Annotated in this window: 94 protein-coding genes, 4 tRNA genes, 1 other RNA gene, 1 pseudogene and 1 riboswitch (2 of these 101 running past the window's edge); of the genes and pseudogenes, 74 read left to right on the forward strand and 26 right to left on the reverse strand. The window is 52.0% G+C overall.

The genetic code is table 11. From position 1 onward, the window contains the following. The 10 genes from ACTUJZ_RS07750 to ACTUJZ_RS07795 all read left to right on the forward strand — a co-directional run. Positions 1–178, forward strand: partial view of a protein-glutamate methylesterase/protein-glutamine glutaminase gene (locus tag ACTUJZ_RS07750; RefSeq protein WP_463635723.1) — the final stretch only. The gene continues 971 nt to the left of window position 1, outside the view; 178 of the gene's 1,149 nt are visible here — the last part of the coding sequence; the start codon falls outside the window, past its left edge; its stop codon occupies positions 176–178. 12 nt (positions 179–190) lie between these two features. Next, positions 191–967, forward strand: a complete 777-nt coding sequence (locus ACTUJZ_RS07755) for a ParA family protein (RefSeq protein ID WP_463635724.1) — start codon at positions 191–193, stop codon at positions 965–967. Further along, on the forward strand, positions 964–1,716 hold the full coding sequence (locus ACTUJZ_RS07760) for a chemotaxis protein CheW (RefSeq protein WP_463635725.1): 753 nt from the start codon (positions 964–966) through the stop codon (positions 1,714–1,716). The genes ACTUJZ_RS07755 and ACTUJZ_RS07760 overlap by 4 nt, the downstream gene beginning before the upstream one ends. A 26-nt stretch (positions 1,717–1,742) precedes the next feature. Next, the gene (locus tag ACTUJZ_RS07765; RefSeq protein ID WP_463635726.1) at positions 1,743–2,234 is read left to right on the forward strand and encodes a chemotaxis protein CheW; all 492 of its coding nucleotides are present in this window, start codon (positions 1,743–1,745) and stop codon (positions 2,232–2,234) included. Positions 2,235–2,360: 126 nt separating this feature from the next. After that, positions 2,361–2,774: a DUF2802 domain-containing protein gene (locus ACTUJZ_RS07770; RefSeq protein ID WP_463635727.1), complete on the forward strand. Its 414-nt coding sequence runs from the start codon at positions 2,361–2,363 to the stop codon at positions 2,772–2,774. Between the two features lie 168 nt (positions 2,775–2,942). Continuing rightward, on the forward strand, positions 2,943–3,902 hold the full coding sequence (gene metA, locus ACTUJZ_RS07775; protein WP_463635728.1) for a homoserine O-succinyltransferase MetA: 960 nt from the start codon (positions 2,943–2,945) through the stop codon (positions 3,900–3,902). Further along, entirely contained in the window at positions 3,889–4,938 is a 1,050-nt protein-coding gene (locus tag ACTUJZ_RS07780; RefSeq protein WP_463635729.1) for a homocysteine S-methyltransferase family protein, read from the forward strand. Before metA ends, ACTUJZ_RS07780 begins: the two co-directional genes overlap by 14 nt. 9 nt (positions 4,939–4,947) lie before the next feature. Continuing rightward, positions 4,948–7,572 carry a methionine synthase gene (gene metH / locus ACTUJZ_RS07785; RefSeq protein ID WP_463635730.1) on the forward strand — a complete coding sequence of 875 codons (2,625 nt, stop codon included), beginning with the start codon at positions 4,948–4,950 and terminating at the stop codon, positions 7,570–7,572. Then, complete coding sequence (locus tag ACTUJZ_RS07790) at positions 7,565–8,167, forward strand: DUF938 domain-containing protein (RefSeq protein ID WP_463635731.1); 603 nt, start codon at positions 7,565–7,567, stop codon at positions 8,165–8,167. The genes metH and ACTUJZ_RS07790 overlap by 8 nt, the downstream gene beginning before the upstream one ends. Before the next feature lie 92 nt (positions 8,168–8,259). Continuing rightward, the gene (locus ACTUJZ_RS07795; RefSeq protein WP_463635732.1) at positions 8,260–10,281 is read left to right on the forward strand and encodes a methyl-accepting chemotaxis protein; all 2,022 of its coding nucleotides are present in this window, start codon (positions 8,260–8,262) and stop codon (positions 10,279–10,281) included. A 17-nt stretch (positions 10,282–10,298) separates the two neighbouring features. On the opposite strand, the gene ACTUJZ_RS07800 is transcribed toward ACTUJZ_RS07795, so the two are convergent. Continuing rightward, the gene (locus ACTUJZ_RS07800) at positions 10,299–11,249 is read right to left on the reverse strand and encodes a hydrogen peroxide-inducible genes activator (protein ID WP_463635733.1); all 951 of its coding nucleotides are present in this window, start codon (positions 11,247–11,249) and stop codon (positions 10,299–10,301) included. A gap of 317 nt (positions 11,250–11,566) precedes the next feature. Here ACTUJZ_RS07800 and ACTUJZ_RS07805 point away from each other — a divergent pair, with 317 nt between their 5' ends. After that, a complete protein-coding gene (locus ACTUJZ_RS07805; RefSeq protein WP_463635734.1) occupies positions 11,567–12,211 on the forward strand; it encodes a carbonic anhydrase in 645 nt (214 codons plus the stop codon). Positions 12,212–12,221: 10 nt separating this feature from the next. Beyond that, positions 12,222–13,862: a SulP family inorganic anion transporter gene (locus ACTUJZ_RS07810; protein ID WP_463635735.1), complete on the forward strand. Its 1,641-nt coding sequence runs from the start codon at positions 12,222–12,224 to the stop codon at positions 13,860–13,862. Positions 13,863–14,021: 159 nt separating this feature from the next. On the opposite strand, the gene ACTUJZ_RS07815 is transcribed toward ACTUJZ_RS07810, so the two are convergent. Both ACTUJZ_RS07815 and ACTUJZ_RS07820 read right to left on the reverse strand, forming a co-directional pair. Then, entirely contained in the window at positions 14,022–16,100 is a 2,079-nt protein-coding gene (locus tag ACTUJZ_RS07815) for a M13 family metallopeptidase (protein ID WP_463635736.1), read from the reverse strand. Further along, positions 16,090–17,313 (reverse strand): GNAT family N-acetyltransferase, encoded by a 1,224-nt coding sequence (locus tag ACTUJZ_RS07820; protein ID WP_463635737.1) that lies wholly within the window; start codon positions 17,311–17,313, stop codon positions 16,090–16,092. Before ACTUJZ_RS07820 ends, ACTUJZ_RS07815 begins: the two co-directional genes overlap by 11 nt. Before the next feature lie 71 nt (positions 17,314–17,384). On the opposite strand from ACTUJZ_RS07820, the gene ACTUJZ_RS07825 reads away from it, so the two are divergent. From ACTUJZ_RS07825 to ACTUJZ_RS07865, 9 genes are all read left to right on the forward strand, one after another. After that, positions 17,385–17,840, forward strand: a complete 456-nt coding sequence (locus ACTUJZ_RS07825) for a regulatory protein RecX (protein WP_463635738.1) — start codon at positions 17,385–17,387, stop codon at positions 17,838–17,840. 128 nt (positions 17,841–17,968) lie between these two features. Further along, positions 17,969–20,566 carry an alanine--tRNA ligase gene (gene alaS / locus ACTUJZ_RS07830; protein WP_463635739.1) on the forward strand — a complete coding sequence of 866 codons (2,598 nt, stop codon included), beginning with the start codon at positions 17,969–17,971 and terminating at the stop codon, positions 20,564–20,566. Between the two features lie 136 nt (positions 20,567–20,702). Then, positions 20,703–20,900 carry a carbon storage regulator CsrA gene (gene csrA / locus ACTUJZ_RS07835; RefSeq protein ID WP_463635740.1) on the forward strand — a complete coding sequence of 66 codons (198 nt, stop codon included), beginning with the start codon at positions 20,703–20,705 and terminating at the stop codon, positions 20,898–20,900. 394 nt (positions 20,901–21,294) lie between these two features. Next, positions 21,295–21,385 (forward strand) — tRNA-Ser (locus ACTUJZ_RS07840). 43 nt (positions 21,386–21,428) lie between these two features. Then, positions 21,429–21,505 (forward strand) — tRNA-Arg (locus ACTUJZ_RS07845). 53 nt (positions 21,506–21,558) lie between these two features. Further along, positions 21,559–21,635 (forward strand) — tRNA-Arg (locus ACTUJZ_RS07850). 773 nt (positions 21,636–22,408) lie between these two features. Further along, on the forward strand, positions 22,409–22,690 hold the full coding sequence (locus ACTUJZ_RS07855) for an OadG family protein (RefSeq protein WP_463635741.1): 282 nt from the start codon (positions 22,409–22,411) through the stop codon (positions 22,688–22,690). Beyond that, the gene (gene oadA, locus ACTUJZ_RS07860) at positions 22,687–24,504 is read left to right on the forward strand and encodes a sodium-extruding oxaloacetate decarboxylase subunit alpha (protein WP_463635742.1); all 1,818 of its coding nucleotides are present in this window, start codon (positions 22,687–22,689) and stop codon (positions 24,502–24,504) included. Before ACTUJZ_RS07855 ends, oadA begins: the two co-directional genes overlap by 4 nt. 3 nt (positions 24,505–24,507) lie before the next feature. Beyond that, positions 24,508–25,638: a sodium ion-translocating decarboxylase subunit beta gene (locus tag ACTUJZ_RS07865; protein ID WP_463635743.1), complete on the forward strand. Its 1,131-nt coding sequence runs from the start codon at positions 24,508–24,510 to the stop codon at positions 25,636–25,638. Between the two features lie 27 nt (positions 25,639–25,665). On the opposite strand, the gene ACTUJZ_RS07870 is transcribed toward ACTUJZ_RS07865, so the two are convergent. The 6 genes from ACTUJZ_RS07870 to pspF are packed head-to-tail and all read right to left on the reverse strand — an operon-like array spanning position 25,666 to position 32,108. Next, entirely contained in the window at positions 25,666–26,472 is an 807-nt protein-coding gene (locus tag ACTUJZ_RS07870; RefSeq protein ID WP_463635744.1) for an ATP-binding cassette domain-containing protein, read from the reverse strand. Continuing rightward, entirely contained in the window at positions 26,469–27,464 is a 996-nt protein-coding gene (locus ACTUJZ_RS07875; protein ID WP_463635745.1) for an oligopeptide/dipeptide ABC transporter ATP-binding protein, read from the reverse strand. The genes ACTUJZ_RS07870 and ACTUJZ_RS07875 overlap by 4 nt, the downstream gene beginning before the upstream one ends. Further along, on the reverse strand, positions 27,464–28,357 hold the full coding sequence (locus ACTUJZ_RS07880) for an ABC transporter permease subunit (protein ID WP_463635746.1): 894 nt from the start codon (positions 28,355–28,357) through the stop codon (positions 27,464–27,466). Before ACTUJZ_RS07880 ends, ACTUJZ_RS07875 begins: the two co-directional genes overlap by 1 nt. Further along, positions 28,344–29,375: an ABC transporter permease subunit gene (locus ACTUJZ_RS07885; RefSeq protein ID WP_463635747.1), complete on the reverse strand. Its 1,032-nt coding sequence runs from the start codon at positions 29,373–29,375 to the stop codon at positions 28,344–28,346. Before ACTUJZ_RS07885 ends, ACTUJZ_RS07880 begins: the two co-directional genes overlap by 14 nt. Then, positions 29,372–30,988 carry an ABC transporter substrate-binding protein SapA gene (gene sapA / locus ACTUJZ_RS07890; protein WP_463635748.1) on the reverse strand — a complete coding sequence of 539 codons (1,617 nt, stop codon included), beginning with the start codon at positions 30,986–30,988 and terminating at the stop codon, positions 29,372–29,374. The genes ACTUJZ_RS07885 and sapA overlap by 4 nt, the downstream gene beginning before the upstream one ends. A 7-nt stretch (positions 30,989–30,995) precedes the next feature. Further along, positions 30,996–32,108, reverse strand: a complete 1,113-nt coding sequence (gene pspF / locus ACTUJZ_RS07895) for a phage shock protein operon transcriptional activator (protein ID WP_463635749.1) — start codon at positions 32,106–32,108, stop codon at positions 30,996–30,998. Between the two features lie 199 nt (positions 32,109–32,307). Here pspF and pspA point away from each other — a divergent pair, with 199 nt between their 5' ends. The 9 genes from pspA (at position 32,308) to maiA (ending at position 40,538) form a co-directional block, all read left to right on the forward strand. Further along, positions 32,308–32,982, forward strand: coding sequence for a phage shock protein PspA (gene pspA / locus ACTUJZ_RS07900; RefSeq protein WP_463635750.1), 675 nt, complete (start codon positions 32,308–32,310; stop codon positions 32,980–32,982). 87 nt (positions 32,983–33,069) lie between these two features. Then, positions 33,070–33,309, forward strand: coding sequence for an envelope stress response membrane protein PspB (gene pspB / locus ACTUJZ_RS07905; protein WP_463635751.1), 240 nt, complete (start codon positions 33,070–33,072; stop codon positions 33,307–33,309). Then, on the forward strand, positions 33,306–33,770 hold the full coding sequence (gene pspC / locus ACTUJZ_RS07910; RefSeq protein ID WP_463635752.1) for an envelope stress response membrane protein PspC: 465 nt from the start codon (positions 33,306–33,308) through the stop codon (positions 33,768–33,770). Before pspB ends, pspC begins: the two co-directional genes overlap by 4 nt. A 186-nt stretch (positions 33,771–33,956) precedes the next feature. Continuing rightward, positions 33,957–34,766: a phenylalanine 4-monooxygenase gene (gene phhA, locus ACTUJZ_RS07915; protein ID WP_463635753.1), complete on the forward strand. Its 810-nt coding sequence runs from the start codon at positions 33,957–33,959 to the stop codon at positions 34,764–34,766. Between the two features lie 79 nt (positions 34,767–34,845). Beyond that, complete coding sequence (tyrR, locus tag ACTUJZ_RS07920) at positions 34,846–36,402, forward strand: transcriptional regulator TyrR (RefSeq protein WP_463635754.1); 1,557 nt, start codon at positions 34,846–34,848, stop codon at positions 36,400–36,402. Positions 36,403–36,612: 210 nt separating this feature from the next. Then, entirely contained in the window at positions 36,613–37,707 is a 1,095-nt protein-coding gene (gene hppD / locus ACTUJZ_RS07925) for a 4-hydroxyphenylpyruvate dioxygenase (protein ID WP_463635755.1), read from the forward strand. After that, positions 37,700–38,857: a homogentisate 1,2-dioxygenase gene (locus ACTUJZ_RS07930; RefSeq protein ID WP_463635756.1), complete on the forward strand. Its 1,158-nt coding sequence runs from the start codon at positions 37,700–37,702 to the stop codon at positions 38,855–38,857. The genes hppD and ACTUJZ_RS07930 overlap by 8 nt, the downstream gene beginning before the upstream one ends. Continuing rightward, positions 38,854–39,867, forward strand: coding sequence for a fumarylacetoacetate hydrolase family protein (locus tag ACTUJZ_RS07935; protein ID WP_463635757.1), 1,014 nt, complete (start codon positions 38,854–38,856; stop codon positions 39,865–39,867). Before ACTUJZ_RS07930 ends, ACTUJZ_RS07935 begins: the two co-directional genes overlap by 4 nt. Positions 39,868–39,878: 11 nt before the next feature. Further along, positions 39,879–40,538 (forward strand): maleylacetoacetate isomerase, encoded by a 660-nt coding sequence (gene maiA / locus ACTUJZ_RS07940; protein ID WP_463635758.1) that lies wholly within the window; start codon positions 39,879–39,881, stop codon positions 40,536–40,538. A 97-nt stretch (positions 40,539–40,635) separates the two neighbouring features. Here maiA and ACTUJZ_RS07945 read toward each other — a convergent pair whose 3' ends face one another. Further along, positions 40,636–41,103 carry an Lrp/AsnC family transcriptional regulator gene (locus ACTUJZ_RS07945; protein WP_463635759.1) on the reverse strand — a complete coding sequence of 156 codons (468 nt, stop codon included), beginning with the start codon at positions 41,101–41,103 and terminating at the stop codon, positions 40,636–40,638. A gap of 186 nt (positions 41,104–41,289) precedes the next feature. On the opposite strand from ACTUJZ_RS07945, the gene ACTUJZ_RS07950 reads away from it, so the two are divergent. Both ACTUJZ_RS07950 and ffs read left to right on the forward strand, forming a co-directional pair. Continuing rightward, complete coding sequence (locus tag ACTUJZ_RS07950; RefSeq protein ID WP_463635760.1) at positions 41,290–42,348, forward strand: Glu/Leu/Phe/Val dehydrogenase dimerization domain-containing protein; 1,059 nt, start codon at positions 41,290–41,292, stop codon at positions 42,346–42,348. Positions 42,349–42,427: 79 nt separating this feature from the next. Beyond that, positions 42,428–42,524: signal recognition particle sRNA small type (ffs, locus tag ACTUJZ_RS07955), an RNA gene on the forward strand. Between the two features lie 7 nt (positions 42,525–42,531). Here ffs and ACTUJZ_RS07960 read toward each other — a convergent pair. Further along, positions 42,532–42,807, reverse strand: coding sequence for a late competence development ComFB family protein (locus ACTUJZ_RS07960; protein ID WP_463635761.1), 276 nt, complete (start codon positions 42,805–42,807; stop codon positions 42,532–42,534). Positions 42,808–42,925: 118 nt separating this feature from the next. Here ACTUJZ_RS07960 and ACTUJZ_RS07965 point away from each other — a divergent pair, with 118 nt between their 5' ends. From ACTUJZ_RS07965 to ACTUJZ_RS08010, 10 genes are all read left to right on the forward strand, one after another. Beyond that, entirely contained in the window at positions 42,926–44,011 is a 1,086-nt protein-coding gene (locus tag ACTUJZ_RS07965; RefSeq protein ID WP_463635762.1) for a tryptophan 2,3-dioxygenase family protein, read from the forward strand. Positions 44,012–44,258: 247 nt separating this feature from the next. Continuing rightward, positions 44,259–47,549, forward strand: coding sequence for a TonB-dependent receptor domain-containing protein (locus ACTUJZ_RS07970; RefSeq protein ID WP_463635763.1), 3,291 nt, complete (start codon positions 44,259–44,261; stop codon positions 47,547–47,549). A gap of 374 nt (positions 47,550–47,923) precedes the next feature. After that, positions 47,924–50,800, forward strand: coding sequence for a TonB-dependent receptor (locus ACTUJZ_RS07975; protein ID WP_463635764.1), 2,877 nt, complete (start codon positions 47,924–47,926; stop codon positions 50,798–50,800). Between the two features lie 74 nt (positions 50,801–50,874). Further along, positions 50,875–52,683 carry a putative 2OG-Fe(II) oxygenase gene (locus ACTUJZ_RS07980; protein WP_463635765.1) on the forward strand — a complete coding sequence of 603 codons (1,809 nt, stop codon included), beginning with the start codon at positions 50,875–50,877 and terminating at the stop codon, positions 52,681–52,683. Positions 52,684–53,131: 448 nt separating this feature from the next. Beyond that, a complete protein-coding gene (locus ACTUJZ_RS07985) occupies positions 53,132–53,896 on the forward strand; it encodes a DUF3450 domain-containing protein (protein ID WP_463635766.1) in 765 nt (254 codons plus the stop codon). 6 nt (positions 53,897–53,902) lie between these two features. Next, the gene (locus ACTUJZ_RS07990) at positions 53,903–55,261 is read left to right on the forward strand and encodes a MotA/TolQ/ExbB proton channel family protein (RefSeq protein ID WP_463635767.1); all 1,359 of its coding nucleotides are present in this window, start codon (positions 53,903–53,905) and stop codon (positions 55,259–55,261) included. 1 nt (position 55,262) lies between these two features. Next, positions 55,263–55,787, forward strand: a complete 525-nt coding sequence (locus tag ACTUJZ_RS07995) for a MotA/TolQ/ExbB proton channel family protein (RefSeq protein WP_463635768.1) — start codon at positions 55,263–55,265, stop codon at positions 55,785–55,787. 11 nt (positions 55,788–55,798) lie between these two features. Continuing rightward, positions 55,799–56,197 (forward strand): ExbD/TolR family protein, encoded by a 399-nt coding sequence (locus tag ACTUJZ_RS08000; protein WP_463635769.1) that lies wholly within the window; start codon positions 55,799–55,801, stop codon positions 56,195–56,197. A 1-nt stretch (position 56,198) separates the two neighbouring features. Further along, positions 56,199–56,810 carry an energy transducer TonB gene (locus ACTUJZ_RS08005; RefSeq protein WP_463635770.1) on the forward strand — a complete coding sequence of 204 codons (612 nt, stop codon included), beginning with the start codon at positions 56,199–56,201 and terminating at the stop codon, positions 56,808–56,810. Positions 56,811–56,812: 2 nt separating this feature from the next. Continuing rightward, a complete protein-coding gene (locus tag ACTUJZ_RS08010; RefSeq protein WP_463635771.1) occupies positions 56,813–58,075 on the forward strand; it encodes a tetratricopeptide repeat protein in 1,263 nt (420 codons plus the stop codon). Between the two features lie 2,434 nt (positions 58,076–60,509). Here the strand turns inward: ACTUJZ_RS08010 and ACTUJZ_RS08015 are convergent. Continuing rightward, positions 60,510–62,600 (reverse strand): GNAT family N-acetyltransferase, encoded by a 2,091-nt coding sequence (locus ACTUJZ_RS08015; RefSeq protein ID WP_463635772.1) that lies wholly within the window; start codon positions 62,598–62,600, stop codon positions 60,510–60,512. Between the two features lie 60 nt (positions 62,601–62,660). On the opposite strand from ACTUJZ_RS08015, the gene ACTUJZ_RS08020 reads away from it, so the two are divergent. The 16 genes from ACTUJZ_RS08020 (at position 62,661) to lysS (ending at position 78,660) form a co-directional block, all read left to right on the forward strand. Beyond that, the gene (locus ACTUJZ_RS08020) at positions 62,661–63,092 is read left to right on the forward strand and encodes an acyl-CoA thioesterase (RefSeq protein WP_463635773.1); all 432 of its coding nucleotides are present in this window, start codon (positions 62,661–62,663) and stop codon (positions 63,090–63,092) included. Between the two features lie 88 nt (positions 63,093–63,180). Further along, positions 63,181–63,281, forward strand: a riboswitch (TPP riboswitch). Between the two features lie 54 nt (positions 63,282–63,335). Next, positions 63,336–65,393, forward strand: coding sequence for a TonB-dependent receptor (locus tag ACTUJZ_RS08025; protein ID WP_463635774.1), 2,058 nt, complete (start codon positions 63,336–63,338; stop codon positions 65,391–65,393). Positions 65,394–65,403: 10 nt separating this feature from the next. Continuing rightward, the gene (locus tag ACTUJZ_RS08030; RefSeq protein ID WP_463635775.1) at positions 65,404–65,670 is read left to right on the forward strand and encodes a YkoF family thiamine/hydroxymethylpyrimidine-binding protein; all 267 of its coding nucleotides are present in this window, start codon (positions 65,404–65,406) and stop codon (positions 65,668–65,670) included. After that, positions 65,663–66,277, forward strand: coding sequence for a nicotinamide riboside transporter PnuC (gene pnuC, locus ACTUJZ_RS08035; RefSeq protein WP_463635776.1), 615 nt, complete (start codon positions 65,663–65,665; stop codon positions 66,275–66,277). The genes ACTUJZ_RS08030 and pnuC overlap by 8 nt, the downstream gene beginning before the upstream one ends. Next, positions 66,255–67,061: a phosphotransferase gene (locus ACTUJZ_RS08040; RefSeq protein ID WP_463635777.1), complete on the forward strand. Its 807-nt coding sequence runs from the start codon at positions 66,255–66,257 to the stop codon at positions 67,059–67,061. The genes pnuC and ACTUJZ_RS08040 overlap by 23 nt, the downstream gene beginning before the upstream one ends. A 96-nt stretch (positions 67,062–67,157) precedes the next feature. Further along, positions 67,158–67,234, forward strand: a tRNA-Trp gene (locus tag ACTUJZ_RS08045). A gap of 57 nt (positions 67,235–67,291) precedes the next feature. Next, positions 67,292–67,819: a hypothetical protein gene (locus ACTUJZ_RS08050; RefSeq protein ID WP_463635778.1), complete on the forward strand. Its 528-nt coding sequence runs from the start codon at positions 67,292–67,294 to the stop codon at positions 67,817–67,819. Beyond that, the gene (gene rimI / locus ACTUJZ_RS08055; RefSeq protein ID WP_463635779.1) at positions 67,795–68,256 is read left to right on the forward strand and encodes a ribosomal protein S18-alanine N-acetyltransferase; all 462 of its coding nucleotides are present in this window, start codon (positions 67,795–67,797) and stop codon (positions 68,254–68,256) included. Before ACTUJZ_RS08050 ends, rimI begins: the two co-directional genes overlap by 25 nt. 252 nt (positions 68,257–68,508) lie before the next feature. After that, a complete protein-coding gene (locus ACTUJZ_RS08060) occupies positions 68,509–70,608 on the forward strand; it encodes a hypothetical protein (protein ID WP_463635780.1) in 2,100 nt (699 codons plus the stop codon). Positions 70,609–70,737: 129 nt separating this feature from the next. Next, positions 70,738–71,055 (forward strand): 2OG-Fe(II) oxygenase, encoded by a 318-nt coding sequence (locus tag ACTUJZ_RS08065; protein WP_463635781.1) that lies wholly within the window; start codon positions 70,738–70,740, stop codon positions 71,053–71,055. 190 nt (positions 71,056–71,245) lie between these two features. Beyond that, entirely contained in the window at positions 71,246–71,392 is a 147-nt protein-coding gene (locus ACTUJZ_RS08070) for a class IIb bacteriocin, lactobin A/cerein 7B family (protein ID WP_463635782.1), read from the forward strand. 483 nt (positions 71,393–71,875) lie between these two features. After that, a complete protein-coding gene (gene prfC / locus ACTUJZ_RS08075) occupies positions 71,876–73,459 on the forward strand; it encodes a peptide chain release factor 3 (protein ID WP_463635783.1) in 1,584 nt (527 codons plus the stop codon). An 11-nt stretch (positions 73,460–73,470) separates the two neighbouring features. Next, positions 73,471–75,204, forward strand: coding sequence for an arginine--tRNA ligase (argS, locus tag ACTUJZ_RS08080; RefSeq protein ID WP_463635784.1), 1,734 nt, complete (start codon positions 73,471–73,473; stop codon positions 75,202–75,204). 85 nt (positions 75,205–75,289) lie between these two features. After that, positions 75,290–75,859 (forward strand): NADPH-dependent FMN reductase, encoded by a 570-nt coding sequence (locus ACTUJZ_RS08085; protein ID WP_463635785.1) that lies wholly within the window; start codon positions 75,290–75,292, stop codon positions 75,857–75,859. Between the two features lie 145 nt (positions 75,860–76,004). Continuing rightward, positions 76,005–77,103, forward strand: a protein-coding gene (prfB, locus tag ACTUJZ_RS08090) for a peptide chain release factor 2 (protein WP_463635786.1) whose coding sequence is annotated in 2 segments (ribosomal slippage) — positions 76,005–76,079 and positions 76,081–77,103 — 1,098 coding nt in all. Because the reading frame shifts where the segments join, the coding sequence is not laid out codon by codon here. Between the two features lie 15 nt (positions 77,104–77,118). Further along, positions 77,119–78,660 (forward strand): lysine--tRNA ligase, encoded by a 1,542-nt coding sequence (gene lysS / locus ACTUJZ_RS08095; protein WP_463635787.1) that lies wholly within the window; start codon positions 77,119–77,121, stop codon positions 78,658–78,660. Here lysS and ACTUJZ_RS08100 read toward each other — a convergent pair. The 3 genes from ACTUJZ_RS08100 to ACTUJZ_RS08110 are packed head-to-tail and all read right to left on the reverse strand — an operon-like array spanning position 78,651 to position 80,836. Beyond that, a complete protein-coding gene (locus ACTUJZ_RS08100) occupies positions 78,651–79,574 on the reverse strand; it encodes a ketopantoate reductase family protein (protein ID WP_463635788.1) in 924 nt (307 codons plus the stop codon). The two genes, lysS and ACTUJZ_RS08100, sit on opposite strands and share 10 nt — an antisense overlap. Positions 79,575–79,582: 8 nt before the next feature. Continuing rightward, on the reverse strand, positions 79,583–80,278 hold the full coding sequence (locus ACTUJZ_RS08105) for a TIGR01621 family pseudouridine synthase (RefSeq protein ID WP_463635789.1): 696 nt from the start codon (positions 80,276–80,278) through the stop codon (positions 79,583–79,585). Then, the gene (locus ACTUJZ_RS08110) at positions 80,279–80,836 is read right to left on the reverse strand and encodes an Hpt domain-containing protein (RefSeq protein WP_463635790.1); all 558 of its coding nucleotides are present in this window, start codon (positions 80,834–80,836) and stop codon (positions 80,279–80,281) included. A 188-nt stretch (positions 80,837–81,024) separates the two neighbouring features. Here ACTUJZ_RS08110 and ACTUJZ_RS08115 point away from each other — a divergent pair, with 188 nt between their 5' ends. The 3 genes from ACTUJZ_RS08115 to ACTUJZ_RS08125 all read left to right on the forward strand — a co-directional run bounded on the left by ACTUJZ_RS08115 (position 81,025) and on the right by ACTUJZ_RS08125 (position 86,382). Then, positions 81,025–83,919 carry a M16 family metallopeptidase gene (locus ACTUJZ_RS08115; protein ID WP_463635791.1) on the forward strand — a complete coding sequence of 965 codons (2,895 nt, stop codon included), beginning with the start codon at positions 81,025–81,027 and terminating at the stop codon, positions 83,917–83,919. A gap of 91 nt (positions 83,920–84,010) precedes the next feature. Then, positions 84,011–85,597: a glutamate--cysteine ligase gene (gshA, locus tag ACTUJZ_RS08120; RefSeq protein WP_463635792.1), complete on the forward strand. Its 1,587-nt coding sequence runs from the start codon at positions 84,011–84,013 to the stop codon at positions 85,595–85,597. A 149-nt stretch (positions 85,598–85,746) separates the two neighbouring features. Continuing rightward, entirely contained in the window at positions 85,747–86,382 is a 636-nt protein-coding gene (locus ACTUJZ_RS08125) for a transglycosylase SLT domain-containing protein (protein ID WP_463635793.1), read from the forward strand. A 261-nt stretch (positions 86,383–86,643) separates the two neighbouring features. On the opposite strand, the gene smrB is transcribed toward ACTUJZ_RS08125, so the two are convergent. Beyond that, positions 86,644–87,204 carry an endonuclease SmrB gene (gene smrB, locus ACTUJZ_RS08130; RefSeq protein ID WP_463635794.1) on the reverse strand — a complete coding sequence of 187 codons (561 nt, stop codon included), beginning with the start codon at positions 87,202–87,204 and terminating at the stop codon, positions 86,644–86,646. Positions 87,205–87,332: 128 nt separating this feature from the next. On the opposite strand from smrB, the gene prmB reads away from it, so the two are divergent. From prmB to ACTUJZ_RS08150, 4 genes are read left to right on the forward strand one after another with little or no spacing between them, the layout of a single operon-like run. Beyond that, complete coding sequence (gene prmB, locus ACTUJZ_RS08135; RefSeq protein ID WP_463635795.1) at positions 87,333–88,274, forward strand: 50S ribosomal protein L3 N(5)-glutamine methyltransferase; 942 nt, start codon at positions 87,333–87,335, stop codon at positions 88,272–88,274. Between the two features lie 2 nt (positions 88,275–88,276). Further along, positions 88,277–89,374, forward strand: a complete 1,098-nt coding sequence (aroC, locus tag ACTUJZ_RS08140) for a chorismate synthase (protein WP_463635796.1) — start codon at positions 88,277–88,279, stop codon at positions 89,372–89,374. Then, the gene (locus tag ACTUJZ_RS08145; protein WP_463635797.1) at positions 89,375–90,586 is read left to right on the forward strand and encodes an MFS transporter; all 1,212 of its coding nucleotides are present in this window, start codon (positions 89,375–89,377) and stop codon (positions 90,584–90,586) included. It begins immediately after the preceding gene. A gap of 16 nt (positions 90,587–90,602) precedes the next feature. Next, positions 90,603–91,523, forward strand: coding sequence for a hypothetical protein (locus tag ACTUJZ_RS08150; RefSeq protein ID WP_463635798.1), 921 nt, complete (start codon positions 90,603–90,605; stop codon positions 91,521–91,523). A gap of 7 nt (positions 91,524–91,530) precedes the next feature. Here the strand turns inward: ACTUJZ_RS08150 and ACTUJZ_RS08155 are convergent, their stop codons facing one another. The 4 genes from ACTUJZ_RS08155 to ACTUJZ_RS08170 all read right to left on the reverse strand — a co-directional run bounded on the left by ACTUJZ_RS08155 (position 91,531) and on the right by ACTUJZ_RS08170 (position 97,116). After that, the gene (locus ACTUJZ_RS08155; protein ID WP_463635799.1) at positions 91,531–93,054 is read right to left on the reverse strand and encodes a SpoVR family protein; all 1,524 of its coding nucleotides are present in this window, start codon (positions 93,052–93,054) and stop codon (positions 91,531–91,533) included. A gap of 1 nt (position 93,055) precedes the next feature. Continuing rightward, on the reverse strand, positions 93,056–94,339 hold the full coding sequence (locus tag ACTUJZ_RS08160) for a YeaH/YhbH family protein (RefSeq protein WP_463635800.1): 1,284 nt from the start codon (positions 94,337–94,339) through the stop codon (positions 93,056–93,058). A gap of 35 nt (positions 94,340–94,374) precedes the next feature. Continuing rightward, positions 94,375–96,297, reverse strand: a complete 1,923-nt coding sequence (locus ACTUJZ_RS08165) for a PrkA family serine protein kinase (RefSeq protein WP_463635801.1) — start codon at positions 96,295–96,297, stop codon at positions 94,375–94,377. 234 nt (positions 96,298–96,531) lie between these two features. Further along, the gene (locus tag ACTUJZ_RS08170) at positions 96,532–97,116 is read right to left on the reverse strand and encodes a superoxide dismutase (protein ID WP_463635802.1); all 585 of its coding nucleotides are present in this window, start codon (positions 97,114–97,116) and stop codon (positions 96,532–96,534) included. A gap of 383 nt (positions 97,117–97,499) precedes the next feature. Here ACTUJZ_RS08170 and ACTUJZ_RS08175 point away from each other — a divergent pair, with 383 nt between their 5' ends. The 5 genes from ACTUJZ_RS08175 (at position 97,500) to ACTUJZ_RS08195 (ending at position 105,479) form a co-directional block, all read left to right on the forward strand. Further along, a complete protein-coding gene (locus ACTUJZ_RS08175) occupies positions 97,500–97,847 on the forward strand; it encodes a Grx4 family monothiol glutaredoxin (protein ID WP_463635803.1) in 348 nt (115 codons plus the stop codon). 300 nt (positions 97,848–98,147) lie between these two features. Continuing rightward, the gene (locus ACTUJZ_RS08180; protein ID WP_463635804.1) at positions 98,148–100,745 is read left to right on the forward strand and encodes a TonB-dependent receptor plug domain-containing protein; all 2,598 of its coding nucleotides are present in this window, start codon (positions 98,148–98,150) and stop codon (positions 100,743–100,745) included. 112 nt (positions 100,746–100,857) lie between these two features. After that, the gene (locus ACTUJZ_RS08185; protein ID WP_463635805.1) at positions 100,858–101,415 is read left to right on the forward strand and encodes an RNA polymerase sigma factor; all 558 of its coding nucleotides are present in this window, start codon (positions 100,858–100,860) and stop codon (positions 101,413–101,415) included. Further along, positions 101,412–102,488 (forward strand): FecR family protein, encoded by a 1,077-nt coding sequence (locus tag ACTUJZ_RS08190; protein ID WP_463635806.1) that lies wholly within the window; start codon positions 101,412–101,414, stop codon positions 102,486–102,488. The genes ACTUJZ_RS08185 and ACTUJZ_RS08190 overlap by 4 nt, the downstream gene beginning before the upstream one ends. Before the next feature lie 129 nt (positions 102,489–102,617). After that, the gene (locus ACTUJZ_RS08195; RefSeq protein WP_463635807.1) at positions 102,618–105,479 is read left to right on the forward strand and encodes a TonB-dependent receptor domain-containing protein; all 2,862 of its coding nucleotides are present in this window, start codon (positions 102,618–102,620) and stop codon (positions 105,477–105,479) included. Positions 105,480–105,482: 3 nt separating this feature from the next. Here the strand turns inward: ACTUJZ_RS08195 and ACTUJZ_RS08200 are convergent, their stop codons facing one another. Then, entirely contained in the window at positions 105,483–105,677 is a 195-nt protein-coding gene (locus ACTUJZ_RS08200) for a bacterioferritin-associated ferredoxin (protein ID WP_463635808.1), read from the reverse strand. Between the two features lie 245 nt (positions 105,678–105,922). Between ACTUJZ_RS08200 and ACTUJZ_RS08205 the strand changes: the two genes are divergently transcribed. Next, positions 105,923–106,528, forward strand: coding sequence for a peroxiredoxin (locus ACTUJZ_RS08205; RefSeq protein ID WP_463635809.1), 606 nt, complete (start codon positions 105,923–105,925; stop codon positions 106,526–106,528). A 52-nt stretch (positions 106,529–106,580) separates the two neighbouring features. Here the strand turns inward: ACTUJZ_RS08205 and rnt are convergent, their stop codons facing one another. Continuing rightward, positions 106,581–107,240 (reverse strand): ribonuclease T, encoded by a 660-nt coding sequence (gene rnt / locus ACTUJZ_RS08210; RefSeq protein WP_463635810.1) that lies wholly within the window; start codon positions 107,238–107,240, stop codon positions 106,581–106,583. Positions 107,241–107,422: 182 nt separating this feature from the next. Here rnt and ACTUJZ_RS08215 point away from each other — a divergent pair, with 182 nt between their 5' ends. Then, positions 107,423–108,292 (forward strand): flagellar protein MotY, encoded by an 870-nt coding sequence (locus tag ACTUJZ_RS08215; protein WP_463635811.1) that lies wholly within the window; start codon positions 107,423–107,425, stop codon positions 108,290–108,292. Here the strand turns inward: ACTUJZ_RS08215 and glpQ are convergent. Beyond that, positions 108,255–109,298 (reverse strand): glycerophosphodiester phosphodiesterase, encoded by a 1,044-nt coding sequence (gene glpQ / locus ACTUJZ_RS08220; protein WP_463635812.1) that lies wholly within the window; start codon positions 109,296–109,298, stop codon positions 108,255–108,257. The two genes, ACTUJZ_RS08215 and glpQ, sit on opposite strands and share 38 nt — an antisense overlap. Before the next feature lie 124 nt (positions 109,299–109,422). On the opposite strand from glpQ, the gene ACTUJZ_RS08225 reads away from it, so the two are divergent. After that, a complete protein-coding gene (locus ACTUJZ_RS08225) occupies positions 109,423–109,938 on the forward strand; it encodes a hypothetical protein (protein ID WP_463635813.1) in 516 nt (171 codons plus the stop codon). A 233-nt stretch (positions 109,939–110,171) separates the two neighbouring features. On the opposite strand, the pseudogene ACTUJZ_RS08230 reads toward ACTUJZ_RS08225, so the two are convergent. Next, positions 110,172–110,411 (reverse strand): annotated as a pseudogene (locus tag ACTUJZ_RS08230) (endonuclease III); the annotation flags it as partial. An 825-nt stretch (positions 110,412–111,236) separates the two neighbouring features. On the opposite strand from ACTUJZ_RS08230, the gene ACTUJZ_RS08235 reads away from it, so the two are divergent. After that, positions 111,237–114,380, forward strand: a complete 3,144-nt coding sequence (locus ACTUJZ_RS08235) for a PAS domain S-box protein (protein WP_463635814.1) — start codon at positions 111,237–111,239, stop codon at positions 114,378–114,380. Between the two features lie 52 nt (positions 114,381–114,432). On the opposite strand, the gene nth is transcribed toward ACTUJZ_RS08235, so the two are convergent. Both nth and ACTUJZ_RS08245 read right to left on the reverse strand, forming a co-directional pair. Then, entirely contained in the window at positions 114,433–115,065 is a 633-nt protein-coding gene (gene nth, locus ACTUJZ_RS08240; RefSeq protein ID WP_463635815.1) for an endonuclease III, read from the reverse strand. Positions 115,066–115,070: 5 nt separating this feature from the next. After that, positions 115,071–115,343: the 3' end of an electron transport complex subunit E gene (locus tag ACTUJZ_RS08245; protein ID WP_463635816.1), read on the reverse strand. It continues 420 nt past the right edge of the window; the window shows 273 of its 693 coding nt (coding positions 421–693); its start codon lies beyond the right edge, outside the window; it ends in the stop codon at positions 115,071–115,073.

Below are 115,343 nucleotides of genomic sequence, written 5' to 3' on the forward strand. Positions count from 1 at the left end.
TGGCCGCGATGGCTGTCAGACGTTGCGCGAACGCGGGGCTACCATCTGGGCTCAGGACCAGGCTTCGTGTGTGGTATATGGCATGCCGCAGGCCGTGGCCAAAGCCAACCTTGCCCACAAAAGCATTGGCATCGACCATATGTCGGCGTGTGTGCAAACCGAAATGGCCACAGGATAAGGATCCGGGCCGGTGAAGATCTGGACAATTGCCAATCAAAAAGGCGGGGTGGGCAAAACCACTACCACCGTGACCCTGGGCGGGCTGCTGGCCACCCAAGGCCAGCAGGTCTTGTTAATCGACACCGATCCCCATGCGTCACTGAGCTATTATTTCGGCATTGATGCCGACCGGATCCATGCCTCGGTGTACGATATTTTTATTAATAAAGCCACCCTTGATGCCGATACAGTGCTTAACTGTCTGTGCCCGACCCGGGTAGATGGCCTATATGTGCTACCTGCCAGCATGGCGCTGGCCACCCTGGACCGCAAGATGGGCAGTGAACCAGGCATGGGCCTTATTTTGAAAAAAGCCCTGGCCACCGTGCAGGACAAATTTGATGTGGCGCTGATTGACTGCCCGCCGGTACTCGGTGTGCTAATGGTCAATGCACTGGCGGCCTGTGACAAGGTGATTGTGCCGGTGCAGACGGAATTTTTGGCCCTTAAAGGGCTTGATCGCATGATGCAGACCCTGGTGATCATGGGGCGTTCGCTGAACAAGCGTTTCAACACGGTTATCTTACCCACCATGTTTGACCGACGCACCAATGCAGCGATTAAAGCCCAGGCCAGGCTGATGACAGACTATGCCGGTGATGTGTATGCCGGCATGATCCCGGTCGACACCCGCTTTCGCGATGCCAGCCAGGCGCAATTACCCGCCTCCGTGGCGTTTCCCAAAGCGCGCGGTGTGCAGGCCTATGCAACATTTTTAGAGACCCTCGTAGAGCAGGCAGTAATATGAGTAAGCACAGTCCGTTAGGCCAGGAAGCCGTGATGCAGGAGTATCTGGACAGTCTGCTGCACGAGCCGGTTGTCAGCGAGACAGTGGCGCAAACCACGGCGCGTTTGTTAGAGCAGGCGCAGTGGCCGGATGCCGAAGAACCTGTTATTGCGCCGGTCAGTGAGGTAGCCATCCCAGCGGCGTTTGAAGAGGAGCCGGTGGTGGCGACGCCTGTGACACCGGTGGTCGAAGCCTTGAACCAGCCTCAAGACGATGCAGAGGGCGAGCCTGTTGCAGCGTCGGTACAGGCCCTTAAAGGTCAGCTGGACGAGACCTTTCAGGCGTTGTTTTTTGATGTGGCCGGGCTCACTCTGGCAGTACCGCTCATCACCTTAGGCGGGATTCATCAGCTGGAAAAGGTGGGGCCGCTTATTGGCAAGCCAGCCTGGTTTAAAGGGGTGATGCTGCACCGAGAACAAAAAATCAATGTGGTGGATACGGCCCGCTGGGTGATGCCGGAAAAATATGATCAGACTATGGCGGATAATCTCAATTATCAGTACCTGATCATGCTGGGCAACAGCCTGTGGGGGCTGGCCTGCGACAAGCTGGTTAATACCGTGACCTTAACCAAAGATGATATTAAATGGCGGGAAAGCCAGGGCAAACGCCCCTGGCTGGCCGGCATGGTAAAACAAAGAATGTGTGCGTTAGTTGATGTAAATCAGCTAATATCAATGCTAAACAAAGGGTTAGGCAGCCAGGACTAACTGTCTGAACTATCGGAGCCAGGTTCATGAGTGAAGAAAGAGCAATCAACAATCCCCCTGACAGCAACGATCAGGTGTTGCAATGGGTAACCTACCGTCTGGGCGATGAAACATACGGCATCAATGTGATGCAGGTGCAGGAAGTGTTGCGATACACCGAAATCGCCCCGGTGCCTGGCGCGCCGGATTATGTGTTGGGCATTATCAATCTGCGTGGCAATGTAGTCACTGTCATTGATACCCGCGCCCGCTTCGGTCTGGCCCCGGCCGAAACCACCGACAATACCCGCATCGTGATTATCGAGTCTGATGAGCAGGTGGTGGGCATTCTGGTAGACAGTGTGGCCGAAGTGGTTTATCTGAAAACTTCTGAAATCGACAGTGCGCCGAATGTGGGCACCGAGGAAAGCGCCAAGTTTATTCAGGGTGTGAGTAACCGTGATGGCGAGCTGCTGATTTTGGTTGACCTGAACAAGCTGCTTAGCGATGAAGAGTGGGACGAACTGGCTCATCTGTAACCGCTATTGTTACCGGGTGAACACCTCGCACCGCCGCGGCTGTTACAGTAGCCTCCGGCGGTGCGCTTGTTTAAACCGGGCACTCCTTGGTAATCTACTGATATTCAACCTTTTATGGTGTCTGCTATGAACGCCTCACAATTTGCTGTCCTGGCTCTTGCATTAGCCGCTGTGGCGCTGGTTTTAGTGGTGGCACTGTTCGTAGGAATGCTGAATCTGCGCCGGCAACATGCTGCTCACAATGCGCAGGCCAACGCTGCATTGACCCAGGCCCAGGCACAGCTGGAAGCCTTTTCACATCAGCTGGATGAACAGCAAAGCCGCTCGTTAGTTCAAAGTAAGCATTTGCAACAACTCCAAACCCTGCTCACCCAGCAGGAAAATCAGCTGCGTGAAGTCAAACAGCAGGATCCGTCCATGCGTTTATACCAACGTGCTGCCGAACTGGTCCGCCAGGGCGCCAGTGTGGATGAGATCATGGAATCCTGTGATATTCCCCGCGCCGAAGCCGAATTGATCATAACGATTCATAAACATTGATCCCTGCAATATCCTAAGCTCCTAGCCCGATACAGTCTGATGTAGTTTCGAAGCAGAGCATCGCAAAATCACTGTAATCAAAAACGTTTAGACGTCTAGACGTAAATTGGTTGACATCCGCCCTGAGCGCGCCACAATAGAGTCAAGATACTTTGTGGTGGAGCCGCCATGCCGATTCGAATTCCTGAACAACTGCCCGCCCAGGATGTATTGCTGGGCGAAAATATCTTTACCATGGACAGCCAGCGCGCGTCGCATCAGGACATTCGGCCGCTGGAGGTGGGGATTTTAAACCTCATGCCCAACAAGATTGAAACCGAGGTGCAACTGCTGCGGTTGTTGTCTAATACGCCATTGCAAATCAATGTGGACCTCATCCGTATCGATAATCAGGCCCCCAAGCACACTCCACAGTCGCACATGGATGCGTTTTACCATGAGTTTTCGCAGGTCAGCCACAAGCGGTACGACGGCCTGATTGTGACCGGCGCGCCACTGGCGCATCTGGATTATACCGAGGTTAATTACTGGCCGGCTATGGCCACCATTTTTGACTGGGCCCGGCGTCATGTCCAATCCACCCTGTATCTGTGCTGGGCAGCCCATGCTGCCATGTACCATTATTATGGTGTGAAGCGCCAGCTCCGCGAGACCAAATTGTCCGGGGTGTATGAACATCGCGTAAATGACCCCCACAATGAGCTATTGCGTGGCTATGACCCGCTGTTTTTTGCCCCGCATTCACGCTTTGGCCATATCCAGGCGCAGCAATACCAGCAGGTGCCAGGCTTAAGCGTCATTGCAGAATCAGAACAGGCCGGTGCCTATATTGTGGCCAGTGAGGATAAGCGCCAGGTGTTTGTCACCGGGCATCCTGAATATGAGCCGGATACCTTGAGCGAAGAATTTCATCGAGATCGCGCAGCAGGGCTCGACCCGGCCATTCCACTCAACTATTTTACTCAGGATGATCCGGCCGGTGCGCCTCTGGTACGCTGGCGCTCGCATGGCAGTCTGCTGTTTACCAACTGGCTGAATTATTATGTGTATCAAACCACCCCTTATGATTTAAATTTACTGGCTGACGGTTCGCGGCCCCCACAAGAGGTACAACGTGACACAGATTGAGCAATTACACGCCGCTGCCCGGCAGCGTATCCTGGTGTTAGATGGTGCCATGGGCACCATGATTCAGCAGCATCAATTGCAGGAAGCGGATTATCGGGGCGAACAATTTGCCCAGTGGCATTGTGATTTAAAAGGCAACAATGACTTGCTGGCCGTGACTCAGCCCGAGCTGATTTATCAGATCCATTGTGATTATCTGGCGGCTGGCGCCGACATCATTGAAACCAACACCTTTAATGCCACCACCATCGCCATGGCGGATTACGATATGCAAGCGCAGGCGCGACAGATTAATCTGCAGGCTGCCCAGCTGGCCCGCCGGGCCGCCGATGAGTTTACCCGGCGAACCCCTGATAAACCGCGTTTTGTGGCCGGTGTGTTAGGGCCCACCAACCGTACAGCCTCTATTAGTCCGGATGTAAACGATCCAGGTAAGCGTAATGTGACCTTTGATGAGCTGGTCGAGGCCTACAGCGAATCGTGTGAAGCCCTGATTGCCGGTGGGGTGGATATCATCATGCTGGAAACCGTGTTTGATACTTTAAATGCTAAAGCCGCTGCTTTTGCGGTGCAGCAGGTGTTTAACCAGCTGGAGCTGCGCTTACCGGTGATGGTTTCCGGCACCATTACCGATGCCTCCGGGCGCACTTTGTCCGGGCAGACTGCCGAAGCATTTTATTACTCGATGCGCCATACCAGCCCGTTTGCCTTTGGCCTTAACTGTGCGCTGGGCCCGGACCTGCTGCGCCAGTATGTGGTGGAAATTGCCAGTGTCTGTGAGTCTCTGGTCTCAGCCCATCCCAATGCCGGTTTGCCCAATGAATTTGGCGAATACGATTTGGATGCCGAGGCCATGGCTGCGCACATTGGCGAGTGGGCGGATGCCGGCCTGGTGAACATCGTCGGGGGCTGCTGTGGCAGCACCCCAGAGCATATCGCAGCAATTGCCGCAGCGGTGGCGGGCAAAGCGCCCCGTACTCTTCCTCAGTTTGACGTAAAGATGCGTTTGTCAGGGCTTGAACCCTTCGTGCATTAAGGTGAGCGTGTGACAACAGAAATAGCAACATTTATTAATATCGGCGAGCGCACCAATGTGACCGGCTCGGCGCGCTTTAAACGGCTGATCCTGGACGGTGAATATGAAACCGCCCTGGACGTGGCTCGGCAACAGGTAGAAAACGGTGCCCAGATCATCGATATCAATATGGACGAAGCCATGTTGGATTCGGTGGAGGCCATGCGTACCTTTTTAAATCTGATTGCCTCAGAACCGGATATCAGTCGCGTGCCCATTATGATCGACTCGTCCAAGTGGGAAGTGATTGAAACCGGCTTAAAATGCGTGCAGGGCAAAGCCATCGTTAATTCCATCAGCCTTAAAGAAGGCGAAGCCCAGTTTTTACAACAGGCTGCGTTAATTAAACAATATGGCGCGGCAACTGTGGTGATGGCGTTTGATGAATCCGGCCAGGCGGACACCCAGGACCGCAAGGTGGAAATCTGCCAGCGAAGTTACCGCTTACTTACCGAAAAGCTTCAGTTTCCACCGGAAGATATCATTTTTGACCCGAACATTTTTGCGGTCGCTACTGGCATCGAAGATCATAACAATTATGCGGTGGATTTTATCGAAGCCACCCGCATTATCCGCCAAACCTGCCCCCATGTGCACATCTCCGGCGGGCTTTCCAATATCTCGTTTTCGTTTCGTGGTAATAACCCTGTGCGCGAAGCTATGCACTCGGTGTTTTTATATCATGCTATTCGCGCTGGCATGGACATGGGCATCGTGAATGCTGGCCAGCTGGAGGTGTACGATGAAATACCGGCCGCGCTGCGCGAGGCTGTAGAAGATGTCATTCTCAACCGTCGCGACGATGCTACCGAACGCCTGCTGGATATTGCCCCTCAGTTTCAGGGGGATGGCAAGGCTGCCGCCAAAGAAGATTTAAGCTGGCGCGAAACGCCGGTCAACAAACGGCTGGAACATGCGCTGGTCAAAGGTATTACTGACTACATCATCGAGGATACCGAACAGGCCCGTCAGGAAGCCGAGCGGCCGTTGCATGTGATTGAAGGCCCGCTGATGGATGGCATGAATGTGGTGGGCGATTTGTTTGGTGAGGGCAAGATGTTCTTACCCCAGGTGGTCAAATCGGCCCGAGTAATGAAAAAAGCCGTGGCCCATTTACAACCCTATATCGAAGCCGAAAAATCTGACGATACCAAAAGCAACGGCAAAATATTGTTGGCCACCGTCAAAGGTGATGTACATGATATAGGCAAAAATATTGTTGGGGTGGTGTTGCAGTGTAACAATTTCGAGGTCATCGACTTAGGCGTGATGGTGCCCTGTGAAAAAATTCTGCAAACCGCCCGCGAGCAGCAGGTGGACATGATTGGCCTGTCCGGCCTGATCACGCCGTCGCTGGATGAGATGGTCCACGTAGCCAAAGAAATGGAGCGCCAGGGCTTTGACCTGCCATTGCTGATCGGCGGGGCCACGACGTCCAAAGCCCATACAGCGGTAAAAATTGAACAGCATTATCATGCTCCGGTGGCCTATGTAGCCAATGCCAGCCGGGCAGTGGGCGTGTGTCAAAAGCTACTCAACCGTAAAAGCCGGGATGAATATGCCGCCCAGCTCACCGAAGACTATGACAAAGTGCGTGCCCAGCATGCGCGCAAAAAACCACGTTCGAAACCAGTCACCCTGGCCCAGGCCCGGGCCAATGCCGCGCGTCCTGATTGGCAGCGCCGTGCACCGGCACCCAATAAAATGGGAGTGACCCCAGTGACTGCATCACTGGCTACGTTGCGAGACTATATCGACTGGACACCGTTCTTTTTGACCTGGTCGCTGGCCGGAAAATTTCCACGGATTTTAAATGATGAAGTGGTGGGCGAGCAGGCCCGTGAACTGTTTGCCGATGCCAATCAGATGCTGGATGACATCATCGCCAACAACAGCCTGACGGCAAAAGGGGTGATTGGCCTGTTTGCCGCCAATCGGGTAAATGATGATATTGAAATTTATGCCGATCAAAACCGCCAACAGGTAGTGGGTGTGGCTCACCATCTGCGGCAGCAAACCTTCAAAGATAAGCACCCCAACTATTGCCTGGCTGATTTTGTCGCCCCTAAAGACAGCGACCTGGATGATTACCTGGGCGCGTTTGCGGTTACCGCCGGAATTGGTGAGGATGCGCTGGCTGGCCATTACAAGCAGGCCGGTGATGACTATAATAATATCATGGTCAAAGCCGTGGCCGACCGTTTGGCCGAAGCCTTTGCCGAGTACCTGCACGAGCAGGTGCGTAAGCAATATTGGGGCTATGCGGCTGACGAGGCGCTGGACAACGATGCGCTGATCCGCGAAAAATATCAGGGGATCCGCCCGGCACCGGGCTATGCCGCCTGCCCGGAACATACCGAAAAGCAGCTGATTTGGGATCTGCTGGATGCCGAACAGCACACCGGCATGCGGCTGACCGAAAGTTATGCCATGTGGCCGGGGGCCGCAGTCTCCGGCTGGTATTTTGCCCATCCTGAAGCCCGCTATTTTGCCGTGGCCAAGATTCAGGATGATCAATTAAACGATTACGCCACGCGTAAAAACTGGGACCTGACCACTGCCACGCGGTGGCTGGCGCCAAATCTGAATGACTAAACCGTTTAGCCAGGCCTGCGAAAACAACAAGCAGGCCATTGTCGAAATCTTGCAACAGGCCTTTGCTCACTGCCATCGGGTGTTAGAAATAGGCAGCGGCACCGGCCAGCATGCGGTGTACTTTGCCCGTCAATTGCCGCATCTGGAGTGGCATACCAGTGACCAGCCGGCGTACCACAGTGGTATTCGCCAGTGGCTGGCGGCCTTACCGGCAGCCAATCTGCACCCGCCACTGAGCTATCAGGTGGGCGTGGACGAACTGCCGCCGCTGCAGTTTGATGGTGTGTTTACGGCCAATACCGCGCACATCATGCAGCCTGACGAAGTGGCCGACATGATGGAGACAGTGGCCAACAGCCTGCCGCCCACTGGCGTGTTTTGCCAGTACGGGCCATTTACCCAACAAGGCGAATTTAGCAGCGACAGTAATGCCCGCTTTCATGCCAGCCTGGTGGAACAAGGCTATGGTGGCTATCGGGATATCAGTGAATTGCAGCAATGGGCCGGCCCGCTCACACTGCAGCAGTGTTATCCGATGCCGGCCAATAATCTGTTGTTGGTATGGAAAAAACCGTCAGCACATCCGCCGTGTTAACCCCTTGGGCGTAAATTTTCCGCCACGACGGTAAAGTTTTTTATGCTATTGTCGTTATTCTATGTAGGGAAGCACAGAATAATAAGACGAGTATGGGTACATTATCATTACGCAAAAAATTTATGTTCATTGTGGGTGGCAGCATCGCCGCCTTGTTAGCTATTGTGGCAGTCGTAGCGGTAAGCTATATCGGCCGCGCAGCGCAACAATCGGTAGAAAATCAGCTAGCTGACCGGGTGGCGCTGGAAGCCGAAAAAATGGAAGGCTTTTTTAGCCGTTATGCCCAGTCTGCCCGCACTTTTTTGAACAATCCGTTTTTACTGGACTTTTTTGCCCGCCATACTCAGCGCGGTGTTAATGATCAAAGCCTGCCTCAAGCTGACAATATCTACACCCTGTTTAACAATATCAGCCAGCCGGATGCCAACATCAAATCGGCCTTTTTTGGCTCAGCAGCCACGTCTGAATATTTCTACGAAGAAGGCCGGGTTGGGGTGGAAACCAGCGGCCCGGATGCTTACAACCCCGATAAAGGTTATTTTGCCACTCAACGCCCCTGGTTCAGCCAGGCGGTAGAGCAGGGCAAGTTGTATGTGACCAAGCCTGCGGTGGATTCCCAGGATGGTAGTGTCTCGGCAGTGATCCAGGCCCCGGTGAGCTACCAGGGCACCCTGCTCGGCGTCGGCGGCATCGACATTTTGATCAGTACGCTGGCCGATGTACTCAACACCGTCAAATACCAGGGTGAAGGCACCGCGTTTTTGCTCGATGCAGATCAAAATATTGTGTATTTTCCCAGCCAGGATAAACCCCTGCCGCTGCATACACCGCTGGCCGAGTTAGACAGCGTGCTGAGTAACGCCCAGGGTTTTGGCACCATTGCCCGCAATATCGCCGACAATGACACCGGCATGGCAACAGTAATGTTCAACGGCGAACCTCATGTGGTGTTATTTGAGCATATTCAGCCAGACACCGCGTCCATGAACTGGTCAATGGGCCTCCTGATCCCGGAAAGCCTGGTCACGGCCCCGGTGCGCCAGGCTTTAATTTCAGCCATTGTGGCGGCACTGGTGATCATAACGCTGGTCATGGTCATCACCTATGCCACCGGCTCCACGGTGGTGGCACCGATTGTGCGCATGAAAAACGCCATGGCAGACATTGCTCGTGGCGATGGTGATTTAACCAAACGTCTGGAGGTAAAAAGCCAGGACGAAATCGGCCAGCTGGCTAACGAATTCAACCGCTTTACCGATAAGCTGCGAGAGCTGTTAAATCAGACCGCGCAAAATACTGAAGCGGTGGCCGCCGCAGCCCAGCAGTTAAAAGATGTCTCGCACAGCACCAGCGCCGAAATTTCCCAGGAACGCGATCAGGTGGACAATGTCTCTTCGGCAGTGACCGAAATGGCCACCACGGTCACCGAAATTTCCAGTAATGCCGCGCAATCCAGCCAGGCGGCAACGCAGGCTGATGAGCAGGTACGCAACGGCACCCGCGAGGCCCAGGACACCATGGCCGAAATCCAGTCGCTGGCCGATGCTATCAATGAAGCGGTGACCGTGGTGGGTGGCCTGAGCCAGGAATCTGACAGCATTGGCGCAGTGATCGATGTGATCAACAGCATTGCTGAACAAACAAACCTGCTGGCCCTTAATGCGGCCATTGAGGCTGCCCGGGCTGGTGAACAGGGCCGGGGCTTTGCCGTGGTAGCCGATGAAGTGCGCTCGCTGGCCAGCCGCACCCAGGATTCTACTGATGATATCCGACGCATGGTGGAACGCCTGCAATCCATGGCCGGGCAGGCCGATAAGGTCATGCAGGAAGGCAAATCCCGCTCTCAGCGTGGGGTGGAAAAAACCGCCTCGGTGGTTAAAGCATTAGAAGGGATCAGTGGTTCAATCAGTACGGTGCAATCGCAAAGTGGTTACATTGCTGATGCCACCGAGCAGCAAAGTGTGGTGGCCGAAGATATTAACCGTTCACTGGTGAAAATTACCGGCCTAAGCGATAAAACCAGTGATCATGCCTTCCAGCTGGCCGCACAGGCCACTCAGCTAAGCGGCGTAGCCAATGAGCTCAAGCAGGTAGTGAATCAGTTTAAGATCTAATTGCAGGGGCCGGGCGGTTAGTGACTACTTTCCGTCACGGTCACCGCCTCGGTTAGCCGCTGGCGCACAATCTCGCGCATTTCACTGGCCAGCTCACGAAAAAATGCCCGCGCCGGCGACGTATTACGCCAGGCCAGCAAATGCTGGCGTACCACCGGCATCCCGGCCAGTTCACACACATGCAAAGCTTCAGGTTTATGCAGTTCTGAGTGAATATACAGGCCGGGCAAAAACGCCACTCCCATGCCCATCACTACCATCTGCCGCAAGGTATCCAGGCTGGTGCCTTCATAATCGCGCGCCACATTGGCACCCAGGCGCAAACAAATCTCGTGCACCTGGTGATGAAAATGATGACGATCTTCTAAGGTCAGCACCTGTTGGCCACGCAGCTGTTCCGGGTCGATATAATGCTGACCGGCCAACGGGTGATCAGAAGCCATCACAAATTTAAGCGGCTCATAAAACAGCGGCTGACTTTGGATCTGCGAATTGGTCTCGGCCATGGGGGATAAGATCAAATCATAGTCACCCGCCAATAAACCTTGTTGCAGCTGGCTGGGCGCAGCTTCGCGCACATAAAATTTAAGGCCCGGATTCTGGGTATGAATGTCGGGCAACAAATGCGGTAGCAGGTAAGGGCCTAATGTCGGTGGGATCCCCAGCCTGTACATGGTGTTTTCACCGTCGGATAAATTGCGCGCCACTTCATTAAAATGCAGATTCGCCTTTAGCACATCCTCGGCGCTATGCAGCAACGCATGGCCCTGAGGGCTAAGCAGGGTGCCAGAGCGAGAGCGCTCGAACAGGGTCAGTCCCAGAGTGTGTTCCAGCGCGTTGATCTGGCTGGTCAGGGTAGGCTGGCTAATTCCGAGGATATGGGCCGCCCGGCGAAAGTTCAGATGCTTGGCTACGGTTATAAAATAGCGGATCTGGTTAAGGGACGGCACCTTGTCGTTACTCATCATGGTTACATAATCTTAACAAAATCGTTTCCTCTTGAGGCTGCCGGTAAATGGCCGGCAAGCACTTGCTTCAAACAGCCATGTCACAAGCAAAATAATGTAAATAGCCAATATTAAACAGTAGGTTAACTCGTTTTCGTTGAAGCTGGGCTATTGGCATTCTTACGTGAAAAGGCCGATAGTATGCCATCAAATCCCGCTGTCTGATAGTTTTTAGCTATCTCGAGAAACCGTGTCTTTCTATTAAGCTATCAGGCGACACTTTCGGGCTATAAAAAAATCCGACTATCGTTAACACGAAGCAACATTGGAGTATATCTATGGACCATGTCATTTCAGGCGTAGCAAAGTTTCAAAAGGATGTTTACCCGGCTAAAAAAGCCACCTTTGACAAGCTGGCCTCTGGCCAAAGCCCCGAAGTGCTTTTTATCACCTGTGCTGACTCTCGTATAGACCCCAACCTGATCACTCAAACCGAACCCGGCGATCTATTTGTATGCCGTAATGCCGGCAACGTGGTTCCACCACATGCTAACGATGGCGAAGGCAACGGTGCTTCCATCGAATTTGCAGTCGCTGCCCTGGGTGTAAGCCATATTGTGGTGTGTGGCCACTCTGACTGTGGTGCCATGAAAGGTGCAATCAACCCAGAAGGTCTGGATGCGGTGCCTCAGGTACAACAATGGCTGGGCCATTGTCGTTGCGCCACCGAAGCAGTAAAAGCTAAACATGGCAAAGTGGATAAAAGCCTACTCAAAGAGGTGACGCAGGAAAATGTCATCCAACAACTGCAAAACCTGCGCACGCATCCTGCAGTAGCAGCCAAGCTGGCCAGCGGCGATGTGAAACTGCACGGCTGGGTATATGACATTGGCTCGGGCGATGTATTGTGCCTGGATGAAGCAACCGGTGAATTCACCGCGTTAAGCCAGACTGACGCTGAACAAACCCTCAACGCAAAATAAGTGGTATTGCATGTTTAAATTAAACACGTCTAATTTACGTGGCGACCTTACCGGCGGCTTGACCGCGGGTATCGTGGCCCTGCCACTGGCGCTGGCGCTGGGTGTGGCTTCGGGGCTAGGCCCCATGGCCGGCCTGTATGGTGCTATCGCGGTGGGCTTTTTCGCCTCATTATTTGGTGGCACGCCGTCACAAATCTCCGGGCCAACCGGGCCGATGGTGGTGGTACTGGCCGGCTTGTTTGCCAGTCTGTCAGGCAATGTTGAGCTGATCCTCACTGCGGTGGTGCTGGCCGGCTTATTCCAGATTGTCTTTGGTATTCTTGGGGTGGGTCAGTATATCCGCCTGGTACCGTATCCGGTCATCTCTGGCTTTATGTCGGGGATCGGGGCCATCATTATCATCCTGCAGCTGGGCCGCCTGATGGGCCATGAGCCGCCGGGAGGCACCATTGGTGCACTTAGCTATCTGCCGACTGCGTTGATGGATATCAACTTTACCACCCTGGCATTGGGTGTGGGTACGTTGATTATTGCTTATAAATGGCCGGCCTCCTTGGGTAAATATGTCCCTGGCGCACTGGCTGCGCTTATTATTGGTACGCTGGTCAGTCTGTTCTTGACCGTACCGGTATTAGGCGATATTCCAACCGGCCTGCCTAGCATTCACTGGCCGGTGTTTGATCAGGGTCAAATCTTTATGGTGGTGGAAGCCGCCTTTATTCTGGCGGTACTGGGCGCGATCGACTCGCTGCTGACCTCGCTGGTGGCTGACAACATGACCCGTACCCGTCACGACAGCAACCGTGAGCTTATTGGTCAGGGCATCGGTAATACCTTTGCCGGTCTGATCGGTGGTATCGCGGGTGCCGGTGCGACTATGCGCACCGTGGTGAATATTCGTAGCGGCGGTAAAGACCGTATCTCCGGTATGACCCATGCGCTGGTCTTATTGGCCATCGTACTGGGCCTGAGTCCTCTGGCTGCGCAAATTCCTCACGCCGTACTGGCTGGTATTCTGGTTAAAGTCGGTCTGGATATTATTGACTGGAGCTATCTGAAGCGTGCACACACGGGCCCGCGTTGGGACTTTGCGCTGATGTTGCTGGTACTGGGCCTGACTGTATTTGTGGATCTTATCACTGCCGTTGGTGTAGGTGTGGTACTGGCAGCACTGGCTTATGTGCGTCAGGTTGCCCAGCTGCAGCTGGCAGAAGTAAACAAGATCCCTGAGTACCTGAGTAATCCGGAAGAAAACGAACTGCTGGAAAAAGCCAAAGGCAAAGTCAGCATGTTCAGTTTTGGTGGTCCACTAAGCTTTGGTGCAGCCGCTGACCTGGGTCATCATGTTCGTGAGAATGTGGAGTCAGGCTCTCAAGTGCTGATCCTGGACTTTAGCCGGGTACCGGTGGTGGATGTGTCTGCTGCCATGGCTGTCGAAACCATTACCTCGGATGCCAAACTGGCCGGGCGCGAGCTGGTCATCAGTGGCGCGACCCCTGAGGTGAAAAAGGTACTCGACAGCATCAATACGCACCAGCCGAATGTACGTATGTACAAAACGCGTCTGGAAGCCTTAGATTGTGCACTGCGTATCATTGATGATAAAAAAAAAGATCCAGCGATGACTGCTGAGGTTGTGACTAACAACTAAAGGTTGTTGCTACTAACTAAAAATCCCCTGCCACGGCAGGGGATTTTTTTTGCCTGTAGGTAACATACTTTCCCGACCCTGAGGGCGGCGCAATGGGCAGGGGAGCAGGCAAAAAAAAGCTGCCCGGGTGGGCAGCTTGATAGGGTTACTTACTCTGGCTTACCAGATTTGTACTCGTTCTTCTTTTGGCAGATACAATTCATCTTCTGGCTGTACATCAAACGCTTTATACCATGCATCCAGGTTACGGGGTGCCAGGGTACGGTAGCGAGCCGGTGAATGCGGGTCAGAGCGCAGCTGGTTCATCAGGCTTTGCTCTGTGCGCTTTTCACGCCACACCTGGGCCCAGGCCAGGAAGAATCGCTGGTCACCGGTCAGGCCGTTAATTACTGGCGCTTCTTCACCGTTCAGGCTCAGCTTATAGGCTTCATATGCCATAGCCAGGCCACCCACGTCACCAATGTTCTCACCCAGGGTCAGACGGCCGTTTACATTGTTGCCTTCAATCGGCTCGTACTGGCTGTATTGCTCGTCCAGCTGGTCGACTTTAGCATTAAACGCCTTCAGATCTTCTTCGGTCCACCAGTTACGCTGGATCCCTTTGGCATCCGATTTTGAGCCCTGATCGTCAAAGCCGTGGCCCATTTCATGACCAATGACCGCACCGATGGCGCCATAGTTCACCGCAGGATCAGCATTAGGGTCAAAGAATGGCGGTTGCAGGATTGCAGCCGGGAACACAATTTCGTTGAACGACGAATTGTAATAGGCGTTTACCGTTTGTGGAGTCATACCCCAACGCTCGCGGTCGGTCGGCTTCAACTCTTTTTCCACATCGCGTTGCTGGAAGAATTTACGCAGATTGCGGATATTCTGAACCAGTTTATCGTCGCTGATTTTCACGCCGTCCAGCTCAATCCACTCATCCGGGTAACCGATTTTAGGGCGGAACGCAGCCAGTTTTTCTTTGGCCGCTTCTTTGGTTTCTTCACCCATCCAGTCCAGATTTTCGATACGTTTTTTTAGCGCCGCACGCAGGTTTTCAACCAGCTCTTTCATCTGAGCTTTTGAGCTCTCCGGAAAATACTCGTCGACATAGATTTTGCCGATTGCAAAGCCCAGTGATTCGGTGCCAGACATTTGTGACAGAGCACGCTTCCAACGCGGGCGCGGCTCCTGCTGACCATTTAACGTTTTGCCATAAAAATCGAAATTGGCCATGTACACGTCTTCTGACAACAGGCTCGAGTTGTTCGATACTGTGTGGTAAGTCAGATAGTCTTTCCAGATTTGCAGGTCGGTATTGTTGATGATGGAAATCACATCTTTCACCGGCTGCGGCGTGGCCACGTTCAGCTCAGGCACTTTCAGGCCGCTGGAGGCAAAATACGCATCCCAGTCAAAGCCGGCATATTCATCTGACAGCTTGCTACGTTCAATCTGGTTCAGAGTCAGGTCACGGTCACGGCGCTTTTCACGGGGCCACTGCGCTTCGGCGATCTTGGTTTCCAGGGCCAGGATTTGCTTGGCTTTTTCAGCGGCATTATCGACCTTGGCCAGGTTCAATACCTGCTCCACATGGGCCAGGTAGGCCTGACGGATCTCTTCAAATCGCGGCTGATCGCCTAAGTAGTAATCGCGGTCAGGTAAGCCTAAACCACCCACACCCACATTAACCTGATATTCATTAGGATCCAGGCGGTTGTACCATAAGCCAGCATAGATAGGTGAGGCATTACCATACAGCCAGGCTTCGCCGAACAGCTTGGTTAGCGCCTGAGTATCTTGCAAACCTTCAATTTTGCTTAATACATCAGAGATAGGCTCCAGGCCTTTTTTGTTGATAGCGTCCACATCCATATAGGCCGTGTAAAAATCATGTACCATCTGCTCTTCGGCATTCAGGTTTTCTTTAGCCATGATGTCATCAATGATGGCTTTAACCTGTTCTTCACTGCGATCACGCAGGGCTGTGAAGGCACCATGACGGGTTTTATCCGCCGGCAGCTCAAAATTGTCATACCAGGTACCGCTGGCGTAACGGAAAAAATCGTCGCCGGGGCGCACCGATTCATCGCGGGCAGATAAATCTACGCCAAACTCACCCAGTTCGGGCTTACCAGCATTTTCCACAGTCTGCTTTTCGGCATCCTGCTGTGCATTGGCTTGTTCTGGCTGACCGCAGCCGGCCAGACCCAGCGAGGCCGCAATCACTGCGGCTAAGAGACTATATTTCATCGTTATTTCTCGTTCTCATGGTTAAAGTGTCGTAATTGACATCGGAAGTAGCAAAGGTTTTAAGTTGCTGTTTTTGTGACTCATTGTAAGGTAATACATCTGCCGCCTGTTTGAAATACGCTGATATGGCGGGGGTTTCCCGCTGTAGAAAATCATTTACAGCTGCATGAAATGCCGGCTCAGCCAGGTGATGCAGTGAGCGGCAGAAGATTGGCTCGAAGCCGCGCAAAATTTTGTGCTCGCCCTGGGTGCCCGGATTAAAAAACTGCAGACCACGGGAAATCGCAAAATCGATGCCCTGAAAATAGCAGCACTCAAAGTGCAGCCCGTCCACATCGCGCAGACTGCCCCAGTAGCGGCCGTACAGTCCTTGATCATCAAACATTAATAAGGCGCAGGCAATGCGCTGGCCTTGTTGCTCGGCCACCACTAAAAGCGCCTGTTGAGCAAAGCGCTGCAGTATCTGATGAAAAAAAGCGGCCGACAGGTAGCCGGTGTGGCCACTGCGTTTTAAATAGGTTTGCTGATAACAGCGTACAAAAAAAGCAATCAGCTCTTCAGTAATCGCTGCGCCGGTGTGCTGGTGAATGACCACTTCAGCCTGAGCGAGCTGGCGGCGCGACTTGTTCAGTGCTTTGCGTTTGCGTGAGGTTAGCGCCTGTAAAAAATCATCAAACTGGCGGTAGCCATAATTGTGCCACTGAAACTGCACGCTGTGGCGGGGTAAAAAATCCTGCGCAATCCAGCGCGCACTTTCATCGGGTGCACAAAACAGCACATGCAAAGATGACACATTTTGGCCAAGCAGGGAGTGTAAGCCCTGCGCTGCTGCGGCGGCTACTTCGTTGTAATCATACTCAGGATGAACGAGCAGGCGGGCACCGGTGACGGGCGTAAAGGGTACACAGCTGACCCATTTGGGATAGTAAGCCAGGCCATGCTGGTGATACGCCTGAGCCCAGCCATGATCAAATACGTACTCGCCATAGCTGTCGGTTTTTAAATAGCCGGGCATCACGGCCACCAGGGTCTGCTCATCATAAACAGCTAAATGCTGTGGCTGCCACCCGGTATCTGCGCTGACACAGCCGGTGTGCTCCAGCGCGGCCAAAAAATCGTAATGCAAGAACGGGCTTTCGCCATTGGCAAGCATTTGCCAGTGGTCGGCCGGAATTTGCGTCAAGCTATTGAAAAATGTGCAGTGATATCCCATAAAGAACCTGGTGCGCCCACGGGTGTTAAGAATTTTTATCATGTTGCAGGCCAAATAGCACCAAGCTAACCATGTCAGAGACCAACCGAAAAATCATTGTGGACGCGATTACCCGCATGCTGGCGCGACGAGAGCATAGTATTGTGGAGATATCGACAAAGTTGACCCAAAAAGGCTTAGAGTCGCCAGACTTTATGCCCATTATTGCCGAATTTGCCGAGGCCGATATTCAAAGTGATGCCCGCTTTGCTGAGGCCAAGGTGCGCAGCGCGCTGAGCAAAGGGCATGGCCCACGCCGCCTGCGAGCTGAACTGAATCAGCACGACATCGGCAGCGCACTGCTGGATCAGGCACTGGCCGAGGTTGAACCCGACTGGTTTGCGCTGGCCCTGAATGTGCGCGCCAAAAAATACGGCCTGGCTCCGCCGCAGGATTTCAAACACCGGCAAAAACAGATGCAGTTTTTGCAGTACCGGGGCTTTTATCAGGAACATATTCAATACGCGTTGGAAGGCAGCGAGGCCTAGCGGCCGGTGCTTAACATGTTTATAGGTTTCGTGCTATTGTTGCGCGTGCCCGACGCCGGTCAGCGCGGTGCCTGCAGCGCTGTTCGTCGCGCTCCCCTAATCGAATTTAATAGGAAGTTTGGATCTCAATGACATTATCAACTGCTGACATTCGCCAAAAGTTTTTCGACTATTTTAAACAGCATGGTCATCAAAGCGTGGCCAGTAGCTCACTGGTGCCGGCCGATGATCCCACCTTGTTATTTACCAACGCGGGGATGAACCAGTTTAAGGATGTGTTCTTGGGCAGTGAAAAGCGCAGCTACACCCGCGCGGTGTCATCGCAGCGCTGTGTGCGCGCCGGCGGTAAACACAATGACCTGGAAAATGTCGGCTACACCGCGCGTCACCATACTTTTTTCGAGATGATGGGCAACTTCAGTTTTGGCGACTACTTCAAAGAGCAGGCGATTGAGTTTGCCTGGTCATTTTTGACCAAAGAACTGGGCCTGCCCAAAGAAAAGCTGCTTGTCACAGTGTTCCACACCGATGATGAAGCCTTTGATATCTGGCAAAACAAGATTGGCGTACCGGCTGAAAAAATCATCCGCATCGACACGGCTGACAATTTCTGGTCCATGGGTGATACCGGCCCCTGCGGCCCCTGCTCAGAGATTTTTTATGATCACGGCGAGCATATCTGGGGGGGGCCACCAGGAACCCCTGAAGAAGACGGTGACCGCTTCATCGAGATCTGGAACCTGGTTTTCATGCAGTACAATAAGCAGGAAGATGGCAGCATGGAGCCACTGCCAAAACCGTCTATCGATACCGGCATGGGCTTAGAGCGTATTGCCGCTATCATGCAGGACAAGCACAGTAACTATGAAATCGATTTATTCCAGAATCTGATCAAAGCTGCTGCCAAACTGGTGGGTACCGATGATTTGGAAGATAAATCTTTGCGTGTTATCGCTGACCATATCCGCTCATGCAGCTTTTTGATTTGCGATGGGGTGATGCCGGGCAACGAAGGCCGCGGCTATGTATTACGCCGTGTGATCCGCCGCGCTGTGCGCCATGGCTATAAGCTGGGCGCCAAGGATATTTTCTTTTACAAACTGGCTGGCGCACTGAGCCAGGAGATGGGCGATGCTTATCCGGAATTGGCTGAACAGCTGCCAGTGATTGAAAAAGTGCTGAAAGTGGAAGAAGAACAATTCAGCAAGACCCTGGCACGCGGCATGACCATGCTCAACAATGTGTTGAGTGAACTGGATGGTGATATCGTCCCGGGCGAAATCGTCTTTAAGCTTTATGACACCTATGGTTTCCCGGCAGACCTGACGGCCGATGTGGCCCGCGAGCATGAATATAAAATCGACCAAGACGGTTTTGAACAGGCCATGCAGCAGCAGCGTCAGCGCGCTCAGCAAGCCAGCAATTTTGGTGTGAATTATAACGAGCAGTTAAAAGTTGAGCATGCCACCGAGTTTACCGGTTATGACACCGTGGAAGGTGAAGCCAATGTGCTTGAGCTAATCAAAGATAATGCGTTCACCGACAGCCTGGCCGATGGCGAAGAGGGTGTCGTGGTGCTGGACAGCACCCCGTTTTATGCCGAAGCCGGCGGGCAAACCGGCGATACCGGTGTGCTGCAGGTGGCCGGGGGCGAGTTTTTTGTGACCGACACCCAAAAGCTGGGCAATGCATTTGCTCACTATGGCAAAGCCAGCGGTACGGTGAAAAAGGGTGATAAGGCTTCTGCCAAAATTGATGCGGCCAAACGTGAAGCCATCAAACAAAACCACAGTGCCACTCATTTACTGCATGCAGCGTTGCGGGAGGTGCTAGGTGAGCACGTCAATCAAAAAGGCTCACTGGTGGAAGCTCAGCGCATGCGCTTCGACTTTTCCCATTACGAAGCGGTAACCGCAGAGCAGCTGGCTGAGCTGGAACAGCGGGTGAATGACGAGATTCGCGCCAATCATCCGTTGACCACCCAGCTCATGGATCTGGATGAAGCCAAAGCCTCGGGCGCCATGGCACTGTTTGGCGAAAAATACGATGAGAAAGTGCGCGTTGTCAGCATGGGGCCATTTTCTATCGAGCTGTGTGGTGGGACGCATGTTAGTCGTACTGGTGATATCGGCCTGTTCAAAATTACTGGTGAAGCCGGCATCGCTTCTGGTGTACGGCGCATCGAAGCGGTCACCGGTGCGGCCGCCATTGCCGTCATTCAACAGCAACAGGCGCGTCTGGAGCAGGCGGCAGGCTTGCTGAAAACTGATGTTGGTTCGGTGGCAGAACGCATCGGTCAGCTGCAAGGCCAGGCTAAAGAGCTGGAAAAATCACTGACCGCGGCCAAGCAAAAACTGGCCAGTCAGCAAGGTGCTGATATGCTCGGTCAGGCGCAGGATATTAACGGTACAAAAGTGTTGGTGACTCAACTAGACGGGGTTGAAGCCAAAGCGCTACGCGGTATGGTTGATGATCTTAAAAACCGAATCGGCGAAGGGATCGTAGTATTAGGTGTTGCTAATGATTCTAAAGTTAGTCTGATCGTTGGGGTAACTAAAGGCCTTACCAACAAGGTCAAAGCGGGTGAGTTGGTGAATTTTGTGGCTAATCAGGTAGGCGGAAAAGGTGGCGGCCGGCCAGATATGGCTCAGGCCGGCGGTGATCAGCCTGAAAACCTGGGCGCTGCACTAGACTCTGTTACCGCTTGGCTAGCGGATAAGCTATAATTGTAGGTGTCTGTTGATCAGCGAGTTTTTGCAAGTGACACAAAAACAGGGAATCGCTGCTGCTTTTGCTGGGTCGTGCCGGTAATTAAGCATAAGAAGGGATGTATGTTCATAAGTAAGGAACAGGAGCAAGCGAATGCTTATTTTGACTCGTCGTGTGGGTGAAACACTGATGGTGGGTGACGAAGTCACTGTTACCGTGTTAGGTGTTAAAGGGAACCAGGTACGAATTGGCGTGAATGCGCCCAAGGAAGTGTCTGTCCATCGTGAAGAAATTTACATGCGTATTCAAGCAGAAAAAGGCGGCCAGGCAAGTAGTTCAGAAACTGAATAATGCTAAGGTTGCTGCAAGATAAGGCTGGTTTTCCAGCCTTTTTTTGTATCTGAAGAGCGAAAGCAGAGTAAATACAATTTTATTGAAAAGGCTGAAGAGCCCTATTTATGTCTGAAATTGTATAGAATCAGTGCGAAAGGCCTAATTTTTCAGCAAACGATTCAAATTTAAAGAATTGTCGTTTTCAATTCTCTGCGCTTTTGCTATTGTGTCGCTGTGTTCGGGAGGCAAGGCCACTAGCAGCACAGTAAGCACTAATTTTTGCGCTTATGTGTGGGTTTTGCAGCGAATGAGCTTTTTTAAGTAGTTTGTTCAAAATCCCGGCGGGTATGCATTTTTACAAAAAAAGATTTGACACCATCAGGTGAATCCGTAAAATGCAGCCCCACGTCACGGAGAGGTGGGTGAGTGGCTGAAACCAGTTCCCTGCTAAGGAACCATACCTATTACTGGTATCGAGGGTTCGAATCCCTCCCTCTCCGCCACTTTTTTAAGTTGGCAGTGGCAACCAACAATAAGTTTTACTGCGCGTGTGTAGCTCAGCTGGATAGAGTACCTGGCTACGAACCAGGCGGTCGGAGGTTCGAATCCTTCCACACGCGCCACTTATTTTTTGCCACCTTATGTACGCTTTATACGTATATAAGAAACGTTTTACGCGTGTGTAGCTCAGCTGGATAGAGTACCTGGCTACGAACCAGGCGGTCGGAGGTTCGAATCCTTCCACACGCGCCATATAAGAAAACCCACCCTTGCGGTGGGTTTTTTTATTTCTTTATTTCTATCGTGTGGCGGATTGCCAGCCCCTCGCAGAGCTCGGGTCGCTCAGGCGGCGCAAGCCAAACTGTTGGCTTGCTGTTTTCCCGCCTTCGCCCTTCCACACGCGCCATCACATACCAACCCACATAGTCGTGGACTCACTCAGAGAGCGCCAGCCCGTCCACTTCAACAAGTAGCATAAGTATTGTTGTCATTGTGTGCGTAGTGTAAGCACCTTAAAAGTCTGGCACTCTCCCAGGGGGCGCGGCCTCCAGGCTCCCTGAGCGGCGTTAGTTGCCTTTCCTTTAGAGTAACTAAAGTTGCAAGCAACTGCCTTGTCAGAAACCCTGGGTACTCGCGCTGAGCGGGCCCACAACTGCGCGGGTTGATATAGAAAACCCACCCTAGCGGTGGGTTTTTTTATTTCTACTGTGGGTTTGTGTGTCGGATTGCCAGCCCCTCGCAGAGCTAGAACACCTGCACACATTGTTACCTCAGCACCACAATCTGACTCTACTTATCTATTGCACCACTTTGGCAGACCTTACGTGCCTATCGCCTGTGTCTTTGCATGGCAATAAAGCGATCCCCGCTGGCCTGTCTGGCTTATTAACCTTCTAAGAACAATATATAACAACAGCCACGTCAGCCTGCTGCACTGATTATCAGCAGCATTGATCCCTTGGGGTCAGTTGAGCTTTATAAAAATTCATGATAATACAAGTAGATGGCACAAGAACGAGTCTAAAATGAATAATCTGATTGCCTCACAGTTAAGCGAAGCCGGGACCCTGATGTTGGTGGGCATGGGCTTTGTTTTTGCGTTTCTTACCTTACTTATTGGCGGGATCAAATCCATTGAGGCGGTGTGCCGGCGTTTTCCCGGCCCATCATCAAGTGAAGAGACGACCCGACCCGCCCGAGCCGCGGCGGCTAAAACCGAAAACAGCGACAGTATTCCGGCTCCCACCATTGCTGCGATAAGTGCAGCGATTCATTTGCATCGACAACAGCAGCAGGAGAAATCATGAGTAAACCTCTGGCACTAACCGAACTGGTCTTGCGGGATGCCCATCAGTCGCTTTTAGCCACCCGGATGCGTCTGGATGATATGCTGCCTATCGCCAAAGAGCTGGATGAAGCCGGCTTTTGGTCGGTGGAGTCCTGGGGCGGAGCCACCTTTGATGCGTGTATTCGCTATTTAGGTGAAGATCCCTGGGAGCGGATCCGGGCGCTGAAAAAAGCCATGCCCAATACCCGCCAGCAAATGTTACTGCGGGGCCAAAACCTGTTGGGGTACCGCCACTACGCCGATGATGTGGTGCAGCGCTTTGTCGAGCGCGCCAGCGCCAATGGCGTGGATGTGTTTCGTATTTTTGATGCGATGAACGATGTGCGAAATCTGCAAACCGCCATCAAAGCCGCCATTGACTGTGGCGCACATGCCCAGGGTACACTGGCCTATACCGTGAGCCCGGTGCATACCCTGGATACCTGGCTGACCATGGCCAAACAAATGGAAGACATGGGCGTACATTCTATCTGTATCAAAGATATGGCTGGCTTGCTAAACCCCTATAAATGTGAAGAGCTGGTGCGCGGGCTCAAAGAGACCGTCGACGTGCCCATCGCCATGCAGTGCCACGCCACCACAGGTTTATCTACCGCGTCCTATCAAAAAGCCATTGATGCTGGCATCGATATGCTGGATACGGCAATTTCTTCCATGAGCATGACCTATGGTCATACCGCTACCGAAACTATCGTTTCAGCAGTGGAAGGCACCGAGCGCGATACCGGCTTATCACTCCCGGATCTGGAAAATATCGCCAGCTATTTTCGCGACGTACGAAAAAAATACGCCAAATTCGAAGGCAGCTTAAAAGGCGTGGATGCACGTATTTTGTTGGCCCAGGTGCCTGGCGGCATGCTTACCAATATGGAAAATCAGCTGCGCGAGCAGGGCGCCGAGGACAAATTTGACGAAGTGCTCAAAGAGATCCCCAGAGTGCGTGAAGATTTAGGCTATATTCCGCTGGTGACACCCACCTCGCAGATTGTTGGCACCCAGTCGGTACTCAATGTGCTGACCGGTGAGCGTTACAAAAGCATTACCAAAGAAACCGCCGGCGTGTTACGCGGTGAATACGGCGCTACCGCTGCCAAGGTCGACGAAGCGCTGCAAAAGCGTGTGCTCGACGGTGACGAGCCGGTAACCTGTCGTCCGGCGGATAATCTCAAACCAGAAATGGACGCCCTGACGGAGGAGCTTAAAGAGCTGGCCAGCGCCAAGTCTTTTAGCCTGGCCGATAATGCCGAAGATGATGTACTGACCTATGCCTTATTTCCGCAAATCGGGCTTAAATTTTTACAGAACCGCGGTAATCCAGATGCCTTTGAGCCGGCGCCTGGCACTGAGACTGATGAGAAAGCCTCGTCTGCCCCAGCGAAGCCTGCCACAGATAATACTCAGCAAAGCGCAGCCGTTTATGATGTGGTGGTGGATGGCCAGCAATTTCATGTGGAAGTGGCACCGTCGGGCGAGCTGACCTCGGTGCGCCGCCAACAGAATAAACAGCCATCAAAGACAGAGTCTGCTGACGACGCCAGTCAGGCAGCGCCGGCAGGTGCCAGCGGCCAGACCATTGAAGCCCCCTTGTCTGGTAATGTGTTCAAGGTATTAGTAGCCAATGGCGATGCGGTGGAAGAGGGTGATGTGGTGATGATTCTGGAAGCCATGAAAATGGAAACTGAAATCCGCAGCGCGTACACAGGAACTGTCAGCAATATATTGGCTAAAGAAGGCGACGCTGTGAAAAACGGCCAGCCATTGATCGAGCTGTAAGCCATGGAAAAATTTATTACCCTATGGCAAAGCACCGCGCTGGCCCATTTTGAATATCAGCAGGTGATCATGATGGTCGTAGGCTTGGTGTTACTCTATCTGGCCATCGTCAAAAAATTCGAACCGCTGCTACTGATCCCCATTGGTTTTGGTGCGCTGCTGACTAATATCCCGCTAGCGGGCTTTTCAGAAGCTGGCGGCCTGTTGCACTACATTTATGATGTAGGTATCGCCACCGGCGTGTTCCCCTTGCTCATCTTTATGGGAGTAGGGGCCATGACCGATTTTGGCGCGCTGATAGCCAATCCGCGCATGTTATTGCTGGGCGCAGCCGCCCAGTTCGGGATCTTTGCCACTTTGTTTGGTGCCATCGCGTTAAACTTTTTACCCGGCTTTGAATTTAGCCTCAAGGATGCCAGTGCCATCGCCATTATCGGCGGTGCTGACGGGCCTACAGCTATCTTTTTGGCCTCCCGCTTATCACCGGACTTACTTGGTGCTATTGCCGTTGCTGCGTATTCCTACATGGCGCTGGTGCCCATCATCCAGCCGCCCATTATGAAAGCTCTGACCACGCCGCAGGAGCGGCAAATCAAGATGGCGCAGTTACGGCATGTCTCCCAGCGTGAAAAAATCATCTTTCCACTGGCGGTGTTGCTGCTGACCATCTTATTCTTGCCCTCGGCCACACCTTTGGTGGGCATGTTTTGCTTTGGCAATTTGATGAAAGAATGCGGTGTGGTGGAGCGATTGAGTCGGACCACCCAGAATGAGCTGATTAATATCACCACCATCTTTTTAGGTTTGGCGGTGGGCTCTAAACTGTCAGCCGATAAGTTTTTGACCGTAGAAACGTTAGGGATCTTAGGCTTAGGCGCAGTGGCCTTTGCCATTGGTACCGCCACCGGGGTGTTGATGGCGAAACTGATGAGCAGGCTGTCAGGTGGCACTATCAACCCGCTGATTGGCGCTGCCGGGGTGTCGGCAGTGCCCATGGCCGCCCGGGTGGTCAATAAGGTAGGCCTACAGGCAAATCCGCATAACTTTTTGCTAATGCATGCCATGGGCCCCAATGTGGCTGGGGTGCTGGGCTCGGCAGTCGCTGCCGGGGTATTGCTGGCCCTGGTGGGCTAGAGCCCACCAGCTTGGACGCCCGATCGCTTAAGTAAGCTGTTGCTGAGGGACCAGCGACTGATAAGCCAGAATCAGCTTTTTGGTCATGCTGTGCTGTGGCCAGCGAAAGATGGTGTCGGTTTTGCCGGTTTCCACAACTCGGCCATTTTTCATCACCAGCACTCTATCAGCGATATGGCGCACCACCCCTAAGTTGTGGGTGATAAAGATAAAGGATAATCCCAGCTCTTTTTGCAGGGTTAAAATCTGATTCACGGTTTGCGAGCGAATTGAAGGATCCAGTGCGGCAAACGGCTCGTCGGCCACCAGAATTTTAGGCTGTAGCACCAAGGCGCGGGCCAGCGCCACCCGCTGTTGCTGGCCGTCAGACAGCATATGCCGGTAAAAATAGGTGTGGTCACGCAACAAGCCCACTTTAAGCAGAGTTTCTTCAATCCGAGCGCTGCGTTCTTTTTCGGTTAGCTTGGTATTTAAACGCAGCGGCTCATCCATGATCATACCTACCGTAATCCCAGGGTTCATGGCCTCAGTGCTGTGCTGAAAGATCATGCGGATATCATTGCTGGCATTGTACGATTTGGTGGATTTACGCTTGGCCGCGTTATAGGCCACGCTGCTCAAAGTAATCTCGCCGGCATCGGCCGCCACCGCGCCCACCAGCAACTTGGCCAGCAGTGATTTACCGGCGCGGTTCTCACCGATGATAGCCAGGGTCTCACCGCGGTTCACATTCAGATTAATCGGCCCCAGCTCAAACACTTCCGGTTTTTTCAGCCAGCGTTTACTTTCATTATGCTTAAAGGTCAGGCCTTTAACCTGCATCAGCTGGTTCATAGCTTCTCCATATGCAGCGGGAAGTGGCAACTATAGGTGTGGTCATGAATGCGCCGTACCGCGGGCGTGACCACGCAGTCACGCTGGGCTCGCGGGCAGCGTGGCCCCAGGCGGCATCCTATGGGTACGTGCTTCAATGACGGAATCGTACCTTTTAGCGTGGGCAACAGGCTTTTGGGTGGTAAATCTTTAGTAAAGCTGGGGGCGCTGTCCAGCAAGGCTTTGGTATACGGATGTAGCGGCCGTTTGCGCAGCATCTTCATCCGCCCGGATTCCACAGTCTGGCCGCAGTATAGGACGGTCATGGAATGGGCCATACTGGAGATGGCCAGCAAATCATGGCTGATAAATAAAATCGATAATGACCGGGTCTGATTAAGCCGGGTCAGCAATTTCAGCACCTGGGTTTTAGTGGTGGTTTCCATGCCCCGGGTCGGGTCGTCGGCAATCAGCAGTTTGGGCTGTGAAATCAGTGCCATGGCCAGCATAAATTTTTGCCCAATATCGGTGGGGATTTGATGCGGATAGGCATTAAGATAATGCCGGTGATGCTTGATGCCCACTTTGTGCACGGTGGAGATAGCCGACTTACGCCGCGAGTGGCGGCGTTGCCAGAACCATTTGCCCGTGACCAACTCATCCGGAATGCTTTCTTCAAGCTGTTCACCCAGTGTGGCTGACGGGTCCAGCGCGGTGATGGGATTTTGAAACACCACGGCAATATCCCGGCGCATGATTTGACGGCGCTGCTCGGTGGTCATGCTCAGCAGGCTTTGGCCTTTCCAACTCATGCGGTCAGCAGTAAGATGGAATTTGCCGGGCAGGGCACCAGAGATGGCTGACACAATCAGACTCTTGCCCGAGCCAGACTCACCCACCAGAGCTCGAATTTCGCCACTGTTAATGGTCAGGTTGACCCGGTCCAGGGCTTTTACCCGGTTACCGCCGGTTTCAATCTCCAGCGTTAGATTTTTAATATCCAGCATCGCCATTAGTGACTGACCCTCTTACGTAACGCAGAGCGCAGCCCATCACCCACAATATTAATTGCCAATACCATTAAAAAGATAGACAAGCCGGGCAGGGCAACGTTCCATGGGGCCAGATACGCCACATCCAGGCCATCGGCCAAAATGGCCCCCAGTTCGGGTAGTGGCGGCTGTGCACCAAGATTCAAAAAGCCCAGCGCAGATACATCAATCACCGCAATGGACAGCGCCAGTGAACCCTGTACCACCAGCATCTCAATCATGTTGGGCAAAATAGAATGACGAAACAACTGCCAGCTGTTAGCCCCGTCCAGACGTGACGCCAGCACATATTCTTTTTTCATTTCGCTACGTACAAAGGCGCGGGTGTAATGAATAAACTGCGGGATCAGAGCCAGGGTAATAGCCCACATGCTATTAATCAGGCCGGTGCCGACAATGGCCACAATAATGATAGCAATCAACAGGGTCGGTATGGCCATTAGCGCATCCAGCAGATGGTTTACCACGCTGGAGCGTACGCCACTCATCATGCCGGCCAGGGTGCCAATGGTAACGCCTACCAGCATGGCGATCAGTACCAGCAATACGCTGCTGCCGAAGGTTACCCGACAGCCATACACAATGCGCGAAAACACATCACGGCCCAGCGCATCGGTGCCAAATAAATAGGTAATGGCGCCGTTAGCTTCCCAGCTGGGCGGAATAAGCAGCGAGTTGATATTTTGCTGAACCGGGTCAAACGGCGCGATGAGTGGCGCAAATACCGCGAACAAAAAAAATGTCAGCAGCACAAATAGCCCGACAATCGCTATATGACTGCTTTTAAATTCCCGCCAGGTCCGCTGCCACGGTGACGGATGGTACTCTTCTTCGTACAGGCTAAACTGTGGCACGTTCGTATTTATCCCTGCTGGGGTCAATCAGACGGTTAAACAGATCAATCATGATGGTGAGTGAGATCACCACTGAGGCCACGGCCAGCATGCCCACCCGTAGCGCCGGATAGTCACGTTGGTAAATAGCCTGGATCAGCCAGTTACCAATGCCCGGCCAGGAAAACAGGGTTTCGACAATCATGGCGTTGGTGATAAGTGTAGTAATTTGGATGGCCATCAACGGCAGCACCGGCAGCAACGCATTACGTAAAATATGCCGCGAAAAAATCTGCCAGCGCGATAGCCCCCGCGAACGCGCGGCGCTGATATACGGGCGGCTGAGCACATCAATCACAGAACGCCGGGTCATCCTGATCATCGACGCGGTAGTGATCACGCTGATGGCCAGGGTGGGTAAAATCAGGTGTAAAAAAGCATCCCGCAACGCCAAACTGGTATCCACATTGTCGGCCAGTAAAATATCCAGCAGAATAAAGCCGGTCACATTGGGGACATTGAATAGCAGTGAGATACGCCCGGACAGCGGCATGATATTCAGCTCCAGGCTGAATATGAGAATAAACAGCAGCGCCAGCCAGAACACGGGAAAGGAATATCCCACCATACTAATCGAGTTGATACTGTAATCGGTGGCGGTGTAGCTTTTTAATCCAGCATAACAACCGATGGGCAAGCCCACCACAATGGCAATAAACATGGCATAAAATGCCAGCTCCAGGGTGGCTGGTAAGGCCAGGCCCACTTCTTCTTTGAGCGGTAAACCAGACACAAAGCTATAGCCCCAGTTCCCCTGCAACAGCTGTCCAATATAATAGACAAACTGAAACAAATACGGCTGGTCCAGCCGGTATTGCATCATCAAGGCCTGGCGCTGAGCATCGGTTTGTGGATTGATGCCGGTAAGGTTAGTCAGTACATCGCCGGGGAACAGATAGGCCAGGGCGAACGACAAAGCAGCCAGCGCCAGCAGGGTCAGCGTAAATAAGATGGTATAGCGGGCTAATATGCGTATCACAGTTGTTTGGTCACTCCGCCGAATCGAATGCCGCCATACGGGTTAATTTGCATGCCTTTAAGCTCGTTACGATAAGCCTGGTAGCGATAGGCATGGGCGATAGGGACTATCGGCAGCTCTTTGTACAGTAGATGATTAACCTGTTCATAAATGGCTTTACGCTGGGCCAGATTATCAGTTTCCAGCGCCAGGTTGAGCAGACGGTCATAACGCTCATTACACCACATGGCACGATTGGTGCCGGAGGTCATCGCTTCACAGCTCAACAGCGGCCGGTAAAAGTTGTCCGGATCGCCATTGTCGGCCGACCAGCCTATCAGAACCGAGTCATGCAACCCCTCGCGCAGATGGCGGCGAAAGGTGCTCCAGTCGTAGGTCACGATATTGACATTGATATCCACCTCATTGAGGTAGCGCTGGATCAGCTCCGCCATTTTGGCCGCATTGGGGTTATAGGCCCGTTCGATGGGCATGGCCCAGATGGTCATGGTAAAGCCTGGTTCGATGCCGGCTTCATCCAGTAACTGACGGGCCATTATCGGATTGTAAGCGGTATCCTCAGCATCATTTTGATACGCCCAGCTGGCCGCCGGCAACAGGCTTTTGGCCCGTGCGGCACTGTCAAAATACACTGCCTCGAGCAGGGTGTTTTTATCAATGGCATAGGCCAGCGCGCGGCGTACATCGGGATCATCAAACGGCGGGCGCTGAGTATTAAAGGCCCAAAAGCCCACATTCAGTCCTGGCTTTTCAGCCAGCTCCAAATCGGGTCGGTTGCGGATGATATCCAGTTCGGTTTGCGCTGGAAAGGCAATGGCATCGCATTCGCCGGTCATTAGTTTAGCCATACGAATAGAACTTTTTGGCGTGATATCGTAAATCAGGCGTTCGCTGGAAGGGGCTTGCTTCCAATGATTTTCGTGCGCCCGGTACCGGATGTACTGGTCCTGGCGGTAGCTTTCAAATTTGTATGGGCCGGTGCCGATGGGAAAATGATCGATTCGTTCTTTAAGCCGCTCTTTGGCCAGCGCCTTGGCGTATTCGGCCGACAGGATCACCGAAAAGTCGGTGGCCAGGTTCGCCAGAAAAGAACTGTCACGTTCGTTTAGTTTTATCTCTACCCGGTAGCCATTAATTCGGGTGATACTGGCAATATTTTCTGCCAGACCCAGACTTTCAAAATACGGATAACGCCCCCCGGAAACCTCATGATAAAAATGCTGTGGCTGGCGCCAGCGATTGAGGCTGAACAACACATCATCAGCATTGAATGTCCGGGTGGGGGTAAAATACTCGGTGGTGTGAAATGCCACATCTTTACGCAACTGGAAGGTATAGATTAGCCCGTCATCCGACACACTCCAGCTACTGGCCAGACTGGGTACAATACGGCCCGTTTCAGGGTCAAAATCCAGCAGGCGATCATACAACTGATGCGAGCTGGCATCGGATGTGGTGGCAGAGGTATCCAGCTGAGGGTTAAAATTGGCCGGTGTGCTTTCCGAACAGTAAATAATCCCGGACTGGTAAAACTGTTTTGTGTCCTGCTGGTTGCATGCACTAAGGGCTATCACCGCGGTGAGTCCAACCAGCATCAGGTAAGCACGTCTCATCAATATTCTACCGGGCTTCTATGCTTTCTGGTGAAGAGTCTAGCAAATTGTATTTCTTAAGATAACCGCGAAGTTGGTGGTATGTCAGGCTAAGCTTTTCAGCGGTTTTTTTCTGGTTGTACTGGCTATCAGCCAAAGCCTGCTTGATCATCGTGATTTCGTACTGCGCGGCGCGCTCTTTCAGATCAATCGGGTAGTCGGCATCATCGGTATTGGCGGCGGGGACCGGAATCAGCGGCGGCTCATCGTTTGCTACCACCGGCTCCTGCGCAGCTGGAGCGATGGTGGATGCTGCAGAAGTCTGACGATCCTGGGTTTTAATGCGTCCAGTGGGCCGGAAGGCTGACTTGAACGGGTCGAGGACAATTTCATGCACCGGCAGATGCGGATTGTTGGTGCGGTATACCGCCCGCTCTACCACATTTTTCAATTCACGAATATTGCCCGGCCAGTCATAGTCGAGCAGGGTACGCCGGGCTTTTTCGGTAAAACCACTAAATAATTCCATCTCCAGCTCCCGGGCCATGTTGATGGCAAAATGCTCGGCCAGCATCATGATGTCTTCCTGACGCTCGCGCAGCGGCGGGATGGTAATAACGTCAAAAGCCAGGCGGTCCAGTAAGTCAGCGCGAAACTCGCCCTGGTCGGCCAGACTGGGTAAATCTTCATTGGTGGCCGCTACCAGACGCACATCGGTTTTGATGGTTTTACTGCCGCCCACGCGCTCAAACTCGCCGTATTCAATGACCCGCAGCAGTTTTTCCTGGATAAGGCCTGAGGTGTTGGCCAGCTCGTCCAAAAACAAGGTGCCATTATGAGCCACTTCGAAGCGCCCCTCGCGCCGTTTTGCCGCCCCGGTAAACGCCCCGGCTTCATAGCCGAACAATTCGCTTTCCAGCAGATTTTCATTCAGCGCAGCACAATTGAGTTTGATGTAGTTCTGATCCCAGCGCTGAGACAAATAATGCAGGCGGGCCGCAATCAGTTCTTTACCCGTCCCCCGTTCGCCAATGATCAGCACCGGTTTATTTAATGGTGCAATCTGGGAAATCTGCTCCAGCACTTCCAGAAAACTGTTAGCCTGGCCCAGCAAATTGTCTTGTTGGCGAAATCTACTCATTTACTCCCTCAATTGTTAGTCATTTCGACCAATATCTAGTGTAATTTAAAAATCGCGTGATGACGACTTTATTTTAACCATGTTAAAATTATTGAAAATCAGAGGGTTAAAATCAATTCGATTGTGGCATTCAAATTGAATAGTAAAGAACAGCATATGCCCATGGCATATTTTTCAATCCGAGCTAGAGGTAAATAATATGGGTATCTTCTCGCGTTTCACCGATATAGTGAACTCAAATATCAACGCTTTGTTAGACAAAGCCGAAGATCCGGAAAAAATGGTTCGCCTGATTATTCAGGAAATGGAAGACACATTGGTTGAAGTGCGTTCGGCCTCTGCCAAAACGCTGGCCAGTAAAAAGGAAATCACCGCGCAAATCAGTAAGTATGATGAAGACGCCAGTGACTGGGAAGCTAAAGCCGAGCTGGCCCTGAGCAAGGATCGCGATGATCTGGCCCGGGCGGCCTTGCAGGAAAAGAAAAAGGCGGTGGAAGCCGGTAAGGCACTCAAAGACGAGCTGACTATTGTTGAAGAACAAATCAGCAAGTTGCAGGAAGAAGTCGCCCAGTTGCAGGATAAACTGGCCGATGCCAAAGCGCGTCAGAAAACCATTATCATGCGCCAGAAAACAGCCAGCTCGCGGCTGGATGTTAAACGCACCCTGGACAGCCACAAAGTGGATGCCGCCATGGGCCGGTTCGAGCAGTACGAACGCAAAATCGATGATTTGGAATCACAGGTGGATGCGTACGACTTAGGTAAAAAATCATTGAATGATGAGTTTGCCGATTTAGAGGCGGATGATAAGATTGATGAAGAATTAGCCAAATTAAAGGCTAAAATTAATAATAAGGACAAGCCGGCCCAGTAAGCCGACTGCCGGAACCTGATACCAAGCTCACAGGTATCAGGCTGGCAGGAGATGTGAGCAACATCATTCTTAACGGAGGTAGACACAATGGATGAAGCCGTTATTGGGCTGCTGGTGGCACCAATTATTTTATTCATGATTTTTATCGCGCCTATCTGGCTGGTATTACACTATCGCAGTAAGCGCCGTATTAATCAGGGCTTGAGCCAGGAAGAACACGCCACGCTGCAGGAGCTGGCCGAAAAAGCCGAAACCATGGCCGAGCGGGTGAAAACCTTGGAGGCGATTCTGGATAGCGAAGCACCGGAATGGAGGAGTCGGGCATGAGAGTAAACCGGCAACTGTATCGAGACACTGAGCACGCCCGGATTGCTGGGGTCTGTGCCGGCATCGCCAACTATTTTGGCCTGGAACGCTGGCTGGTGCGCATTCTGGTAGTGACCGCATTTTTCCTGTTGGCCGGCCCGTTTGTATTTGTCGCTTATATTGCCGGCTGGTTCATCATGGAGAAAAAGCCTGGCAATGTGCAGGACCATGTCACCATCATCAACCCGTTCGAAAGCGCGGGTAAGGGCTGGCGCAACTCCGGCTCCAAGTCTGCTGCTGGCAGTTCGGAAGAAGAGTCGATGGAAGTGAAAAGCAAGGTGTGGCAAGCCGGTGTAGCACCGCGTCATGCACTGAAAACCATCGCTCGCAAGTTCGGTGAAAGTGAAGTCCGCCTGCGACGCATGGAAAAGTATGTCACCTCCCGCGAGTTCCAGCTTAATCGCGAAATCAATCGCTTATAAAAAACAGGCTTCGGCCTGTTTTTTTATGCCTGTCGTTTTTGCCGTGTTCAGCGCGCCCGCCACTCATGCATGTAAATTTTATGTTACGCCATTTGCTTCAGCCAACTTTGAGCGACTTGTGTGAGCCACGCAATTTTTCGATAGACTGACGGTCAATAAGTTAGGTCAACCAACAGAGGTTCCGTTATGTCTAAAGGGACACAATACAAATCCAGGGCATCGGATAGCCAGGGGCATATCCACTGGAGCGATGAAGAAAATCAAGTCTGGTCAGAATTGTTTGAGCGGCAAATCGATTTAATTCAGGGGCGGGCCTGCGAGCAATATCATGAAGGGCTGGATCTGCTGCAATTAAATGCCAGCGCCATCCCTCAGCTGCCCGACCTGAACAAAAAACTGAAAAAAGCCACCGGCTGGCAAACTGCTGAAGTGCCGGCGCTGATCAACTTTTCTGAATTTTTTCGGTTACTGGCAAACAAGCAATTCCCGGTGGCAACCTTTATTCGCACCCGCGAGGAATTTGATTATCTGCAGGAGCCGGACATCTTCCACGAAGTCTTCGGCCATTGCCCATTGCTGACTAACCCGGCGTTTGCGCATTTTACCCATACGTACGGTAAGTTGGGGCTCAATGCGAGCAAAGAAGACCGGGTGTATCTGGCTCGTCTATATTGGTTCACGGTGGAATTTGGCCTGGTCCAAACGGATGCCGGTTTGCGTATATACGGCGGCGGCATCTTATCGTCACCAGGCGAAACCGTGTATGCACTGGAAAGTGACACGCCACAGCGTAAGCCGCTCGACCCGGTCAGTGCGCTGCGGACCCCGTACCGCATCGACATCATGCAGCCGTTGTATTATATCCTGGAGCAATTCGACGATCTGTTTACATTGTCTGAAATGGACCTGATGGCTCTGGTGCAAGAAGCCAAGGCCCAGGGATTGTTTGAGCCCTTGTTCCCGCCAAAGGAAAAAGTGGCCAGTGGTCAAAACTAAAGCAGTCAGATAAAAAACGCTTTCATTGTTACAAAGTTGTGATATTCTGTAAAAAATACTTTACAGTTTAGAGCGATGTATGCGTTTAGAAATCTGCTGCCAGGATCGGCTGGGGATCACCCAGGATGTACTGGACATCCTGGTGGCCCACGAAATCGACCTGCGCGGAATTGAAATCGATGTAGGTGGGAAAATCTTTTTAAATTTTCCCAACATCGAATTTGCTGACTTTCAGCATCTGATGCCCAAGATCCGGCGCATCGAAGGCATTGATGATGTCAAAACCACCCCCTTTATGCCCGCCGAGCGCGAGCGCAATCAGCTTTCTGCCATACTGCAAACCTTGCCTGATCCGGTATTTTCTATTGATACCCGCGGTCACATCCTCATGTGTAACGAAGCGGTCACCGCCGGCTTAGAAACCAGCGTAGACTGCATTCGCGGCGAAGATGTTGCTGAATGGGTCAAGGGCTTTAATTTTCATCGCTGGCTGGAGTCCAGTGCTATCCGCCCGGCATCATCTAAAGTGCAATTTATTCAGCAGGATTATCTGGCTGACATGCTGCCCATCAATGTGCCGGATGGCGAAGATGGCACCATTGTCGCCGGGGCAGTGATTTTGCTTAAATCTGAAATGCGCCTGGGCCAACAGTTTACTGCGTTTCATCAAACCGAATCCGACAGCTTTGATAAATTTGTCACCCAGTCACCCAGCATGCATAAAACGGTGAAAGAAGCGCGCAAGGTAGCCGACCTGGACGCACCTATTTTGATCTTTGGCGAAACCGGAACCGGCAAAGAGATGATTGCCCGGGCCTGTCATCAGGCCAGCCGGCGCAACGAAGGTGAGTTTTTAGCGTTAAATTGTGCCTCACTGCCAGACTCGGTAGCCGAAACCGAACTATTCGGCTATGCCGCCGGGGCGTTTAATCAGCCAGAAGGCAAGGCGGGTTTACTGGAGCTGGCGGCCGGCGGCACCTTGCTGTTGGATGAGATTGCCGATATGTCGACCCAGCTACAGGCAAAATTGCTGCGGGTGATGGAGCACGGTGAGTTTCGCCGGGTAGGTGATGATAAGCCGGTGAAAATTGATGTGCGCTTTATCTGTACCACCTGCCGTGATCTTGGCCAGCTGGTGGAAGATGGCCTGTTTCGCAAGGAGCTGTACTACCGGCTCAACGTGCTGGCGCTGGTGATGCCGTCATTAAAAGATCGCAAACCCGATATCGTACCCCTGGCTGAAGCTTTTATTGTGCAGCACAGTGCTAAACTGGGCCGGCGCCCGGCCAAGCTGAGTAAATCCTGTGTGGACTATTTGCAGCAATACCCCTGGCCAGGCAATGTGCGCCAACTACAAAACGCCTTATACCGGGCATTGTCATTGTTGGATGGCAAAGAAATCACCAAAGAAGATATTCAGCTGCCAAGTTGTGCCCCTAGCACCACTTATATTGATGAGAACTTCGATGGCACCCTGGATGAGGAAGTGAAAAAGTTTGAACGTGACTTGCTGCGTCGGCTGTATCCGTCTTACCCGAGCACCCGTCAGCTGGCCAAAAAACTCGGCCTGAGCCATACCGCCATCGCTAACAAACTGCGCGAATATGGCATCAATAAAGCCACTGTAAAGTTTTAACTACACATTTGTTCTGATTGCTTTACGCCACTTGCGCTGCGGGTGGCCATTTCCGGCCTTCTTTTAACGACCTTGTCTCCTGTCAATTTTTGCTTACAGTTAGCCAGTTTCTTGCGCTAAAAACTATCGGCCCGGCCAACCTTTTCAAGTCACCGCTTTTGATGTTTATTGTGTAAACACGCTGTTAAAAATTAATACAAGGTTTACACCATGACTACTGTTGATTATTCCTATAACCCGCTGGGTACTGATGGGTTTGAGTTTGTTGAATACACCGCTGCTGATGATAAAGGCATCCAGGCACTTAAGGATCTGTTTTCGTCACTAGGCTTCGCCGAAGTGGCAAAACACAAATCCAAACAGGTATGGCTGTATAAGCAAAACGATGTGAATTTTATCATCAATGCCGAGCCTGCCTCTCAGGCTGAAGAATTTGCCCGTTTGCGCGGCCCCAGTGTATGCGGCATGGCTTTCCGGGTTAAAGACGCCGGCAAGGCGGTTGAACATGCCCTGGAAAATGGCGCCAAACAATTTGTCGGCAACTTAGGTCCGATGGAACTGAACATTCCTGCGGTCTACGGCATCGGTGAGAGCACCCTGTATTTTGTTGACCGTTATGAAGACGGCAGCATCTATGATGTGGATTTTCGCTTTTATGACGATTGGCAGGCGCGGATGGAAAAAGCCAACTCTGGCCTGCAGTTTGTGGACCACCTGACTCACAATGTTAAACGCGGCAACATGGCAGTTTGGGCCGATTTTTATGAGCGTATCGGTAACTTCCGCGAGATCCGTTACTTTGATATCGAAGGAAAGCTGACCGGCCTGGTCAGTAAAGCCATGACCTCGCCGTGTGGCAAGATCCGTATTCCAATTAATGAATCATCTGACGATAAGTCACAGATTGAAGAGTTCATCCGTGAATACAAAGGCGAAGGCATTCAGCATATCGCGCTGGCCACCGATGATATCTACAAAACCGTATCGGAATTACGTGAGCGCGGCATGAAGTTCATGGATACACCAGACACCTATTACGAGGCGGTTAACAGCCGCGTTGAAGGCCATGGCGAAGATTTAGAACAACTGAAAAAGCAGCGTATCCTAATTGATGGCGCGCCGATGAAAGATGGCATTCTGCTGCAGATTTTCACCGATACCGTCATTGGGCCGGTATTTTTTGAAATCATTCAGCGTAAAGGCAATGAAGGCTTTGGCGAAGGCAACTTTAAAGCCTTGTTCGAGTCCATCGAGCTGGACCAGATCCGCCGTGGTGTGATCTCAGACGAGAAGCAAGATGCGTAACTGGATCAAGTTTCCCACCGCGCAGGGCAGCCATTCCCGGCAAGCTCACGCGGACTTTCCCGAAGAAGGGATTTACGAGCGTGAGACCGGTCGTAATGGGTTTTTCGGCCCGGCCACGCACATGCATCATAAGCATGCGCCGACCGGTTGGATAGAGTGGGAAGGGGAGCTGCGCCCGCGTGCGTTCGACTTAAATCAGCTGGCCGAGCACGGCCACGATGCCGCTACTGACAGCCCGTTTGCCGCACCGGTTATTTTGCATAATGCCCATTGTCAGTATCGCTTATGGCATTGCACCACCGCTATGTCGCGCCTGGCTCGCAATGCTGATGGCGACGACCTGCTGTTTGTGCACGAAGGCCAGGGTGAACTGTATTGCGATTATGGTCATCTGACTTTGGTCAAAGGCGACTATGTGGTGATCCCGCGTGCGACCCTGTGGCGACTGGAGCCGTCATCTGCGATGCAGATCCTGATGATTGAGGCCACCAATGATGCCTACCAGTTACCGGAAAAAGGCATGCTGGGCGGCCATGCGATCTTTGATCCGGCGGTATTGGACACCCCACAAATCAACGATCAGTTTTTGGCGCAGCAGGATGAAAACCAGTGGCAGGTAGAGGTCAAACGGCACAACCGGTTATCACGCATTACTTACCCCTTTAACCCGCTGGATGCCATTGGCTGGCACGGTGATTTGTCGGTAGTGCGGCTGAACTGGCGCGATATTCGCCCGGTCATGAGCCATCGCTACCATCTGCCGCCGTCTGCCCACACCACCTTTGTGGCCGCACGTTTTGTGGTGTGTACTTTTGTCCCACGCCCCATCGAGTCTGACCCCGGTGCACTCAAAGTGCCGTTTTATCACAATAATGATGATTACGATGAAGTGCTGTTTTATCACGAAGGCGATTTTTTCAGCCGCGACAACATCGACAGAGGCATGGTGACCTTTCATCCGGCAGGCTTTACCCACGGGCCACACCCCAAGGCATTTGCCGCCGGTCGCCAGCACAAAAAAACCTTCACTGACGAAGTGGCGGTGATGCTGGATACCCGGGATGCGCTGATCATTGGCGACGCCGCCAGCGCGGTGGAAAACCCTGACTATGTGTACAGCTGGCGCACAGTGAAAAAGGATAATGAATGAAATTTGCAACCTATAAAAACGATACCCGTGACGGCCAGTTGATGCTGGTCTCCCGTGATTTAACCAAAACCTGCCCGGTCAGTGATATCGCTGCCACCATGCAACAGGCACTGGATAACTGGGCCGAGCTGGAAGCCCCGCTACAGCAGCGCTATAACGCGCTAAACGATCAGCAAATCGAAGCTAGCGACTTTGACCCCAGCCGTTGTGAATCACCATTGCCGCGCGCCTACCAGTGGGCCGATGGCAGCGCCTACGTCAATCACGTGGAACTGGTGCGCAAAGCACGCGGTGCAGAAATGCCAGAAAGCTTCTGGACCGATCCGCTGATGTATCAGGGCGGCTCGGATGACTTTATTGGCCCCACTGACGATATCATATTGCCCAGCGATGAATGGGGCGTAGATTTTGAAGCCGAGATTGCCGTGGTAACCGGCGATGTGCCTATGCAGTGTTCGGCCGAGCAGGCCGGCCAGCATGTCCGCCTGTTGATGCTGGTTAACGATGTCTCATTGCGCGGGCTGATCCCCGGTGAACTGGCTAAGGGTTTTGGCTTTTTCCAGTCCAAACCGGCCAGCAGCTTTTCACCGGTGGCGGTGACACCTGATGAACTGGGTGATGCCTGGCAGGCTAACAAGGTGCATCTGCCGCTGCGCTCCACTTATAATGGCAATACCTTTGGGGTGCCTGAAGCCGGCGAAGATATGACTTTTGATTTTAGTCAGTTAATCGCACATGCCGCCAGGTCGCGTAATCTGGGTGCCGGCACTATCATTGGCTCGGGCACAGTGTCGAACAAACAGGGTACCGATCATGGCTCGGCAGTGGATGCCGGTGGCCGTGGATATTCTTGCATTGCTGAAATCCGGATGATTGAAACCATCCGCGATGGCAAGCCCAGCACACCGTTTATGCAGTTTGGCGATAAGATCCGCATCGAAATGCAGGACAGCCAGGGCAACAGTATTTTTGGTGCCATCGACCAACAGCTTAAACGGCTTAATCAGTAGGCGGGGCAGCTATGGCGCTTAAACTTTACGGCTATTGGCGCTCGTCGGCCAGTTACCGGGTACGGATTGCATTGAACCTGAAGCAACTGGAATATGACTATATTCCGGTTCATCTGGTTAAGGAAGGCGGCGAGCAGCATCAGCCGCCTTACCAGCAGCTTAATCCCAGTGAACTGGTGCCCACTTTGGTGGACGATGAAGCCGATGTGATCCTGAATCAATCATTGAGTATCATCGAATACCTAGATGAGCAGCATCCGCAGCCATGCCCGCTCATCCCTAGTCATGCGCTTGAACGTGCCCGGGTGCGTGCACTGGCCTACGACATGGCCTGTGATATGCAGCCGCTGGGTAATTTGCGGGTATTGCAGCAATTAGAAGCGCGGTTCGGCGCGGATGCTAAGGCAAAAGCCGATTGGGTGGCGTACTGGTCGCAGCAAGGATTCAAAGCCGTTGAACAGCGCTTGCAAACCCAGGCCGGTAAATATTGCTTTGATTATAATATCAGTCTGGCGGATGTGTGCCTGGTTCCCCAGGTATACAGCGCCTTGCGCTTTGGGGTGGACATGCAGGCCTACCCCTTAATCAAAAAAATATACGATAACTGCAACCAGCTGGACGCGTTCGAGGCAGCCCGGCCAGAAAATCAAGTCGATGCGATGCCCACCTGATGACTTACTGCCTTTAACTGAAAAGCGCCTTTTTGAAAGGCGCTTTTTTTGTGCTTAATAGCTAAGTGCAGATGATCAGCAATAACCTGAGTGATGGCTATTGCATTTTGATAGGGAGCTCGGTGGTATTTTTCACCTGTTTGAGGGCAAAAGTCGAGCTTAAATGATCCACCAGTGGCAGATGGGTCAGTTTACTCTTAAGCAGGTTCTCGTATTCTTCGATGCTTTCTACCACCACTTTGAGCAGATAGTCTTTTTCCCCGCTGGTGGTGTGACATTCAACAATCTCGTCGATAGACTGCACAGCCTGCTCAAAGTCGATCAGAGAGTGGCCATCATGGTTTTTCAAAGTGACAAAGATAAACACAGACACCCCCAGGTTCAGTTTTTTGCTGTTTAGCAGGGTCACTTTTCCGACAATGATCTCTTCGGCTTCCATACGTTTTACCCGTCGCCAGCAGGGGGTGTGCGACAAGCCAACCTTTTGGCTTAATTCAGCCATTGAAACAGTGGCGTCTTGCTGCAAAACGCGTAAAATCTCGCGATCAAATTTATCTAGCTTCATTTAAATCATCCACATTATTATGATGAGCATTATATATTGGAAAAGATCCTAGGATAAGCATCATAACTATTTTAAATCGGTAGTCTGTATTTTGCTGTATGTTAAATTCATTAACAAACATCGCAAGGCATGTCCTCCCGATTTTTCGCTACACTCTTGTCAACTAAATACTACGATTGAGGGCTTATGTCTGTTTTCGAGCATCCAGAATTTGATAACCACGAACACGTTGCGTTTTATCACGACGAAGAAGCGGGCTTAAGTGCCATTATTGCGGTACATAATACCAATCTGGGGCCTGCGCTGGGTGGCTGCCGGATGTGGCCATACATTAATAGTGCCGAAGCACTGACCGATGTACTGCGTTTGTCCAAAGGCATGACCTACAAAGCCGCCATGGCTAACCTTAAATTAGGCGGCGGTAAGTCGGTTATCATCGGCGATCCGCGTAAAGCCAAGACGCCGCAAATGATGACGGCCATGGGCAAGTTTGTCGACTCGCTGGGCGGAAAATATTTTACCGCCGAAGATTCTGGTATCGCTGTTACTGACCTGCAGGTGATGGCCGAGGAGTCTAAGTATATCGCCGGCGTCAAAGCGCAATATCACTATGCCGGTGAAACCCCCGATGGCAATCCAGCTCCTTCCACAGCCTATGGTGTTTTTGTGGGTTTGCAAGCTGCGGTCAAGCACGCCATGCAGTCAGATTTAAAAGGCGTGAAAGTGGCCATCCAGGGGATGGGCCACGTGGGCTATCGCCTGGCCGAACATTTGCACAAAGCCGGTGCCACTTTGTTTGTTACCGATATTTATCCTGAAGGGGTAGAGCGTGCGGTCAGTGAACTGGGCGCCACCGCTGTAGCACCGGAAGAAATTTACGGCTTGGATGTGGATGTAGTGGCACCCTGCGCTATGGGCGCATCCATCAATGATGAAACCTTGCCGACCATTAAGGCCAAGGTGATTGCCGGCGCGGCCAATAACCAACTGGCTCGTGAAGAAATCGGTGAGATTCTGCATCGCCAGGGCATCGTGTATGCGCCAGATTATGTGGTCAATGCCGGTGGGGTAATTGATATCTATCATCAGCGTATGGACAAATCTTCCGATGACGCGTTGCGCGAGCACATCGAGCAGATTGGCGATACTTTAACTGAGATTTTTGAACGTGCTGATCAGGAACAAAAAGCCACCAACCGGGTGGCCAATATGATTGCCGAAGAGCGATTTGCACACAAGGCTTGAAAGTTAACTAACAAGCCGTCATAATGCGCGCTCGCTGGCATCGAGCAACACTTGAAGCCAGCGAGTTTCAATGGTGGGCCCCTGGTCCTCTCGCAATGATACTCTGTGAATCCGGTCAGGCCTGGAAGGGAGCAGCCGCAGCAGACGACTCATGTGCCGAGATGTGGCTGGGGGCCTGCCACCCTAATTTTTTCGCATCCCCTCTTTTTTCTCTAAGTAAGCCTGCGCACTCATCAGCGCCTGGGCCACACTTTGCTCCATTTTTTCTCGTTCCTGTATTGGCAGATAAAACGCCATATCTACATCAAAACGAATATAACGCGGTGGCACTTGATTCAGCGCCAAACAACACAAATCGGCGACATAATCCGGGCTTTTGGTGTCGTTAAGCCCCAGCGCATTGATTTTTTCGGCCAGTAAGTGTTCATAGTAATTATGAATATCATCATGTAGAGGCATACCTGTTTTCCCTGTGGTACCCAAACCAGCCGCTGCAGGTGTTGCCACAGCGACGTTTTTGCGATGCAATGTTAATAAAGTGTTAGACTAAATTTTTGTATTCGCAAGTTGGAAAACGATGAAAAGAAATACTACCCCGGTTTATTACGGTGATTACCTGCACCTGGACAAAATCCTTGGCGCACAGGAGTTTCAAAGCGAAAAATACGGTGAGCCGGCCCATGATGAGATGTTGTTTATTATCGTGCATCAGGTGTACGAGCTCTGGTTTAAGCAAATTTTGCACGAGCTTAATGCAATAATCGATACGTTCAGCGAACAAACCGTGGCCGATGACGCCTTGATTGGTGTGGTGCATCGCCTGCAGCGCATTATTCAGATCCAGCAGCTGATGAATGATCAAATCAGCGTGATGGAAACCATGACCCCGCAGCAGTTTTTGTCCTTTCGTGACTATCTGGTGCCCGCTTCCGGCTTTCAGTCAATCCAGTTCAAACGCCTGGAAATTTCATTAGGCTTGAAGCGTGAATATCGCATCGATTTCGACAAGCAAAGTTTTTATAGCCGGCTAACCGATAAAGACCGGGCGCTGCTGGAAGCGCTGGAAAATAAACCCAGTCTGTTTGAGTTGGTGGAGCGCTGGCTGGCCCGGTTGCCCTTGTTGGAAAAAGACGAATTTGCTTTTTGGCAGCATTATAAATCGGCCACCGATACCTTGCTCAATCAGGATCGCAACACCATTGAAACCAATGCCACTTTGAGTGAAAAGGACAAACGCCAGGAGCTCAAAGACTGGGAAGCCACTAAAGCCAGTTTTGATGCCTTGTTTGATAAGCAACAATACCAAAAATTGCGCGAGGAGGGCGTGTTTCGCCTGAGCCATGATGCCATGATGGCCACCCTGTTTATCAAACAATACCCGGAAGAACCCTTATTTAACCTGCCTTTCCAGCTCATCACAGCCCTGACAGAGATTGATGAAAAACTCACGATCTGGCGCTACCGGCATGCCATGATGGTGCAGCGCATGTTGGGTAGTAAAATTGGAACCGGTGGATCTTCTGGCCATCAATACCTCAAAAAAACCACCGAATCCAACCGCATATTTGTGGACTTTTTCAACTCAGCCACATTTTTGTTGCCCAAAGAAATGTTGCCCCCGCTGCCCCAACAAGTTAAACGCTATTTTGGTTTTTATAAATAAATTAAAACGCATATTGTCAATGTGTTGTTAAATTACAACTTTGCACCTAAGTGGTTAATTTTTGAGCTGTTAAATAAGTCGAAATTAATCACTTCCCTCGCTAAAAAAGTGTTGAAAAATCACCCGAAACGTGTCTTTTATATAAAGGTGAAAGAATGTAAATATTCTTTCTTCCGGTTACGGAAATAATAATTAGCAAAAAGGCAAAAAGCAGATCGAGTTGCTGCTTTTTTCAGGGAGAAAACTCATGTTTAAAAGCTCTAAACTGGCTTCATCAGTGAAGCTGGCGTGCGCGTTTGGTACAGCACTGGCAATGTCTTCTGCCAATCTGGCATACGCTCAACAAAACACAGCTGCTGATGATGTTGACGCAGAAGAGGTTGGCGTAGAACGAATCAGTGTTACAGGTTCGCGTATTCAACGCGCTGAAATTAGCAACAGCACACCCGTATTCTCATTTGGCGAAGAAGATATAAAAGTTCGCGCTTTTACTAACGCGGCTGACCTGCTTAACCAATCTCCATTATTCGGCGGCTCATTGACACCCGCTGGTGATCAGGACGCAGAAAACGCTGGTCAAAACCAGGCGAACCTTTTTGACTTGGGCACTCAACGTACTCTGACACTGGTAAACGGAAAGCGCTTTGTAAGTTCTCAATCTGCTTCACAAGGCGGTTCGCAGGTTGATATCAACGCAATTCCAGTAAACCTGATAGAGCGCATCGAAGTGGTACCTTTGACCGGTGCGGCAACTTACGGTGCCGATGCGATCGCCGGGACTGTTAACGTTATCTTAAAAGATGACTATGAAGGCTTTGAAGTTACGGCTCAGTATGATGGAAATGAAGATGGCAATGCCCGGACATTCCAGGTAAGTACATTGGGTGGCGGTAACTTTGGTAACGGCCGGGGTAACGTAACGTTCGGTATGGAATACACCCGCAACAATGGCTTGTTGGAATGTGACCAGGACTTCCTGTGTAATAATAATCCTGGCTTTGACTCTGGCCAAAATGAATTTATTGACTTTAACGGCGATGGCGTAGGTGACGACCTCAATGGCGATGGTGAACTGACTGCAGAAGACCGCCGTTCAGTGCGCTTGACATACAATGAGTTACAACTGCAATTATTCACCCAAAATGGCGCTATCACGCCTCCAGGTTCAGGCTTTTTACCTTCTTTTGGTTTAGGCAGTCTGCCAGACGGTAACTTCTACGAGTTTACTCAAAACGGTGACATCACCCAGTGTCAACCAGGCTCTGTACAGGCCCGAAGCCTGATTACACAAGGCGGACCTGGCGTGTGTAGTCTGGACTTCTTTGACAGTGTTGATCAAATTCGCTCACCCACTTCACGTTTTAATAGCTATGCGTCATTCCGCTTTGACATCACGGATAACCTGCGATTTAAAAATGATCTCATGTTTGCTAACACCAAGGGTGAAGAGCTGGTTAACCAGGGTGGCTTCCAAACTGGGTTCTTCGGTGGCACATCCGCGGCTCTGGCTATGGACATCAACAACCCGTTCTTGTCTGAACAAGCCAGAAGTACACTTCGCTCAGCTGGTTTAGAGGGGGATGCCTTTTCTATTCACCGCTTTAACAATGATTTGGTGTCATTAGGTGGCAACTCTAATGAGACCCACGTTTGGCGTATCACCAATAGCTTAGAAGGTGACTTCACTGCGTTGGATCGTTACTTCTACTGGGATGTGTCTGTAGTTCACGGCCAGTCTGATGTTAATATTCAAACTACCGGGATCGTCGATGGCCGTTTCTTAAACGCTGTTAATGCCCAACGCGTTGACGATGAATTGTTAGAGCGAATCCGCCTACAAGATCCTGATGATGCGACTGATGATCTTGCCGATATGGATGCAGCTCTTGCGGCGTTGCAAGGTGCTCGCTCACAATTTACCGGCGGCTTCGAGCGTGGCGACATCATCTGTGGTGCCTATGCAGACTTAGCTGCAGGTACACTGGAAGGCTTCAACTCTCGTGCTTCAGGTAACGGCCTGACTGATGAAGACTTGCCGTTCCTTGATGGTTGTACACCATTGAACTTGTTTGGTTCGCAAGCTTCTGTTGAGGCATTAGACTTCATTACAGGCGGCCCGCAAATGGCCTCTGCGTCTAACAAGCAAACAGTTTATACTGCCAACTTAGGTGGTACAGCGTTTGAGCTACCAGGTGGTCCACTGGATTTTGTTGTTGGTGTTGAACGCCGTATCGAAGATGGCAACTACATGCCAGCTCTGGGTGGGCGTGTTCCTGTAACTCGTTCAACTATCGATCGTCCGGTTTCAGGTGGTTTTGATACGAATGAGTACTATGTGGAAGTGGTTGCTCCTATCATTTCTGAAGATATGGCTATTCCGTTTGTTCAGTATCTTGAGCTGAGCGGCGCTTATCGTAACCAGGAATTCAATACTGACGCGCCTCGTGGCTTTGAAAACCGTACCACGGAAGAAGATGTTTACCAGGCCAGCCTGAAGTGGCAGGTGATGGACGACTTCTCTATCCGGGCAACCTATGCTACGGCATTCCGTAACCCGTCAATCAACGAGTTGTTCCAGCCACAGCAACAAACATTTATTTCAGGTGATGACCCCTGTGACGCTCGCTCCGTTGGCTTAGGTCCTAACCCTGAGGTACGTAAGGCTAATTGTGAATCGCTGGGTATCGACACTGATACATTTGTTTCCAACATCCAGGACGGTACTATCCCAACCGGCATCGTGTCGGGTAACTCTGAGCTGGGGCCTGAAACCAACAAATCTTACTCTGTAGGATTTGGCTTCACACCTACTTTCCTGGAAGGTTTGCAGGTTAGTGTGGATTACTACAACCTGGAAATTGAAGATTTCATTGAACAGGTTGATTTTGAAACGTTGGCTGCCACTTGCTTTGACTCAAATGACTTCCCGAATGAAGCAGCGTGTAGCACCTTCAAACGTGGCGATGACTTCCAGGTTATCGAAGCACGCAATCAGCCTGCTAACGTTGCTCTGTCGACGTTCGAAGCAGTATCTATTGCGTTGTTCTATAACCACGACCTGGAAGAGTGGGGTAACTTGAGCATTAACTCTAATACTCAGCACAACATCACTAATGAGTTCCAGGCTACACCTTCTGCCGAAGTAACCGAAGATGTGGGTGACTTTGCTGACCCGGATTGGTTGGGTACGGTTGACGTAACCTGGACGTATGATGATTGGTTAGTTAGCCATCGTATTCGCTGGCAGAATCCAGTGAAGATCGACTCGCTGGACCAAGTATTGTATGCAGATAGCTTTACAGAGTTGGAAGATGGCTCTTATCAGGGCAACTTTACCAATGAAACTGACTGGCGTGTACTGCACGAATTGGCAGTGAGCTACAACTTGGATGAGTCTACAAGCATTCAGTTTAACGTGTTCAATTTGTTGGATCGTAAGCCGGACGAAAATGGTGCAATTGCTTTTGCTGCAGGCCACTATGGCTTGGATGAGCGTTTAGGTCGTCGCTTCAGCTTACGTGTAAATCACCAATTTTAATTAAGGCTTAGCCTTTTTAATACCTCAAACACCCGGCTTCGGCCGGGTGTTTTTTATTCCCCCTTCAAACCTTTCTTGGCGCTGTTCAAGTTTTAATCATTTTAAAATCGGACTGACTACTCACCTCACAACGCGCTATTCACAAGGTTTTATCTAAAATTTACCCTTTTCGTAACAGCTTGTTTACGAGCAGGATGAATATTGCGAAAAAAAAATTGAACTTTCGTCTCGTCTCGCTTGTTTGGCAGTTGACCGCAGCATTTCGATGTGGTTATTATCAAGTCAAGGCTTTGAGTCTTGTTTAATAAAAAGTCGTTTTAACGATTTATATAACAAACCGCTAAACAAATTAGTGGTCCAGGGAGACACAATTCATGTTTACAAATAATAAACTGGCTAAGTCAGTGAAGTTGGCGTGCGCTTTTGGTGCGGCTTCAGCAGCACTGTTTGCAGGCAATCCGGCAATGGCTCAAGAAGCCGATGCTGCAGAAGCCGAGCAACAGAATATCGAAAAGATTTCTGTAACAGGTTCTCGTATCAAACGTACTGACCTGGAAACGTCCAGCCCGGTACTGGCAATTGATGCCGCAGTTATCGAATCAACGGGTTTTACTCGTGTAGAAGACGTAATGAACACCCTGCCGCAAATCGAAGCGGCGGAAACATCATTCCAGGCAAACGGTGCAACAGGTGTTGCGACTCTGGATCTTCGTGGTCTGGGTGCACAGCGTACTTTGGTGCTGGTTAACGGTCGTCGTCTGCAGCCAGGCGGTGTTTACAGCCAGGCGCCTGACGTCAACCAAATCCCAGCGGCTCTGGTTAAGCGTGTAGACGTTCTAACTGGTGGTGCATCAACAGTATACGGTGCTGACGCGGTATCTGGTGTTGTTAACTTTGTAATGGATACCGAATTCACTGGTCTGGAAATTGAAGCCGGTGCAGCAGGTTATCAACACGATAACGATAACAGCTATATTCAAAGCCTGATGGATGAGCGTAACTACGACTATCCAGATGGTAGCAATGGTATCGGTGGTGAGTCATACAACCTGAACATCACAGCCGGCGGCGATTTCGACGGCGGCCGTGGTCATGCCACTGTTTATGCGGTATGGCGTCGTAACAATGAAATGCTGCAAGGTGAGCGTGACTATGGTTCATGTGCACTGAACACCTCTGCGACAGCTTGTGCGGGTTCATCAACCGCTGTATCACCAAACTTCTTCTTCTATCCGGTAAATACGCCGGTAGCTGATGCTTCTGCTGCTCGTGATGTTGATTATACTAATGAGCTGTGGTGGAGCCTGCAGGATGACGGTAGCTTCCTGCCTATGTCTGAGGCGCAAAACTTCTATAACTATGCGCCGATTAACCACTTCATGCGTCCTAACGAGCGTTTCTCTTTAGGTTCATTTGCAGAATACGAAGTTAACGACAAAGCTCGCGTGTACCTAGAAACTTCATTCATGCAAGACAAGACTAAAGGTCAGATTGCTGAGTCAGGAACGTTCTATGGTGCCGAATACTTATTCGACTACAACAACCCACTGATTTCTGATGCCCAGGCGGCTCAGATTCAAGAAGCGTTGGGTCAGGGTCCGGATGACCAGTTTGTTGCTTACATTGGTAAGCGTAACGTAGAAGGTGGCCCGCGTTCAGATAATCTGGAACATAACGCGTTCCGTATCGTTGCAGGTGTTGACGGCTGGATCAATGACAGCTGGTCTTATGATGTGAACTACATGTACGCGTCTACCTCTTCTTCATCAGCATATGCTAATGACTTGAACCTGCCTCTGATCAGCCCTCGCGTGGGTGAAGTTGGTACTACATGTGAAGACGACTGCTTGTTGTATCAGGTATTTACTCCAGGCGGCGTAACTTCTGAGCAGGCTGCGCAATTGGGCGGTACAGCGGTATTGGTAGGTACTACTACCCTTGAAGTATACCAGGGTTATGTAGCAGGCGAATTTGACTACGCGCTGCCGTGGGCGGTAACGCCAATCGGTGCCTCTTTTGGTCTTGAGCGTCGTGAAACAGAATTTGAACGTGTTGCTGATACTATCTATCAGGAAGGTTCTTTGGTTGGTCAGGGTGGCCCAACAGAAAGCCTGATCGGTGGCTTTGATGTTAACGATATCTTTGGTGAGTTAAGCTTACCGGTAATCGAAGGCATGGACGGTGTTGAAGCCCTGGTATTGGATTTAGGTTTCCGGGTTTCTGATTACTCAACCTCTGGCAATGCCAACACCTATAAAGTGGGTATTGACTGGGCTGTTAACGAAGACCTGAAATTCCGCGCCAGCTGGAACCGTGCGATTCGTGCTCCGAACATCAATGAACTGTTCTCTGCGCAAAGCGTAGGCCTGTGGCAGGGTACTGATTTGTGTGCCGGCGATACGCCTGTATTATCTGCTGACCAGTGTGCGCTGACCGGTGTAACTGCTGCTCAGTACGGTAACATCAGCCCGAACCCGGCTGACCAGTACAACCAGTTCACTGGCGGTAATCCAAACCTGGAGCCAGAAGAAGCTGATACTTATACTTTGGGTATTGTTTCTTCTCCGTTTGAAGGCTTTAACTTCTCAGCTGACTATTTTGAGATTGATGTTGAAAATACTATTGCCACTGTAGGTGCGCAGCGTATCATCGACATTTGTGGTAATACTGGCCAGTTCTGTGACAACATTCAGCGTAGCCCAGCAGGTAGCCTGTGGTTATCTCAGGATGCATTTGTAAGAAACCTGCGTGACAACATTGGTGGTATCACCCTGCGTGGTATCGATATTGATGCACGTTACTCTATGGATGTGGGCGAAGGTACACTTGGCTTAAGCGTCATCGGTGCTTATAACCTGGAAAAAACCTTCAAACCTCTGCTGGCTGATCCTTCGCAGGATTACGATTGCTCTGGTGTTGTTAGCGTAGATTGTTTCGCGCAGCCAGAATGGCGTCATACTTTCAGCGCCAACTACAACATGGGTGATATTAGCCTAATCGGTCGTTGGAGATACTACGGTGAAGTAGATATCGACGGTACTGAAGATTCAATCAAAGCATACAGCTTCTTTGACTTGTCTGGTGCCTACATGCTTAATGAGAACATCCGTATCTCTGCTGGTGTGAACAACGTACTTGATAAAGAGCCGCCTCTGGTAGGTAGTGCTTTGGCCACCAACTCAAACACTGTTGCTGGCTTCTACGACACCCTGGGTCGTTACCTGTTCACTAACGTAACATTCACGTTCTAAGTGATATAGTCTGAAAAAAGCCGGCGCCCAGCGTCGGCTTTTTTTTATCTAAAGATCAATATAAGGGTTGTGTTATGAGCAATAACAACCTTTCTTATCCGCACCTATTACAGCAGGCACAGTCAGCCTTTCAACAGCGAGACTTTGCCAGTACCTGCTCTTATTGCCAAACATTGATGGCTAGCTTTGATACCCAGCCAGAGGTGGTGGGGTTATATCTGCAGAGTCTGATCTATACCCAACAGTTGAGTCAGGCAGAACAGATTCTGGACCAATATCAGAACGCGCTCGAAGATGCCCCCGCGTTTTTACAAGCGGTTTGCCTGTTTCATAAACAGATAGGCGATAACACCAGCGAATACAGGGTTTGGCAGCAGCGTGCCAGTTTGGGTGTCTTATCAACACCAGACACCGAGCGATATATTACAACAGCCATTGCCGGCCAGCATTTTGCAAGCGCTAAGCAACAGATACGCGCCGCATTAGCCGACAATCGACTTACGCAAAAACAGGCGAACAACCACACCCTTTCCTTATTAAGAGCACAGCAGGTTTTTCAGGAAGCAGAACTATTCAGTGGTGAGCTATTGGCTGCCGAGCCTGGCAGTTTTTATTACCAAAATGAACATGCTGTTTCATTGCGGCTTTCGGGAAAGCCGGGTGAAGCTTTGCCTATTTTGGAAAAGCTCGCGGCAGCCAGGCAACATTTTGCAATTTTACACAATCTGGCCAATTGCCACGCGGATATGGGCAACGCTGAGAAGGCCATTGCTTATTATAAGAAGGCACTGCGCTTGAATCCGTTTTATGTAGACAGTCACATCAACCTAAACAAGCTATTGTGGGAGACCGGTGATCACACTACCTATTTAACGTCCTTTTCTCGACTGATAAAGCCGGAGCCTGCCTTCTTTGGATTTACGCTAGCCTATACGCATTTTTTGATAAGCGAAAAGCTATACAGCAAAGCACTCGAGCAGCTGCACACTTTGCATCCACAAACCCGTTTTCAGCACACTCAACATCAGGCCGCTTTATTTAAAGCCTTGGTCTTTGATCAGCAGTTTACCGACGCGCAGCAACTAATAGCGACACAATCAGATCCTGCACTGTTTATGCAACAGCATGCAGCAACTGCCGCTCTGATGTATTTTGGGCTTAATCAGCTGACGCAAGCCCAACAGCTTGTCGAACAGGCACTGCAAGAAAACCCAAGCGACCAAACCTTACGTGCTTACCAATACTGCGGCCAACGTTTGGCTAACGTGCCGACTAACAAGCTTAAAATCCACACGGCGCAGCTCAAGCCCACACCGGACAGCGAGACGTGGGCGACGTTAGCCAGTGAATTAGCCAGGTTGCACACCGCCATTAAACAGCAGCCTAAGGGCCAGAGTGTGGCATCGGGCACACAGACCCGGGGGCATTTGTTTACATTACCTCTGGATGGTATCGATTGGTTAAAGCAGGCTGTCAGTGCCGCGGTGATAAATGCCTGCCAGCAGTTTGACATCGACCCGGCAAGTATCTGTACACCGGCTGGAGAAGTGAATTTTATCGGCTCATGGTCGGTGCGCATGGCGGGCAAAGGCTTTCATACAAATCATATTCATTCCAATGGTGTGATTTCGGGCGTGGCTTACATTTCCTTGCCAGAGGAAGTTGATGAGACCGCGCACAAATATGGATGGCTGCAGTTCGGGCAACCTGGGTTGGCGGTAGCCAGTCACCTGGAGCCAGCTGATTATGTTCAGCCCAGGGCGGGCCTGTGTGTGTTGTTTCCGTCCCATACCTGGCATGGCACTACCATGTTACCCGAAGGGGCAGGGCAGCGGCTGACAGTGGCATTTGATGTGGGTCGCTATGGGTTAACTGAAACCTGAACCATAGTAATAAAGAAAGATCGTGCGATGCATCGTCCTAATAGTAAAAAGCGTCGGTGAATGCCGACTACTTATCGGCGCAAACGCCAACGTGTTAATAGTGAGTAATTACTGAGGTTGTGCAACAGCCTATCAACACGAGTGTTAACAAATCAGTCTTAACTAATCCGATGACTTGCCGGACTTTCTCGGTAGGTAGTTGCCAGTTGACTAAAATTTCAGCGAAGGCTGTATATAGGATGGGCAGGATTGTTAAGATAACCGGTGTTAAGACTGTGTTACTTGACTATTTATTCTGATCCATGTGACTATTGGGGATTCGTAGTGTTGGCTTTATGCGCCATCAGCTACCTTCTTAAAGCAAAAATAGCAAAGTTTATACGCCCCTTGCTGCATGTAAGAACAGCGAGGATTCAAATAAGAAATTTGGTTGGGAACTATGTCCAAGATGAGCAAGAGAACTCTTATTGCTTCTACTGTCATGGGTGCGTTTGCACTGACTGGCAGTGCTGCCGTCTCTGCAGTTACTCTTAACGATCTTCAAAAAGAAGAAGCTAAGATTCACGCGGCTGCAGCAAAATCTCAAGAAAAAATCAATTCACTGTTCGAGCAGTCTCAAGAATTGTTGGTTGAATATCGTCAAACTGTTGATCAAACAGAAAACCTGAAAGTTTACAACGACTACATTGCTAGTCTGGTTCAGGACCAGCAAAAGAGCATCGACTCTCTGCAGCGTCAGATCGACAGCATCGAACAGACTAAGCAAGGCATCGTGCCGCTGATGTTCCGCATGATCGACAGCCTGGAAAAGTTTGTTGAGCTGGATATTCCTATTCACTTAGAAGAGCGTCGTGAGCGTATTCAACGTCTGCGCGATCTGATGGCCAACTCTAACGTGACTGTTTCTGAGCAGTTCCGTCAGGTTATTGAAGCCTACCTGGTTGAAGTTGAGTACGGCACGAAGATGTCTTCTTATCAAGGTACTATCGACGCCGACGGCACTGAAGTGACTGTTGACTTCTTTAACCTTGGTCGCACCGCATTCTTGGCTCTGTCTTTGGACCAATCCAGCGCATGGGTTTGGGACAATGACGCACGTCAATGGAAAGCTTTGGGTGATGATTACCTGGCGTCGGTTGTTGATGCTGTGAAAATGGCAAACGGCACCATTACACCTGACCTAATCAAACTACCAATCAAAGCAGCGGAGTAAGTTTTAATGAAACTAGTATTTAAATCTCTTGTAGCCGCTGCAACGATGGCGGTTATGTCAACCGGCGCGCAGGCACAAGAAGCTGCGTCTTTGCAGGATCTGCTTGAGCAGGTTAAGCAAAATCGTGTTTCTGAAGCGCGCATTAATGAACAGCGTGAAGCAGAGTTCCGTTCTGAGCGTGCTGACAAGCAAGCTTTGCTGCGTAAAGCGCAACAAGAGCTGAAAGCCGAGCAAGATCGTGGTGATCGCCTGCAACAGCAATTTTCTGACAACGAAACTACGTTGAACGAAAAATCTGCTGAGTTGGAGCAAGCTACCGGTACACTGGGTGAGATGTTTGGTGTGGTACGTCAGGCGGCTTCTGAAGCCTATGGCCGTGTTTCTACCTCTATCGTTAGTGCACAGTTCCCTGGTCGTGATGACTTCCTGGCAGAAATGTCTGAAGAAGCCAAAGGCCTGCCTAACATTCAGGAACTGGAAGACCTGTGGTTCGCACTGCAAACTGAAATGACCCAAGGTGGTCAGGTTGTTCGCTTCAACACCGAAGTGGTAAACCTGGACGGTGGTAGTAGCGAGCAGGAAGTGGTTCGTGTTGGTACCTTCAACCTGGTAAGCGACGAAGGCTACCTGATGTTTGATGCTGAAAACGAAGTTGTTCAGCCTCTGGGTCGTCAGCCTGAAGGTCACCTGGTTGGTTCTGCAGAAGATCTGGCCGAAGCCACCTCTGGTATGGTGCCTTTCTACGCTGACCCGTCACAGGGCGCAATCCTGGGTCTGTTGAAAGAAAAAGCAACATGGAGCGAGCGTTATCACGCTGGTGGCGCAGTAGGTTACACCATCACAGCGATGCTGATCATTGGCCTGTTGATTGCTGTGTACAAGCTGATCACACTGGGTATCACTGGTAGCAAGATTAAGTCTCAGCTGAAAAACCCTGGCAATCCATCTTCAGGCAACCCGCTGGGTCGTATCCTGAAAGTGTACCAGGAGAACAAAAACTCTGACGCTGAAAACCTTGAGCTGAAGCTGGACGAAGCGATTCTGAAAGAATTGCCGTCTATCGAAAGCGGTATCAACGTTATCAAGATTTTTGCTGCTATAGCACCGCTGTTAGGTCTGTTAGGTACAGTACTGGGTATGATCGCTACGTTCCAAACTATTACACTGTTTGGTACCGGTGACCCACGTCTGATGGCTGGTAGTATCTCAATGGCTCTGGTAACCACTGCTCAGGGTATCATTGCAGCACTGCCACTGATTCTGACTCACAGCATTGTAGCGTCTCGTAGCAAGTCAATTATTCACATTCTTGATGAGCAAACTGCAGGTATCATTGCAGCTCATACAGAGGCGGAGAAAGCGTAATATGAATAGCCTGATTGGATTATGGGAATCTGTCAGGGAATTTATCGCTACCGGCGGCGACGTATTGTACTTTGTTGCTGCCGCGCTCTTTCTTATGTGGGTATTAATGATTGAGCGCTACTGGTATATCACAGCGGTCTTTCCAAAAGTGAAAAAAGACATTATCACTCGTTGGGACGCCCGCTCTGATACTACCTCTTGGTATGCGCATAGAATCCGTGAAGCTTGGATTTCCCAAGCGTCTGATGATCTGGACGCACGAATGCTAATTATCCGTACCCTGGTGGCAATGTGCCCACTGATTGGTCTGCTGGGAACAGTGACCGGGATGATTAGTGTGTTCGAGACCATGGCAACGCAAGGTACCAGTAACGCCCGTTTGATGGCCTCTGGTATCTCAATGGCAACCATTCCTACTATGGCTGGTATGGTCGCGGCATTGTCGGGACTGTTCATAAGTTCTCGTCTCGAAGCCAAAGCTAAATTGGCAAAAGAAGGCTTGGTTGATAGCCTGCCACATCACTAGAGAGAGAGATTATGGCGCGGAAAGTCAGAACAGAGGAAGAAGATGCACAGATCGATATGACGCCCATGCTGGACGTTGTATTTATCATGCTTATCTTCTTTATCGTTACTACTGTTTTCGTAAAAGAAGCAGGTATTGAAGTAAATAAGCCTGATGCTAGCGAAGCGGGAATACGCAAAAACGCCAATATCTTCATCGCCATTACTGACGATGGAAGTGTGTGGTTGGACAAGCGTGAAGTCTCAGTCGAGAGTGTCAGAGCGAATATAGAGCGATTATTGACGGAGCAGCCGACAGACTATGTCATTATCCAGGCTGACGTAAAAGCCAAGCATGGTGTCGTCGTGAAAGTGATGGACCAGGTTAAAGCTGCAGGTGTTGATCGCATATCAGTAGCAGCAAGGGGATAAGATGGTTCGATTTATCGGTTCTATATTAATCGGCGGGTTAATTGCTTTTGGTCTGTTTGTGCTGATGGCCAAACTGATTGAAAACTCGGCCCGCCCGGCAGATGAAGTTCCCGACGCACCTGTTATTGATGTGGTGATGCAGGAGCCGGATGACAATACGCAGACTCGTCAGCGTACGCCTCCTCCGCCTCCACCACCACCGCAACAGCCTCCTAAGATGCAACCGGTTGAGCCGGATGCTGCTGAGCCAAATGCTGATGGTTTCAGCCTGGCAGTTCCGTCTGTCGATACAGGTGGTGTAGGTGTGGATATCGGTGCAGTTGGCGCGATGGGACAAGACGGTGAAGCTACACCAATTGTTCGTATCGATCCTAAGTATCCGCCACAGGCAGCCCGAGATGGCCGTGAAGGATGGGTAAAACTGTCATTCACCATCAACGAGCAGGGTGGAGTTGAAGACATCGAGGTAATCGATGCCGATCCAAAACGTATTTTCGACCGTGAAGCACGTCGTGCTTTGAGCAAGTGGAAATACAAGCCTAAAATCGTTGAAGGCAAGCGGGTTAAACAGCCTAATATGTTTGTTCAGCTAGACTTCAAACTGGAGCAATGATCATGATGAAAAATACATTCAAAATGTCAGCCTTTGCTTTGGTGTTAGGAGTCTCGACGATGGCCGCGCCAGCGATGGCGCAGTCAACAGCACCAGTGCAGTGCCCTGGCTATGAAAAGGGCAAAACCAAGCTGGTCGGCGAACGCGCTGGTAAAAAAGTGCAAAAAGCCTTTGAAGCGTATCAGGAAGACTTAGTTCAGGAAGCATTGGATATTCTTTATGATATCGAAACTTCCGACGACTTTGACAAAGCCTATGTAGGCCGCTTCATTGGTAACCTGTTGGCCGCAATGGATGGCAAGGGTGATGAAGCGCTTAGGTATTTGACTGATGCAGTTGATACCAAAGTGCTGAATGACGCTGAGCATGCTAATACATTGAAACTTGTCGGCGATTTGAATCTGCGTGAAGAAAATTACGAAGAAGCGATTCAGTGGTACAACAAATGGATGGACTTCACGTGTAAAGAAGATGCATCTACCTATGTACGGTTAGCGCAGGCTTACTTTGAAATAAAGCAGCTGGATAAAGTTATCGAGCCGGCGGATAAAGCCATTGCTTTGTACGAAGAGCCTAATAAAAACCCGTATGTATTGAAGCTGCAATCTTACTTCCAGCGTAAGATGTACTCTGAGACCGTTGAAGTTGCTGAAACCTTGGTGAATCTGTTTCCAGAAGAGCCAAATTGGTGGACGCAGTTGGGTGTTTTCTACATGTTGGTAGAAAACTATTCTGACGCACTCGCAACCATGGAAATTGCCTACAATGCAGGCTACCTGGAAAAAGAGTCGCAGTATAAAAACCTGGCTCAGCTTTATTCAACCAATGGTATTCCATACAAAGCCGCCCGAATTCTTGAGAAGCATCTCAAGAGTGGTGAGATTAAAGAAGACGCGTCGATGGTTCGTAGCATCGCCAACTCTTTTCACCAGGCAAAGAACTATGACATCGCTGCAAGCTATTATGGCAAAGCAGGTCAGTTAAGTTCTGATCCGGACGACTTCCAAAAACAGGGTAGCCTGTTGCTGGTAGCCGAGGATTACAATGGCGCCATTGATGCATTGAATAAAGCATTGGATCGCGGTGCTGATGAAGAAGGTAAAATTCACTTCTCGCTGATGGAAGCCCACTTCTATAAGGGTGATTTCAAGCAAGCCTGGAAACATAACCAGCTAGCGAAGAAAGAGAAGTCCATGCGCCGTAATGCGGTTGCCTGGGAACCTTACATAAAAGAAAAAGCTAAAAATCGCGGCATCAATATCTAACGATACATACCCGATAAGAAAAAAGCCCGTTGCAGAGATGCACGGGCTTTTTTGTTTTTATCGCTTCGCGATGGATCTTTATAATTCGCCGGGTAGTTCACAGGTAACCGAAGTGGGGCGGTGCGACCGCCTGATATAGAATATCCACCTGTTGTGTCCCACTACTATGCGTAGCATCGAGTTTTATTAAGCATTTCGCCGGATTGCCGGCGGGTAACCGAAGTGGGACGGTGTGACCGCCCGATATAGGATATTCACCTGTTGTGTCCCACTACTATGCGTAGCATCGAGTTTTATTAAGCATTCCGCCGGATTGCCGGCGGGTAACCGAAGTGGGACGGTGTGACCGCCCGATATAGGATGTTCACCTGTTGTGTCCCACTACTATGCGTAGCATTGAGTTTTATTAAGCATTCCGCCGGATTGCCGGCGGGCAACCAAAGAGGGGCGGTGTCGACCGGATTCCCCTCTTTCGAGGGCTCCACGCTGTGAAAGCGTCAGCCGCAGTGCCGGCAAAACTGCCCACAGCCTAAAGGGTCATCCGTGACCCTGTTTGGCCTGGCCCGGCATCCCTGCCGGTCCGGTCAGTTTTTCTCACCGGCCCTGCGGCTGACCACAGCAAGGGGCCCTAAAGAGCGGCTCAGCTCTGCTAATTAAGCATTTGAAAAACTGGACTTCCACCAATCATTTTTGGACAGAAACGAAAAGCTGGACACCCACAAAACATTTCGATGCTGAGAGCATCCTGCTCTTGTTCCCCCCTAAGCGGAATAGCCGGTTGGGCGGATAAGCAGAAAAGTCGGCGAGGCAGGACGCCGAGCCAGCAGCACCGGGTCAGGATGACCCGTTGATGCGTGGCTTTTATGCCCGCCCGGCTGGCTAGGCAGTTTCCGCTTTGGGGAAGGCAGGGAGTCCAGAGGGTATTGCCGTATACCCTCTGGGTGATGTCGCCACCGCGACAAAATGGTAGGAATGTCTTGGTGACGGACATTTTGAATGTGAATTCCTACATTTTGAATTGAGCACAAAGCCTTACGACGGTTGTTGTGAAAGCATATCGCCGAATTGCCGGTGGACAACCAAAGAATTGCCGGTGGACAACCAAAGAAGGGCGGTGCCGACCGGATTACTCTCTTTCGAGGGCTCCACGCTGTGAAGGCGTCAGCCGCAGTGCCGGCAAAACTGCCCACAGCCAAAAGGGTCATCCCTGCCCCTGTTTGGCCTGGCCCGGCATCCCTGCCGGTCCGGTCAGTTTTTTCCACCGGCCCTGCGGCTGACCACAGCAAGGGGCCCTAAAGAGCGACTTATCTCTGCGAATTGACTATTTGAAAAAATGGATATCCACAAACGTTTCCAGGCAGAAACAGCCTGCTCCTATTCCCCCTGCGCGGAATAGCCAGCAGCACCGGGTTAGGAAGACCCGTTGATGCCTGGCTTTTATGCCCGCCCGATTGGCTAGGCAGTCACTTTTTTGAGTTCGCACGCAAGTGTTACTTCTAGCGAGGTATTGGCATTTCGCCGGATTGCCGGCGGGCAACCAAAGAGGGGCGGTGTCGACCGCCCCTCTTTGGGATCTCCCCGCGACCCCACGCTGTGAAAGCGTCAGCCACAGTAAGGGGCCCTTAAGAGTGGTTCATCTCTTCGCAAGAGCTATTTGAAAATATGGACACCCACCAACATTTCCATGCAGAAACATCCTGCTCTTATTCCCCCTGAGCGGAATAGCCGGTTGGGCGGATAAGTAGAAAAGTCGGCGAGGCAGGACGCCGAGCCAGCAGCATCGGGTCAGGATGACCCGTTGATGCGTGGCTTTTATGCCCGCCCGGCTGGCTAGGCAGTTTCCGCTTTGGGGAGAGCGGGGAGTCCAGAGGGTATCGCGCATACCCTCTGGGTGAAGTCGCCACCGCGACGAAATGGTAGGAACACCTCTTAGGCTGAGACCAGTTAGCTAGAAGTGGATAGCCAACGCTAACCGCCATCGTGCGAGACGAAATCGCACATACCCTCTAGGTGATGTCGCCACCGCGACGAAATGGTGGGATAGCCTCCCAGGTCGAAATTCATTAGCGAAATATGGGCTGCCATCATAGGCCATTATCTCGCGAAGCGAGATAGCAGATACCCTCTGGGTGAAGTCGCCAGCGCGACAAAATGGTAAGAATTCCTCTTAGGCTGAGACCAATTAGCTAGAAGTGGATAGCCAACGCAAACCGCCATCGAGCGAGGCGACATCGCGCATACCTCTGGGTCTCGCCGCCACCGCGATGAAATGGTGGGGTAGCCTCCCAGGTCGAAATTCATTAGTGAAATATGGGCTGCCATCATAGGTCATTATCTCGCGAAGCGAGATAGCAGATACCCTCTGGGTCTCGTCGCCACTGCGACGAAAAGGTGGGCTTGTCAGTCCAGTGATGAAATCACCACAAAACTCCCCTCATTGATGAAGAAACTTCACCAAAAGCCCATACGCTTCCTGACAGGCTTGCACATGCGCGCGTTCCAGCGCAGCTTTACCTTTCAGCTTATGCTTCTGCAGTAATTCATGATTTGTGATGCGCTGAAGATATTTATCCTGCAACAACCCGGGAAGATGTTCACGGGCCGCGGCTGCGGCTTGAACAGCGTAGTACAGGGTATTGCCTAATGACTGGCTATGGCGGGCCTCGTCGCAATAGGCATCAAGTCGTGAGCGCAGAATGGTTGCCAGAAAAGGGTCAACTTGTGATGGCAGCTGTGAGTGTGAACATGCATCAAAATCTGCTAATCGTTGGAGTATAGGCTGTGTACATGACGCCTGCCTCGATAACGGCAGCAGCATCAGTAGGCTGGGCTGGCCACTGGCTTTGTCGGCCTTGCTGCCATGGCGTAGCTGGGTAAACCCCGCCTGCTGCCAGAATGATGCGACCCCTGCGTCATAGGCAAATGATGCACTTAGCCAGTCTGCCTGGTCATGCTTAGCCGCAGCAACAACCTTACACAGCAGTTCACGGCCCAGCCCGCAGCGTTGCAGTGCCGGGTGCACCGCGATGCGGTTGATGCGCCAGTACTGATGTGTAGCGTAGTCTTGTGTGGCGCTGATAAAGCTAACACTCTGGGCGCTTAAATGCCCCTTAACCCGGCGCGCACCGCGGGCGATAGCGGGCGCCACATCGGCCAGCCGCTGGCCACCTTCGTGGTTGATGATGGCTGCTGCCACCGGTTGCTCAGCCTGCCAACTGACAAACAAGCTACAGTCAGGGCTATCGACCAGCCGCATCATGTCGTCCGGCGTGGTCTGGTAATGCGCCATACTTAGCAAATTTAACACCGCAGACAGCTGCTGTGCGCTAAGCGCGTCGCTGGTATAACGCGATATATCGATCTCGGCGGTGGCCTTCGCCGGTGTCGCTTCACCGGTTTCATGCAGCAAGGTGCGGTTACACACCTGTTCCAGTGGATCGTCGTTATACCAGCGCACCGGCGTTTGCAGTTCAACCTGAATCGCCCGACCAGTCTCAAGTGCGGGTTGCATAAATTTGTAGGCAAAACCTTTGCCTGAGCCTTCAAAGCCCAGCACTGTAGAACTCATCACACAGTGCTGCTGTGTTGCGCTAATGGCACTAAGCACCGGTAGCGGCAGGCTGGCTGCTTCATCAATCAGCAAAATATCTTCGCTTCCGGCGGTCAGGCGCGGGTTGTCCGGCGCCACCCAGGGCACCGCCTGTTTGGCCTGCCCTTGAGAGGTTTCCAGTGCATCTGCCAGCATGCTGTAAAATACCTGCTGGCTTTGCTGTAGCGAACTGGTCAGGTACGGTTTGCGGCCGACACTTATTAAGTGCGCGGCCAATAGCGCCATCAGGGTAGATTTGCCGCGGCCGCGAGGGGAGGTTAAAAACACCTGCGGCATGTGTAGCGCATTCTGGCACAGCTGAGTAAACGCACGAAGCTGGTCGTGGGTTTTAAACGGGGCCAGCGGCACAGTGTGTTCGGGTTTGGCAGAGACCACCGGCAGTCGCGCTGCCGCCAGGTCATCGCTATGGGCAACGGCAGTGGCAGGATGGGCGATTAGCTGCGATACAAACTGCGCTAAAAAAGGGCTGTGCGATAATTGATAGCCGTGGCTTAAAAAATGCGGCTGGGTCACTCCCGGATGCGATGGCCATTGGGCCAACGGCGGGCACAAAATGATCAAACGACCTGCCCGCTGGATAGTGCCAGCCAAAGCCAATAAGGCATTAGGCCGAAAGCCGGCAAAACCATGATAAATGCCAATGGCGAATTCCTGACCTAACACCTGCCGATACTGGCCTAGTGGATAACTGACGGACCCGGCTGGCAACCATCCTTGCCCATTCTCAGTCGGCTGTGTAGCCGGTGACTCACCTAGCAGTGCTACAGGCCTTGAATCGCAAAGCCATTGCCCCAACGCGGCCTGGGTGGCAGCCAGTTGTTCAGCTGAGCACTGCAATAGCAGACACTGACGGTGCCAGTGGCCGGGATGGTGGGTGCTGTAATTGAGCCATTCGTGCAGGTTCATCAAAGCCATTGTAGTAAAATTACCGTATAATAGACGTGAAGTTTAACCTATTAACCTGAAGGAATTCGAATGCGTTTCTTATCACGCCGTTTAGTGATGCCCAATGACCTTAACTATGCAGACTCGTTGTTTGGCGGGCGTGCACTGGAGTGGATTGACGAAGAGTCAGCAATCTACGCCATCTGCCAACTGGAAACCAACTGCCTGGTCACCAAGCATATCGGCGAGATCAGTTTTGAGTCACCGGCGATGCAGGGCGACATCGTGGAATTTGGTCTGGCCACCAAGTCGGTGGGCCGCACCTCCATCACCGTAAGTTGTTTAGTGCGTAACAAAGCCACTAAAAAGACTATCTGTCTGGCCGACGACATTGTGTTTGTCAAAGTCGATCCCATCACCCGCCAGCCAGCGCCACATGGCAAATCGCTGGAAAGCCTCAAAGCGCAGACTGAAGAAGAACTGCGCAGTCTGAACCTGCTAAGCGACAGCACCGACGACTGATTTTAAACATTAAATTATTGTTGTCTTCGCTTTTCGTTTGACCAGCGGCTGTCAGTTGATACACTGCCGGCCACTGTAAGCGTTGCTTGTAGTTACCAAGGGGTGCCGCAAAGGCTGAGATTCGTGTTGCACGAGAACCCTTTACCTGATCCGGATAATACCGGCGTAGGGATGGTCTTCACAAAACACCAGTTTTCCTGCCGTAATCCCGGATCTTTTTTTCGCTAAGATAAGAGATCCTCAATGACAAAAAATGCCATTTTTCTGGCCTTGCTAAACAGTGCTCCCGCTTTGGCGGATGATATCGAGCACATCACGGTTACCGGCGATTTTCGCCAGGCCACACTCGACCAGCTAAGCAGCAGTGCTACCGTACTGTCACACAACCGCATTCAAAGCCGTCAGGCCACTTATCTCGATGATATTCTCACCGTGGCACCCAATGTTAATTTTGCTGCCGGTGCTGCTCGCGGCCGCTTTGTACAAATCCGCGGTATCGGTGAGCGGTCGCAGTTCTCTGAACCCATGAACCCTTCAGTCAGCTTTCTGGTGGACGATTTTGATTTTTCCGGCTTGGGCGCTGCTGGCGTGTTGTTTGATAGCCGTCAGGTTGAAGTGTTTCGCGGCCCACAGTCCACACTATTTGGTACTGGCGCATTAGCCGGAGCCATCAAGATTGTATCTAATCAGCCCACCGAAGAGCAGCTCACTGTAGGAGAGGTGCGCGTTGGCAATAATGATGCTTACCGTGTTGAATTTGCCGGCGGCGACAGCATTACCGACACGCTGCGCTACCGATTGGCAGTGCTGCAAAATGCCAGCGATGGCTTTGTGGATAACACATTTTTAAATCGCGATGACACCAATAATATTGATGAGCGCGCGGCAAAACTGGCACTGCAATGGGATGTAACAGACGATACCGTGGTGGACGTGGCTTACCGCTGGTATGATATCGATAATGGCTACGATGCGTTTTCACTGGAAAATAATCGCCAGTCACGGGCTGACGAGCCAGGCTATGATACACAGCGCACCCACGCGGTCAGTGCCAAACTGGCCTCAGATTTTTATTATGGTCAGCTGACTGCATTACTGACCCACGCGGATCACGATCTGGCCTACGGCTTTGATGAAGACTGGACGTACACCGGCTTTCATCCGTTTGGCTATACCTCCTTTGATGCTTATTTTCGTCAGATAGAAAGCCAGTTAGCCGAAGTTCGGTTTGTTTCCTCCGACCAGGCAAAGCTTTTTGCCGGTACCACCGATTGGTTGGTGGGGGCACACATGAAAAATACCGATGAAAATCTGCTGCGCCAGTACACCTATGCCAAAGAGGATTTTGCCAGTACCTATGAGCCCACCACCATGGCGGTGTATGGCCAGACGACCACCAGTCTCACACCGCAATTGCGCCTGACTTTTGGTCTGCGGGCGGAAAACTATGAGTTCGACTATACCGACAGTCAGGGCCTAAGCCGCACCAATGATAATGATCTGGTTGGCGGCAAACTGGCGTTGCAGTATCTGCAGGAAGCACACACCTGGTATGCCAGTATCTCACGGGGTTTTAAAGGCGCTGGCATCAACCCGGCCGAGCAGGTCAGTGAAGAAAAACGCTTTTTTGATGCCGAATACTCCTGGAATTATGAAGTCGGTGTGAAGGGGCCGCTGTTTACGCCGGATCTGATGCTGCGTGCGGCGCTGTTTTATATGCAGCGCGACGATACCCAAATCAACGATTTTGCTGTGCTGACCCGTGAGGATGGCAGCCCGGAATTTATCGATGTGATTGATAACGCCGATCTGGGCACCAACTTAGGCGCCGAACTGGAAGCCAGCTGGCAGGTACTGCCGCAGTGGGCACTGCAGGCCAGTGTGGGCTATCTGGACGCTTCCTTTGAAGAATACACCAATGCCAAAGGTGAGTTTATTGCGGAGCAGGAACAGGCACAGGCACCGTCCTGGACCGCTAGTGTGTTCAGCGAGCTGCAGCTTGCCCGACAGTGGGCCTGGCGGGTCGATGTGGATTATAAAGACAGATACCGTTTTTCAGACGGCCATGATGTCACCGCCCCGTCCACTGTTCTGGTGGGCACCCAATTACAATGGGATAATGACCAGTGGTACGCCTCGTTATGGGCTAATAATCTGCTGGACCGCACCTATTATGTCCGCGGCTTTGGTGGCTTTAGCAACGATCCCCGCGACGGTGAATCTGGTTATGCCACCCCGCAACCCTATTATCAGCTAGGTGATGGGCGCCAATTCGGGCTCACCGTCGGCCTGCGTTTTTAAGGAGCACCCAATGCAAGTAATGGTAGAATTGTCGTTATACCCTCTGGCCCATCAGTTTATTGGCCCGATCAAGCACTTTATTGAGCGGCTGAACAGCCACAGCGGCCTGCAGGTCACCACTTGCAGCACCAGCACCCAGGTGCATGGTGACTATGCCACCGTGATGCAGGTGTTGAGTCAGGAGATGCAACGCACCCATGAAGAAGTCGGGCAGGCGGTGTTTGTGGCTAAGTTTTTGAACTTTGACGCCATGCAGGCCCGTACCGACAATGATTGAACGCTTTATTGAGCAGATCCTGGCCACCTCGCCGGCCGAGTGGGTTGCAGTATTGCTGGCCATCGCCTATGTTTGGCTGGCCGCGCGCCAAAACAGCTGGTGCTGGCCGTGTGCTTTTGGTAGTACTGCCATCTATACCTGGTTGTTCTGGCAAGTGGCATTGCCGTTTCAGTCGCTGCTCAATGTGTTTTACATGGGAATGGCGGTGTACGGCTATATCCAGTGGCGGCGTGGTCAACAAAATCAGGATCACGGCCAGGTACAGTCCTGGCCCTGGCAGTGGCACGTCATGCTGGTCCCGGTGCTGCTGGGAATTGGCTGGGGGCTGTCGAACCTCGCGGCCAGCCAGTTTAACAGCCAGCATGTATGGTTGGATGCTACCATTCAGGTACTGAGTGTGGTGACCACCTTTATGGTGGCGCATAAAATTTTACAAAACTGGGTATACTGGTTTTTTATTAATTTAGCCTCCGCGTATTTGTACGGGCAGGCCGGCCTGATGTTATCGGCCTGTTTGTTTACCGGTTATGTGGGATTTTCGGTGTATGGCTACCGGCAATGGTTACTTCAGTGGAAACAACAACATGAATCCCGCGCGTATTCTTAAACAGCTGACGCCGCTGCTGAACTTGTCGGCACAGGCGCGGCTGGAAAAGGTCCAGTCGGGGGAGGTGAATCAGGTGTTCCGGCTACATGACGGCGATACCTGTTACGCGGTTAAAAGCCTGGCCGACGATGACTTTAGTGGTATCAACCGTTTGCATCAGTATATTTTGCAAGAGCAATTGGCCCGACGTGGGCTGGCACCGGCACCGGTGTGGATGAGTCAGGATGCTGCCCTGTGGGTGGAACAGTGGTGCACCGTGCCAGCAGATAGCCAGCCGCGCCGCGCGGTATGCCGGGCCACTGTGCTGGCCGATGTGCTGGCCACCATTCACGCACAACCCATCTCCGCCCACGCATTGGATTTGCCGGCACGGCTTGAGCATTATCTGACAAAAGCGCAGTTAAGCTATAACAGTGCGCTGGCAGTGAAAATTCGCCAGGCCATTCGCGAGTTTACGCTGGCCAAAGTGCCCATTGAGCACCTGGTGCTGTGCCATAATGATTTATCCTGGGGCCATGTGGTGTCGATGCAGCCGCCGGTTTTGGTGGATTGGGAATATGCAGCCATGGGTAATCGCTTTTTTGACCTGGCCGCGTGCATGAGCATCAATCAGCTCAATGCCAACCAGCAGGAAATATTGCTCAGCCATTATTGCCAGCAAACCGGCTTGGCACTTAACCACGCACAACCGCTGTTGGCTCAACAGCAACAGGTGGTGGCGCTAACCGAACAAGTGTGGGGCAGAGCCCTGCATCACAGCCAGCGCAGCCAGCAGGCAGGTTAATTACTATACGCATTGTGCAATTTGCCAGCAGTTGCGCCGGATGCCGGTAAAAAAGCTTTATTTTTTAATATGCATTTGTATAATGCATTTCGCGTTAGGGGTGTAGTTCGAATTGGTAGAACAGCGGTCTCCAAAACCGATGGTTGGGGGTTCGAGTCCCTCCACCCCTGCCAATCTCTTCTGAATTGTCGTATAGTCACGGCATCTTTTCTGTTTACTGTGGTATTCCCATGGCGTGGTTGTCTCCGGCACAAATTGCTGCTTTGCAACAAATGGATCTCTGTGTATGGTTACCTGCCGACGAGGTTGCAGCTACCGCAGACATTGATGCAGCCTCTCAGGCTGACAGCCAGCAAGCTTCAGCAGGTCCAATATCCACCAATGATTCAGTCCGGCCTCAGCCGGTCACAAAAGCGCCTCGGGATCCGGCCAAAAGTGTTGCGCGGTTATCTCAGTTGCGTGAGCAATTAGGGCGTGCTGACGAACCAGCCAAAACATCAGCATCAGCCTCTTCACCTGCGCCTTCTGCAGCACTAAAGCAACAGCCACTAAGCGCTGCGCAACAAGCCCAGTATCGGTTGTTTATCGAAGATGTGGAGCGTGCCTGGCAAACAGCCCGGCCTCAGAGCACCTTACCCCCTCTGGCCGTGGGCGATGCATTGGAACTAACTTCGCAGTATCTTTGCCTGCCGGCGTTGCCTGATGCACTTAGCGCGACGCAAAAGCGTCACCTATGGCAGACACTGTGTCAGAAGTAACCATACGACCGGTCGCCTCAGATGAGGAAATCGTCCAGGCCTATCAGATTCATCAGCAGGTAGTGCCGTCACCCTGGCGCTATCCGACCTTTGCTGATTGCACCGACACCCCTTACTCCATGCTGGTCTGTGGGCCATCGCCGCTACTGGGTTATGCCATTTTATTGATGGTGGTCGATGAAGCCACCCTGATGGATATAGGTATCGCCCCGCATAACCAGGGACTGGGCCATGGCAAACAGTTGCTGGAAGCGGCGATTCAACACGCATTATCCCGTCAAATGGCCACACTTTGGTTGGAAGTCAGAGAATCCAACAAGGTGGCGCAAAACTTGTATACGCAAAAAGGCTTTGTTATCTCCGAAGTACGAAAAAAGTATTACCCCACAGCCGATGGCTTTGAGGATGCGGTGATTATGCAATTGCCTTTGGATTAATGCTTAACAGGGACGGTGTCTTACGAAAATCAATATATGCAGCAAAAGCCATGTAGTGACGGCAGCGCTAAGCATTTGTTTTCGCTTTTTTATCTTTCGACTTTAATGTTTTTTTAAACCAGGCCGAATACTCGCGTATCAGCGCCCATACCCGCTTTTCTTAGGGTTGCAGCCACTTCACAGCTACTCTTAGCCCATCTTCCTTGCTATTCCCGCATAGCAGCTCTGACTATAACGAAGTGTGTTGCAGTGATGAAAAAACAAATTTTAGTTCCAGGCGTGTGTTTCTCTTTACTGACCTTAACCGCATGTGGATCAGGTGGCAGTGACAGCCCCGAACCGCTCACTGCGCCTAATGCCATCGCGCCTATCATGTCTGGTGGCGGTGGCAGCAGCAAAGCGCCGTCTGCCAGCGCGCCCGCTCCGGCACCCAGCACGGGCACCGCCGCAGCCTCGGCCCCGGCTCCAGCCTCAGCGATGCCTGCACCGAGCAATCCTTTACCCGCACCAAGCAATCCGGCACCAAGCAACCCGGTACCAGAGCAAGGCGGTTCTGAGCAGGCTGGTGCGGAGCAAGATTCTGCCGGCGACTCGACGGCCACCGGCAGCGCTTCGGCTAGCCTGTTTGTATCTAATGATCTGATTGATCAATCGCAACTGCGCGAAGCGGATAATGCTGCGGCCAATGCGTTTCGTCTCGGCGTACAGGTATCAGCCATCAGCCATGATATGACCGCCTGGATGCTCAATGATGTGATGAAAACGGCCGGGCTGCCAGGGCAGGATATGACTCAACACGCACATAGCTGGGGCTTTGAGCAACACGGCAAATCCATCAGCGATGAGCCAGGCAATATTGCGGTGGATGCGGATGGCTGGCCCGTGTCGCTAACCCTGGCTGACGGTAGCCAGGCTGATGCGCTTTATACCAAAGTGATGACTTCAGCAGTGCCAGAAGCTTACGAAGTGGGTGAGTACACGCTTACCTTTGACGGCGAAGGTAGCATTGAAATTGACAACGCAGATGTGCTGAGCCAATCAGCCAGCGGCATGACCCTGTACTATCCAGGCAGTGGTGCGCTGACCGTGCGCATTACCCACACCGATCCAAATAACACCGGCAACTATCTGCGCAATATTCAGTTGTTGCGCCCCAATGCCGACGGCCAGCTGTTCAGTCAGCCTTACCTGAATTTTGTAGCTCCGGCCAGTACCCTGCGCACCGCATCATTGATGAGCCCTGCGTTATTATACGCCCAGGGGGATGATCACAATGCGGTGACCGGTCTGTTTGGCTGGCAGAACCGCGCGAGCCTGACGTCAGGCGCATGGGGCACCAGCAAGGGCGCGCCTTACGAAATGATGGCCGCGTTGGCCAATCAGTCAGGCTCACATCTGTGGCTGAACCTGCCACTGGCTGCTGATGATGTGTATATCGAAGCCCTGGCCGAATTGCTTTATCAGGAATTGGACAGCAGCCGTTCACTGTATATCGAACTGGGTAATGAGCTGGCTAAGCGCAGCTTCCCACAACGTGATGGCCGTGACTACGCACTGGCGCAAGCGCATACCCGCTGGCCTGGTGCCCAGCAACTCGACGCAGTGGCAGCAATGCCATTACTGCAGCAGGAAAACCTGTTGATTGCCAACTGGCAGGCCGCACGTACCTTAGAGATCCAAACCATCTTTGCTCAGGTGTGGGGTAAGAATGCAGAACGCGTGCAAACGGTGCTGGCCGGTGCACTTCACGATAGTCACACCGACAACAGCTACAACCGCATGTTGCTGGACGGCTTTTTGATCACAGAATTAGAGAACGGCCAGGCCCCGGGCACGGCGGTTGATGTACTGGCGGTAGATCCGCTGGTGGCCGACACTGCGGCCACTCAGTTTTCCACTGACAACGCGGATACCTTGTTGCTGGACGTGCTGCAGTATGTCGATGGGACCGGACGTTTTGGTGCCAGCGATTATGCCCCTGGTTTGCGTTATCAGGTTCGTCACGCAGCTGACCTGGCGTACCAGTACGGCCTGGCCCTGACCGCCTATGCCGGTGGCCATCGCTTTAGCGCCAGTTCGTATTTACATTTCCAGGCGCTTGAACATGTACAGATGTACGATGTGTTCGAGGGTATCTTTTCCATGTGGGAAGAGGAAAACGGTGGGGCATTTATTGTAGGCCAGGGGATTGCCGGTGTGGCAATGCCAGAATACTGCAACAGCCCTGGTTCGGTGCCTGTTAATCGTCGCGCCACAGTGGGATTGAAATCCACTCAGCAACAAAATGATGATCAGGCACCCATGTATCGAGCGTACCAAGATCAGATGCGTGCATTAGGCCAGATGAAATAATGTATCCCGGCTCCGGTTGTCCGGAGCCGCTGGATGAAATTCACCGCCTGGCCCTTGACGTTTGCGTTAGCATCTCCACAATGCGCTCAACAGTTGAAATCGGCTGGTTAAGCCGAAGGAGCTCGAAGTATGGCTCGTGTAATAAACCGTGCCTTGGTTACCTCAAAGTGGTTTGCAATCAACATCGTTACCTATCCTGAAGGCCATCAGGTGATGCGCCATAACGATCCTATGGGTGAGGGTCGATACTACAAATTCAATATCGTTCTGAAACAACCCAAACGCGGTGGCCAGTTCAGTGCCGACAAGGTTATTTTTGCCTGGTTTGACCGGGTATTTTTGTTCCGTCCGGATCAGGCCTTTCACAGTGTGTCGCGCATTGAAGAAGGCGAACGCAAGCTGTTTACAATGGCACTGTATCTGCCCAAATCTGTGTGCCGCGTATAGTCTCACCTTTCCGTTTTTGTTCTGCTGAGGGCCCGACCATTCGGCCCGCAGCAGAGCTTTATGCGCCTTTATTATCTATCAGTTAAGCCCTCTGTAAATCACGCCTCTTGTACAGGTGACACTCAATCGTTGTTCGTGGAAAATCGTGCTTGCTGGTACCTTCGCCAGTTAACCTCAAGGATAAGAGAACATGAATTTTTCACCAATTACTGAATTAACCATGGAAGAAGTCGATCAAGTTAATGGGGGTATTGTTCCATTTATTTTGGCTGTTGTAGCGATTGACGCTGGTTTACAAGCCGCGATGTGGGGAACTTATGTGAGTAAGTACGGTTAACCGTTGACATCTTAAGTCAGAGGAGCATTCGCTCCTCTGCTAAAACAGGAGTGCCAGGCATGAAAAGTCTGTGGTTGATGTTGATAGTATTAGGGTTGGTTGGCAATGGACTGCTTATCTTTAGCTTTGTTTGCCACGAAAGTGTAATAACAACCTTACTCTCGCAAGGCGTATCGATAGTGGTTGGAGTTTGCATTCACATTTTTTATAACCAAATACACGAAAAAACTTAGTGACCATTGTATTTCAAAGACAGATCAAGAAACATATTTAGGAGCCCGCACTATAGGGATGTCTTGGTTAGCGTTGTGTGCAGGTAAAAAAGCGACCCTTGCCGAATTAACAAGACCAAGCTCGCCTACCAAATTATTACCACTATCTATATAATCGCCCCATTAGATCACACAGGCACCCATTGGCGGCCCAACGTAACATGTTGAGATCCCCTAACAGGTCCCCCAAACTAAGATCAACGAGATACTAATGAGCGACTTGCTAGAGCAAATAAGGTCCAGACGCACCTTTGCAATTATTTCGCACCCGGATGCGGGTAAAACCACTATCACCGAAAAAGTGCTGCTGTTTGGCCGCGCGCTACAAACCGCCGGTACTGTAAAAGGTAAAAAATCGGGGCAGCATGCCAAATCAGACTGGATGGAGATGGAAAAAGAGCGGGGGATCTCGGTCACCACCTCGGTAATGCAGTTTCCGTATCAGGACCATCTGGTCAACCTACTGGATACTCCGGGGCACGAAGACTTTTCTGAAGATACCTACCGCACCCTGACTGCGGTGGACTCCTGTTTGATGGTCATCGATGCGGCCAAAGGGGTTGAGGCCCGAACCCGCAAGCTGATGGAAGTGACCCGGTTGCGTGATACGCCCATCATTACGTTTATGAACAAGCTTGACCGCGATATCCGCGACCCGATGGAATTGCTGGATGAAGTGGAAACTGAGCTGGATATATTGTGTGCGCCTATCACCTGGCCCATTGGCAGTGGTAAAAGCTTTAAAGGGGTGTACCATCTGCATCGCGATGAGACCGTTTTGTACAAAAGTGGTTTGGGTCACACCATTCAGGATGTGCGCATTGTAAAAGGCTTAGACAACCCTGAACTGGATACGGCCGTGGGCAGTGATTTAGCGCAAACCCTGCGCGATGAGCTGGAATTGGTCATGGGCGCGTCCAACGAGTTCGACAAAGAGCTGTTTTTGGCGGGCGAACTGACCCCGGTGTACTTTGGTACAGCTCTGGGTAACTTTGGGGTCGACCATATGCTGGACGGGCTGGTGGAGTGGGCGCCTGCGCCTAAAAGCCGCGAGACCGAAGAAGGCAAAGTTGAAGCCAGTGAGCCGGGCTTCAGTGGCTTTGTGTTTAAGATCCAGGCCAATATGGACCCCCGCCATCGTGACCGGGTAGCCTTTTGCCGGATTGTGTCGGGTAAATATGAAAAAGGCATGAAGATGCGCCATACCCGCATCGGTAAAGATATCCGCATTGCTGATGCGCTGACCTTTTTAGCCGGTGACCGGGCCCTGCTGGAAGAAGCCTATGCCGGCGATATCATTGGCCTGCACAACCACGGTACCATTCGCATTGGCGATACCTTTACCGCCGGCGATAACTTCCGCTTTACCGGTATCCCCAACTTTGCCCCCGAGTTGTTCAAGCGGATTCGGTTGCGCGATCCAATGAAACAAAAACAGTTGCTTAAAGGCCTGATCCAGCTGTCTGAAGAAGGCGCTGTGCAGGTATTCCGCCCGCTGATCAACAATGATTTAATTGTGGGCGCGGTCGGGGTGCTGCAGTTTGATGTGGTGGTGGCCCGCTTAAAAGCCGAATACAACGTGGATGCGCTGTATGAGCATATCAATGTCAGTACTGCGCGCTGGGTGTATGCCAAGGATGAGCGCAAGCTGGATGAATTCCGTCGCAAAGCGGAAGCAAACCTGGCACTGGATGGCGGTGACAACCTGACCTATATTGCACCGACCATGGTCAATCTGCAGCTTGCGCAGGAACGCTATCCGGATATCGAATTTACTCATACTCGCGAACATTAAGACTGACAATTATGAATATACATGCACTACTGGTAAGCCGTTTTACCCAGGCATTAGAAGATATGAACATTGCGGATGCGCCGGTGCCTGTGGCCCGCAGCGCCCGCCCTGAGTTTGGCGAGTATCAGTTCAACGGCGCCATGGCGTTGGCCAAAACACTTAAACAAAAGCCCCGCGATATCGCTCAGCAGATTGTTGAGCAGGTGCGCCTGTCAGATATCGCCAGCAAGCTGGAAATCGCTGGCCCCGGCTTTATCAATATCCACCTGAATGACACCTGGCTGGCCAATCAGTGTGAGCTGGCGTTGCACGATCCGCGCTTAGGAATCGCCAAACAGCCGCAACAAACTGTAGTGGTAGACTACAGCTCACCTAACCTGGCCAAAGAAATGCACGTGGGCCATTTGCGTACCACCATCATTGGCGACAGTGTGGTCAAACTGCTGGAGTTTTTAGGTCACATTGTTATTCGCCAAAACCACATGGGTGACTGGGGTACCCAGTTCGGCATGCTGCTGGCGCACTTTAATGACAAGCTGGCCGATAACCAGATGGCCGAAACCGCGCTCTCGGATCTGGAAGATTTTTACCGCGAAGCCAAAGTGCGCTTTGACGAAGAAGACGGTTTTGCCGACCGTGCTCGTGAATTTGTGGTCAAACTACAAGGCGGTGACGAAGCCTGTCTGGCGCTGTGGGATACCTTTATTGACATCAGTATCCAGCACAGTGAAGAAGTGTATGCCAAGCTCAATGTCAGCCTGACCCGTGAAGACATCATGGGCGAGTCAGCCTATAACCATGACCTGGCCAATGTGGTTGCCGACCTCAAAGCCAAAGGCATTGCGGTGGAAGACCAGGGCGCTCAGGTAGTCTTTTTGCCTGAACTGGCTGACAAAGAAGGCAAGCCAGCGGTGTATATCGTGCAAAAATCCGGTGGCGGTTATCTGTATGCCACCACCGATTTGGCGGCCATGCGCTACCGCAGCCAGACTTTAAATGCCGATCGCACCCTGATTCTGACGGATGCGCGCCAGGCGCTGCATTTTAAACAAACCGAAATGGTTGGTCGCAAAGCCGGCTTTATGCAGGACAGTCAAAGCTACGAGCATTGCCCGTTCGGTATGATGCTGGGCAGTGATGGCAGGCCGTTTAAAACCCGTTCCGGCGGCACGGTCAAGCTGGTGGAGCTGCTGGATGAAGCGGTGCAGCGTGCCCGCACCTTGCTGACTCAACGGGATACCGATTTAAGTGCTGCTGAGCTGGATGAAGTGGCGCGCAAGGTGGGCATCGGCGCGGTCAAATATGCTGACTTAAGTAAAAACCGTACCACCGATTATGTGTTCAACTGGGACACTATGCTCAGCTTTGAGGGGAACACGGCGCCGTATCTGCAGTATGCCTTCACCCGGGTACAAAGCATTTTCCGCAAATCAGGTATCTCAGTGGCCGACTTGCCGGTAGCCATCGAACTGCACGAAAAGCAGGAACATCATTTGGCGGTGCAGCTGATGCAGCTGGAAGAAACCTTGTCCGTAGTGGCCCGCGATGCCACCCCGCATGTGCTGTGTGCCTACCTGTACGATCTGGCCTCGGCCTTTATGAGCTTCTACGAAGCCTGCCCGATCTTACGCGACGATACGCCCATCGCTGTGCGTCATAGCCGCCTGGCGCTGGCAGCGTTGGTTTCCAATACCCTGTCCCAAGGCTTGGCCCTGTTGGGTATCGAAACCTTAGAAAAAATGTAAACTAGGCTATCTAAGCCGCAGCATCTTGCTGTTATCGTTTTAAAAAAGGCTGTTTCGACAGCCTTTTTTTATACCAGGAGCCAACATGCCAAAGTTACTTGCATTTGCCGGCAGCACACGCCGCCAGTCATTTAATCAATCTATCTTAAACACTGCAGTCAAAGGCGCCGAAGAAGCAGGTGTTGAAGTGACCCTGATTAATCTGGCCGACTACGCGATGCCGATCTTTAATCAGGACGATGAAGCCGAGTACGGTATTCCGGAGCGCGCCCAGGCATTTAAAGAATTGCTGATGAGTCACGACGGGTTTTTGATTGCGACCCCTGAATACAACAGCAGCTACCCGGCATTGCTGAAAAATGCCCTGGACTGGGCATCCCGCCAGGCCGGTGACGAAAAAGTATTGCAAGCCTATAAAGGTAAGGTGGCCGGTCTAATTGCTGCCTCACCTGGCGCGCTGGGTGGCCTGCGCGCGCTGACAGCACTGCGCACGTTACTGGAAAATGTAGGTGTGATGGTGATTCCCAACCAAAAAGCCATCGGCAAGGCCGACTCTGTGATCAATGAACAAGGCGAAGTGCACGATGAAAAAACTATCAAGCAACTTAAAGGGGTGGGCCGAGACACCGCGCAATTACTACAGCGTTTGAGCTAATCCTGTCAGCGGGGCTGTTCCCAGGCCCCGCGCATATGCCTTTTTGGCAGTACCCAGACCAATTTCTTTTGGTATCACGGCTATTAAAAAAGCTGTAATTTCGTTACTATTCGCGGTCTTAATCTATCAACCGACAGAGCGGATCATGTTCGAAATTAATCCAGTTCAAAACGCCATTGCCGATATTCGGGTAAGAACCCAGGCGCTTAGGGGGTATCTTTGACTTCGATACAAAGTCAGAGCGCTTAGAAGAAGTCAACCGGGAATTAGAAAGCCCGGATGTTTGGAATGAACCCGACCGCGCCCAGGCACTGGGCAAAGAAAAGGTGGCTTTAGAGCAGGTAGTGGAAACCATCGTCCAGCTGGAGCAGGGCGCTGAAGATGTCGAAGGCCTGGTCGAGCTGGCGGTAGAAGCCGAAGATGAAGAAACCTTTGAAGAAGCCAAAGGAGAAATAGACGGGCTGATTGAACAGCTGGAAACGCTGGAATTTCGCCGCATGTTCTCCGGTCCCAATGATGCTGCCGACTGTTATGTCGACCTGCAAGCCGGCTCCGGCGGCACCGAAGCACAGGACTGGGCAAATATGCTGCTGCGCATGTACCTGCGCTGGGGCGAAGCCCACGGCTATAAAACCGAAATCATCGAATTGTCAGAAGGCGATGTGGCCGGCATCAAAAGTGCCACCATCCGTTTTCAGGGCGAATATGCCTTTGGCTGGCTGCGCACCGAGACCGGCGTGCACCGCTTAGTCCGAAAGTCGCCCTTTGATTCGGGCAACCGTCGGCATACCTCGTTTTCATCGGCGTTTGTGTACCCGGAAATTGATGACGATATTGATATCGAAATCAACCCGGCTGACTTGCGGGTGGATACTTACCGGGCCTCAGGCGCCGGTGGTCAGCACGTTAACCGGACCGATTCAGCGGTGCGTATCACCCACGAACCTACCGGGATTGTGGTGCAGTGCCAGAATGACCGCTCGCAGCACAAAAACAAAGATCAGGCCATGAAACAGCTGAAAGCCAAGCTGTATGAGTTTGAGCTGCAAAAACAAACTGCAGAAAAACAGGCCTTGGAAGACAGCAAGTCCGATATCGGCTGGGGCAGCCAGATCCGCTCTTATGTGCTGGATGATTCGCGCATCAAGGATTTGCGTACCGGGATTGAAAACCGTAATACCCAAGCCGTACTTGACGGCGACCTAGACAAATTTATCGAAGCCAGCCTGAAGTCCGGGCTTTAACAAACAAGTGATGTTATGACCAGTCAACAGCAAGACGAAAACAAACTGATTGCCGAGCGCCGGGCAAAATTGAGCGCACTGCGGGAAACCTGCCGCGCCAACGGATTCCCTAATTCATTCCGCCGGGAAAACTACGCTGATGAATTACAGCAGGCCTTTGGCGAGCTGGATAAAGAAACCCTGATTGAGCAAGGTCACCAGGTCAGCATCGCTGGCCGCATCATGGCTAAGCGTGGCCCGTTTATTCTGCTGCAGGATATGACCGGCCGGGTGCAGGCCTATGCGTCCAAAGATACTCAAAAAGACATCAAGGCCCGCTACGGCAGCCTGGATATCGGCGATATCATTGGCGTGGCCGGGACTCTCAATAAATCCGGTAAAGGCGATTTGTATGTGGACATGGCCGAGTATGAATTGCTGACCAAGGCGCTGCGCCCGTTGCCGGAAAAATTCCATGGCCTGAGCGATCAGGAAACTAAATACCGTCAGCGTTATGTGGATCTGATCACCAGCGATAAAACCCGTGAAACCTTCCGCATTCGCAGTGAGTTGATTAACGGTATTCGCCAGTATCTGACCCAGCGTAAATTCATCGAGGTGGAAACTCCGATGTTGCAGGTGATCCCAGGTGGCGCCACTGCCAAGCCGTTTGTGACCCACCACAATGCCATGGACATTGATATGTACCTGCGTATTGCCCCGGAGCTGTATCTGAAGCGCTTAGTGGTCGGCGGTATGGAAAGGGTGTTTGAAATCAACCGTAACTTCCGTAATGAAGGTTTGTCGACCCGGCACAATCCAGAATTTACTATGCTGGAATTCTACCAGGCCTATGCTGATTACAATGATTTGATGGACCTGACCGAAGATATGCTGCGCACTGTGACTCAGGATATTCTGGGCAGCAGCAAGGTGGTCAATACTGTGCGTGACAGCGAAGGCAATGTCACCGAAGAAAAGCACTATGACTTCAGTCAGCCATTTGACCGTCTGAGCATGGGCGATGCCATCTTAAAATACTGGCCGGAAGCCAATGAAGCGGCAATTCGTGATCCTGAAGCGCATTTGGATGAGCTTAAAGCCATGGCCAAGCAGTTGCATATCAAAGAGCCAGAAGTGGAAGGTATCTGGGGCGCGGGTAAGTATCTGTGTGAAATCTTTGAAGCCACCGCCGAAGAACAGCTGGAACAGCCGACCTTTATCACTGAATACCCGTGGGAAGTGTCGCCGCTGGCGCGACGCAACGATGATAACCCGTTTATCACCGATCGCTTTGAGTTTTTTGTGGGCGGCCGTGAAATTGCCAATGGCTTTAGCGAGTTGAATGACTCTGAAGATCAGGCTGAGCGTTTTCGTAAGCAGGTGTCTGAAAAAGAAGCCGGCGATGATGAAGCCATGCACTTTGATGACGATTATATCCGCGCGCTGGAATACGGTTTACCGCCAACAGCCGGGCAGGGCATCGGTATCGACCGCCTGACCATGCTGCTGACCGACAGCCCGACCATCAAAGATGTGATTTTATTCCCGCACATGCGCCCGGAAGGTCAGGAATAAGCTGACTCAAGGGCTTTAATTTTGCGGTACAAAAAGGCATTGACGGGCACGTCGATGCCTTTTTTATTGGCTGCTTCTACAATAAAACCATTGATGGCATCAATCTCGGTGCGGCGCTTAAGTTTTACATCCTGATGCATGCTGGAAAAGTTGGCGGCGGTGGCTTTGATTACTTGCTGCACCTGCTCCTGTAAGGTAGCCAGTGAATAATTCACCCGGTGCGCCTGCATCACCAGTGCCACTTCCTGGCAAATATCCCGCACATGGCCGGTAAACCGGCTGCTTTGCAGCTCGCCATTGGGAATATCATGCAAGGTGGTCAGAGGGTTGATCACAGCATTGATGGCCAGCTTTAACCACAACGCCTCGGTAATATTGTTGTGCCAGGTCACCGGCTGTAAACAGCGGCTTAGGGTTTCAAAAATGTATTCTAACTGACGCGCACTGCTGCCCGGGTTGTCCGGTGCCTCACCAAATACCGTGCGGCCAAACCCTGTATGCTTCACTTCATGGGGGTTGGTTTTCATAGCAGCATGGCTGGTGGTAGCCTGATAAATCGGGTGTTTAGGCAGTACCTCACGCACACTTTCCAACCCGCCCATGCCATTGTGAAGCAACAGCACCGGCGTTTGCGGATGCATTTTATCGCGCCACTCCCGGGCGGCATCGGCCAGCTGAAACACCTTAAGCGGCAACACCAGCAAGTCCTGCTCGCTCAGTTGCTCGGCTGGGGAAAGCATATCCGAAAACCATAAGGCTTGACCGCTGTAGTTCATCAGCCGCTGAGTTAAGCGATTGGCGGCGCGTGGCGCCAAACTGTAGGGAATATGATTTTTTTGTGCGCCAGCGGCGATTAAAGAGCCGATAGCACCACTGCCAATGATTTGTATGCGCCCGGCAATTGGAGTTGCCATCCGATGTCCTATAACATGGTTGAAGACAGTTTTAGGTCAGGCCAGGGAAGTGCCGCCGGTGCGGTGTAGCGTGCCAACCACTCGCTAAAAGCTGTTGTTAAAAATTGACTGCCCAAAGCAGGGTTACAGTGTACAACAAAATGTTGCCCGGCATAGTGAAATTCGACCTGCCAGGCATGCAGGTATAAGCGGTCGGCATTCTTTCCGCCATACAGTTGGTCGCCTAAGATAGGGCAGCCCAGGCTTTTCAGCGCCACCCGGATTTGATGGGTCTTGCCGGTGAGCGGGCGTACCAGATAAGCGCGCAGCCCGGGGCTGATGCTTTGGCAAAAAAACTGAGTGGCCGCCGGGTTTTCCCGGCTTTTTAACAGGATATGCTGGCCGCCCCGTCGGTTTTTCATATCTCCAACAATACTGCCTTGCTTTTTTTTCGGTTTGCCCGGGGCGAGGGCCACATAATATTTTTGTATCTCGCGCCGGGCAAATAGCCCACTTAAGGTCGCCGCTGCGGCGGCATTGCGGGCGATGATCAAACAACCTGAGGTGCCATCATCCAGCCGGTGGCATAGATATAAATCCAACTCGTCAAGCTGGGCCGCTAAGAGCGTGATAATACCCTGGTCACTGTCATGCATGGTGACCCCGGCAGGCTTGTGGACCACATAAAAATCGTCATTGGCCAGCAGAATGGAGATCGCCGGCATTTATGCTTTAACCAGTGCAATTGCTGCTTCGTAATCCAACTCATCAATGGCCTCGCGCAGGGCATTCTCGGCATCGTCCTGCAGGCCAATTCCCTGTAACCAGCCATCCAGTTTTTCCTGTGGAATAAATTCGTGTTGCTCCAGCGCCTGCAACAATGCGCTTTTATCAGCAGCCGCCGGCTCAGCAGCGGTGGCGGACTCTGCCGGTGCGGCTTCTGCCTGGCTCAACTTTGTAATGGCAGCCAGGGTTTGTTCGTGGGTTTCCAGCAGTTGCTGATGATTGTGCGGAATTTCATGACTGCGCTTGATGGATTCTTCGTAGATACGGGCCTGCTCGTGCAAGGCGCTACAGCCCAGATTACCCGACACCCCTTTTAGGGTATGCACCAAAATACGCACCTCATCCCACTGCGCAGCAGCCAGTGCACTGCCTAAACGGGCATCCAGATGCTCGTACTCAGCTGCCAGTTTTTCCAGCAAACGAATAAACATAGCCTGATTACCGCTTAATTGCGCGGTACCAAACTCCAGGTCTATGATCGGTAAAGCGTTATTCATCTTAAAATCCCTGATGGTGACAGCTAAAAGTGTAGGCTATGCCTGCATAAATTGATACAACCTGTCCGCTAAGAACAGGCGTTATCTGCCGAAAAATTTGATAGGCTGCTATTTCTTAGCCTGTGCAGGTCATCCCGGTCATCTGGCCCTCTGACATCTGCGTTAATAAAAACCACAAGGAATGCGCAATGGTACTTCGCAAACACACTCTCAGCATTGTGATGCTGACCCTGATTGCCAGCCTGGCAGGATGCCAGCAAGCCTTTCAGACTGACTCCACTGCGGCCGAAGCGCCTACAGTCGAAACAGCTGCAGCTAGCCAGCCCGGTAACAAACAGCAGCAGCTTAAGATAGAGCATACCAAATATCAGTTAGACAATGGTCTGACAGTGATTTTGCACAAGGATACGTCTGACCCGCTGGTGCATGTCGACATGACCTATCATGTGGGCTCGGCCAGAGAAGAATTGGGTAAGTCCGGCTTTGCGCATTTTTTTGAACATATGATGTTCCAGGGCTCACAACATGTGGCCGATGAACAGCACTTTAAACTCATCACCGAGGCGGGCGGGTCGCTAAACGGCACCACCAGTCATGATCGCACCAATTATTTTCAGACTGTGCCGGCCAACCAGCTGGAAAAAGTGTTGTGGCTGGAAGCCGACCGCATGGGCTTTTTGTTACCCGCGGTAGACCAGCAAAAATTTGAAAATCAGCGGGCGACAGTAAAAAATGAACGGGCTCAGCGTATCGACAATCAGCCTTACGGGCTGCGCAGCGAGCGTACTGCCCAGGCCTTGTACCCGGCCGATCATCCATATTCCTGGCTGCCGATTGGCTATGTCGAAGATTTAGACCGGGTTAACGTGGACGATCTTAAGGCCTTTTTCAAACGCTGGTATGGCCCTAACAATGCGGTGCTGACCATTGGCGGCGATATTGATATTGCACAAACCAAAGCCTGGGTGGAGCAGTATTTTGGGTCGATTCCCAGCGGGCCGGCGGTGAGCGATGCAGAGCCTGCGCCGGTCACATTAGAGCAAAACCGCTACATCACGCTGGAAGACAATGTGCACCTGCCTTTGCTGCAAATTACCTTTCCCACTGTGTATGCCCGGCATCCTGATGAAGCGCCGTTGGATGTGCTGGCAGATATCTTAGGCAGTGGCAAAACCTCCTTATTGTACAAAAACCTCGTAAAACAGGGCAAAGCGGTGCAGGCAGCAGTCAATCATCCTTGCCGTGAACTGGCCTGTGAATTTCAGCTACTGGCACTGGCAAATCCGGCCAGTGTAAAAGGGTTAAATCAACTTGAACAAATCATTGCCCAGACTCTGGCCGAATTTGAGCAGCGCGGTGTACAGCCCGATGACCTAGCGCGTACCAAAGCCGCGATTGAAGCATCGACGGTGTTTGGCCTGCAAAGTGTGGCCGGCAAGGTGTCGCAACTGGCAGCCGGGGAAACTTTTCATGAACAGCCGGATTTGGTGGCCGCCGATATTGAGCGGTACAACGCGGTCAGTGCAGCTGATGTGATGCGCGTGTATCGTAAATACATTAAACACGGCCACGGTGTGTACTTGAGTGTGGTGCCGCAAGGTCAAACTCAATTGGCGGCCAGAGAGCCTAATTTTACCGTCCCTGGACGCACTATTACCGACCCAGCGCCAACCAGTGAGGTGCAGACTGCCTCTATCAGCGATAGCTTTGATCGCAGTCAAGTGCCCCAGGCCGGCCCGACCCCAGTGGTCACGGTGCCCGAATACTGGGAGCATACTTTACCGGGGGATATCACCCTGTTGGGTGTAACCAGCGACGAAACACCGACAGTGACATTCTCGTTGGTGATGGAGGGCGGCATATTGCTGGATTCGGCTGAAAAAGCCGGTACCGCCTACCTGACCGCTCTGATGATGAATGAGTCAACCGAGCGCTACTCCAATGAAGCCATGGCCAATGAGCTGGCCAAGCTGGGCAGCTCAATTCAATTTAGCACCTCCGGCCGCTACACCCGGGTTACCGTGTCCAGTCTGACCAAGCATCTGGACGACACCTTTGCCTTGTTAGAGGAAAAACTGTTAAACCCGGCCTTTTTAGCCCAGGATTTTGAACGCATGAAAGCCCGCGTAATGCAGGGCATGCAGCAACAGCTGAAAAACCCGGAGATGATGGCCACACTGGCGCGTGATTGGGTATTGTTTGGAAAAAACCATCGGTTGAGCCTGCCAGAGCAGGGCACACTGGAAACATTGGCCAACATCACGCTGGACGATATCAAACAATTTTATGCCCAGTACTACACCCCGGCTCATGCCCATGCGGTGGTGGTCAGTGATCTGCCCCAGGAAGCCTTGACCCCGACCCTGGCATTTTTAGAGCAATGGCAGCAAACTGCTTATACCGTGCCTGAATTTAACGAGTTTCCGGATTATCAGCAGGCCCGCCTGTATCTGGTGGATAACCCAGAAAGTGTGCAGTCGGTGGTGCGCATGGTTAAGCCGGGCCCCACCTTTGATGCCACCGGTGAGTATTTTCGTTCGCGTTTGCTGAATTTTCCGTTAGGCGGGGCGTTTAACAGCCGGGTGAATTTGAACCTGCGCGAGGACAAAGGCTATACCTACGGGGCGTCTACCACTTTTGCCGGTGGCAAAACCTTAGGCTGGTTTCAGGCCTCGGCAGATTTGCAGGGTGAGTATACCGTGCAAGGGATTGAAGAGATGCTTGCCGAGATCCGCACCTATCAGCAAGAGGGTATGACCGCTGACGAGCTGCGCTTTATGCGCAATGCCTTTACCTTAAGTGATGCGCTGGAGTTTGAGACCCCGGCCAGCAAAGCCCGCTTTTTAAGTCAGTTGCAGGCATTTGAGCTGCCGGATGATTACCGGCGCCAGCAGTTAGACATCATCAATGCCATAACGCTGGAGGAATTAAACACCCTGGCCGCCCGGCAGTTAGATACCGAAAATCTGCAAATAATTGTTGTTGGCGATGAGGCAAAAATTCTGGAACAATTACGCACTTTGGGTTTGCCTATCTTCAGATTGTCGCTGCAGGAGCGAACCCAACGCCGATTAACACCGTAATGCTACGATTCGTCGTATAAACCGGCAAGCCTTATTGAATTCACCTGGTGCCCCCTTTATTTAAGGGGGCCATTGATAACCGGATAAAGATTTGACTGTGACGCAATTGAATTTTGAACAACGCCTGGACGCGCTACAAGACGAAAAGTTTATTGTAAGCCTGGCCAAGAGTTTACGTGGCGTAGAGCGTGAAGCGCTGCGGATAAAACCCAATGGCGCGTTGTCGCAATCAGCTCACCCGGCGGCGCTGGGTTCAGCATTGACCCACGATACCATCACCACCGATTTTTCTGAGTCACTGCTTGAATTCATTACGCCGCCGGCGGTCGATGCGCAAACCACACTGGCGCAGCTGGAAGATATTCACAAGTACGTAAGTGGAAATGTGGGCAATGAATTGTTATGGCCCATGAGCATGCCGTGCTTTATCGAAGACGAGCAAAGTATCCCCATTGCCGATTTTGGTGAATCCAATGTGGGTAAAATGAAACGCATTTACCGGATTGGCCTGAAAAACCGCTACGGCAGTATGATGCAGGCCATTGCCGGGGTGCATTATAACTTCTCATTTGCTCCTGAGTTCTGGGAGCAATGGGCGCGGTTGCACGGCCAGGAGCCCGGTCAGCAGCAAGTTGCCCAGGACTATTTTGCGCTGATCCGCAATTACCGCCGCACTTGCTGGCTGATCCCTTATTTGTTTGGCGCCTCTCCGGCGTTGTGCAGTTCATTTTTGAACAATAAACAGCACAACATGCAATTTGAAAAGGTCGGCAAGGGCACCTATTACCTGCCGTATGCTACCTCACTGCGCATGAGTGATTTAGGCTATACCAATGCAGAGCAATCCGCCCTGCAGATTTGCTATAACGAGTTAGGCAATTATGTGCGCCTGCTGCGCAGCGCCATGCAAACCCCTTCCACTCGCTTTGCAAAATTTGCCGCCGGTGAAGAGGGCAACTGGCAGCAGTTAAGCCATAACATTTTGCAGATTGAAAACGAGCTGTATTCACCCATCCGGCCTAAGCAGCCCACGAAAGGGCTGGAAAAGCCTACCGATGCGCTGATTCGCCGTGGAGTCAGTTATATTGAAGTGCGGGCGTTGGATCTTAACCCGTTTTCAGCCACCGGCATTGATGCCACTCAGATGCACTTTTTGGATGTGTACTTGCTAACCTGTTTGATGATGCCCAGTCCTGAGCTTAACCCGGAGGCATTAACCGAAGCGCGTGAGAATATGGACAAAGTGGTTCTGCAAGGCCGCAATCCGGAACTTGAGCTTTGTCAGGAGGGTAACCCAGTGCGCATGCGCGAGTGGGCCGACTCCCTGTTTGAACGCTTTTTCAAAGTCGCTCAATTACTGGATAAAGGCAAACACACCAGCCAGTACACCGATGCGGTGCAGGCGCAGTGGCAGAAAATTGAAGATCCGGCAAAAACACCGTCTGGGCAGATCATGGCCAGCCTGCTGGACGATGATGCCGACAACTCGGCGTTAGGCTTGTTGCTTGCCAAAGAGTACGCAGACACTCACCAAAATTTTGCTTATACTCACCAGTCACAAGACGATTTTGTTGCCCTGGCACGCCAGTCGCTGGCCGCGCAGCAAGAGATTGAGCAACAGGAACAGGTGGACTTTGCCACTTTTCTGGCCAACTATTACAACGAACCGCCAGCCTGATTGCACACCCTGGACAGCCTCCTCGCGCCCGGCTAGTGGCGACGAGCGAGGCTGACGGATACGCATAAAAAAACGCCTGACAGGGTGTCAGGCGTCAAAGCGTTCCAGGGAAACACACATATTTGCTAGAACATTAATTTGGACACCCGATGTTGAAAAAGTTCAAACAAGTTCGCGGTTTTTTTTACCTGCTTGCCTTGCTGCCCCTTCTGCTTTCTGGCTGTGCCACCGCCCCTCCCAAAAATGCCAGTAATCTGTGCGAAATCTTTTTTGAAAAAGAAGACTGGTATGATGCCGCGGTTGATACCCGGGATAAATGGGGGGTGCCAATCCATGTGCCGATGGCCATGATGTATCAGGAAAGCTCGTTTCGGCACGACGCGCTGCCGCCGCGCGACTATATCTTTTTTGACCTCATTCCCTGGGGCCGGGTAAGCAGCGCTTATGGGTATTCGCAGGCTAAAACCATGACCTGGAGCGACTATATTCGTGAAACTGGCAACAGCTGGGCAGACCGCGATGATTTTGATGATGCCATGGATTTTATGGGCTGGTTTATCTACAAATCGTATCGCATCAATGGCACTTCTAAGTGGGATGCCTATGGTCAGTATCTGAATTACCATGAAGGGTGGGGCGGATATAAGCGCAAATCGTATAACCGTAAACCCTGGTTAAAGCGGGTAGCCGGCAAAGTAAAAGCGCGCTCGTTGCGCTATGCCTCTCAGTTAAGAGGCTGCCAGGAAGAATTAGACAAAAGCTGGTTCTGGAAACTGTTTTCTTAAAAAAAGCTGGACGGGCGCACCACACACCCGTCCAACACCGACGCTAAGCCAAGACCGTAAATTACCCAACGTCGAACAGGCATTTGTAGATTAGTGTAAATGAGAATGATTTTCAATACGAATTTTGAAAAAAGATAACGTTTTCTTTTACCAGGGCCGGTGTAAGGAATTTACTGTCTACGCCCATCGCTTTTAACAAAGCCTGTTCGCCAACAGACGGAAAGACAAAAGGCAGAGCGCCTGGTTTGAATATTCGATTTGCTAGCGCAGCGCCCAGTCCGGCTCGGCAGTTTCCACCAGCACCAGTAATGCGCCCTGGCCACCGTGTTCCAGCGGGGCCTGATGAAATGCCAGTACATGCGGATGCTGCACCAATAGGTGAGGCAGAGCTTGTTTAAGCACACCGGCGCCAATGCCGTGTACGATGGCCACACATTCAATCATCTGTTTATGCGCGGTGTGTAACAGCGCGGCTAACTCCAGTTTGGCGGCTTCGCGGGTGAGCCCGTGCAAATCCAATATTAACTCTGGGCTATAGTCGCCCCGACGCAGTTGTTTAAGTAAATGGGTGGCGGCGTCTGCCCGGCAATAACGCATCGGGCCGCTGTCTGGCAATACCGTTTGATAATGATCAGAAAAGGCAAATGACGCACTGACCTGGCGTTCACTGCCGGTATCCGGGCGCCGAATACTGGCTTTTGCCTGCAGCTTCTGCGCTTTGGTCGGTGCCACCTTGTCCTGGGTCAGACGTTTTACCGGCCCGACCGCTGCCCGAAACAGCGCAAAATCATCGTCATTGTCACAAGAGGGCTTGTCTGCCATGAATATCAGGTTCCGTACTGTGGAAAAAACCGCTGTCGGCCGCCCCTTTGGCACCAAATTAACCATGGGCGAGGCCAGTATCTTTGGGTATGATAGCAGTTTTGACGCAACAGATGTACCGAAGGCCCATGACCGACAAGATATACCTGGATGAAGCCATCAACGATTTGCACACCTTACTGGATATGGTGCGCTGGTCCGTCAGCCGCTTTAACGACGCCGAATTGTATTTTGGCCACGGCACCGATAATGCGTGGGACGAAGCTGTCTCGCTGGTGCTGTATGCGCTGCATCTGCCGCAAAGCATGGTAGCGCAAACCGGCGACGGCCTGTTCAATGCCCGTCTGACCACCAGCGAGCGCGAAAAGGTGGCCGAGCTGGTGTTAAAACGGGTCCAAACCCGTTTGCCGCTGCCCTATATCACCAACGAAGCCTGGTTCTGCGGTCTGCCCTTTTATGTGGATGAGCGGGTGCTGATCCCGCGCTCGCCCTTTGCCGAGCTGATCCAGCAACGGTTTGAAGGGCATCTGACGCAATCGCCAAATAATATTCTGGATATGTGTACCGGCGGCGGCTGTATTGCCATTGCCCTGGCCTATGCTTTTGAAGATGCCCATGTGGACGCGGTGGACATTTCATCCGATGCCCTGGCGGTAGCGGATGAGAACATTCAGCAGCATCAACTGACTGATCGGGTTTACCCCATCGCCTCAGATTTGTTTACCAGCCTGAAAGGCCAGAAGTACGATTTGATTGTGTCTAACCCGCCCTATGTGGATGCCCAGGACATGGCGGATCTGCCGGCCGAATACCAGCACGAGCCCGAACTGGCCCTGGCGGCCGGTGACGATGGTCTGGATCTGGTGGAGCTGATGCTGCAACAAGCGGTGGAATATATGAACGACGGTGCCTGGCTGTTTGTGGAAGTGGGCAACAGCGAAGTGCATATGGCCAATCGCTTTGCCGGCCTGGATGTAGAGTGGCTGACCTTTGAACAGGGCGGGCATGGCATTTTTGCGGTCGCCAAGGATACCCTGGTGGCCTACTGGAACAACAAAGGAACGCAGTAAGTATGTCTGGCAACAGTTTTGGCAAATTATTTACGGTTACCACCTTTGGTGAAAGTCACGGGGTGGCCATTGGTGGCGTTGTGGACGGCTGTCCTCCGGGCCTGGAAATTGATATCGACGATTTGCAGCATGATCTGGATCGGCGTAAGCCAGGCACCTCGCGGTATACCACCGCGCGGCGCGAAGATGATGCGGTACAGATCCTGTCCGGCGTGTTTGAAGGCAAAACCACCGGCACCAGCATTGGCCTGTTGATCAATAACAAAGATCAGCGCAGTCAGGATTATTCTAATATCAAGGATCGCTTTCGCCCGGGCCACGCCGACTACACCTACGAACACAAATACGGTGGCCGCGATTACCGCGGTGGCGGCCGCTCATCAGCGCGGGAAACCGCCATCCGCGTGGCGGCAGGCGCCATTGCGAAAAAGTTTTTAAAAACCGAATTCGGCATCGAGATCCACGGCTATCTGGCACAGCTGGGCCCGGTCAATGTGGAGCAGGTGGACCCGGCGGTGACTAATACAAATCCGTTTTTTTGCCCTGATGCCAGCAAACTGGATGCGCTGGATGACTATATGCGTCAGCTGAAAAAATCCGGTGATTCTATCGGCGCGCGGGTTAATGTGGTGGCCACTAATATGCCAGTGGGTTGGGGTGAGCCGGTATTCGACCGCCTGGATGCCGATATTGCTTCGGCCATGATGGGCATCAATGCGGTTAAGGGCGTGGAAATTGGTGACGGCTTTGCGGTCGTGGAACAAAAAGGCTCCGAACATCGCGATGAACTGACCCCTGAGGGCTTTGCCAGTAACCATGCCGGCGGCGTGTTGGGCGGCATTTCCAGCGGTCAGGATCTCACTGTGAGTATGGCGCTTAAGCCTACCTCGAGTATCTCAGTACCGGGTAAAACCATCAATAAAGACGGTGAGGCCATTGATGTGATTACCAAGGGCCGTCACGATCCCTGTGTGGGGATCCGGGCTGTGCCTATCGCCGAAGCCATGCTGGCGATCACGCTAATGGATCATTGTCTGCGTCATCGTGCGCAAAACCCGCAACATACCAGTACCACACCGGTTATTCCGGGTCACCGCTAAGTGACGCCCCCGGCACCGTCTGCGCAGCCACAGCATGCTGCGCACAGCCGCACTAATCTGATCTTATTGGCACTGACCTACTGGTTGTACTTTGGCCAGTTAGGTGTGCTGGTGCCGTATCTGGGCGTTTTTCTCGACGGCCGGGGTTTTAGCTCGGCCGATATTGGCAATCTGTTTGCCGTTATCACTTTATCCCGTCTAATCGGCCCGTCATTATGGGCAAGCCTGGCAGATCGCACCGGAAAACTGTTACCGGTCATGCGCATGGGCTGTTTGCTCAGTGCATTATGCTTTGTGCTGATCTTTTATCTCAATGGCTTTTGGGGCCTCACGCTGGCCTTTGCCCTGATGATGATGTTCTGGACCGCAGTACTGCCGCAACTTGAAGTGGTCACCAACCAGGCGGTGGCTCCCACCACCACCAGCTATGGCCAGATCCGGCTATGGGGCAGTGTGGGCTTTATCATGCTGACAGTGGCAGTGGGTTTTGGACTGGACCATTATTCGTCTGAATTGCCAGTGTTGGCCAGCATGGCCGTGTTAAGTACCCTGTTTTTGATCAGCCTGACCCTGCGCCAGCCACCCCTCAATGTAAGTGCGGATTCGCCCGGTGGCTCAGTGTGGCAATTTGTTCGCCACAAACCTTTTGTGGTGTTTTTACTCAGTGCCACCGCACTGCAAATCAGCTTTGGGCCTTATTACGGCTTTTTTGCCCTGTATATGCGCGATTTAGGTTACAGTGGCCAGCAAACCGGCGTGCTCATTGCGTTAGGCGTGGCGGCCGAAGTAGGCATATTTTTACTGGCCCGGCGTCTGATCCTGCGTTTTGGGGTATGGCGGCTGCTAATGGCCTGCATGCTGTTAACCACAGTGCGCTGGTATGCCTTAGCCGACTGGGCCCAGCACAGTGCAGTGGTGGTAGCCAGCCAGCTTATCCACGCCTTAAGCTTTGGCCTGACCCATGCGGTGTCGGTACATTTTATTCAACAATTTTTACCAGCCCGCTTTCACAGCCGTGGCCAGGCGGTGTACATCAGTGTGGCCTATGGCTTAGGTGGGGCGGTGGGAAATATGGGAGCCGGTCACATCTGGGACCAGGGCGCGGAGGCTTATGCTGCGTTTGCCCTGGCTGCGCTCAGTTGTCTTGCCGGGGCGCTGGTGCTACTGTTGGTGGCCCCGGCGCAGTTGCAAGGGGCGCGCTCGTCGGCTTAACCAGGAAATAGTGAGTATGCAAAAACGTATCTTAATATCAGTAAGTTGCCTTGTTGGTAGCCTGGCGATGCCAGCGCTGGCAAATTCAGACCTGTGGCTGTTTTCATTAAGTTACGACCAGGATATGCCTTCCATTGCGGCAGCCCGCCAATTGACCGATACACCGGATTATACCAATCAGCCGCATTTTGATCCGGCTCGCCAGCAGCTGTTGTATACCCAGAGTTTTGCCGCCGGCACCACCACGCAAACCGATGCCATGGCTTACGATCTGGTGCAGGGCTATCATACTCACTTAACCTTCACCCCGGAATCCGAATATTCGCCCACCCCGCTGCCTAAGGCGCCGGGTTTTTCGGCCATTCAGGTAGATAAACAAAACAAACAATGGCTGATGCAATTTGGCTTAGATGAACGGCCCGACAAATTTTCACCGGTGGAGCCGGTGGGCTACCATGTGTGGGTAGACAAAGACCAGGCGCTGGCCTTTGTGCTAGGCGAGCCGCACACGTTGCAGATGCTTACCCCGGACAGTGCCCGCAAACTTGACGAAGCCATCGGCCCGAGCCTGTGGCCGATCCCCGGCACCAGTCTATTCAGTTATACCAAAAATCCGGCGCCGGACAGCCAGCCCTGGGCGCTGATGAGTTACGATCCGGCTAATGACCAAAGCAGTGTGCTGGCAACCTTGCCCGATACTGCTAACTACATGGCCTGGACCCCAGGTGGCAAGGCACTAACCGTGGTGGATAGCCAGATAATGGCGTGGGATTTTCGTGAGCCGGTGACCGCAGCAGGGGAGCGCCCCAGTGCCACTGCCGAGCCACAATGGCAGGTGTGGCTGGATATTAGCGAACAATGCCCGGCAGGCGCCTCGCGGCTGCATATGAACCCGGCGGGCAATTATCTGGCAGTGGTGTGTAACCGGCCTGATTAAACGGCGTTCACGCCACCCGACCGGTGCGCCGGCAGGCTGCAATCACCTCGGCTTCATCGTCGAGGGTTTCCTGCTCCAGGATCACATCGAACTTCCATAACCGGTGCAGATGGCGCATCACCTCATCTTTGGAATTGGCCAGCGGAATATCGCGCTGCGGAATATAGCGTAGGGTCAACGAACGGTCGCCGCGCACATCCACATTGTACACCTGAATATTGGGCTCAATATTACTCAGATTATATTGCGCTGACAGTTTTTCCCGAATTTTCAGATAGCCCTGCTCATCATGAATCGCACTGACACTGATGTATGGGTTAGCTGCATCGTCTTCCACCGCAAATAATTTAAAATCACGGATCAGCTTGGGCGATAAAAACTGGCTGATAAAGCTCTCGTCCTTAAAATTACGCATGGCGAAGTGAACAGTTTCCAGCCAGTCCTTGCCGGCCACTTCTGGCAAATACTTATAATCTTCCTCGGTGGGCGACTGACACATGCGTTTAATATCCATAAACATGTTAAAGCCCAGCGCATACGGATTGATGCCAGAATAATAGGGGCTGTTATATTCAGGCTGCATCACCACACTGGTATGGCTGTGCAAAAACTCCATCATAAACCGATCGGTCACCAGGCCTTCTTCATACAACTGCGATAAAATATGATAATGCCAGAAACAAGCCCAGCCTTCGTTCATTACCTGGGTTTGCTTTTGCGGGTAAAAATACTGCGAGACCTTGCGTACAATCCGCACCAGCTCGCGCTGCCAGGAGTCCAGCAAAGGCGCATTTTTTTCAATAAAATACAGCAGGTTTTCCTGCGGCTCAGACGGAAAGCGCGGTGCTTCAGGCGCTTTACTTTGTTTGGCATCGGGCAGGGTGCGCCACAACTCATTGACTTGAGACTGCAGATATTTTTCCCGTTGTTTTTGCCGGCTGCGCTCTTCTTGTAACGAAATCTTTTGGGGCCGTTTGTAGCGATCTACCCCGTAGTTCATCAGCGCATGGCAGGAGTCGATGATATCTTCAACTTCTTTGGAACCGTATTTTTGCTCGCACTTGCTGATGTAATTTTTGGCAAACACCAGATAGTCGATGATAGAGCTGGCGTCGGTCCAGGTTTGAAACAGATAGTTGCCTTTAAAAAATGAATTGTGGCCGTAACAGGCATGGGCCATCACCAGTGCTTGCATGGTGATGGTATTTTCTTCCATCAGGTAGGCGATACAGGGGTCAGAGTTAATCACAATTTCGTAAGCCAGACCCATCTGGCCGCGGCGGTATTGCTGTTCGGTCTGGATAAATTTTTTGCCAAACGACCAGTGGTTGTAATTGATGGGCATGCCAATGCTGGCGTAAGCATCCATCATTTGTTCTGCGGTGATCACCTCAATCTGATTGGGGTAGATATCCAGCTTAAAATTGGTGGCGATACGATCGATTTCCTGCTCGTATTGCTCGATCAAATCAAAGGTCCAGTCAGGCCCGTCGCTGAGCGGGGTGCGTGCCCGGGGTGCTGCGTGTGCCATGCTATTCTCCCATAGCTGCCCGTTCAGAACGGGCAAATAACTCGCGAAATACCGGATAGATGTCAGACACACTTTGGATGTGCTTACAAACAAAATTCTGGCAAGCCTGTTCGACATTCTGATACTCACGCCACAAACTTTGATGCTGGCGCTCGGTGATCTCGATGTAGGCAAAATACCGGGTGATAGGCAGTAAATTTTTGAGCAAAATCTCCCGACAATACGGGGAATCATCCGCCCAGTTGTCGCCGTCGGAGGCCTGGGCAGCATAGATATTCCAGTTTGAATCCGAATAGCGGCTTTTAACAATCTCATCCATCAGGCGCAAAGCACTGGAGACGATGGTGCCGCCGGTTTCCTGAGAGTAGAAAAACTCATGTTCATCCACTTCTTTGGCCTGGGTATGGTGGCGGATGTAGACCACTTCGACATTTTCATAGGTGCGGGTTAAAAACAGATACAGCAAAATGTAAAAGCGCTTGGCCATATCCTTGGTGGCCTGATCCATAGAGCCGGACACATCCATCAGACAAAACATCACCGCCTTGCTGGTGGGGATGGGGCGCTTGTCATAATTTTTAAAGCGCAAATCAAAGGTATCGATAAAGGGTACCCGGGCAATCTTTTCTTTTAGCGCTTCGATGTCCTTTTCCAGCGCAAGAATGGCAAGGGTATTGTCATGTTTATCGGCTTTCAGTGCTGCCAGCTCGGCTTCCAGCTCGCGCAACTGCTTACGGTCGCTACCGGTTAATGCAATACGCCGGGCCACTGAGCCTTTAAGCGAGCGCACGATGTCGAGATTACTGGGCACGCCATCGGTTTGATAGCCAGCCCGATAGGTTTCGTACTCCACCACTTTATCAAACTGGGTTTTTTGCAGATTTGGCAAGGCTAAATCGTCAAACAGCAAATCCAAATATTCATCCTTGGAAATGGAAAACACAAAGTCATCCTGGCCTTCGCCACTGTTACTGGCTTCGCCTTCGCCGGCCCCGCCGCCCTGGCCCTGAGGCGGGCGGTCGATCCGATCGCCGGTAGTGAACTGATCGTTGCCGGGGTGTACCACATCGCGCTTGCCACCGCGGCCGGTATGAAACACCGGCTCACTGATGTCCCGTGTTGGGATGCTGATCTGCTCACCGCTTTCCAGATCGGTGACCGAGCGGTTGCCAATGGCATCAGAAACCGCGCGTTTGATCTGCTGCTTGTAGCGGCGTAAAAAACGCTGGCGGTTAACTGTGCTCTTGCCCTTACTGTTTAATCGTCTGTCTATAAAATGCGCCATAAGCACCTTCTTATACAGCCTACTCAGAGTGGGAATTACGACGCTTTGCGTACCCGCAGATACCATTCGCATAGTAATCTGACTTGCTTCTGGGTATAGCCTTTTTCTGTCATGCGATTGACAAAATCATCATGTTTTTTCTTATCTTCTGTGGAGCCTTTGGTGTTAAACGAGATCACTGGCAACAGATCTTCGGTATTCGAGAACATCTTTTTCTCGATCACTGTGCGCAGCTTCTCGTAACTGGTCCAGGCCGGGTTTTTACCACTATTATTGGCCCGGGCACGCAACACAAAATTGACGATTTCGTTGCGGAAATCTTTCGGGTTGCTGATCCCCGCCGGTTTTTCGGTTTTTTCCAGCTCGGCATTCAGAGAAGCCCGGTCGAACAACTGGCCGGTTTCCGGATCGCGATACTCCTGGTCCTGGATCCAAAAATCAGCATAAGTTACATAACGGTCAAACAGGTTCTGGCCATATTCAGAATAGGATTCCAGATACGCAGTCTGAATTTCTTTGCCAATAAATTCCACATAGCGCGGGATCAGATAGCCTTTCAAAAACTCCCGGTAACGATCGGCTGTTTCCTGCGGGAATTGCTCGCGTTCAATCTGCCGCTCTAATACATAGAATAGATGTACTGGGTTGGCAGCCACTTCCTGATGGTCAAAGTTAAATACCCGCGATAAGATTTTAAAGGCAAAGCGGGTAGAGAGCCCTTCCATGCCTTCATCGACGCCGGCGTAGTCGCGGTATTCCTGGTAGGATTTGGCTTTAGGATCGGTGTCCTTAAGGCTTTCACCGTCATACACCCGCATCTTCGAGTAAACACTGGAGTTTTCCGGCTCTTTAAGTCGCGACAGCACCGTAAACTGGGCCAAACATTCCAGCGTATCCGGGGCACAGGGTGCGCCTGTCAATTCACTGTGATCCAGCAGTTTTTGGTAGATCTTCATTTCTTCGGTGACCCGCAAGCAATACGGCACCTTAACGATGTAAACCCGGTCTAAAAAGGCTTCGTTATTTTTGTTGTTGCGGAACGACTGCCATTCAGACTCGTTACTGTGCGCCAGGATCAAGCCATCAAAGGGCAGGGCAGAAAAACCTTCGGTAGGGTTATAGTTGCCTTCCTGGGTGGCAGTTAATAGTGGATGCAGCACCTTGATCGGCGCTTTAAACATTTCTACAAATTCCATCAGACCCTGATTGGCTTTACACAGCGAGCCTGAATAGCTGTAAGCATCGGGATCATTCTGGGCATATTGCTCTAGGCGGCGAATATCGACTTTACCCACCAGCGAGGAAATATCCTGGTTGTTTTCATCCCCGGGTTCGGTTTTGGCAATCGCGATTTGGTCAAGAATGGATGGGTACACCCGCACCACTTTAAACTGGCTGATATCGCCGTTGTACTCATGCAACCGTTTACGCACCCAAGGTGACATGATGGTTTTCAGATACCGGCTGGGAATGCCATATTCTTGTTCCAAAATGGCACCGTCTTCGGTGAAGTCAAATAAACAAAATGGATGGTCATTGACCGGAGAGCCTTTAAGGCAATAAATCGGCACTTTTTGCATCAATTCTTTGAGCCGTTCGGCCAGTGACGATTTACCGCCACCCACCGGGCCTAACAGGTATAGGATTTGTTTTTTCTCTTCCAGGCCCTGCGCTGCGTGACGCAGATAAGACACAATTTGTTCGATGGATTCTTCCATCCCATAGAACTCATTGAAGGCCGGGTAACGGGCGATTACCCGGTTTGAAAATAACCGGCTAAGCGCAGGATCGTTGGCAGTATCAATCATCTGCGGTTCGCCGATTGCCTGCAGCAAACGCTCGGCAGAATTGGCGTAGGCAGCCGGATCCGCCTTGCAGATATCTAAAAATTCCTGAATAGTGAATTCTTCTTGCTGACGTTCTTCGTACCGTTGTTGGTAATGTTCAAAAATGCCCATGCATACCTCTAAGTCTGAAAACGGTTCCCCTTACTTTCAGCTTAGTCGGTATTTTAAAAAGCGAAATTTTTTTTGACGATATTTAGGAATAGTGCAAAAAGAAATGTTCTATGAAAATGGGAACTTTCTTTCAATCACTTAGGTCATTTGACTTACGAGTTTTATTACATTTTATTTAACCAAAAAAAACCCGCCTGATAGCGGGTTTTTTTGGCATCTTAAGACCGAGTGATCTTACTTGGCAAAGTTGTCTGCCACGAATTCCCAGTTCACGATGGCCCAGAAGTTTTCCAGGTACTTCGGACGCGCATTGCGGTAATCGATGTAGTAAGCATGTTCCCAGACATCGGCAGTCAACAGTGGTGTGTGCTCATTGCCAGAGATTGGGGTTTCAGCATCGTCAGTGTTGACGATATCCAGGCTGCCGTCGCTGGTTTTAACCAACCAGGTCCAGCCTGAGCCGAAGTTACCGGTGGCTTTGTCATTGAACGCCGCCTGGAAGTCGGCAAATGAGCCCCACTTGGCTTTGATGGCGTCAGCCAGCTCGCCGCTTGGCTCACCGCCGCCGTTCGGGCTCAAACCGTTCCAGTAAAAGGTGTGGTTCCAGACCTGGGCAGCATTGTTGAACAAACCGCCAGAAGAAGATTTGATGATTTCTTCCAGGCTCTTGTTTTCGTTTTCTGTGCCTTCTACCAGCCCATTCAGTTTGGATACGTAGGTAGCGTGGTGTTTACCATAGTGATACTCCAGCGTTTCAGCTGAAATATGCGGTTCCAGGGCATTTTTTTCATAAGGTAATGCTGGTAATTCAAAAGCCATTACGAGTCTCCATATTGGTGATAATTTAAGTGAAGGCATCACAACCGCCCGGCTGTGTGGTTCAAACCCTTACCTTCATCGGTCTTAGCTCCCAAAATTATAAGGGCGAATTTACATAACCCAATGACAAATTTATGATTTTGCCGATGTGAACGGAAAATCGCCGGGTCAGTGGTGAATGGGTTAATGTACCGATACCCTTCTCATAGCGCTGCCAGAACCAATCAGATCACTGCCTGACAAAGAATTTAACCTGGCTACATCGGGCATGGCGCGCGCTCTACCGGTATCTGGGACCCTGCCGGTTGTGCTATGATAATCGCCTTGAAAGATTGGCCGGTCATGCCCATATTACGGGCATACATTGCACAAGTGAGGTTTGAATGGAAAATAGTAATACAGACGCCACCGTCACCAAAATTAAAGAACAGATTGCCGAAAATCCGATCCTGCTGTACATGAAAGGGTCTCCCAAACTGCCCAGCTGTGGTTTTTCTGCCCAGGCGGTTCAGGCGCTGATGTCGTGTGGTGAGCAGTTTGCTTATGTGGATATTCTGCAAAACCCGGATATCCGTGCTGAATTACCAAAATATGCCAACTGGCCGACCTTTCCACAGTTGTGGGTCGAAGGCGAGTTAATCGGCGGTTGCGATATCATCATCGAGATGTTCCAGCAAAATGAGCTGCAGCCAATTATCAAAGAAGCGGCTGCCAAGCAAAAAGCCGACTAAGTCAGGCTAACCGGCAAAACGCAAAAAAACGGGCATAAAATGGCCCGTTTTTTTGTGCCTGAATAATGCCTCAATCTATATAGACAACTCACAAATCGTTTTCCTCTATGGTTTGAAAAAAGATATTATTTTTATCTTAAATTGTTTGTTTTCTCTGGCTTTATTGTTTTATAACAGGCTGCAAGGGGTGCCATGCGGCGCTGCTTAAACAACAAGTGAATATGGGATTAACCAGCTAAACCAAAAATAATAAGCCTGTCTCCCAGGCTGGTTAATTCTCATCCTATCCGGGGAAAAATAATGAAAACATCTGTGTCTTTACTGACCAAAACCATCCGCACTGTGTGTGCAGCGTCGGCTGCCTTTTCAGTGCTGGCGTTTAATACTGCTGTTGCGCAGGAACTGGCCGAGCAGGCCGTGAGCGATGAGCCAGAAGAAGTTGAACAAATTGCGGTTGTCGGGACCCGCGCGGCACCGCGTTCGGTGGGCGAGTCACCGGTGCCCATCGACATCATTTCCAGCGAAGAATTCAAAAACCAGGGCAGCACCGACATGGTGTCTATGCTGCAAACAGTGGTGCCCTCGTTTAACGTGAATGACCAGCCCATCAATGATGCTTCTTCTTTAGTACGCCCGGCCAACCTGCGCGGCATGGCCTCAGACCACACCCTGGTGCTGCTGAATGGCAAGCGCCGCCACCGCTCTGCGGTTATTACCTTTTTGGGCGGCGGCTTGTCAGATGGTGCTCAGGGCCCGGATATCTCGGTGATCCCCGCGGTGGCACTTAAACAGGTTGAAGTCCTGCGTGATGGCGCGGCGGCTCAGTACGGCTCGGATGCTATTGCCGGTGTTGTGAACTTTGTACTCAAAGATGCCGATGAAGGCGGCATTGTGGAAGCGCGCTACGGCTCGTTTTATGAAGGCGATGGCGACATGGTGCAGATCAGCGGTAACGTGGGTATGCCACTGAGCGATGATGGCTTTATCAACGTCAGTGCCGAATACCGCACCGCCGATCCGACCTCGCGCAGTGTGCAGCGTGATGATGCTGCCGGCCTGATTGCCGCGGGCAATACCTTTGTGGCTGACCCGGCGCAAATCTGGGGTAACCCGGAAATCAAAGACGATATTAAACTGATTGCCAACCTGGGCCTGGAGCTGAACAACAATGCTCAGGCGTATATGTTTGGTAACTATGCCGAGCGTGAAGTGGAAGGTGGCTTTTATTACCGTAACCCCCATACCCGTGGCGGTGTGAACGACGGTGGCGTGGATGATGATGGCACACCCTTGTTGCTGGTGGGCGATTTAGACGGTGTCGGCACCGGCGTGCAGTGCCCGCAGGTGCGGATCACCGACGGCAATGTATTGGATGATGCCGATTATGGCCTGATTGCAGATAACAGTACTGCGGTAGGGCAAAACTGTTTTGCCTTTAACGAATTATTCCCTGGCGGCTTTACCCCACGGTTTGGCGGCACGGTCACCGACATGTCACTGGTGTTTGGTACCAAGGGCGAGCTGGCCAATGACTTAACCTATGATGTCAGCCTGAGCCTGGGTGAAAACGAAATCGATTTCGCCATTTCCAACACCGTTAACCCGTCACTGGGCCCGGACACACCCACTACCTTCAAGCCTGGCCGCTACACCCAGTCAGAGCAAACCTTTGACCTGGGTCTGACCAAGCCGGTGGATATCGGCATGAGTGAGCCGCTGTTTGTGGCTGGTGGTTTCCAGTATCGCCACGAGACCTATGAAAGCTTGGCCGGCGACACCGCCTCGTATGAAATCGGGCCACTGGCGTCCCAAGGATTTGGGATTGGCTCAAACGGCTTCCCTGGCTTATCAGCCCGTAGCCAGAATGAAGCCTCGCGCCACAATATTGCCTTTTATCTGGATGCAGAGATGTATCTGACCGACGACTTCCTGGTGGCCGGTGCGGTGCGCTACGAAGACTTTTCAGATTTTGGTGACACAACCAAGGGTAAAATTTCGGCCCGCTGGCAGTTAACTGATGCGTTGGCGTTGCGTGGTGCCATCTCTACCGGCTTTAAAGCGCCGACCATTGGCCAAAGCAATGTGCGTAACGTTACCACTGCCTTTGGTACCGACGGTGAGCTGATTGACCGGGCTACCTTGCCGCCGACCGATCCCATTTCGGTACAAAAAGGCGGTACCGTGCTGACCCCGGAAGAGTCTGAAAGCATGAGCCTGGGTGTGGTGGCCAACTTTGACAATGGCCTGTTTGTCACTGTGGATTACTACAACATCGAGGTTACCGACCGCATCAGCACCACCTCTGGGATCAAGCTGACCGAAGAAGACATCGCCACCCTGTTAGCGCAAGGGGTCAGTGACGCTTCCAGCTTTACCGAAGTCAGCTATTTTACCAATGACTTTGATACCACCACCGAAGGGGTGGATGTGGTCGCCAACTACAGCCACGATATGCTGGGCGGCAACACTAAATACTCACTGGCCTATAACTGGACCTCCACCGAAGTGGATCAGGCTTCCGGCAACATTTCTGCCGAGCGGATCCGGATGCTGGAAGATAACCTGCCGGCCGTTCGCTGGAGCCTGACTGCCAATCACACTAATGGTGACTGGCGCCTGCTGGGCCGGGTGAACTACTTCGGCAGCATCTACGAGGACCACCTGGACTCTGCATTACCCATTGATGATATCGGCAGTGAAGTTACCCTGGATCTGGAAGTCGGCTACTATGTAAACGACAACATACAGCTGGTAGCCGGTGCCAAGAACGCGCTGGATGAGTATCCGGACGAAAACGTGCTATATGATACAGAAGTGGCAGGGGCGGCGTACCCGGTAACCTCACCCATTGGCATCAATGGCGGGTTCTACTATCTGCGCGGTATTTACACGTTCTAACCTGGCAAGGGGGCATCAGGCCCCCTTACTCGTTGCACAACGGATGACAATACCGCAACGATATTGCATGATGGCAAATAAAGTAACTTATTATATTAATTAGAAAAGTTTAATGACAAAGACGTCGAGCCTGACCGATACCTACTTAAAATACCGCAGCAAGCTGATGCGCGCGGTCAGTGCGATCGTGAGCCCCGACGATATTGAAGATATCGTGCAGGAAGCCTATATCAAAAGCTACGAAGCCGAGCTTAATCAGGAAATCGAATTTCAGCGGTCTTACATGTTGCGCACAGTGCGTAATCTGGCGCTCAATTATGTCACCAGTGCCGCGCAACAGTTAAATGACGCGGTGGAGGACATGGATACCTTACCGTATGATCTGATTGGTTACAGTTTAGATAACGATGTGGAAAGCAAAGAACGCTTTGTGCATTTTTGTCGTGCGGCGGAAACCTTATCGGTGGATGTAAAGCGCGTCTTTTTGCTTAAAAAAGTGTATGGAATGAAACAAAAGGATATCGCCGAACTGCTGGAGCTAAGTGAAAGCACAGTGGAAAAGCACGTCGCCAAGGGACTACTGATGTGTTCGCGGTATCTGGCTAATCTTTCTCAGGCTGCCGAACCCAGTGGCAGCCAGAGGCCAAATCAGGGTGTTCGCAGTCAATGAACAACATTCGGCAATTTACCAGTAAACAGGCAATTTATGAGCAGGCAGCCGAGTGGATCAGCAAAATTGATCGCGGGCTGAGTGAACAGGAAACCCAGCAGCTGCAAGCCTGGCTGGAAACCAGCAGCGGTCATCGTCGGATGCTCGAAGAGCTGGCTAGTTTATGGGACGAAATGACCGTGTTGTCCACGGTCAAAACCCTCTCTGCCGCTCGCGCGGTAAAACCACGGGCAGCCAAGTGGCAGGCCCTGTGGGGCCGCGGTAAGCATGCCATTGCAGCCTCGTTGTTGATTGGCGGGCTGGGGCTGATGCTGTTGGGCGCCATTCCCTGGTTAAACCATGAACCGTCGAACACCGTTGCTGCTGCTCAGCGCATTGCCACCGCCATCGGCGAGCAGCGTAATATCAAGCTGGCGGACGGTTCGCTGGTACAGATGAACACCAACTCGATAATAGAGATCGACTTTAGCGGCGATGCGCGCCGCATCTCGCTCCAACGCGGCGAAGCGCATTTTACCGTGGCCCATGACCATTACCGGCCATTTGTAGTGGAAGCCGGTGACAATACTGTGACCGCTATCGGCACCGCGTTTAATATGCAGCTCACCGATGACAAAGCCTTTGAGCTGGTGGTGACCGAAGGCCGGGTCCTGGTGCGCCAGGCCAGCGCACAGCCAGAACGCTCAAGCGCAACTGCGTTAATTGACCCGGACAATGCCGCAGCCGAATCGCTGGTGGTCTCCGGTGAAAAAACCCGCATCGCCGGTGAGATTGGCCCTCGCCAACAGCTAAGCGATGAAGCAGTGCAAGAGGATTTGGCCTGGCAGCAGGGCATGATTGTATTTAAAGCCGAGCCGCTGGCCTCGGCGCTACAGGAGATTGGCCGCTATACACCGGTGACCTTTGCCATTGAAGATGAAGCCCTGCAGCACAAGCGGGTGGCCGGCTATTTCAAAGTGGGCGATATCAGTGGCCTGCTGGCGGCGTTACGTACCAGCTTCAATATTCAACACGAACGCGAAGGCATGACCATCAAGTTGCGTCAGGCCAGCCCCGCACCAGCGCAGAGTTAAGATATAGCGGTTTTTTTTCCTTCAAACCTGTGCCAGTATTGAAAAAATCGAATATTGGCCAGGCATGCGATAGTCGGGCCCGGGATCTGCCGGGCGGCAAACCGCATGGGCCGCTAAATAATAATGCTAATGACGGGATGGTTTCGTGCGTGTGTAATGCTGCTGCTGGCCGCCGGCTCAGGTCCGGCGCGCGCGGCTGCGCCTCAAACTTACGCATTTACCATTGAAGGGCAGTCAGCTCAGCAGGCCCTGACCGAGTTTGCCCGCCAGGCCGATACCACGCTGCTTTTTGACTATGATGTTATTGCCAATATCACCACCAACCGACTCCAGGGAGAGTACACCTTACAGGAAGGGCTGCAGGCTTTGCTGGCCGGCACTGAGCTGGCGGTGCAGGTGGATGCCAGTGGCCGCCTGAGTGTGCGGCATAAAGATTACCTGCGTCAGGCCAGCGCCCCGGCCAGCTCACCGGAAGCAGCCAGTGAAACGTCGATGGAATTTGGTCTGGAGCGCATCGCGGTGGTGGGGAGTCGCAATGCCCCGCGCTCAGTGGTCAGCTCCAATGTGCCGCTGGATATCATCTCAGCCAGCGCGTTTAATGCCCAGGGAGGCACCGATCTGGTCAGCATGCTGGCCACCGCCATCCCGTCGCTAAATGTCAACGACCAGCCGATCAATGATGCCACCAGCCTGGTCCGCCCGGCCAATCTGCGCGGCATGGCCTCGGACCACACCCTACTGCTGTTAAACGGTAAACGTCGCCATCGCTCTGCGGTGATCACCTTCTTGGGCGGCGGGTTATCAGATGGCGCGCAAGGCCCCGATATTTCTGTGTTACCGGCCACTGCGTTACAGCAGGTTGAAGTGCTGCGTGATGGGGCGGCGGCGCAATACGGCTCTGACGCCATTGCCGGTGTGATCAATTTTGTTTTAAAAGATGCCAGCGAAGGCGGCATGCTGGCAGTAAAAACCGGCCAGTTCGGTGCCGGCGATGGCCAGATGGTGCAGCTGCAAGGCAATCTGGGCCTGCCGTTATCATCCCAGGGCTTTGCCAATTTCACGGTCGAGTACCGCCAGCAACAACCCACTTCCCGGTCGGTACAGCGTAGCGATGCCCAGGCGCTGCGCGATGCCGGCAACCTGGCGGTGCCTGAGCCGGCCCAGGTGTGGGGTACCTTAAAAGTCAATCATGATGTCAAAGCGGCAGCCAATCTGGGCTACCGGTTTTCTGACCAGCACGCCTGGTACGGCTTTGCCACCCTGGCTCAGCGCGATATCAATGGCGGCTTTTACTATCGTAATCCGCACGGCCGCGAAGGCGTGTTTGTGCAGGCCGATGATCGGAGTGCTTTGCTGGTGGCAGATTTAGACGGGCTCAATCAGGGGATTGCCTGCCCGCAGGTAACCATTACTAGCGGCAATGTGCTCAGCCAGCCAGATTATGCGCTTATCGCCGATAACAGCACCGCTGTGGGGCGCAACTGCTTTGCCTACAATGAGTGGTATGCCGGCGGCTTTACCCCGCGGTTTGGTGGGGTGATCAATGATGGCAGTGTCTTTTCCGGTTTTGAGGGCCAGTTGGATAGCGGCTGGCAATATGATATCAGTGCCGGGCTGGGCTATTCTCATATCGACTACAGCCTGGTGAACACGGTCAATCCATCGCTGGGCCCGGCCTCGCCGCAGCAGTTTTCCCCCGGTGGGGTCAAGCAGGTGGAGCGCACTGCCAATCTGGACTTTAGCCGGCCTTTCTCCTGGCCGCTGACACAGGCACCTCTGCAGGTCAATGTCGGCGCAGAGTGGCGCAGTGAAACCTATCATCAGCAAGCCGGCGATGTGGCATCCTGGCAGGCCGGGCCATTGGCCGCGCAGGGCTTCAGTGTGGGCTCAAACGGTTTTCCCGGCTATCAACCTGCTGCCGCCGGGCACTGGAGCCGCAGTAATTACGCGGTGTATTCAGACGTCCTGCTGCAGGCCGAGCGCTACAGCGCCGGTATGGCGGTCCGGCATGAGCGTTTTACTGACTTCGGGACCACCTTTGATGGCAAGATCAGCGCCCGCTATGCGCTAAGCCCGGCGCTGGCGGTGCGCGGCTCATTAAGTACCGGCTTCAAAGCCCCCACGGTGGGCCAGGCCAATGTAATCAATGTCACCACCGCGTTTGCAGCAAACGGGCTGGAAGATCAGGCAACGCTGCCGCCCACCCATCCCATCTCGGTGCAACTGGGGGCGCAGCTGCTGCAGCCGGAAGAGTCTGTAAATCGTAGTCTGGGGCTGGTGGCCACCTGGGGGGAGACCGCCTACGTGACCCTGGACTATTTTAATATAGATCTGCGTAATCGCATCAGTACGACCTCGGCAATCCCCTTATCGGCGGCTGATATACAGGCGCTGGCCCGCATCGGGCAAACCGATGCCAGTCGCTACGCTGCCGCCAAGTTTTTTGCCAATGATTTTGATACCCGTACTCAGGGGATTGATTTGGTGGCCCACTGGTCGCTGTCGCAGGGGGCGCTGCTGCATGATGTGGATCTGGCCATCAATTGGACTGATACCCAGGTAGAGCGAATTTCGTTGTATCCGGTGGCTAGCGAGGATGGCCAGGTGAACCTTAAGCCTAATCTGACTGCGTCGCGGATGCGCATGCTCGAAGACAATCTGCCGGCGGTGCGCGGCACCCTGACAACCCGTCATCACTGGCAAAATGTGTCGCTATTGTGGCGCGCCAATTATTACGGCAGTTTTTACGAAGATCATCTGGACGCCTCAGCGGGTCTGGATATTACTGGCGAGGATATGGTGACGCTGGATGCAGAGCTTAGCTGGATGTTATCAGAACGCTGGACGCTGGCAGCGGGGGCGGTCAATCTGACCGACGAGCGGCCTTCTTTAAACCCGTATCGTGAGCGGGTGGGGGCCTTGTATCCGCCCACCTCACCGGCGGGGATCAATGGCGCCTTTTTTTATGCGCAGGCGCTGTGGCAGTTTTAATACTTAGCCAACATCTTTAAATAACGAATCGTCGATGATGGTGTTATCGATGATCTGCTGGGCCATGGCGATGCATTTGCCGCACTGGCTACCAATATCCATTACTTCACGTAATTCACGCAGGTTGCCTGCGCCTTGGGTTTCAACGGCTTGTTTGATGGCTTTGTCTGTTACGCCATAACACATGCATACGTACATGGAACTGCTCTCCAATCACTGTTGCAAATGATAATAATTGCTATTTACGTGACTTGCAAGTGAATGGCTTTGGTTTGTTCTGAGGTTTTTGCAATCTCACTGATTTACCGATGAATATTTTCTATCAGCTGAATCGAGCTTGGTTTTTTCAAATTCGCACCAATATTGCTTACGCCGGTAAGAGGCGATTTATATAAATAGCTTAGCTAACTAAGCACAATAACTTATTCTGTATGGAGTAAAGCATGAGCGTATTAGTAGGCCGTCAGGCCCCAGATTTCACAGCCGCAGCTGTGTTAGGCAACGGTGAAATTGTAGATAGTTTTACCCTGAGCGAAACCATCAAGGGTAAAAAAGCAGTAGTCTTTTTCTACCCGCTGGACTTCACCTTTGTGTGTCCATCTGAGCTGATCGCTTTTGACAAGCGTTTTGAAGAATTCAAGCAGCGTGGTGTGGAAGTGATCGGTGTGTCTATCGATTCACAATTTTCGCACAATGCATGGCGTAATACCCCAGTAAACGAAGGCGGTATTGGCCCGGTTAAATATCCGCTGGTTGCCGACGTGAAGCACGAAATCTGTAAAGCGTACGACGTTGAGCATCCAGAAGCTGGTGTGGCTTTCCGTGGTTCGTTCCTGATTGACGAAGAAGGCATGGTTCGCCACCAGGTTATCAACGACCTGCCGCTGGGCCGTAACATCGATGAGATGCTGCGTATGGTTGACGCGCTAAGCTTCCACGAAGAGCACGGTGAAGTGTGCCCGGCTGGCTGGACTGAAGGTAAAGCCGGTATGGACGCCAGCCCTGCAGGCGTAGCTAAATACCTGTCTGAAGAAGCAGAAGGCCTGTAAGGCTGATAGCGCTTTAAGACAAATAAGGCCGCCTGTTTCAGGCGGCCTTTTTTTATGCGTTTTTCGCCTTGTCGGTATCGTCGTCGGCCGGTAACGGCCAGCCGCCCAGAGCGCGATAGCGATTCACCATATAGCAGAATAAATCCACGGTGCGGCTGGCATCATACAGCGCACTGTGGGCTTCTTTTTGGTCAAACGCAATGCCTGCCGCCTGACAGGCCTTGACCAGCACAGTTTGGCCTAATGCCAGGCCGGCCAGCGAGGTGGTGTCAAACGAGACAAACGGATGAAACGGCGTGCGCTTGATGTTGCTGCGTTCAATCGCTGCGTTAACAAAGCTTTGATCAAAGGTGGCATTGTGCGCCACAATCACCGAGCGCTGGCAGCCGGCAGCTTTTTGCGCTTTGCGGATGGTCTTGCACAGCTCTTTCATCGCCTCACTTTCCGCGATGGCACCGCGCAGCGCACAATGCGGGTCGATGCCGTTAAACTCCAGCGCAGCAGGCTCTAAGTTTGCTCCTTCAAACGGGGTAATATGAGCATGAAAGGTTTGATCGGGCTGTAAATCACCGTTTTCATCCATCTTTACCGTCACCGCTGCCAGTTCCAGTAACGCGTCGGTGGCGGCATTGAAACCGGCTGTTTCAACATCAATGACCACCGGAAAATAGCCGCGAAAGCGGGTCGACAGAGTAGGGGTGTCGTCAGACATAAAACCTCATGGGCAGCGTGCTCGGGCCAATGCGGCCGGGGCAAGTCAAAAATCAAATTATCGCAATATTGCCAGGCTATATCTACCCCGCCGGTGACGCGAGAGCGCCAGATTACTGCTAAACTTTTTGTCCATCCGGACGATAACCCCATTGATAGGGTTTTTATGCTAGCAGGCACACGATGAACAGACTGATCATTTTAATATTGTTAAGCGGGATGATGTCTTTTTCCGGTCATGGCGCTATGCGCCAGTATGCCGCGCCCGTGGCGTCATCAGACTGGCTACTGGCAGATCAAACCCGGCTGCAATGCCAGTTGGCTCACGAAGTGCCCGGTTATGGTAAAGCCACGTTCACCAGTGTGGCAGCCAAGCAGCTGAATATGGAATTTGAAATGCAGATGGCCTTGCTGCCTAAAAAGGCCGGTATTGCCGCAGTGTATTCGGTCCCGCCGCGCTGGATGCCCGGCCAACAGGCCCGGCCCATCGCCGAGATGCAGTTGCGCCGCCAGTACAATGGCGACCTGCCGGAGGATGCCGCCTGGACCATGCTTAGCGAGCTTGAAAAAGGCTTTTGGCCCACCCTGTATTATCAGGATTGGTACAACCGTAATGACAAGATTGCGGTGGCGCTTAACGCCAGTAATTTTATGGGCACCTACCAGCAATTTGTGCAGTGCGTGTCTAACCTGTTGCCGTTTAGCTTTGACGATATCGCCTACACCGTACTGTCTTATGAAAAAAGCAGCACCGAACTGACCGACTATTCACAAAAGCGCTTGGAAATGATCGGCCAGTATTTAAGAGAAGACAGCAATCTTGAACTGGTCTTGTTAGACGGCTATACCGACAGTTATGGCGGGCGCTGGAGCAACGAGCAGTTATCCATCAAACGCGCCAATCAGGTCAAAGAATATCTGGCCACATTGGGGGTAGAGCAGGCCCGCATCGAGGTCAACGGACATGGCGAAAAACGCCATATCGCACCCAATGATACCAGCGACAGCCGCGCGCTTAACCGCCGGGTGGTGGTGCAGTTGTCGAAAAGCTAAGCCGGCCCTGGCTTAGCTGGCGGCGCACCGGCGGCACCTGGTCGGTAAATACGCCATCCACCTGCACAGTGTGCAGCAACCATTTCAGCAGCGTGTCGGCCTGCATGTTGAGTGCAGGAGCATCGGAACGGTAGGTATAAGGGTGGATCAGCAGCCCCAGCTGCCGCGCCTGACCCACCCAGGCAGCCACTGCGGGTGGGGACTTTTTCGTACTGTCAGCCAGCATCGGGATCCAAGGGCCAATCCCATCTGCCACCTTAGCCACAGCTTTTAACCCCGCCGGTGTCAGTAGCCAGTCATAATCAGTGGCCGATTCCTGCCAGCTATTCTCTGCCACCAATTGTACCAGCCTGCCTTTATAATCCAGCTCATTTCGCAGCCGTCTGACTTCCTTAAAATCGAAGCACTGTATTGTTACCGGCGTGCCCGTTTGTACCATCGCCGGGTGCTTTAGCGCCTGCAGGATCTGGTGCGAAAGATCCACACCATTTTTACGGTGCCAGGCTGGCGCTTTAATTTCGATGTACATGCCGATATGCTGGCCGGTCTGACGATTAAGTTCGGTGATAAGTGCGATGTGCTCTTCTAATGTGGCGATACCAAAGCCACTTGGCACGCCGCGGTAACGGTTAGCAAACACCGGCTGCTGCTTCGCATTCTCGCGGCTGTGCACCTGCAGTTGCCGTAATTCGGCCAGGGTAAAATCCAATGCATAAAAATGCCCGTCGTCGCGGGCGCGACCGGCAAAGTGCTGATCGACATTGGTTACGGTTTCTAAATAAATATCATGCAGCACCACCAGCGCCCCATCTTTACTGGCCACCACATCCTGCTCGATATAATCGGCCTGCTGGGCATAAGCCAGCGTGGCTGCTTCCAGCGTATGTTCAGGGAGGTAGCCCGAAGCTCCGCGGTGGGCGATCACTTCCACCGCGCCAGCGCGGACGCAGCCCAGTAGCAAAACCAAGGTGCATAGCCAGACAATGGCGTGAGGTTGAATGCGCATGGCTAAATTCCTGTTGAGGGTGGGTGGGACAGCCGGCGGCTCATTCCCATGTGAATAACTCTGTCATAAACTGGTTAAATTTGGTACAACAGAAGCGTGAACACTGACAAAGGACTGTCATACGGTGAATACCCATCCTCAAGCAAATACCAGCCATCTCTCCACCGGGTGGCTCTCCGGGATAAAAACCCGGGCCTCGCTGCATATTGAACTCCTGCTGGCGGCAGTGCTTATTGCCGGCTATTTTTGCTGGCAAAGCTACGATAAACAAACCGCAGCAGATATCGCCACCGATCTGCGCAAAAGCGACTTTGTGTTTATCGATTATCAGGCCATCGACCCGCAAACTGATCCCCGCGTGCGGTACATCCTGCTAAAAGTTACAGGAGTATCAGCGGACCAGATCACCTTCAAGGTAGGCCGGATCGGCTACAAGGATCCCGTGCCAGCCCGCGAGCATGTTGAATTTGACCGCCCGGTATTAATGAAAGATTTTTATCGGCAAAAACCACTCACACTCACCCAACAGCAAATCAGCGACTTTTACGACCAGGGCATTGTGTACGATGCCAAGCGCCCGGTTACCGTATACGTCGACGGCTGGATTGTGATTGAAGAGTGGGAAAGGTATCAGGAGTAGGCGAGGACGGGAACTGTCGCTATGGCAGCGTAGGCGGCTTTATCCACCCATAAAGTCATGGCGGAGAGCCTCCACTGTCCACCATTTGAGTCATCGCGGCGGAAGCCGCGATCTCCAACTAACAACTACAGGTCTAACTCAAAGGGTACCGATGGGGACCCCGGCATTACGAGAACAATATCGCTTTAAGACGGAAAAAATATTGCTGGGGAGCACAAATTTTATTGACGATTTCACTCGTCAGTCTTGTCCTTGTACTCACACAAATCTTCAATAATGCATGAACCACACCGGGGCTTGCGGGCGATACAGGTATAGCGGCCATGCAAAATAAGCCAGTTATGGAGATCCACTTTGAACTCCCGCAGTACCACTTTGAGCAGCTTTTCTACAGTTTTACCCATGGCAAACTTGGTACGGTTGCTTACCCGGTAAATATGAGTATTCACGGCAATGGTGGGCCAGCCAAAAGATAATAAAGATAGATAGTAAGAAATTTATTAATTTATCGTCCGATTTGTACCAATAGCGGTTTTAGGTTAAAGCACAGCGAAGTTCCAAATAACAAAAAGAGGCAGACATTTAACTTCAAATTCCCCTTCAAATAGATATTTGAGCGGTTTAAACCTATCAAACACCAAGCCGAATATTACTGAGCCTTCTCAGGAATACCCTCTGGGGAAGATAATTTACTCATCAAGGTGCTTTCGACCTTGATGTTTACATGGTAAATTGCGTAAATTAAAAGTAAATAGACGCGCGCAGGTTAGCTAGCCTTCCATATTGTTTGCGGGCAGAAAGTTTTTAATGTTGCATCCTACATAGATGATGTTGGTTGTTGAGTAGGAGTTGGTAATCAATCAGTTCATGCTAGGTCGGAGAGTGAATCATTTATATCATTGCGCTTAGCTAAATTGAGTGGAAATGGTTTATACATACGAGATGAGCCAAGGCTGCACTTTCACTAACACACCGTCTGGACCCTCTTGCTGCAATTCATGAGCTTGTTAATAATGAGTCGCAGTTTATCATTGATACGCATCCACCAACCCTCTCGCATAGCCAAATACGAAGAATTATAGCTTAGTGAATCTGGTGCATTAAAAATCACATATGAGGAAATCGAGCACTACAAAGTGACTAGAGGTTTCTTTAATAATTATCATTTCTGAGAAATGAGCAGCTGTTGAGTGATGACTAATTCGACTAAAAAGTGTATTGAACACGTTCGCTGTGCTCTCTGGACTGCCTCGCCATTGCGCGTCAGTCATTCTCACTGACGTTATGGGTAGAACCAATTGACAAAAGAAACACCACACTTTTTGGCTGGCGGCGGTGCAATGGGTGCGCGGTTACGGGCCTTCGCCTGGGAGCAGACACCCCTGGGTGCATCAGCAGCCTGGCCGTCGTCACTGAAGACGTTGGTGGGGATCATGTTGGCGTCAAACCAACCGATGTTTGTAGCGTGGGGTGCCACGCGTACTCTTATCTATAATGATTGCTATGCAGAAATCCTCGGAAACAAGCATCCAGATGCGCTTGGCCGGGACTTCTTAGACGTCTGGTACGAGATCCGGGAGGAACTCCAGCCGATAGTATCTTCTGCTCTGAGAGGCGAGCCCGTGCAGATGCAGGACATCCCGTTGGTGGTACACCGGCACGGCTATCCGGAGCAAACTCATTTTTCCTTTTTCTATTCTCCAGTGCGAGGGGAAAGTTCGGAAATCGACGGATTGTTCTGCGCGTGTACCGAGATCACTGCTCAGGTTCTGGTCGAGCAGCGGTTGGCCGAAAGCGAGGCCCGGCATCGCGGTGTGCTAACCAACATGGACGAGGCGTTCCTGTTGCTGGGACCCGATTTCCGCGTGCTGGAAGTCAATGATGCCGCTTCGCGCCTGATTAAGGCGAAAGGCGATCTGATCGGCGAGGAGCTCGAGGTCCTATTCTCGGAAGACGGGCTGGCTTCAGTCAACGCTATGTGCCAACGCGTCAGTGCCAGTGGTACACCGGAGCGACACGACTATTCCCACGTATCAGCACAACAAGGAATGTGTTGGTATGAAGCACGCGCCTACAGGGTCGATGCGGGCCTGGCCGTGTTCGTTCGCGATATCACTGAGCATAAGAAAATGGCAGCAGATGCAGCGAACGCGGCCGAACGCGTGCAACTGGCGCTGGATGCGGGCGCCATCGTTGGGACCTGGGTTTGGACGATACCGGACAATCGCTTTATTGCAGACGCCCGCTTCGCCGCCACCTTCGGACTCGACGAGGCACTGTGTAAGTCGGGCCTCCCACTGGAACTCGTTATGGAATCCATTCACACCGAGGATCGCGACCGCGTCTCGGCGGCGATCGAGGAAGTGATGGGGCGGGGGGGCGCATACAGGTGCGAATATAGGGTTTGGCACAGGGATGGTACACTCCGCTGGGTCGAAGCCAACGGCAGAGTAGAGCTAGACCCCGACGGTAAGGCGGTCCGCTTCCCGGGGGTACTGCTAGACATCGAGGACCGGCAACGGATGGAAGCCGAACGCGACCAGGCCGGCATGCTGTTGCGTATGTTTACCGATGCGGTACCCGGAGTGGTGTATGCCAAGGATCGTGCCGGCCAATTCATGGTTGCCAACCGCGGAGTCGCGGAACTACTTGGCCTGCCCCCGGAGGCGTTCCTAGGTCGCACGGATGAAGACGTACTCGCAGACAGAGCCCAGAGCGCCGCGATCATGGCAACCGACCGCCGCATAATGGACTCCGGTATTGGTGAGCAAATCGAAGAAGAGGTTATGCTATCCGATGGGACCCCGGCCATCTGGTTATCGACCAAGGAACCCTGGCGTGATGAACAGGGAAACATTCTGGGGTTGATTGGCTCGTCCGTCGATATTACCGATCGTAAACGTATGGAGAACGCATTGCGCCTGTCTGAACAGCGCTTTGCACTGGCCATGGACGTGGCACAATTCGGAACCTGGGTCTGGGAAGTGCAAACAGGCGACGTTCGAATGGACCCGCGGTGCAGGCAGATCGTCGGTGCTGCAACTGATGATGCGGTGGTGACGTTGGACGTCTTATCCCAGCGCATCCACCCCGATGACTGGCCACGGATTGAGGCTGCCCTCGAGCACGCACTTCGGCCCGGTACCGGTGGAAGCTATTCGGAGGAGTTCCGATGGATCCACGCCGACGGTAAGGTGGTGTGGACGATGGCGCGTGGGCAGGTATTGTTCGAAGGCGATGTGCCGGATGCCAGACCATTGTCGATGATCGGGACGGTACTCGATATCACAGAGCGCCGGCGGATGGTCGAGAGTCTGGAGCAGGCGGATCGCCGCAAGGACGAATTCCTCGCCATGCTCGCACACGAGCTGCGCAACCCTCTCGCGCCCATCGGGACAGCGGCGAGCTTGCTGGAGATGGCACCTGTAGATGATGAAGCGCGCGTAAGGGAGATTGGCGGCGTCATCACGCGCCAGGTTGTGCATATGACTGAGCTTGTGGACGACCTGTTGGACGTCTCGCGGGTGACGCGGGGCCTAGTGGAATTTGAGCGTGAGCCAGTAGACATCCGCTCGGTCATGAATGCTGCAGTTGAGCAGGCCCAGCCCCTGATCAGTGCGCGCGGGCATGTCCTGACCACGCAATTGTGTGATACGGCGCTGGTCATCGGCGACCGCCACAGGTTGGTTCAAGTGGTGACGAATCTGCTCAATAACGCAGCGAAGTACACACCTGCTAACGGTCGGCTGCAGATGTCGACACAGGTCGAAGATGAAAAGGTGCAGCTGAGTGTCACAGACAGCGGCATTGGTATGGACGACGCACTGATGTCAACGGTCTTCGACCTATTCGCGCAGGGTAAGCGCACCCCGGACCGCTCCCAAGGGGGCCTGGGAATTGGCTTGGCTCTAGTACGCAGCATAGTGGAGCAGCATGGCGGTAGTGTAACAGCCACTAGCCCTGGCCTGAACTTGGGTAGCACTTTCACCATAACGTTGCCACTGGCGGCAACTGATGAGGTGCTAGTACAAGTGCCACCTCTCACCACTGGTGGGAGTACAGCTTTAAAAATACTGGTGGTGGACGACAACCGGGACGCGGCGGAAACGCTCGGTTTTCTGCTGAATGCATTGGGCCATGAAACGGAAGTCGCCTTCGATGGCGCTGGTGCGCTGGCTATCGTGCGAGCAGAACCACGCTGGGATGCTTTCATCCTGGACATTGGACTACCCGACATAACGGGGTATGAACTCGCAGGGAAACTCAAGATGGCTGCGGATTGTTCAACCTACATCACGTTGACGGGCTATGACCAAGCCAGCGATCGTCAGAAATCAAAGGCCGCAGGTTTTGACCACCACCTGGCTAAGCCTGTTGACTTCGGCCGGTTGCAGCAAATCCTTAATGGAATCGGCTCTGTACAGCTTGAGCAAAGTGAATAGATCCTAGGAGGCTGATGCGAGATATGAGTAAAGAGCCAATGCCGCCTAATACTTACTCTGTTTTTTCCTTAAACTCGCACAAGTCTTCAATAATACAAGAACCACAACGGGGCTTGCGGGCGATACAGGTGTAGCGGCCGTGTAATATCAGCCAATGGTGGACATCCACTTTAAATTCCCGCGGCACCACTTTAAGCAGCTTTTCTTCGACCTTTTCCACGGTTTTGCCCATGGCAAACTTGGTACGGTTGCTTACCCGGTAAATGTGAGTATCCACGGCAATGGTGGGCCAGCCGAATGCGGTGTTCAGCACCACATTAGCAGTTTTACGGCCGACACCGGGCAGGGCTTCTAATGCTTCGCGACTTTCGGGGACCTGGCCGTTGTGTTGCTCCAGCAAAATCCGGCACATCTTATACACATTTTCGGCTTTGGAGTTATACAGGCCGATGGTCTTGATATAGCTTTTCAGGCCATCCACGCCCAGATCAAAAATGGCCTGCGGGGTATTGGCCACCGGAAACAATTTGTCGGTGGCTTTATTCACGCCCACATCGGTAGATTGCGCCGACAAGGTCACTGCCACCAGCAATTCAAACGGGGTGGAGAAGTTCAGCTCGGTGGTGGGATGCGGGTTGGCATCGCGTAGCCGGGTAAGAATTTCTTTGCGTTTTGTATTGTTCATAACCGTTAGCTTTCAGCGGTAACCCGGATCCGGGTGACCTGTTTGCTTTGTTGAGTCTGTTTGGCTTGCAGACGCTGGTCGATGGCATTTTTAGCTGCAATCAGCAGCCCCATGCCAATAAACGCGCCGGGCGGTAAAATGGCTAGCAGGAAGGGTTGTTCTGTCTCAAAAACAGTGATGGTCCAGTTACTCGCTATCGGGCCAAATAAGCGGTCTGCGCCAGCCAGCAGGGTGCCATTGCCCAGTAATTCGCGCATGCCGCCTAATAAAACCAGCAC

Source organism: Alteromonas sp. WD8-37 (genome assembly GCF_055326825.1).

What these genes read in the sequence shown, in the direction of transcription:
- ACTUJZ_RS07760 (WP_463635725.1), top strand. Translation starts at nt 964, where the DNA reads ATGAGTAAGCACAGTCCGTTAGGCCAGGAAGCCGTGATGCAGGAGTAT.
- ACTUJZ_RS07765 (WP_463635726.1), top strand. Translation starts at nt 1,743, where the DNA reads ATGAGTGAAGAAAGAGCAATCAACAATCCCCCTGACAGCAACGATCAG.
- ACTUJZ_RS07770 (WP_463635727.1), top strand. Translation starts at nt 2,361, where the DNA reads ATGAACGCCTCACAATTTGCTGTCCTGGCTCTTGCATTAGCCGCTGTG.
- metA (WP_463635728.1), top strand. Translation starts at nt 2,943, where the DNA reads ATGCCGATTCGAATTCCTGAACAACTGCCCGCCCAGGATGTATTGCTG.
- ACTUJZ_RS07790 (WP_463635731.1), top strand. Translation starts at nt 7,565, where the DNA reads ATGACTAAACCGTTTAGCCAGGCCTGCGAAAACAACAAGCAGGCCATT.
- ACTUJZ_RS07795 (WP_463635732.1), top strand. Translation starts at nt 8,260, where the DNA reads ATGGGTACATTATCATTACGCAAAAAATTTATGTTCATTGTGGGTGGC.
- ACTUJZ_RS07800 (WP_463635733.1), bottom strand. Translation starts at nt 11,249, where the DNA reads ATGATGAGTAACGACAAGGTGCCGTCCCTTAACCAGATCCGCTATTTT.
- ACTUJZ_RS07805 (WP_463635734.1), top strand. Translation starts at nt 11,567, where the DNA reads ATGGACCATGTCATTTCAGGCGTAGCAAAGTTTCAAAAGGATGTTTAC.
- ACTUJZ_RS07810 (WP_463635735.1), top strand. Translation starts at nt 12,222, where the DNA reads ATGTTTAAATTAAACACGTCTAATTTACGTGGCGACCTTACCGGCGGC.
- ACTUJZ_RS07815 (WP_463635736.1), bottom strand. Translation starts at nt 16,100, where the DNA reads ATGAAATATAGTCTCTTAGCCGCAGTGATTGCGGCCTCGCTGGGTCTG.
- ACTUJZ_RS07820 (WP_463635737.1), bottom strand. Translation starts at nt 17,313, where the DNA reads ATGGGATATCACTGCACATTTTTCAATAGCTTGACGCAAATTCCGGCC.
- ACTUJZ_RS07825 (WP_463635738.1), top strand. Translation starts at nt 17,385, where the DNA reads ATGTCAGAGACCAACCGAAAAATCATTGTGGACGCGATTACCCGCATG.
- alaS (WP_463635739.1), top strand. Translation starts at nt 17,969, where the DNA reads ATGACATTATCAACTGCTGACATTCGCCAAAAGTTTTTCGACTATTTT.
- csrA (WP_463635740.1), top strand. Translation starts at nt 20,703, where the DNA reads ATGCTTATTTTGACTCGTCGTGTGGGTGAAACACTGATGGTGGGTGAC.
- ACTUJZ_RS07855 (WP_463635741.1), top strand. Translation starts at nt 22,409, where the DNA reads ATGAATAATCTGATTGCCTCACAGTTAAGCGAAGCCGGGACCCTGATG.
- oadA (WP_463635742.1), top strand. Translation starts at nt 22,687, where the DNA reads ATGAGTAAACCTCTGGCACTAACCGAACTGGTCTTGCGGGATGCCCAT.
- ACTUJZ_RS07865 (WP_463635743.1), top strand. Translation starts at nt 24,508, where the DNA reads ATGGAAAAATTTATTACCCTATGGCAAAGCACCGCGCTGGCCCATTTT.
- ACTUJZ_RS07870 (WP_463635744.1), bottom strand. Translation starts at nt 26,472, where the DNA reads ATGAACCAGCTGATGCAGGTTAAAGGCCTGACCTTTAAGCATAATGAA.
- ACTUJZ_RS07875 (WP_463635745.1), bottom strand. Translation starts at nt 27,464, where the DNA reads ATGGCGATGCTGGATATTAAAAATCTAACGCTGGAGATTGAAACCGGC.
- sapA (WP_463635748.1), bottom strand. Translation starts at nt 30,988, where the DNA reads ATGAGACGTGCTTACCTGATGCTGGTTGGACTCACCGCGGTGATAGCC.
- pspF (WP_463635749.1), bottom strand. Translation starts at nt 32,108, where the DNA reads ATGAGTAGATTTCGCCAACAAGACAATTTGCTGGGCCAGGCTAACAGT.
- pspA (WP_463635750.1), top strand. Translation starts at nt 32,308, where the DNA reads ATGGGTATCTTCTCGCGTTTCACCGATATAGTGAACTCAAATATCAAC.
- pspB (WP_463635751.1), top strand. Translation starts at nt 33,070, where the DNA reads ATGGATGAAGCCGTTATTGGGCTGCTGGTGGCACCAATTATTTTATTC.
- pspC (WP_463635752.1), top strand. Translation starts at nt 33,306, where the DNA reads ATGAGAGTAAACCGGCAACTGTATCGAGACACTGAGCACGCCCGGATT.
- phhA (WP_463635753.1), top strand. Translation starts at nt 33,957, where the DNA reads ATGTCTAAAGGGACACAATACAAATCCAGGGCATCGGATAGCCAGGGG.
- tyrR (WP_463635754.1), top strand. Translation starts at nt 34,846, where the DNA reads ATGCGTTTAGAAATCTGCTGCCAGGATCGGCTGGGGATCACCCAGGAT.
- hppD (WP_463635755.1), top strand. Translation starts at nt 36,613, where the DNA reads ATGACTACTGTTGATTATTCCTATAACCCGCTGGGTACTGATGGGTTT.
- ACTUJZ_RS07930 (WP_463635756.1), top strand. Translation starts at nt 37,700, where the DNA reads ATGCGTAACTGGATCAAGTTTCCCACCGCGCAGGGCAGCCATTCCCGG.
- ACTUJZ_RS07935 (WP_463635757.1), top strand. Translation starts at nt 38,854, where the DNA reads ATGAAATTTGCAACCTATAAAAACGATACCCGTGACGGCCAGTTGATG.
- maiA (WP_463635758.1), top strand. Translation starts at nt 39,879, where the DNA reads ATGGCGCTTAAACTTTACGGCTATTGGCGCTCGTCGGCCAGTTACCGG.
- ACTUJZ_RS07945 (WP_463635759.1), bottom strand. Translation starts at nt 41,103, where the DNA reads ATGAAGCTAGATAAATTTGATCGCGAGATTTTACGCGTTTTGCAGCAA.
- ACTUJZ_RS07950 (WP_463635760.1), top strand. Translation starts at nt 41,290, where the DNA reads ATGTCTGTTTTCGAGCATCCAGAATTTGATAACCACGAACACGTTGCG.
- ACTUJZ_RS07960 (WP_463635761.1), bottom strand. Translation starts at nt 42,807, where the DNA reads ATGCCTCTACATGATGATATTCATAATTACTATGAACACTTACTGGCC.
- ACTUJZ_RS07965 (WP_463635762.1), top strand. Translation starts at nt 42,926, where the DNA reads ATGAAAAGAAATACTACCCCGGTTTATTACGGTGATTACCTGCACCTG.
- ACTUJZ_RS07970 (WP_463635763.1), top strand. Translation starts at nt 44,259, where the DNA reads ATGTTTAAAAGCTCTAAACTGGCTTCATCAGTGAAGCTGGCGTGCGCG.
- ACTUJZ_RS07975 (WP_463635764.1), top strand. Translation starts at nt 47,924, where the DNA reads ATGTTTACAAATAATAAACTGGCTAAGTCAGTGAAGTTGGCGTGCGCT.
- ACTUJZ_RS07980 (WP_463635765.1), top strand. Translation starts at nt 50,875, where the DNA reads ATGAGCAATAACAACCTTTCTTATCCGCACCTATTACAGCAGGCACAG.
- ACTUJZ_RS07985 (WP_463635766.1), top strand. Translation starts at nt 53,132, where the DNA reads ATGAGCAAGAGAACTCTTATTGCTTCTACTGTCATGGGTGCGTTTGCA.
- ACTUJZ_RS07990 (WP_463635767.1), top strand. Translation starts at nt 53,903, where the DNA reads ATGAAACTAGTATTTAAATCTCTTGTAGCCGCTGCAACGATGGCGGTT.
- ACTUJZ_RS07995 (WP_463635768.1), top strand. Translation starts at nt 55,263, where the DNA reads ATGAATAGCCTGATTGGATTATGGGAATCTGTCAGGGAATTTATCGCT.
- ACTUJZ_RS08000 (WP_463635769.1), top strand. Translation starts at nt 55,799, where the DNA reads ATGGCGCGGAAAGTCAGAACAGAGGAAGAAGATGCACAGATCGATATG.
- ACTUJZ_RS08005 (WP_463635770.1), top strand. Translation starts at nt 56,199, where the DNA reads ATGGTTCGATTTATCGGTTCTATATTAATCGGCGGGTTAATTGCTTTT.
- ACTUJZ_RS08010 (WP_463635771.1), top strand. Translation starts at nt 56,813, where the DNA reads ATGATGAAAAATACATTCAAAATGTCAGCCTTTGCTTTGGTGTTAGGA.
- ACTUJZ_RS08015 (WP_463635772.1), bottom strand. Translation starts at nt 62,600, where the DNA reads ATGGCTTTGATGAACCTGCACGAATGGCTCAATTACAGCACCCACCAT.
- ACTUJZ_RS08020 (WP_463635773.1), top strand. Translation starts at nt 62,661, where the DNA reads ATGCGTTTCTTATCACGCCGTTTAGTGATGCCCAATGACCTTAACTAT.
- ACTUJZ_RS08025 (WP_463635774.1), top strand. Translation starts at nt 63,336, where the DNA reads ATGACAAAAAATGCCATTTTTCTGGCCTTGCTAAACAGTGCTCCCGCT.
- ACTUJZ_RS08030 (WP_463635775.1), top strand. Translation starts at nt 65,404, where the DNA reads ATGCAAGTAATGGTAGAATTGTCGTTATACCCTCTGGCCCATCAGTTT.
- pnuC (WP_463635776.1), top strand. Translation starts at nt 65,663, where the DNA reads ATGATTGAACGCTTTATTGAGCAGATCCTGGCCACCTCGCCGGCCGAG.
- ACTUJZ_RS08040 (WP_463635777.1), top strand. Translation starts at nt 66,255, where the DNA reads ATGAATCCCGCGCGTATTCTTAAACAGCTGACGCCGCTGCTGAACTTG.
- ACTUJZ_RS08050 (WP_463635778.1), top strand. Translation starts at nt 67,292, where the DNA reads ATGGCGTGGTTGTCTCCGGCACAAATTGCTGCTTTGCAACAAATGGAT.
- rimI (WP_463635779.1), top strand. Translation starts at nt 67,795, where the DNA reads ATGGCAGACACTGTGTCAGAAGTAACCATACGACCGGTCGCCTCAGAT.
- ACTUJZ_RS08060 (WP_463635780.1), top strand. Translation starts at nt 68,509, where the DNA reads ATGAAAAAACAAATTTTAGTTCCAGGCGTGTGTTTCTCTTTACTGACC.
- ACTUJZ_RS08065 (WP_463635781.1), top strand. Translation starts at nt 70,738, where the DNA reads ATGGCTCGTGTAATAAACCGTGCCTTGGTTACCTCAAAGTGGTTTGCA.
- ACTUJZ_RS08070 (WP_463635782.1), top strand. Translation starts at nt 71,246, where the DNA reads ATGAATTTTTCACCAATTACTGAATTAACCATGGAAGAAGTCGATCAA.
- prfC (WP_463635783.1), top strand. Translation starts at nt 71,876, where the DNA reads ATGAGCGACTTGCTAGAGCAAATAAGGTCCAGACGCACCTTTGCAATT.
- argS (WP_463635784.1), top strand. Translation starts at nt 73,471, where the DNA reads ATGAATATACATGCACTACTGGTAAGCCGTTTTACCCAGGCATTAGAA.
- ACTUJZ_RS08085 (WP_463635785.1), top strand. Translation starts at nt 75,290, where the DNA reads ATGCCAAAGTTACTTGCATTTGCCGGCAGCACACGCCGCCAGTCATTT.
- lysS (WP_463635787.1), top strand. Translation starts at nt 77,119, where the DNA reads ATGACCAGTCAACAGCAAGACGAAAACAAACTGATTGCCGAGCGCCGG.
- ACTUJZ_RS08100 (WP_463635788.1), bottom strand. Translation starts at nt 79,574, where the DNA reads ATGGCAACTCCAATTGCCGGGCGCATACAAATCATTGGCAGTGGTGCT.
- ACTUJZ_RS08105 (WP_463635789.1), bottom strand. Translation starts at nt 80,278, where the DNA reads ATGCCGGCGATCTCCATTCTGCTGGCCAATGACGATTTTTATGTGGTC.
- ACTUJZ_RS08110 (WP_463635790.1), bottom strand. Translation starts at nt 80,836, where the DNA reads ATGAATAACGCTTTACCGATCATAGACCTGGAGTTTGGTACCGCGCAA.
- ACTUJZ_RS08115 (WP_463635791.1), top strand. Translation starts at nt 81,025, where the DNA reads ATGGTACTTCGCAAACACACTCTCAGCATTGTGATGCTGACCCTGATT.
- ACTUJZ_RS08125 (WP_463635793.1), top strand. Translation starts at nt 85,747, where the DNA reads ATGTTGAAAAAGTTCAAACAAGTTCGCGGTTTTTTTTACCTGCTTGCC.
- smrB (WP_463635794.1), bottom strand. Translation starts at nt 87,204, where the DNA reads ATGGCAGACAAGCCCTCTTGTGACAATGACGATGATTTTGCGCTGTTT.
- prmB (WP_463635795.1), top strand. Translation starts at nt 87,333, where the DNA reads ATGACCGACAAGATATACCTGGATGAAGCCATCAACGATTTGCACACC.
- aroC (WP_463635796.1), top strand. Translation starts at nt 88,277, where the DNA reads ATGTCTGGCAACAGTTTTGGCAAATTATTTACGGTTACCACCTTTGGT.
- ACTUJZ_RS08150 (WP_463635798.1), top strand. Translation starts at nt 90,603, where the DNA reads ATGCAAAAACGTATCTTAATATCAGTAAGTTGCCTTGTTGGTAGCCTG.
- ACTUJZ_RS08155 (WP_463635799.1), bottom strand. Translation starts at nt 93,054, where the DNA reads ATGGCACACGCAGCACCCCGGGCACGCACCCCGCTCAGCGACGGGCCT.
- ACTUJZ_RS08160 (WP_463635800.1), bottom strand. Translation starts at nt 94,339, where the DNA reads ATGGCGCATTTTATAGACAGACGATTAAACAGTAAGGGCAAGAGCACA.
- ACTUJZ_RS08165 (WP_463635801.1), bottom strand. Translation starts at nt 96,297, where the DNA reads ATGGGCATTTTTGAACATTACCAACAACGGTACGAAGAACGTCAGCAA.
- ACTUJZ_RS08170 (WP_463635802.1), bottom strand. Translation starts at nt 97,116, where the DNA reads ATGGCTTTTGAATTACCAGCATTACCTTATGAAAAAAATGCCCTGGAA.
- ACTUJZ_RS08175 (WP_463635803.1), top strand. Translation starts at nt 97,500, where the DNA reads ATGGAAAATAGTAATACAGACGCCACCGTCACCAAAATTAAAGAACAG.
- ACTUJZ_RS08180 (WP_463635804.1), top strand. Translation starts at nt 98,148, where the DNA reads ATGAAAACATCTGTGTCTTTACTGACCAAAACCATCCGCACTGTGTGT.
- ACTUJZ_RS08185 (WP_463635805.1), top strand. Translation starts at nt 100,858, where the DNA reads ATGACAAAGACGTCGAGCCTGACCGATACCTACTTAAAATACCGCAGC.
- ACTUJZ_RS08190 (WP_463635806.1), top strand. Translation starts at nt 101,412, where the DNA reads ATGAACAACATTCGGCAATTTACCAGTAAACAGGCAATTTATGAGCAG.
- ACTUJZ_RS08195 (WP_463635807.1), top strand. Translation starts at nt 102,618, where the DNA reads ATGACGGGATGGTTTCGTGCGTGTGTAATGCTGCTGCTGGCCGCCGGC.
- ACTUJZ_RS08200 (WP_463635808.1), bottom strand. Translation starts at nt 105,677, where the DNA reads ATGTACGTATGCATGTGTTATGGCGTAACAGACAAAGCCATCAAACAA.
- ACTUJZ_RS08205 (WP_463635809.1), top strand. Translation starts at nt 105,923, where the DNA reads ATGAGCGTATTAGTAGGCCGTCAGGCCCCAGATTTCACAGCCGCAGCT.
- rnt (WP_463635810.1), bottom strand. Translation starts at nt 107,240, where the DNA reads ATGTCTGACGACACCCCTACTCTGTCGACCCGCTTTCGCGGCTATTTT.
- ACTUJZ_RS08215 (WP_463635811.1), top strand. Translation starts at nt 107,423, where the DNA reads ATGAACAGACTGATCATTTTAATATTGTTAAGCGGGATGATGTCTTTT.
- glpQ (WP_463635812.1), bottom strand. Translation starts at nt 109,298, where the DNA reads ATGCGCATTCAACCTCACGCCATTGTCTGGCTATGCACCTTGGTTTTG.
- nth (WP_463635815.1), bottom strand. Translation starts at nt 115,065, where the DNA reads ATGAACAATACAAAACGCAAAGAAATTCTTACCCGGCTACGCGATGCC.